This is a genomic window from Jiangella alkaliphila (assembly GCF_900105925.1).
Classification (GTDB): domain Bacteria; phylum Actinomycetota; class Actinomycetes; order Jiangellales; family Jiangellaceae; genus Jiangella; species Jiangella alkaliphila.
Genome location: NZ_LT629791.1, coordinates 3,457,947 through 3,573,289, shown reverse-complemented (window position 1 = coordinate 3,573,289; position 115,343 = coordinate 3,457,947). Strand labels below are relative to the sequence as shown.

Below are 115,343 nucleotides of genomic sequence, written 5' to 3'. Positions count from 1 at the left end.
CGCATCGCCAGCTTCCAGGTGTGCGACTGGATCACCCCCTTCCCGGCGGACGCGCTGCTGTCCCGCGGCATGATGGGCGACGGCCACATCGACTTCCGGCACTTCCGCCGGCTGGTCGACGCCGCCGGCTTCGACGGCCCCATCGAGGTCGAGATCTTCAACGCCGACGTCTGGGCCGCCGACCCCGACGAGGTGGTCGCGCTGATGCGCAAACGCTACGACGAGCACGTCCTCGGCTGAGGCGCGTGAGCCCCGGAACCGATTGGGATCCGGGGCCCCTCGCCTGCTAAAGTTCAGCGTCGGCCGGAACCTTCGGTCCACACCATCCCGCATAGCTCAATTGGCAGAGCATCTGACTGTTAATCAGAGGGTTCCTGGTTCGAGTCCAGGTGCGGGAGCCCACCTCTCACTTCACCTTCTTCCGGTAGGCCGCCATCGCGAGCGGCAGGAACACCGCACCAATCCCGGCCATCCAGGCGAGGCTGCCGAGCATCGGCTGAGCGACCTCTCCCCCGCCCAGCAGTCCGCGCACCGTGTCGGCCATCAGGCTGACCGGGTTCACACTCGACCAGGCTTCCAGCCAGCCGGGCATGGTCTGCGCGGACACGAACACGTTGCTGGCGAACGTCAGCGGCAGGATCAGGATCGTCATCAGGCCGTGCACTGCGCCCGGCGTCGCCACCAGCATGCCGAGGAAGACGGAGAGCCACGAGAAGCTGAGCGCGAAGGCGATCAGCACGGCGACGGCGGTGAGCGTCTCGAGCGGGCCGGTGTCGATCCGGTAGCCCATGACGAGCGCGAGGGCGAGCAGCACACCGAGCGAGATCAGGTAGCGGACGACATCGGCCAGGACGGCGCCGGCCAGCGGCGCGGAGCGGGCGATCGGCATCGTCCGGAGCCGGTCGAACACGCCGGTGGACAGGTCGGCGCTCAGTGCCGCCCCGACGCCCACGCTGGCCTGGAACACCGTCATGACCATGATGCCCGGCACGATCAGCCGCAGGTACGCGTCGGTGTCGCCGCCGGAGATGGCGCCGCCGAAGAGATAGGCGAACATCAGCAGGAAGATCACCGGGGTGAGGACGACGTTGGCGAGGTCGGCCGGCGCCGTCACGAACCGGGCGGCGCCTCGCCGGGCGAGGGTCAGGCTCTGGCCGACGGCCTGGGCCGGGGTGATCCGCAACGGGGATCCCGCCGCCCCGGGCAGGACGGAGTGCGCGCTCATGCCGGTGTCCGCTCGGCGACCGCCGTCGTGCCGGTGAGCGCGAGGAAGACGTCGTCCAGGCTGGGCAGCCGCAGCCCGACGTCGTCGGTGGCGATGCCGGCGGCGTCGAGGCCGCGCACGACGGCGGCGAGCGCCAGTGGGTCCGGCGCCGGCACGGCGAGCAGACCGGAGTTCTCGTCCTGGCCGGGCAGCACGCCGGTCACCTCGGCGAGGATCCGGCGCACCTCGCGCGCGTCGGCCGGATCGGCCGGTCGCACCTGCAGGATCTGGCCGCCGATCCGGCGCTTGAGCTCGCCGGATCCGCCCTCGGCGACGACCCGGCCGTGGTCGAACACGGCGATCCGGTTCGCCAGCTGGTCGGCCTCCTCCAGGTACTGGGTGGTGAGCAGCACCGTGCAGCCGTCCACGACCAGCTCCCGGACGACGCGCCACAGCTCGTTGCGGATGTGCGGGTCGAGCCCGGTGGTCGGCTCGTCCAGGTACAGGACGCTGGGCCGCCCGACGAGGCTCGCCGCGAGATCGAGCCGGCGGCGCATCCCGCCGGAGTAGGTGGCGATCGGGCGCGACGCGGCGTCGGTCAGCTCGAACCGCTCGAGCAGCTCCGCGGCTCGCGCCTTCGCGGCGCGGCCCGGCAGGTGCAGCAGGCGCCCCAGCAGCACGAGGTTCGCGGTGCCGGACATGCCCTCGTCGACGGACGCGTACTGGCCGGTGACGCCGATCAGGTGGCGCACCCGCACGGGATCGCGGACCACGTCGTGACCGCCGACCGTGGCCCGGCCGTCGTCGGGCCGCAGCAGCGTCGCCAGGATCCGGACCATGGTCGTCTTGCCCGCGCCGTTCGGCCCGAGGACGCCGACCACCGTGCCGGCCGGCACCTCCAGATCGACGCCGTCCAGCGCCACCTTGTCTCCGTAGCGTTTGACCAGGCCCTCGGCCCGGATCGCGTACGACATGCGCGCCCTCCCTCTCCGTCTCCGTCGTGGGGCACCAGAGTCGTGGGCGCGCCGATCGGCGATCAATGACGAGAACGATCAGGAAGCATTAACAAATGGTTCATAATCCGGCATATGGAGCTGCGGGACATCGAGATCTTCTTGACGTTGTCCGAGGAACTGCATTTCGGACGCACCGCCGAGCGGCTGCATCTCACCCCCGCCCGGGTCAGCCAGTCGATCAAGAAGCAGGAGCGTCGCGTCGGCGGGCTGCTGTTCGAGCGGACCAGCCGCCACGTGACGTTGACGCCGCTCGGTGCGCAACTGCGCGACGATCTCCGGGCCGGCTACGACGCCATCAGGACCGGCCTCGCCCGGGCGACCGAGACCGCGAGCGGCGTCGTCGGTACATTGCGGCTCGGTGTCATGGGAAACGACAGCTCGCTCTTCCTCAGAGTTCTCGGCCGGTTCCGGCGCGGCAATCCCGGCTGCGATCTGGAGATCCGCGAGATTCACTTCAGCGACCCGTTCGGGCCGCTGCGATCGGAGCAGGCCGACGTCGTCGTGCTCTGGCGGCCGGTCCGCGAGCCGGACCTCACTGTGGGGCCGACGGTCTTCACGGTGGGCCGGGTGCTGGCGGTCGCGGCCGGCCACGAGCTGGCCGGCCGGGCGTCGGTGTCGCTGGAAGACCTCGCCGACCACGTCCGCATCGACCCGGCAGGGCGGTTCCCCGACTACTGGCTGGAGGCCCTGCTGCCCGCCCACACCCCGTCGGGGCGTCCCGTCCCGCGGCGCGGACCCCGGCCGCGCACCGTCCACGAGATCCTGACCCTGGTCGCCGCGGGCGAGTGCGTGACGCCGATCGGTGCGCAGGCGAGCCTCTACGCCGCCCATCCCGGTGTCTGCTTCGTGCCGATCCACGACGCACCGCCGACGGAGTGGGCGCTGGTGTGGCGCACCAGCGCCCAGACGCCGCTGATCCGCGCCTTCGCCGGCGCCGCGGCCGACGTCGGCCCGTCGACGTTGGAGGACGTCACCGCGACCGTCAGCCGGGGATGACGCCGAAGCCGACCTCGTTGCCCTCGGCGTCGCGGTAGACCGCCTTGCGGACGTCCGGCCCGTAGACCTCCCACTCCGCCGGTTCGACCCCGCGCTCGGCGATCCGCGCCACGTGAGCGTCCAGGTCGTCGACCATGATCGCGAGGACGGCGTGGCCGCCGTGGTCACGGTGCTGCTTGACGTAGAGCCAGCGGTGCTCGGCGAGCTGCCACACGGCCTCCGTCTCCATGGCGAGGAAGGTCGGCTCGGAACCGAGCAGCCGCACGTACCACGGCTGCACCGCGGCGTAGTCACGGACGTAGATCCCGGCGAACAGGTCGAGCGGCATGGTCCGGTTCTCCTGTCCGTCGTCAGCGCCGGACCGGGTAGCGCAGGTGCACGGCGCGCCGGCCCTGGACGACCACCGGGTCCTCGAGCAACTGGTGCCCGCCCTCCAGCGTCGAGAAGTACGGGATGCCCTCGCCGAACAGCACCGGCACGAGGCTGACGCACACCTCGTCGACCAGGCCGAGCGCCAGCGCCTGCTGGGTGATGTTCGCGCTGGCGATCGTCACGTTCTGGTCCCCGGCGATCTGCTTCGCCCGCTCGACCCCCGCCGCGACGCCGTCGACGAACGTGGTGTTGGGCCACTTCGCGGCCGCGTCGTCCGGCGGCCGGTGCGTCACCACGACGACCGGGGCGCCGACGGGGTGCCGGTCACCCCAGCCGTCGGTGATGTCGAACAGCCGCCGGCCGACGATGAGCGCACCGGTGTCCTCGGTCAGCTCGCGCAGCATCGCCGCGCCCGGCTCGTCGAGATGGAACGAGATGTCCTCGTTGGCGCTGGGCACCACGACGTCGCCGGCCCCGTACCACTCGAACAGCTCGCCGATCTGGTCGTCCGGCTCGGCGATGAAACCGTCCAGAGACATCGTCATGTGACTGAAGACCTTGCCCATCTGTCCGCTCCTTCGTCGGTCGACTTCGACTAGGGGGTACCGACTTCGCAGCGCCCCGAAACTCATCGCGGCAGGGTCGCCCACAGGTCGCAGCGGTGGTCGGCCGCGAGCGGCGTCGGGGCGATCGCGCTGGTCGACAGGCCGAGCACGCTACCCGTCGAGCCGAACTCGGACCAGTGCGGACGGCCGGGGCCGTTCGGGTCGCCGGTGCGCACGAACGCCGTCCAGTACTCGATCATCGTCGCGGACAACCGCTCCTGGTCCGGGTTGAGCGGCGGGGGCGGCCAGTCGGTGTCGAGGTCCCAGAAGTACGACAGATCCGAGCCGTGGTACGCGCCCATCGGGAAGCCCTCGACGACCCGGCCGCTGTCCTCCGCGAACTCGTAGGCGTAGACCGTCTGGTGGACGGCGGCGGCGTCGGCGCTGCGCAGCACGGGGCAGGCGCCGATCATGCCGCCCCAGTCGCCGAGGACGGTGGCCAGCGCGAGCGCCGGGCGGTCGTAGTCGCCCACCGGGTACTCCGCCAGCACCGTGGCCGCGTCGGCACCGAAGGCGCCGGTGACCATGGTGCGGTAGAGGTCCGCCGTCACCGGCGCGCCGGAGAGGAAGGCCCGCATCTCGTCGCGGGTGGTGCCGATCAGCAACGGAACCCGCGCGGCCGACCCGTCGCGCAGGGCGTCGGCCGGCTGACGGGGCAGCAGCGGCGTTCCGGCGACCGGGTTCCACGGCCGGTCCGCGACCCGGCCGTTGACCGCAAAGCCGACCTGCCCGAGCACCCCGACCAGCTGCACGGTGGGGAGGTCCCGCAGGCACGCGGCCACGTCGGCGGCGTCGTCGCAACCGAGGTCCGTCGTCGCCTGCGCGCCGAACGCCTGCGCCTCGGCCAGCGTCGGGACGGCGTTGTCGCAGGCACCGCTCTGGATGATCGCCCGGTCGAACAGGCCGCGCGAGCCCGGCGAGGCGAGGTGCGAGCAGACCGAGCGGGCGCCCGCCGACTCACCGGCCAGCGTGACGTTGCCCGGGTCGCCGCCGAACCGAGCCGCGTTGCGACGCACCCAGCGCAGCGCCTCTGCCTGGTCCATCAGCCCGTAGTTCCCGCCGGCGGTGTCGATCGCCGAGGCGGAGAGAAAGCCGAGCGCGCCGAGCCGGTAGTTGATGTCCACGACGATGACGTCGCCCGCGGTCGCCAGCCGGGCGGTGTCGACCTCGCGGGCGCCGCCGGAGTTGAAGCTGCCGCCGTGCACCCACACCAGCACCGGCAGCCGTTCGCCGCGCTCGACATCGGTCGGCACGGTGACGTCGAGGTACAGGCAGTCCTCCTGCCCGACGACGACGCCGGGGCCGCCGCTGCGCGCACAGTACGGACTCGGCGTCGTGGCGTCGCGGACCCCCTGCCACGGCCGCGGCCGAACCGGCGGCTGCCATCGCCGCTCCCCCACCGGTGGTGCGGCGTACGGGATGCCGGTGTAGGTGACGTGGTCGCCGGCGACGCTGCCGCGCAGCCGGCCGGAGTCGATCCGGACGACCCCCGGATCGGGCGGTTCCGCGGCCTCCGTCGTCGCTGGCGGCCTGGTGGTGGGGACGTCCCCGGTGGTGACGCCGCCGGCGGTGACCACGACGGCGGACAGGACGACGGTCGACAGGGCAGCGGTGGACAGGACACGGGTGAGAGCGCGAATCGGCATGGCGGTCAGTCTTCGCGTCGGCCACCCGCGGCGCGTCCGTCCAGCGGACCCATCTCCGCTACGTCGAGGCGCGTACGCGCTACGTCCGGCCGCGTACGCTGGCGCCGTGACCAGGTACGTGATCGGTGCGGACGTGGCGTTCCGGCTCGCCGCGGAGGCGGCCGCCGTCAGTGGCGAGCACCAGCTGGTGGCGCCGACGCTGCTCCGGTCGCAGCTGCTGGCGCAGCTCTACGAGGCGGTGCGCCGGGTCGAGCTGACGAAGAAGGAGGCCGACCGCCGGCTCGACTACGTGCGCTCGCTGCGCATCCGGCTGCTCGGTGACCGGGTGCTCCAGGCCGTCGCGTGGCGCATCGCCGACCAGCTCGGCTGGCCCGGCACCTACGACGCCGAGTACGTCGCCCTGACGCAGCTGCAGGCCGACGCGTTCGTCACCCTCGACGCCGACCTCGCCGACGCGGTGCGCGAGCTGGTGCCCGTCGCACCGTATGACGCGCTGACCTGACGCCCGCGGCCGCCGTCGCTCACGGCGGCGCGAAGACGTCGGCGGCCTCCTGGATGCGGGCCAGGTAGGCGCGCCAGGTCGCGTCGCCGCCGAAGTCGTCGTGGTTGGCGCCGGCCCTGCCGTCGATGAGCTCGCGGACGATGTCGGCGTGGCCGGCGTGCTGGGCGGTCTCGGCGACCATGCGGATGAGCAGGACGCCCAGGGTGGAGTCGGCGCGCTCGGCCGGCCAGTGCGGCACCCGTCCCGGCGCGTCGAGGTCGAGCTCGGCGATGGTGCGGTCGCCGTGCGCGTTGGCCCGCCGGTACAGCCCGACGATGTACTCGCTGGACTCATCGGGCGTCGCCCACATGTCGGCGCCCTCCCAGATGGAGCCGTCCTCCTCCCAGGCCAGCGTCTCGGGCGGCGGCCGGCCGAAGCAGGTGCCCAGATAGCCGTACTCCATGGAGGCCAGGTGCTTGACCAGCCCGAGCAGGTTGGTGCCGGTGGGCGTCAACGGCCGGCGCAGGTCGTACTCACCCAGCCCGTCGAGCTTGGACACCAGCCCGTCGCGCCCCTGCTGCAGTTTGAGGTGCAGCTCCGTCTTCAGGTCCGCCATGGACCCACCCAATCATCCGATGTCGTCGGGCCGGGTATAGCCCCAGCAACGGTCACCCTGGCTCGGCACCCCGCACCGGCTCTCCTAGTCACCCGGTACCGACAACGTCGGACAGAATCGGCGGGTGGGCGCATGGGACCAGGACGGCTACGGCGTGCGGGTCGACTGGGGGCCGGCCGGCGCACGGCGGCTCGCCCCGCACGTCGCCTGCCTGGTCGTCGTCGACGTGCTGTCGTTCACGACGGCGGTGTCGGTCGCGACCGACGCGGGCACGACCGTGTATCCGTACGCCTGGCGCGACGAGACTGCCGCGGCCTACGCGGACGCCGTCGGCGCGCAGCTGGCCGTCGGGCGCGGAGCGGCGAGTGCGCGGTCGCCGTGGTCGCTGTCGCCGGCGGCGTTGCGGGCGGCCCCGGTCACGCCGCGGCTCGTGCTGCCGTCGCCGAACGGGTCGGCCATCGCCGCAGCGGCGTCCGGCGATCCCGCCGTCGCCGTCGTCGCGGGCTGCCTGCGCAACGCGGCCGCCGTCGGGCGGTGGCTGACGGCGTCCGGCTACGGCACCGCGGACCGGCCGGTCGCCGTCGTCCCCGCGGGCGAGCGCTGGCCGGACGGCAGCCTGCGCCCAGCGCTGGAGGACCTGCTCGGCGCGGGCGCGATCGTCGAAGCGCTCAACGCCGCGCACCTGTCCCCCGAGGCCGTCGCCGCCCGGGCCGCCGCCGACGCCGCACCGGACCTCGCCGCCACGCTGCGCGACTGCGCGTCCGGCCGCGAGCTGATCGCCTACGGCTTCCCCGACGACGTCGACATCGCGGCCGAGCGCGACGCGAGCGACGTCGTCCCGGTGCTGGCAGGTGGCGGCTTCAGCCCGGCGTGACCGCTCGGAACACCGCCGCGAGCCGGTGCAGTCCGGCCGGCACGTCGGCGGCGTCGATCGCGCCGTACCCGAGCACCAGCCCGTCCGGCCCGCCCTGCCCGCCCGCCTCGGCCCGGTACTGGCCGAGGGCCGCGACGCGCACACCGGCGGCCCGCGCCCGCTCGACCACGGCCACGACGTCGACGCCTGGACGGGCCAGCGCGCACACGTGCAGCCCGGCCGCAGACGGCACCGCTTCGAGGTACGGCGCCAGCACACCGGCCGGCCCGGCCAGCCCGGCCAGCAGCAGCGACCGCCGCTGCGCGTACACCTTCGCCGTCCGCCGGATGTGCCGCGCGAGCAGGCCCTCGTCCATGAACCGGGCCAGCGCGGCCTCCGTCGCCACCGGCCCGTGACCGTCGGCGACCCGCCGGGCCTCCCGGACGGCCCCGCGCAGCGACGGCGGCACGACGGCGAAGCCGAGCCGCAGCCCGGGCAGCAGTGTCTTCGAGAACGTCCCCACGTACACGACCCGCCCGCCGGCGTCGAGCCCGTGCAGTGGCTCCAGCGGGCGGTCGGCGAATCGGTACTCGCTGTCGTAGTCGTCCTCGACGACGGCGGCGTCGTGCGCGTCGGCCCAGGCCAGCAGCTCGAGCCGGCGCCGCAGCGACATCGCGACTCCGAGCGGGAACTGGTGCGACGGCGTGACGTACACCAGCCGCGCCGTCGCAGGCAGCCGCGAAATCACCAGACCGTCGCCGTCGACCGGCACGCCCACGACCCGCGCACCGTGCGCCGCGAACGCCGCCCGCGCCGGCGGGTACCCGGGCTCCTCGACGGCGACGACGTCGCCCGGCGCGAGCAGCACCCGTGCGACGAGGTCGAGGGCCTGCTGGGCGCCTCCGGTCACGACGACGTCGTCGGCGCCGGCCAGCACGGACCGGGCGTATCCGACGTAGCGCGCGACGGCGGCGCGCAGGTCCGGGTGCCCGGCCGGGTCGGCGTAGCCCGACGGCTCGCGGCCGCGCCGCCACTCGGCCGCGACCAGCCGCCGCCAGGTGTCGTAGGGGAACAGCCGGGCATCGGGCGTCCCGATCTTGAAGTCGTACCGCACCGGCGCGCCCGCCGGCCAGACCGCCGGCACGTCCGCCCATTCCCGCCGCGGCCGCAACCCGCCCGCGGTGACGCGGACCGGCGGCGCGCCCATCGCCGTCGCGCCCGAGGCGACATACGTCCCCGCGCCGACCCGGCCGACGAGGAAGCCCTCGGCGGTCAGCCGCTCGTACGCCGTCGCCACCGTGCCGCGTGACACGTCCAGCGTCCGGGCCAGCTCGCGGGTCGGCGGCAGCCGGTCGCCGGGGCGCAGCCGGCCGTCGCGGACGCCGTCGCGCAGGGACCGGTAGATGCGCGCGACGAGGTCGCCCCGGCCGTCGAGGCTGACGTGGAACTCCATTGGACCAATCAACCAGATACGGATTGTCACTTCAACGAGACCAATGGGGCCGCCTAGCGTGGGAGACATGACACGCATGGACATCGCCGCCCTCGCCCCCGCGGCGTACAGGGCACTGACCGCACTGGACAGCCGCGCCCACGAGGGCGACCTCCCCGCCGGCCTGCTCGACCTGGTGAAACTGCGGGTCAGCCAGGTCAACGGCTGCGCCTACTGCGTCGACTCGCACAGCCACGACCTCGTCAAGGGCGGCGAGACCCCGGCCCGCGTCTACGCCGTCGCCGCCTGGGACGAGGGCCCGTTCTTCAGCCCGGCCGAGCGGGCGGCGTTCGCGCTGGCGGAGTCGATGACGCGGCTCAGCGAGGGCGCGCCGCGGGTGCCGGACGAGGTCTGGGAACAGGCCCGCGCCCACTACGACGACGCGCAACTGGCCCAGCTGATCATGGTGATCACGACGATCAACGCCTGGAACCGGGTCAGCGTGGCCGTCCGCATGGTCCCGGAGTCCTTCGCCTGACACCGCGTATCTTGCACGTATGGGTGACGAGGACGACGCTGTGCTCCGCGCCGTGGGCGCGCGGCTGCGCCGGCTCAGGCGCCGGGCCGGTCTGACGCTGGCGGAGCTGTCGGAGCGGACCGGGATCACGCCGAGCACACTGTCGCGCCTGGAGACCGGCCGCGTGCAGCCGACGCTGGGCCAGCTGCTGCCGCTCTCGCGTGCGTACGGCGTGCCGATCGGCGAGCTGGTCGACGCCCCGCGCGTGGGCGATCCGCGCGTGCACCTGCACCCGGTGCGCCGCTTCGGCCTGACCTTCGTGCCGCTGACCAGGCTGGCAGGCGGCGTCCAGGCGTACAAAGTGGTCTACCCGCCGGCGGCGACGCTCCCGCCGCCGGAGTTGCGCACACACGACGGGCACGAGTGGTTCTACGTGCTGACGGGCGCCGTCCAGCTGGTCCTGGGCGGCGAGCAGCACGTCATCGGCACGGGCGAGGCGGCCGAGTTCGACACCCGGACGCCGCACTGGATCGGCAACCCGGCCGACGACCGGCCGGCGGAGGTCATCGCGATCTTCGGCTCCCAGGGCGAGCGTGTCCACCTGCACGAGACCTGAGTTTGCAGATCTGCACGACGAGGGGCGGCGCCGGCCGGGCGGACCGGACACTGGGGCCATGCCGACGAAGCGCCGCCGCGACCAGCCCCCACCCCGCACCGGCTCGAGCGAGAAGGACGTCCTCACCGGGTTCCTCGACTACCTGCGCGAGAGCGTCCTCGCGAAGGTGGCCGGCGTGCCCGAACCGGACGTGCGCACGCCCGGCGTCGCGTCCGGCACGAACCTGCTCGGGCTGGTCAAGCACCTGACCCACGTCGAGCGCTTCGTCCTCCTCGGGCAGGACGTGCCCAGCTGGCCGGCCACCTTCCACGCCGGCCCGGACGAGACCACGGACGGCGTCGTGCATGGCTACCGCGAGGCCATCGCCGCCACCGACGAGGTCATCGCCGCCTGCGACGACCTCGAGCGGCCTGCGCACGCGGGCCGCCGCGGCAGGCCGGCGCCGTCGATGCGGTGGGCGCTCGTCCACCTGATCGAGGAGACCGGCCGGCACGCCGGGCACCTGGACATCCTGCGCGAGCTGATCGACGGCCGAACCGGCCGGTAATTCGCTCGCCGCGGAACGGCCGCGGACGAGACCATGGCGGCATGGAGGCGATCCAGCGACCCAACGTCGAGTACGGCGACCCCGGCATCGCGCTGCCCAACGAGATCCTGCGCTCGGTGGTCGGCTCCGGCGTGCACGGCATCGCGATCGCCGGCACCGACGACCACGACGAGCTGGGCGTCTACATCGAGCCGCCCGAGCGCGTCGTCGGCCTGCTCCCCCGTCAGCCGCATTACATCTGGCGCACCCAGCCCGAAGGCGTGCGGTCCGGCCACGGCGACACCGACCTCGTCCTCTACTCGCTGCGCAAGTACCTCAAGCTCGCGTTGAAGGGGAACCCGACGGTGCTGCTGCCGCTGTACGCGCCCGAGGCGGACCTGGTGGTACGCACCCCGCTCGGCGAGGAGTTGCGGGCCCTGGCCGGCGCTTTCCTGTCGCGACAGTCGGTCGAGCGGTTCCTCGGCTACATGACGGCCCAGCACGAGCGCATGCTCGGCGGCGGCCGCCGGGGCCGGGTGCCGAACCGCCCCGAGCTGGTCGAGCGGTACGGCTGGGACGTCAAGTACGGCAGCCACGCGCTGCGGCTGGCCTACCAGGGCCGCGAGATCGCGCTGGACGGACGGCTCAGCCTGCCGCTGCGCCCGGACGAGCAGGCTCGGGTGCTCGCGGTCAAGCGCGGCGAGGCCTGCCGCGACGAGGTGTCGGCCGAGATCACCGCGGTCGAGGCGGAGGTGCGGACGGCGCTCGACGACGGCCGCTCGCCGCTGCCGCCCGAGGCCGACCGCGACCGCATCTCCTCCTGGGCCGTCGACGCCCAGCGCCGCCACTGGGGCTGGGCCGCCTGACGCCGGCCCCAGTGGCGGGTGAGCGCATCGGGCGCCGCCGGGCCGGCCCGCGCCGGCGGCGCCTGGTGACCGGCCTGGTCACCGGGCGAAAATGGGTATTGACGGCCGTTTCACGGTGAGTCATCCTGAGGGCGTCAGCCCCAATTCATGAGCACGGCCCCCGATCCCGGCGGCTCCTTTCCGGCCGCTTGTACCGCCGGCCGCTGGGCGACCGGCATTCCGCGTCGGCGCCGCATAGGAAATCCCGGCCTGGGTGGAATGCGCCCGGCACCGAGGCGTCGTCGGCTCGACGACGGCGCTGTGCCGGTCGCGGACTGGAGGGGTGCCGTGACTCCCACGATCACCGGACTGCGGCCACGTGCTCGACTACGCCGCTGGCTGCTCGGATCGGCGCAGCCCAACCTGAGCTTGCGGCTGTCCGTCGGCCTGGTCGCGGTACTGGCGCTGCTCGCCATGGCCAGCGCCCGCTGACGCGAGTCATCCCGCTCATGCGGGTCGTGGCCGCGGAATCGTCACCGCGCCGGGTGCCCGTGGCGTCGCTGCGCCGGCCGACTGCGGTACGGCCGGCGACGCGATCCGCGGACGGCGCGGATCAAGGCGCCTACCGGCGACGATGCCGCCGTCACACCCGCGACGGACCGGCCCGCGAGGAGCGATCCGGCGGCGGCCGGCACGGTGGCGGGCGGGTGGCCGGAACAGGGCCGGGCGACGTCGACGAGAACGTGCTCCGGTGCATGCGACACCTCACCTCGGACGAACGACCTGGGCCGGCGGTCGTGCGGGACCGCCGGGTGCGCTCGTCCATGGGTGTCGCGCCACAGACAAGTCTCTGCCCGCTGCGCGCCGGTCCTCACGCCGCCGGACAGACCTCGGCTCTGCCCCTGCGGCGACCCACACCACTGACGACTCGGACGGTACCGAGCGGGGCGCTGCTGACACAACCGTTACCTCACGGTAACTTGCAAAAGTCCCCCGTCGCTCGACCTAAGTCGTCGCCGGGATGGCGGCCCACCCGCGCGCGTGCGGGAAACCGTCCGCACCGCACCCAGACACAGGCGACACCAGCGCCTTTTCGGTCGCATCGGATCTGGAACGCAGTCGCTGCGAAGCGTTACTTGACGGATCATTTGTCGACGAACGTGAAACTTTCCGTTGACGTGCATGCAAAAGCCCCTTTACTGTGCGATCCCATGTACGGGTCGGTGTCGATCAGCGGCCGTCGGGGGTTCGTGCTGCCCGGCGGTCTCGACCCGATCCCCGGTCTCCGGTGCAGGCGCCCCGGGACTCACGGAATGGAGACCCCATGGCTGACAACCCCGTCCGACGCGGCTGGCTAGGGCACCTCACCCGCCGGTCGGTGCTGGCCGGCGCGGTCGCGAGTGCGGCCTTCCCCGCCGTCGCCGCGACCACGAGCGCGGCGACCGCGAGCCCCAGATCCGCCGCCGTGCCAGGGATGCGGACGGCGCAGGCGACCGGCACCACCCGCCGCGTGACGATCTACGCCGAGGCGCTGCCCGGCGGCCTGTTCGGCTACGGCCTGGCGCCCGGCGAGGCGACCATCCCCGGCCCGCTGCTGGAGATCGTCGAGGGCGACACGCTGGAGATCGAGCTGGTCAACACGACGAACCAGCGGCTGTCGATCCACCCGCACGGTGTCGACTACGACGTCTTCTCCGACGGCGCGCCGTTCAACGACTCCTTCAACGAGCCCGGCGAGACCCGCACCTACGTGTGGCGTTCCCGCGAGCGGTCGACGGGCGGCGGCCGTGTGTGGCTGCCGGGGACCGCGGGCTACTGGCACTACCACGACCACGCGCTGGGCGGCGACCACGGCACCCAGGGCCTCCAGAAGGGCCTCTACGGCGGTCTCATCGTCCGCCGCAAGGGCGACCTGCTGCCGGACAAGACGTTCGTCGTCGTGTTCAACGACATGACGATCAACAACAAGATGGCGCCCGAGGCGCCGATGTTCGACTCGAACCTGGGCGAGCGGGTCGAGTGGCTGTGCATCGGCCACGGGAGCATGGAGCACACCTTCCACCTGCACGCGCACCGGTGGGCCGACACCCGCACCGGCTACCTCGACGGGCCCAACGACCTCACCCAGGCCGTCGACAACAAGGACCTCAACCCGGGCAGCTCGTTCGGGTTCCAGGTGATCGCCGGCGAGGGCGTCGGCGCGGGCGCGTGGATGTACCACTGCCACGTGCAGTTCCACTCCGATGGCGGCATGGCCGGCATCTTCCTGGTCCGCAACGAGGACGGCAGCATCCCCGACCACGCACAGGAGGCGATCGACCGCTACCACGCACACCACGGAGGACTTGGCGACCATTCGGGCCACGCGGGCTGAGCGCGCCCGCGGACCACTGACACCCATCAGGGCCGAGAACGCACAGGCACGAGCGCACATCGATCGAAGGAGCAACGATGAGACGCACCAGCCTCGTCCGTCCGGAAGGAGTACCGCCGGCGCGATCCGCACGGTGGCGCCGGACGGTCGTCCTGGCGAGTACGGCGGTCCTGGCGCTCAGTGTGAGCGCGCTGCCCGCGCAGGGGCAGCCCGAGCCGCCCGAGCCGTCGGCCAGCGCCTCCAGCGCGCCGGCCGCGAAGTCCCCCGACGCCGCCGACAGCGCGAGCCCGGCCGCACGCCAGGCACTGACGGCCTCGAAGGCGAACAACGCCGACGGCGCCGTCAACGTGCTGGTCTTCCACGGCGCGGCCGCTGAGCAGGACGACCCGGTCGCGGCGGCCGTCGCGGCCATCCAGGAACTGGGCGCCGCCAGCAGCATCGGCGTCGACGTGTCGACCGACCCGGCCAGCTTCACCGCTGCGAACCTGGCCGCGTACCGGGGCGTCGTCTTCCTGTCCGCGATCGGCACCGAGCTCTCGCCGTCGCAGGAGGACGCGCTCGAGGCCTACATCGAGGACGGCGGCGGCTTCCTCGGCATCGGTGACGCCTCGCGGGCGCAGGAGCGCTCGCAGTGGTTCACCGGCCTGATCGGCACCCGGCCGGTCGGCGCGCTGCCGGACTCACTGGACGTCGCCTCCGTCAGCGCCACCGCGAACAACCCGCCGAACGAGGACGCGCCGAAGCTGGTCGACGGCAACGGCAACACCAAGTGGCTCGGGTTCGTGCGGACCGCGCAGATCACCGTCCGGCTGACCGCGCCGGCCGTCGTGAACCAGTATGCGCTGTCGTCGGCGAACGACGAGGCGGGCCGGGACCCGGTGGACTGGACCCTGCAGGGCTCGACCAACGGGACGACCTGGGTCGACATCGATCGGCGGACCAACGAGGACTTCCCGGAGCGGTTCCAGACCAAGGCCTACACGATCACCAACACGACGGCCTACGAGTACTACCGCCTGGACATCACCCGCAACGCCGGCGACGGGATCACCCAGCTGGCCGAGCTGCAGTTCTTCGCCGGCGAGATCGTCGAGCCGCCGCCGGTGCCGGCACAGGAGGCGACGGTCAGCATCGTCGACCGCCAGCACCCCGCCAACGACGGCCTGCCGCTCACGCTCACGCGCACGGACCGCTGGACCAACTGGGCCCCGAACCCGGTCGGCACGGTGCACACCGTCGCGCAGGTGCAGGAGCACACCTACGCACCGGGCGACGGCGCGAACGGCGCCTTCCACCCGATCTCGTGGTGTCGTGACTACGACGGCGGCCGCTCGTTCTACACCGGCATGGGCGGCACGGCCGGGAGCTACGACGAGGCCGAGTTCCTCAGCCACCTCACCGGCGCGCTGCAGTGGACCACCGGTCTCGTGCGCGGTGACTGCCAGGCCACCATCGGCGCCAACTACGACGTCGAGCGCCTGTCGGCGGTCAACCAGCCGGGCCAGCTGGACCAGAACGGCGAGCCGCACGGCCTCGACGTCGCGGCCGACGGCACCGTCTTCTACATCGGCAAGGCGTCCTGCCCCACCGGCCCGATCGTGGACTGGGCCAACCCGAACGTCGGCCTCGGCTGCGGCACGATCCACCAGTGGGACCCGGACAGCGGCGACGTCAAGCTGCTGACCACGCTCGACGTGTTCGGCAACCGCGGCGCCGGCGGTGAGCTGACCAAGGCCGAGGACGGCCTGGTCGGCATCGCGCTGGACCCGTCCTTCGCCGACAACGGCTGGATCTACGTCTACTGGATGCCGCACGACTCGATCGACCGCGAGCGCCGGACCGGCGAGCGGACGGTGTCGCGGCTGACGTACGACTTCGAGAACGAGTCGATCGACCAGGACACCCGGGTCGACCTGCTCTCCTGGGAGATCCAGATCCACAGCTGCTGCCACGCCGGCGGTGGCATGGACTTCGACTCCGAGGGCAACCTGTACATCGGCGTCGGCGACAGCAACTCCTCCGGCGGCTCGAGCGGCTACTCGGGCAACAACTGGACCCAGGAGTTCGCCGGCATCTCGTTCCAGGACGCCCGTCGCACGTCGGGCAACACGAACGACCTGAACGGCAAGATCCTGCGGATCCACCCGGAGCCCGACGGCACGTACACCATCCCCGACGACAACCTGTTCACCGGCCAGGAGGAGGGCGGCGGCAAGACCCGTCCGGAGATCTACGTCATGGGCGTGCGCAACATCTCGACCCTCTACGTGGACCCCGTGACGGACTACTTGCACGCCGCGTGGGTCGGCCCGGACGCCGGCAACCCGAGCGCTGAGCTCGGCCCGGCGAAGTACGAGACGGCGACGATCATCACGTCGGCGGGCAACCAGGGCTGGCCGTACTGCATGGGCAACCGGCAACCGTACCGCGACCGCAGCAACACCGACGCGTCGGTGCTGACCGGCTGGTACGACTGCAAGGGCAACCTGCTGAACACCTCGCCGCGCAACACCGGCCTGGTGGACATCCCGGACGCCCGCGACAACATGATCTGGTACTCGCCCGGCGGCGGCGGGCCGGTCTTCCCGGACCGCGGCGACGGCATCCCGACGTACACCAACGCGACCGCCACGTACACGTGGCCGTACATGCGCAGCGGCGGCTGCCAGGCCATCATGACCGGCCCGACCTACCGCGCGGCGCTGACCGACCCGGACAGCGACATCGCCTGGCCGGACTACTGGGAGGGCAAGTGGATCATCGGTGACAACTGCGGCTCGAGCAGCCGTGTCGCCGTGACCGTCGACCCGGAGGGCATCGAGAGCCAGAGCCCGCCGCTGTTCGCGGAGAACCTCACGCCGATCATCCCGCATGGTGGCGCCAACGACCAGCTGCAGGGCTGGATGATGACGTCGCGGTTCGGCCCGGACGGCGCGCTCTACATGTCCGACTACAGCACCGGGTTCTTCAGCCTCACGCCCAACCAGAAGCTGATCCGCGTCGTCTACAACGGCGGCCCGGCCACCCCGGTGGCGGCGGGTTCGGCCACAGCCGTGCAGAACAAGCCGCTGACCATCGCCTTCACCAGCGGCGGTTCCGGCGGCCTGTCCTACGCGTGGGACTTCGGCGACGGCGCGACGTCGGACGAGGCCAACCCGCGGCACACCTACGCCTCGGTGGGCACCTACACCGCGACGCTCACGGTGACGTACGCGGACGGCGAGACCATGACCACCGAGGTCGAGGTCACCGTCGGGTGTGCCGTGCCGGACGACCGCGGGACGGTCTTCCTGCGCGACACCGACACCGGCGTGACGAACGACGTCGTCGGCGAGGGCTGCACGATCAACGACCTCATCGACGACGAGAGCAGCTGGCCGAACCACGGCCAGTTCGTCCGGCACGTCACCGACACCGCCAACGGTCTGTCGGCCGACGGCGTCATCACGGCGCGCGAGAAGTCGACGCTGACGCGGCTCGCCGCGCAGTCCGACATCGGCACGTCGGGCGACACCGGCTGGGACGCCATCTTCGACGGGACCGCCGAGTCCCTCGAGGGCTGGGCCATGGCGCCGAGCGGCTTCTTCGAGCTGCAGAGCGACGGGACGATCATCAGCCGCGGCGGGCTGGGCATGCTCTGGTACGCCGAACGCGAGTTCGCCGACTACTCGGTGCGGCTGCAGTTCCGCGACGTCTCGGCCGGCACCACGCGGGCCAACAGCGGTGTGTTCATCAGGTTCCCGAACCCGAACCAGCCGCTGGCGGAACGGCCGGAGTGCGGCCGGACCGGCGCCGCGGTGAACTCGCCGGCCTGGGTCGCGATCTACTGCGGCCAGGAGATCCAGATCTACGACGGCACCACCGGCGAGCCGCAGAAGACCGGGTCGGTCTACAACTTCGACCCGATCGCGCTGCCCGGCTCGGGCGCCACTCCGAAGGGCGAGTGGAACGACTACGAGATCGTGGTCGAGGGCCAGCACTACACGATCATCCGCAACGGCGTGGTGATCAACGAGTTCGACAACGTGCCCGGCATCCAGTCGTCTCGCGCGGGTGACCCGCCGACCGACCTGCGGCAGTTCCTCAGCGGATACATCGGGTTGCAGAACCACGGCAACAACGACCTGATCGAGTTCCGCAACATCCGAGTCCGGGAGCTGTAGGACCCGGCGGCCGGCCGGTGCGGGCGTGACCTCCCCAGGTCGCGCCCGCACCGGCGGGCCTCGGCCGCCGGGACGCCCGGTGCGTCTCGCGGATTCACGAAAGGTGCGGCACTTCATGCGTCAACCACTCCATTCCCCGGGCGGGTCGGGCCGGCGGCGAGTGACGCCCCAGGGCGTCGTCGTCGCGGTTGTGACCCTGGCCCTCATGGCGGTCGGCCTGGTGCCGGCAGCGGCGGCCTTCCGTGCGGCTCCGTCCCCGGCGTCTCAGTCCCAGTCTCAGTCTCCGGCGACGGCGGCAGCCGAGCAGACGCTCACCTGGACCGGCAACAACAGCGTGACGGCGTACGCCTCGGCACCCACCACGGCGGTCGCCGGGGCGACGACGATCATCTTCGAGAACAGCGTGGCCACCGGCAACACCACCGGCATGCCGCACACGCTGACCTTCGAGACCAGCGACCCGCAGTACAACCAAGACGTCGACGTCAACATCACGGCGAACCCGTTCGACCCGAACGGCGGCCGGTACGAGGTCGACGTCACCCTGACCCCCGGCGTGTACCGGTACTACTGCGCGTTCCCCGGCCACGGCTCGATGACCGGCCTGCTGGTCGTCACCGACGGCCCCGAGGACACCACCCCGCCGGAGGTGTCGGCGCAGGTCACCGGCGACCAGAACGAGGACGGCGACTACATCGGGTCGGCCACGGTCGCGGTGACGGCGACGGACGCCGGCTCGGGGGTCGACACCATCGAGTACGAGGTAGACGACACCGGCTTCCTGCCCTACACCGCCCCGGTCGTCGTCGACGAGATCGGCGACCACTCGGTGCAGTACCGGGCGACGGACAACGCCGGCAACACCTCCGAGGTGGGGTCGGTGCAGTTCACCGTCGCCGAGGCCGAACCGGACGACACCACGCCACCGGACATCTCGGCGGCGGTCACCGGCGAGCAGAACGAGGACGGCGACTACATCGGTTCCGCGACGGTCACGGTGACGGCGACGGACGCCGGGTCCGGCGTCGCCTCGGTCGAGTACAGCCTCAACGGCGCCGCCTTCCAGCCGTACACCGCGCCGGTCGTCGTCTCGACGTTCGCCGACCACACGGTGCAGTACCGGGCGACCGACAACGAGGGCAACGTCGCCCCCGTGGAGTCGGTGACCTTCACCGTCGTCGAACCCGAACCCGACGACACCACCCCGCCGGACATCTCGGCCGCCGTGACCGGCGACCAGAACGAGGACGGCGACTACATCGGGTCCGCCACGGTGACGATCACCGCGACCGACGCCGGGTCCGGCGTCGCCTCGGTCGAGTACAGCCTCAACGGCGCCGCCTTCCAGCCGTACACCGCGCCGGTCGTCGTCTCGACGTTCGCCGACCACACGGTGCAGTACCGGGCGACCGACAACGAGGGCAACGTCGCCCCGGTCGAGGCCGTGCAGTTCACCGTCGTCGAACCCGAACCCGACGACACCACCCCGCCGGACATCTCGGCCGCCGTCGCCGGTGAGCAGAACGAGGACGGCGACTACATCGCGTCGGCGACCGTGACGATCACGGCGACGGACGCCGGGTCGGGCGTCGCGTCGATCGCGTACGCCCTGGACGGCGGCGCGTTCCAGCCCTACACGACCCCGGTGGTCGTGACGGCGCTGGGCGACCACACCGTGCAGTACCGGGCGACCGACAACGAGGGCAACGTGGCGCCGGTCGAGTCGGTGACCTTCACCGTCGTGGCGCCGGAGCCGGACGACACCACCCCGCCGGACATCTCGGCGGCGGTCACCGGCGACCAGAACGAGGACGGCGACTACGTCGGGTCGGCCACGGTGACGATCACCGCGACCGACGCCGGGTCCGGCGTCGCCTCGGTCGAGTACAACCTCGACGGCGCGGGCTTCACCGCCTACACGACGCCGCTGGTGGTCAACACGTTCGCCGACCACACCGTGCAGTACCGGGCGACCGACAACGAGGGCAACGTCGCCCCGGTCGAGTCGGTGACCTTCACCGTCGTCGAACCCGAGCCCGACGACACCACCGCGCCGGAGGTGTCCGCCGCGGTGGCGGGCGACCAGAACGAGGACGGCGAGTACGTCGGGTCGGCGACCGTGACGATCACCGCGTCGGACGCGCAGTCCGGCGTCGCCTCGATCGCCTACGCGCTGGACGGCGGCTCGTTCCAGCCCTACACGACGCCGGTGGTCGTCTCGACCTTCGCCGACCACGTCGTCCAGTACCGGGCGACCGACAACGCCGGCAATGTCTCGCCGGTCGAGTCGGTGGCCTTCACCGTCGTGGCGCCGGAGCCTGACGACACCACCCCGCCGGACATCTCGGCGGCGGTCGCCGGTGACCAGAACGGCGACGGTGACTACATCGGGTCCGCGACGGTGACCGTCACCGCGTCGGACACCCAGTCCGGCGTCGCGTCGGTCGAGTACAACCTCGACGGCGCCGGGTTCGTGGCCTACACGGCGCCCGTCGTCGTCTCGTCGTTCGGCGACCACACCGTGCAGTACCGGGCTACGGACAACGCCGGCAACGTCGCGCCGGTCGAGTCCGTCGCGTTCACCGTCGTCGAGCCCGAGCCCGACGACACGACGCCGCCGACCGTGGCGGCCTCGGTAGCGGGCGAGCAGAACCCGGACGGCGCCTACGTCGACTCCGCGACCGTGACCGTCACCGCGACGGACACCCAGTCCGGCGTCGCGTCGGTCGTCTACTCGCTCGACGACGGCGCGTTCGTGGCCTACACGGCGCCCGTCGTCGTAGGCACGGTCGGCGAGCACACTGTCCGATACCGGGCGACGGACAACGTGGGCAACACGTCGGAGACCGGCTCGGTGACCTTCACCGTCGTCGAGCGCGACGGCGACGCCTGCCCCGACTCCGACACCCGCCCGACGGTGGTCATCGGCGGCCTCGACTCGCTCGTGGCCAACGTCGACAGCGGTGACGGCTGCACCGTCAACGACCTCATCGACGACGAGGGCGACTGGCCGAATCACGGCGCATTCGTCCGCCACGTCACCGCGGTCGCGAACGGTCTGGTCGCGGACGGCGTCATCACCAGCCGGGAGCGGGGCATGCTGACCCGCACGGCCGCCGCGTCCGACGTCGGCACGACCCCGCCGGCCGAGGCCGCCGCGGCCAAGGCTCCCGCGGCCGCCCCGGCCGAGCCGTCGATCGAGGAGGCGCTCCAGCACCACGCCGGACACCACTGATTCCCTTTCCCTTGTTGCACTGCCGCCGCATTTCGACCTCGCGGTCGGCCCTGACCAGGAGGTAGACCACGGACGCCCCGGGGACCGCAGCCCCGGGGCGTCCGCTCGTTCACGACCCGAACCAGCGGCCCAGCCGCCCCTCGTCCGTCGCGATCGCCCGTCCGACGACCGCCGTCACGAGGAAGCAGAACGCGACCGCGTACAGCCAGGTCAGATAGGTGAACGCGACGCCGATGGAGCCGAACCGCTCGGCGCTGGACTCCAGCGCCCGCGGCAGCCACAACGCCGACGCCGGGCGGGCCGCGAGCATCGTGACCGCGAACAGCAGCGCGCCGGGCAGCAGCGGCCGCGGCCGGACGGCACCGGCCAGCAGCACCCACGGCACGAACACCGCGACCGCCGCGTCGGCGGCGAACGCCGTCCCCGACCGCCAGGCCTGTGGCTCCGGCAGCCGGTCGCCCAGCGTGCCCAGCCAGCGCACGAGCACGACGGACAGCGCGAGCGCGACGACCGCGGCCAGCCACCGCCACGCCGACCCGAGCCGGTTCCGCGGCCGTGGCAGCGCCCACACCGCCGTGTACGCGCGCGTCATCGCCCGCGACAGGCTGGTCGCCGACACCAGCACGATCAGCACTCCCACGACACCGAACGCGGCGTCCGACGCCCCCACCACCGCGTCGTCGAGCACCTCCCGCGACTCGTCCGGCATCCGCAGTGCCTCCGCCGTCGCGTCCGCCGCGCTGGCGCCCGTCCACGTCGCGAGCAGGATGAGGATCGGCAGCACCGAGCTGAACAGCTGCGCCGCGATCGTCATCGCCCGATCGAACACGTCGATGCGCACACATCCGGCTGCGCTGTTGACCGCGATCCGGCCCGGCCACCTGTCCAGCAACCACGCCGGCGCCCGCACCGGGCCGCGTTCTGGGAGGTCGTTCCGCTCCGGCGACACGGCTCATCCCACCCCGCCGCTCCCCTCGTCCGGCACACCCGCGGCGGGTGATGTCCGAGCGGGCGGCGGGGTAAGGTTCTCGGGCGCGGGCGTTGGCCCGCCGCTCCCGGGGCGGTAGCTCAGCCGGTTAGAGCAGGGGACTCATAATCCCTGGGTCGTGGGTTCGAGTCCCACCCGCCCTACTAGCGAGACAAGGCACGTTCTGCCGGATTCGCCCCGTCCGCACGTCCGATGATCCGTTAAGATGGCAGTGATCATGAGGCGGCAACCGACCGTCGCATGATGGCTGTATCCCAGCCCCACGGTGCTCGTGCCAGATGACCCCGGGGTCCCCACCTGATGCTGGTCCTTGTGCAGTTCCCGATCGTGGACGGCCGGGTCTTCGCGCGCGATTCCGGCGTCGTCGATCGGCCGGACTGGGGCACGCCCAGGGTGTCGCCGCTGCGGGCGCACCGCGAATTCGTGCGCGGTTTCGGCCGGGTCGCCTTCGACCCGCGGGCGGTGAACCCGGCCTGGGCCGACGAGGCCGTGTTCGTCCGCGCACGGCGCGCGGTGCACTTCCCCACCCTCCAGCGCCGCCACTTCGCCGGCCGCGACGGCGGGCGCTGGATGGTGAGCCTTCGGTCCCGGCGGCTGCTGAGCGACGGCGGGGCGGCGGCCCGGTTCGAGATCGGCTTCACCGTGACGCGCGATCCCGCGCGGGGGCCGATCTCGCCGGCCGAGGTGGTGGGCAGGCTGCTCGCGCTGCCGGCGATCGTCCCGGGCGGACGGCCCGAGGCGGAGAAGGAGCTGGTCCTGCTCGGATCCTCGCTCGCCCGCCGCTACGCGCTGGCGACCACGCGGCACGGCCGGGACGTCGCCGCGACGCTGGTGGCGGCCGGCGACCCGGTCGTGATCGCCGAGACCCCCTGGGACGACGACGGCGCAGCCGCGCCCGCGGGCCGTCCGCTCCGGCTGGCCTCGACACCCACGCGGCACGGCGGCATCGCGACCTGGTACCTGCGCGTCGGCATGCCCCGCCCCGAGGCCCCGCGCCGCAACGTCCGGGCGGCGATCCTGCACCAGCACCTGCAGGAGGAGACGCTCGACCGCGTCCTGCGCTGGGTCGCCACGGGCGCGCTGGAGTACGTCCCGCAGTCCCCCGACGGCGACCGGCTCGAGGACTACATCAACACCGCGACCAAGGTCGTCAACCGCGAGAGCTACCTCGGCGTCAAGGGGGCGGACCTGCGCGCCGCGCTCGACGCCGTCGCATCGGGCCAGCGCGCGGTCGAGGTGCGCCGCCGCGCGCGGCTCGACGGCATGCGCCGGCAGGTCCGGGCGAAGGCCGAACGGTTCCTCGCCGAACGCGACGCCAAGCGGCCCTCGGTCAACGTCTCAGGGAGAGTGGTGCAGGTGGGCGACCAGATCTTCAGCGGCCAGTTCTACGGTCCGGTGGCCGGCACTGTGTACGCGGAGCGGATGCGGGACAGCTTCAACAACTTCGCCGCCGCCCGGCCCGACGACGAGCTGCAGGCCCGGGTGGGCGAGCTGCACGAACGCGTCGCAGACCTCGTCGCACGGTTGAAGGAGGCCGCGCCCGACGACGCCGGCGAGGTCGCTGGCACGCTGGCGACGTTCACCGACGAGCTGGCCAAGGAGAAGCCCAACCGCACCACCTTGAAGGCGCTCGGACGCGGCATCGCCGACGCCGCCAAGAAGGTGGCCGACGTGACGACGCCGGTGGCGACTGCGGTGTCGGCGGTGCTCAAGCTCTTCGGGATCGCCGCGCTCTGATCCGCCTACGACAGCACCGTGCCGACGAACGTGGCGAGGTTGCGGCGGGCCCGGGCGACCTTCTCGTCGACGGTGATGGTCTCTTCGATCTCGGCGCCGACGATGGACTTCTTGCGTCCGCGGACGTAGAGCGAGCAGGCGAGATCGGCGCACAGGTACTGGCCGACGGTGTTGCCCTGGCGGCCGGCCTCACCCGCGCGGCGGGCGGTCATGAGGGACACGCCTCCGCTGGTGTGGGTGGTGAGGCAGAGCGAGCACATGCTGCGCGTGGTGAAGCCGCGGGCGGACTTCGGCGCGGCTCGCAGCGTGAGGCCGACCAGCCCGCCGTCGTCGCGTTCGGCGACGAGGTAGCCGCGGTCGGGGGCGCCGGGGGCGCGCCAGCCGAGGAAGTCGAGGTCGCCCCACGGCTGCTCGTCGAGGTCGCGCGGGACGGCCAGCCGCTGCGCCTCGCCCTTGGAGCAGTTGACGAAGGAGCGGCGGATGTCGCCCTCGGTGATCGGCTTCATCTCGCGACGCTAACTCCGGGCTGTTCGCCCCGGCAAAGCATTTTGCGCCCCGCACGGGTATGGGCGGCGCCGACGGTGCCTGGCGCTGCCCATCGCACCTCACCTGATCCGCGTTGTGTCACCTGATCATCGCTGCGAAGACGATCAGGTGAGCCCGATGCCAGGACGGCAGGCACGTGGGTCACCTGATCGCCTCCAGCATGTGGACACAAGACGATCAGGTGACACAACGCCGCGGCACCGGGCCGATACGTCACCTGATCATTTCCCGGCGCCACTCAGCGCGAGTACTTACGGTGGGGGCGGTCGGGGAACGACGCGTCGCCGAACAGGATGCGGCGGGTGGCGGACCGCCCGGGCGACGTGCGCAGCAAGGCGAACGCCGCCGTCGCGACCACGGGCGTGCGCACCCGGGCCAGTCCGCGCCGCAGCGCCAGCCGGCCGCGGAAGTGCGCCCGCAACGCGCCGCCGTCGTAGTGAGCCAGCGCGTCGGGGCGGCCGGCCCGCAGGGCCTCGTCGAGAACGGTAGCGGCGTGCTCGGACAGCCGCAGGCACGGGTCGAGGCCACCGGCGGTCAGCGGCGAGACCGCCCCCGCGGCGTCGCCGACGAGCAGGCCGTCGACGCAGCTGATGCGGCGGAGGACGCCGCCGACCGGGATCGGGCCGCCGCGCCGCTCGACCCCGGCGGCCTCGGCCGCCTCGTCGCCATCGACGCAATCGACGCCCGGACGGCGCACGCCGTCGAGCCCCGGGGCGGCCGCGCTGAACCGGGCCAGCGCCCGCCGCATGCCGTGCGGGAACCGGTCGGCGTAGCCGGCGACGCCGACGTGGGCGTGCCGGCCGTCGTCGACGACCCAGGCGAGGTAGCCGGGGGCGATCGCGGGGTCGATCACGCAGTGGAAGGTCGGCGGGCGGTCCGACGCGGGGACGGCGAACACCTCCTCGGCGCCGGTGAGCAGGTGCCGGTTGCGGTCCAGCGCGAGGTCGCGAGCGACCCGCGAGCGCGCGCCGTCGGCCCCGACGACGAACCGCGCCCGCACGCGGATCGGCCCGTCCGGCCCCGTCAGCAGGAACGACGTCCGCCCGCGCCCCTCGTAGCGGGTGCCGAGCAGGACGCGCACGCCCGCCGCTGCCGCCGTCCGGGCCGCCTCGACGTACAGCGGCCCCATGTCGCCGACGCGGTACTCGTCGCGGTCGCTGACCAGCTCGACCGGGCGGCGCAGGCTCGGCGGGTAGAGCACGACGCGGCGGATCGGCGGCCCCAGACACTCGGGCGGCAGCGCGAAGTCGTCGAGGGTGCGCCGGACGAAGATCCCGGTCGTGCGGATGGCGCCGACGAGCCGGGGCCGCCGCTCGGCCAGCAGCACGTCGTGGCCGGCCCGCGCGAGCAGCGTCGCCGTGTGCAGCCCGGCCAGCCCGGCGCCCACGACCAGCACGTCGACGTCCACCGCGCTCAGTCCTCGACCCATTCGAGCAGGTCACCGGGCTGGCAGTCGAGGACCCGGCACATCGCTTCCAGCGTGCTGAACCGCACGGCCTTGGCCCGGCCGTTCTTCAGCACCGCGATGTTGGCCGGCGTCAGGCCGACCCGCTCCGCGAACTCGCCGACGCTCATCTTCCGCTTCGCCAGCTCGACGTCGATGCGCACGACGATGGCCATCAGATCACCGCGTCCATGTCGCTGCGCAGGTTCGTGGCCTGACGCAGCAGCGCCCGCATGACGATCATCAGCAGCACCAGCACTCCCCCGGCGAGCACCGAGCCGAACAGCAGCACCGGCAGCCCGGGCTCGCGCAGCAGCGCCGAGACGAACACGAACGCGCCGAACAGCAGCACCCAGGCGGTGACCATGGTCCACACGATCGTGTCGACCCAGACGAACGCGGCCTGGCTGAAGATGCGGTCGGCCTTGACCATGCCGAGCAGCTTCCACGTGCAGACGATGACGACCTGCACGCACAGCAGCTCGACGACCCCGAACGCCAGCGCCGGCCACCGCAGGTAGGCGAGGTCAGGCTCCTCGTCGGCCAGGTGCGCGAGCGTCCCGGGCACGATGGCGATCTGCGCCACCACGAGTCCGGCGAACAGCAGCACGAGCAGGATCCGGAGCGGGCCCACTGCCCGATGATTGGACGGCACGCATCGACTGTCGCTGGCTATCGATCGAAAGTCAATAGATTTCGCTCGATGCCGGCAAGATCACCCCAATGCGTACGCCCGGATGATCTCCTGCTCGACGGTGTTGCCCTCGGCGTCCGACGCGCTCACCCGCAGCGAGAGGAACCCACCGGCCGCGCCGCGGTCGTAGAGCGTCGCGACGTACCGGCCGCCGTCACGCTCACGCACGTTGCGGACCCGCTGCCAGCTCGCGCCGTCGTCGTAGGACACCTCGAGCGCGACCTCGTCGACGGGAATCGGTTCGGCGCCCGCGTGCTGCGCGACGGCCAGCACGATCTCGTGCGGCCCGCGGCGCTCACGCGGGTGCGGCGCCCGGTTGCGCAGATCGACGTCGACCTCGTAATCCACGGTGAGCAGCGGTTCCACCCGCCGCACCCCGTCGCCGGGCCGCCCTGACGTGAACTCCCAGACCGAGCGGGCTCTGGTCGACAGCGCCGCCCACGCCGAGTCGTTGCCCACCTCGTACTCGACGCGGTAGCGCGCGGGCTCGGGCGTCGTCTCGACCGATGCCGACGACTGCCACGGCGTCTCGAGCAGCAGCTGGTCGTCCCGGTAGATCCGCAGATCGGTGTCGAAACCGTCGTCGAACCAGCTGGTGGCGGCGCTGCCGAAGTTGCCGGCGCCATCCAGAAGGCCCAGCGCCACCGTGAGGGTGTCGCCGGTGCGGGTGGGCGGCTCGAACGGGCTCGAGCCAGGCGCGAGCGGCTGCTCGAACCAGCTGCGCTGGTAGTGCGCCCCCACCTCGTAGGAGCGCAGGTCACTGAAGAGCAGGAGATGTTCGGTGGGCTCGTACTGGCCGAAGCTGCCTCCGTACGGCGACTCCGGCGCCTGGCCGGTGTGCGTCCAACGCAGCGACGGGCCGGCCGTCAGATACGTGACGAGCGTGCGCGGACCGCGGACCGGCACCGGCTGCGAGAACGAGCTGGTGTCCCACGCCTGGTACGGGTACCAGGTGTGTGTCATCGTCGTCTCCTCGGCCAGCTGGCTGTGCACCGCGGCGTCGACCCTGGCCAGTTGGCCGGTGCTCGCGACGTAGCTCAGGTCGGCCGGGATCGAGCCCTCCTCGGTGTAGATCAGCTCGTACGAGTACGGGCTGTCCACGACGCCGCGGGCGGCCACCTGGACCGGCCCGGCAGCGAGCAGTCCACGCAGCGCGTCACCCTCCTCGGCCGGCACTCGGACGGCCGGCACCTCCAGCAGCGCGGACCCCGGGCCCGCGACGCCGAGATCGTCGACGACCATGACCAGGACCGCGCCGGCCGCGGCGGCGTTGTTCACCTGCTCGGCGACCGGGATCGCCTCGGACCGCTGGACCAGCGCCACGGCACCGGCCAGGCCGGCGGCCGCGACGTCCTCCGGACGTCCCCGCCCGGCGTCGACGAGACCGGCTTCGAGCTCGCCGTCGAGCATCGGGAACTGCCGGGAGAAGTCGCTGAACGCCGACGCCGGGTAGTACTGCGGATTCAACCGGACCTGCTGCCCGACGACGTCGACGGCGATCTGCGGCGCCTCGAGTCGCCAGCGCGTGTATGCGGCGAACTCACCTGTCGACACAGCGTCCATCGGCTGCATGAACAGGCGTTCCTCCAGCATCGCGCCCGGCCACATGCTGCGCCCGACGTCGACGGCGCTGCCGGTCTCGGGCACGCGGTGGTAGGCGATGGCCATCGCCGCGCCGACGTTCGGCTTGGTCTCGTGCTCCGGGGTGTCGACGAGCACCTCCGTGGCGAGGCGTGCGTCCAGGACGACCTCGGTGTCGGCCGTGATCTCCATCTCCGGATCGCCGGCGAGACTCCGGTTCAGCGGCGTGCCGAACGTGCCGGGCTCGACGCCGGCGGGCATGGTGTCGACGAAGCCGAGCACCGAGTAGGTGCCGACCGGCACGCGCACACAGGTGGACGCGGCGTACGCGTCGTCGGTGCACGGGGCGGCCGGGTCGCCGTCGAGGTTCCGGGTGGCGTTGACGCTGCCGTCCTCGACGTCGAGGACGGTGGCGCTGCCCGGCGCCGGGCGGCCGTCGCGGCCGATGCCGCGGACGGTGAGCTCCACCATGTGCGGCTCCTGGTGGTAGGCGACCGGCGTGCGCACCGTGGTGCCGCCGTCCCCGCTTGCGGTCAGATATCCGCCGTACAGGCCGGGTTCGCCGCGCGCCGTGTCCAGAACCAGGTCGACGGTCGCGGTGCCCCCGGCGGGCACGGTCAGGGTCGGCGCCGACGTGGTCAGCGTGCCGGCCGGCGGCGCGGTGCCGTGCTCCGTCGCGACGTCGACGGACAGGTCGAGGACGAGGTCGGCGCCGGTCGGGTTGCGGTAGGTCACTGTGCGGCCGACGGCGGCCCGGTCGTCGTGCGGCCACGGGAGATGCCCGAAGCTCACCGAGCCCGGCAGGGCGAACACCCGGCTGCCGAGCGCCTGCGCGATGTCGATGCGGCCGGCGCCCTGCTCGTAGACGGTGTTGTCGCCGTTCGGCCGGGCGGTGTTCATCAGCCAGGCCTTGAGCTCCTCCGGCCCCAGCGACGGCTCGGCCTGCAGCAGCACGGCCGCGGCGCCGGTGACGTGCGGTGCCGCCATCGAGGTGCCGTCCGCGTTCGTGTAGAAGTCGTCGACGGGAAAGCCCATGGCGGTCCCGCTGCCGCGGGCGGCGACGATGCTGACGCCCGGTGCGGTGACGTCGGGCTTGATGGCGTACGTCTCCGGAATCGGGCCGCGGTTGGAGAAGTCGGCGAGCGTGTCGGACTTGGTCACCGCGCCGACCGACAGCGCCGATGCGGCGGCGGCCGGGTGGCTGACGCACTCGGCGCAGCCATTGTTGCCGGTGGAAACCACGAAGAGGGTGCCGTGCTCGGCGGTCAGCGCGTCGGCGGCGGCGCTCATCGGCTCGCCCTCCGTGCCGTTGGCGCCGAGGCTCATGTTGACGACGTCGGCGCCCTGCTCGGCGGCCCACTCCATGCCCTCGACCGCCCAGGAGACGAACCCGCCACCACCGTCGTCGAAGACCTTGCCGTTGAGCAGGTCCACGCCGTCGGCGACGCCGCGGTAGCGGCCGCCGGACGCCGCTCCGGTGCCGGCGATGATCGAGGCCACATGGGTGCCGTGCCCGACCCCGTCGGCCGCCGTCTCGCTCCAGCTGAAGTTGTGCTCGCCGACCACGGTGCCCGCGAGGTCCGGGTGGGCGGCGTCGATGCCGGTGTCGAGGACGGCAACGGTCATGCCGCTGCCGTCAAGGCCCGCGGCCCAGGCGGTGGGTGCTCCGACCTGGCCGGCGCTCTCGGACAACGCCGCCTCGGTCCGGCCGTCGAGCCAGATCTTCTCGACGCCGGCCAGCTCGGACGGTGTCGTGGTCGCGGCCGACCGGCCGTTCGAGCCGCCGGACTCGGCGAGTGCGACCAGCGCCGCGCCGAGTTCGTCCGTGTCGTCCTTGTCGATCCGGACGCCGGTGCTGTCGATGCTCTCCAGCCGGCCGGTGATCTGTGCCGCCGGCAGGCCGGTGAGACGTCCGCCGTCGTGGCTCACGATGAGGGGCAGCGAGTCGAAGGCGGCGTCGTCGTAGCCCTGCTCGACCAGCGCGGTGACGTTGAACAGGGCCGGGTCGAGGCGGGCTGGGACGAGCGCGCGGACGTCGTCGGGGATCACATGCAGGTCGCCGTCGCGCTCGACGGTGAGGAAGCTCGGGGCGCGCCCGCCGGGCCGCGGCGCCGGGACGACGTCGACGGCGCGCGTCCCGCCGGCCAGCTCCGTCACGTTCACGACGTCGCCGGTGATCAGCGTGACCGATGTCGTGGCCGGGCGGTCACCGGCAACGCCTGCGGAGGTCGAGGGCGGGGCGTCGGCGGAGGACGCCGCACCCGACGCGGCCCAGAGACCCGGCAGGAGGGCGAGGACGGAGATCGCGGAGAGCAGTCGGCGGCGCATCCCATGGTGTCTATCGGCACTGTGTTTCGGCCGTCCACGTCTTCGCGTGTCTGATTCCAGACATGTCGGGTACCAGCCAGATCGCCGTAGCATGACACGCATGCTGGAGAGCGTGGGCGTCCAGCCCGACGACGAGGCCGTGTTCCGCGCCCTGCTGCACACCCCGGAGTGCACGGTGGCCGAGCTCGCGGCCGGGACCGCGCGCGATCAGGCGGCGATCCGCCGGTCCGTGGCTCGGCTGGAGGACCTGGGCCTGCTCAGCCGGACGGCGCACCGCCCGGCCCGGCTGATCCCCACCCGGCCCGACGTCGCGGTGGAGGTGCTGGTCGCGCGCCGGCAGGCCGAGCTGGAGCGGGCGCGGACGGCGGCGGTCGCCCTGGTCGCGCAGATGCAGTCGCCGACCCGGTACCGGCCGGAGAACCTCGTCGAGGTCGTCGTCGGGCAGCCGGCGATCGCGGCGCGCTACGCGCAGCTGCAGAGCGGGACCGAGCGCGAGCTGCTGGTGCTGGACCGGCCGCCCTACGTCGCCGAAGTAGCCGAGTCCGACTCGCGGGAGCGGCAGTTGCTGCGCTCGCAGGTCGACGTGCGTGTCATCTACGCCCCCGAGTCGCTGGCGCTGCCAGGCGGCGTCGACGTCGCACTCGCCGCGGCCGAGGCCGGAGAGCGGTCGCGGGTCCACCCGCAGGTCCCGATCAAGCTGGCCGTGTCCGACCGGTCGATCGCGCTGCTGCCGCTCGCGATGGACCAGCTGCGCGGCAGCGCGCTCGTGGTGCGCGAGAGCGCACTGGTCGAGGCGTTGGCGCAGCTGTTCCACCTGCTGTGGGACCAGGCCATGCCGCTCGTCCCCTCGACGGCGGAGGGCCGCGCGGAGGGCGGCGCGGACCGCGACGTCGACCGACGGTTGCTGACCATGCTGGCCGCCGGCCTCAAGGACGACGCGATCGCCCGCCAGCTCGGCGTCAGCAGCCGCACCGTCGGCCGCCGGGTCGCCGAGCTGATGGCGCGGCTGGGTGCTCGCACTCGGTTCGAGGCCGGCGTCCGGGCGCAGCGGCTGCTCTAGGTCAGGGGTCGGCCGGGTGCTGCCGCGCCAGGCTGGCGGCGCGGGATGTTGCGTGCCGCGAACAGCGCGACGAGCGCGATCAGGGCCAGCAGCGCGAGCGCCGAGCGCAGCCCGTCGATGCGCGCGTCGGCGTTGCTGTCGACGATCGCACCGGCGACGTCCGCGGGGACGCCGGCGTCGTCGAGCGCCTGAGCGAGCTGGTCGTCGGAGACGAACGGCACGCCGCCGGCCAGCTCGGCCTCGGCCTGGGTGCTCAGCTGCTCCGGTACGGCGGGATCGTCGCGGACGTTGTCGAGGAACGACGTCGTCAGCGCCGCCACCAGCACGGCGCCGGCGAGCGCCGTCCCGATGGACGACCCGAGGAACATGACGCTGTTCTGGACGCCGCCCACCTCGTCGCTGCGCTCGTCCGGCACCGACGACACCGTGACGCTGCCGAGCTGCGACGCCAGCGCGCCGATGCCCAGCCCGGTCAGGATCAGCGGCCAGGTGACGACCTCCGGCCCGACGCCGAGCTCGAGCGCCGCTGCCAGCCACAGGACGCCCGCGCACATCGACAGGAATCCGGCCCGCACCACGAGCCGCGGCGACACGTCAGGGAGCAGCTTCGGGATCCCGAGCGCGGTCGCGAGGAGCGCCAGCGAGAGCGGCAGGATGCGCACGCCCGTCTCGACGGCGGACAGGCCGAGCGCGACGGAGAGGAACAGCGGCACGGTGAAGAACGTCCCGGCGAGCACCACGTACTGGAAGAGGAACGAGACCAGCCCGCCGCGAAGTGCGTCGTTGCGCAGCAGCGCCGGGTCGAACAGGATCGGCCGGCCGGCGTCGCGCTGCCGCCGCTCCCACGCGACGAACCCGAGCAGCACCAGGACGCCGGCGAGGAGCAGCCAGATCACCGGCGACAGGCCGAGCCAGTCCGGGCCGCCCGCCTTCGGGTTCACGAACCCCCAGGTCCCGGACCGGATGACGGCGAACACGACGAGGCCGAGCCCCAGCGCCGACAACGCGGTGCCGGCGAGATCCAGCCGCGCGGAGCGGTCGCCCGGCACGTCGGCCATCCGCCGAGTCAGCACCAGGATCGCGCCGACGATCAGCACCTCGCCCGCGAACACCCACCGCCACGACGCGTAGGTCGTCAGCGTCCCGCCGATCAACGGGCCCAGCGCGACGGCGATCGCACCGGCCGCCGCGACCAGGCCATACGCCCGAGGACGGGCGCCGCGGTCGAAGTTCGACGCGATCAGCGCGACGATCGCGGGCATGATCAGGGCCGCGCCGACGCCCTCCAGCACGGACCAGCCGATCAGCAGCACCGTCAGGTCGGGCGCCAGCGAGGTCGTCAGCGAGCCGACGCCGTAGATGACGCAGCCGATGGCGAAGGCGCGCTTGCGGCCCAGGATCTCGCCGATCTTCCCGCCCGTGATCATCAGCGACGCCATCACCAGCGTGTAGAAGGTGATGGCGGACTGGATCCCGGTCACGGTCGTGCCCAGGTCCGCGGCGACGGTGGCGATGGACACGTTCATCACCGAGCTGTCCAGCGCCATCAGGAACTGTCCCGACGCCAGCGTCAGCAGGATCAGCCCGGACGCCGCCGCGGCCTCCCGGGCCGGGAGGGAATCGCTCGTCTCCACCATCAGGCACCCCCGTCCAGGACTCGCGCACCAGCGTGCCCTGGACGGGGCCGCCCGTCATCACCCGTAGCGTGCGATAGCGGACGGGCGCGGCCTCAGGTCACCGGGGCCGTGCCGACGTTCAGGATGTTGCCGTCCGGATCCTTGAACCAGGCGCCGCGGAAGGGCCCCAGCTCGGCGATCCCCCGCTCGTCGGTCTTCAGCCCGGGCAGGTCGTACTGCTCGAACGTCACGCCCTTGCCGGCCAGCTCGTCGACCGCCGCATCGACGTCGTCGACGACCCAGGTCGCCACCGTCTGCGGCGGCCCGCCCGCGAACTCGCTCGCGTAGAGCAGGAACCGTGTCAGGCCCGACCCGTAGAGGATGCCCCCGGTGGCGTCCTCCATATCGGGACTGAACCCCAGGGTCCCCTCGTAGAAGGCCCGTGCGCGGGCCAGATCGCCCGTCGCGATCGTGGCGTAGACCGGATAGTCACTCAACATGACCATCACCCCCCTTGGTCGAACGTACGCCCCTCGCGGGGCGGCCACCAGGGGATGGAGCCGTCGAGCTAGGCTGCGGCGGATGATCACCGTCGTCGACCACGACCCGCAGTGGCCCGAGCGGTTCACCCGGCTGCGCGACGAGTACGCGGCGGCGATGGCGGCCGGCGGCGTGCCGGTGGTGGCGATCGAGCACGTCGGCAGCACGTCGGTGCCCGGCCTGGCCGCCAAGCCCGTCATCGACTGCGACATCGTGGTCGCGCGCGCCGACGTCGCCCGGACGTCGGACGTGCTGGCCGGGCTCGGCTTCCGCCCGCTCGGCGAGCTCGGCATCCCGCTGCGGTGGGCGTTCAAGGAGCCGGAGCGGCTGGCCGGCACGAACACCTACGTGATCGTCGACGGGTCGCTGGCGCTGCGCAACCACCTGGCGGTCCGCGACGTGCTCCGCCGCGACGCCGCCCTGCGCGACGAGTACGCGGCGGTGAAACGCCGGGCCGGCGCCGACGCCGCGGACATCGACGATTACGGGCATCGCAAGAACGCCATGGTCCAGCGGCTGCTCGCCGCGGCCGGGCTGAGTGCGGCCGATCGAGCGTCCATCGACGGGAACCAGGTGCCCTCGCACGCGGACGTGCCCCGGTAGCGGTCGCGCCACCGACCTTGTCGGTGCCGGGTGCTTGGGTGGGCCCATGAGCGACGCCGACTTCGACTTCCTGTTCGGGCGGTGGGACGTGCGCAACCGCTGGCCTCCCGACCTCGACGACGACACCTCCTGGGTCGAGTTCCCGACGACGTGCCAGGCGGGGCCCATCCTCGGCGGCCTGGGCAACGTCGACGCGTTCAGCTTCGCCGGGCTGCCCGGCTACGCGCCATGGGAAGCGGCGACCGTCCGGCTCTACGACCCGGTCGCCGACCTGTGGCGCATCTTCTGGACGACCTCCCGCCGCCCGGGCGACTTCGACTCGCCCATGGAGGGCCGCTTCGAGGACGGCGTCGGCGTCTTCTACGGCTCCGAAGAGCGCGACGGCCGGGCGGCGCGGGTGCGGTTCGTCTGGACCCACACCCCCGGCACCGCCCGCTGGGAGCAGTCCTACCAGTTCGACGAGGAGGCGCCCTGGAAGACCGACTGGATCATGGACTTCCGCCCCGCCGCTACGAAAGGCTGACGGTGACGCCGCCGGAGAACAACGAGTCGTGCAGCTCCACGGCGGCCGGAACCGCGTCGGCCGCGATGTCGAAGACGACCGTCCCGGTCAGCGTGTTGCCGGGGTTGATCTCCTCGTAGAGCGACTGCGACTCGGGCAGGTAGATGGCGGCCTCGGCGTCGGCGCTCGCCTTCCGGCCCTCGGTGTCGATGAGGTACTGGTTGTCGCCGAAGAACGACCCGGGCGCGTCGCCGTGGTTGGTGACGGTGATGGTCACGTAGACGAACCGGCCCTGCGGGCTGACCCCGAAGGCGTCGTCGCCGATCCGCTCCGGCCCGTCCTCGACGGCGTCGACGACGAAGGTGAAGTCGCCGTCCTCGGCCGGGTCGCCGAGTCCCGGAGCCGCCTCCTCGGCCGGTTCCGCCGGCTCCTCCGCCGCCGGCTCCTCTCCCGCAGGCGCGGCGGCGTCCTCCTCCTGCGTCGTCGCCGGCGTCTCGGGGTCGTCCCCGCCGCCGGCGGCCTGGACGATCACGATCAGCGCGATCACCCCGATGACGATGAGGACGGCGTTGCGGAGGCGGTGTCGCTTCTTCGGCGGCTCCGCGACGCCCACCGTGGCCGGCATCGGCCGCTGCGCCGTCATGGCGGCCGGCCCGCCTCGGGGCCGCGTCGCACCGGTCCAGCGGGTGCCGTCCCACCACCGGTCCACCGCCGGGTCCTGCCCGTCCTGGTACCAGCCCTCGGCCCACTGCTGCTCGTTCATGGATCCCCCCTGCGTCGTGGCGGTCCCACCCGAACCGCGCAGGCCGCACCCCCTGTGCCGCCTGCCGGGCGGACGCTACTCGCGGGATCGGACAGAAGCCCCGAACGGCGGCTGACCCGCCAGCAGACCGCCGTCGACGGCGAGGGTGGCGCCGGTGACGAACGCGGCCTGGTCGCCGCAGAGCCAGAGCGCCGCGGCCGCCACCTCGTCCGGGGTGCCGAGCCGGTGGACGGGGACGGCGGCGGCGACGCGCTCGCGGGCGGCGGGGCCGGCGCGGTCCAGTTGCTCGGTGTGCGTCGGCCCGGGCGCGATGGCGTTGACGCGGACGCCGTCGGCGGCGTGGTCGAGCGCGGCGGTCTTGGTCAGCCCGATCAGCCCGTGCTTGGCGGCCACGTACGGCGCCAGCCCGGCCACCGCCTCGAAGCCGGTCGTCGACGCGACGTTGACGATCGCGCCGCCGCCGGACGGCACCATCGCGGCGATCTCGGCGCGCAGCGACAGGAACGCGCCGCGCAGGCTGACCGCGATCGTCCGGTCCCACTCCTCGACGGCGAGCCCGGCCAGCGGCGTCGGCCGGCCGCCGTGCGCCGCGGCCGCGTTGACGGCGGCGTCGAGCCGGCCGAACCGCTCGACGGCGGGCTCGGCCATCCGCGCCGCGTCGTCGGCCCTCGTCAGGTCGGCCGCGACGACCAGCGCCGTCCCGCCGTCCGCCTCGATGCCCGCCCGCACCGCCGCCAGCGCGTCCGCGTCGCGTGCCACCAGCACGACCGCCGCCCCGGCGGCCGCGAACGCCCGCGCCGTCGCGGCGCCGATGCCGCGGCTCGCCCCGGTGACGAGCGCGACCTCCCCTCGAAACCTTTCATTACAGTGACTGTATCCAACCGTCTGGCCCAGTGCACGGACGCCCGGCTGGCCCTGTCGCGTCCCGGGCGTCGGCACGCAGGATGCCCGCATGCGGTTCCGTCACGCCCCGGAGATCTGGGCCGACCACCCCACCCTGGCCGCCGGGGTCCTCTCCGTCGACGGCGTCAGCGACCGGGCCGCGCCCGACGACGCCGTCGACCGGTACCTCGAGCGGGCACAGGAGCTGCTCGCCGCCGGGCCGGCCAGCGCGCTCCCCCAGTTGCAGGCCTGGCGGCGCACGTTCGCCGCGATGGGCGTGAAGCCGACGCAGTACCGGTGCGCCTCGGAGTCGCTGCTGCGCCGGCTGGGGAAGGACGGCACTCTGCCGCGGATCCACCCGCTGGTCGACCTGTGCAACGCGGCGTCGGCGGCGGCCGCGATCCCGGTCGCCGCGCTGGACCGCGACCGCGTCAAGGGCGACCTCGAGGTCTGCCGGGCGCAGGGCGACGAGACGTACGCGTCGTTCGGCGGCGAGGTGGAGCGGCCGGTGCCCGGCGAGGTGATCTTCGCCGACGAGGCCGGTCAGGCGCATGCCCGGCGCTGGACGCACAAGCAGAGCGGCACGTCGATCGTCCGGCCGGAGACCCGCGACGTGCTGATCGTGTCCGAGGCGCTGCACCCTGGCGCCGCCGCCGACGTCGAGGCGCTGCTCACGGCCCTGGCGGCCGACCTCACCAGGGCCTGGCCGGGTGTCACGCCGCGGCTGACGATCTTGACGCCTGAGCGGCCGGTCGCGGAACTCGCTGGCTGACGCCGTCGGCGCTGTGATGGAGTGGCGCGGTGGACGCCGCCGCGATCGCCGACCGCTTCGACCTGGGCGCTCGTGCGGCGCTGTCCGACGGCCCGGTCGCACGCGGCAAGCAGGGCGTCGTCTGGCGGCTCGTCACGTCGGACGGACGGTGGGCGGTCAAGGTCCCGTTCCGGCACGAGGACGAGGCCGCGCTCGCCCCGGCGGCCGCGTTCCAGGAGGCCGCCGCCGCCTCGGGCGTCCCGGCGCCGCGCATCCGCCGCACCGCCGAGGGCACCCTGTTCGCCGTCGTCGACGGGGTCCGGCTGCGGGTCTACGAGTGGATCGACCTGGGCGAGCCCGATCCGCTGCTCGACCCCGAGCTGGTCGGCGCCGCTGTCGCCGCGACCCACCTGGTGCCGGGCGCCGAACACGCCGGGCCCATCACCGACCCCGACCGCTGGTACCTCGACCCCGTCGGCGCGCCGCGGTGGGACGAGCTGATCGCGGAGCTGCACGCTGAGGGCGCACCATTCGCCGGCCGCCTGGCGGCGGTGCGCGACGAGCTGGTCGAGCTGGAGTCGTGGCTCACTCCCCCGGCGGCGTTGCGCACCTGCCACCGCGACCTCATGGCCGACAACCTCGTCTCGACGGCCTCTGGCGGCGTGTGCGTCATCGACTGGGAGAACAGCGGCCCGGCCGGCCCGGCACAGGAGCTCGCGGTCGCGCTGTTCGAGTTCGGCCGCACCGATCCCGGCCGGGCCCGCGCCCTGGCGAGCGCCTACGCGGAGGCCGGCGGCCCTGGCCGCGTCACCGCCAGCGGCGACTTCTCCATGCTGATCGCTGTGCTCGGGCACATCGCCGAGATCGCGGCCACCGAGTGGTTGCGGCCGAACCACCGCTCGCGCGGCCGGTCGCACTCCGAGGCGTGGATCGGCGAGATGCTCGACGACCAGCACACCCGCGACCGGCTGGACGGCCTGCTGGCGGCGCTGCGATGAGGCTCACCGTGTTCGGCGGCTGCGGCGCCTGGCCGGCGGCCGGCCAGGCGTGCGGCGGCTACCTGCTCGAACGGGACGGCTTCCGCCTGCTCGTCGATCCCGGGTACGCGGTGCTCCCCCGGCTGCTGGCGACGATCGACGCCGCCGCGGTCGACGCCGTCGTCGTCTCCCACGGGCATCCCGACCACTGCGCCGACCTCAGCCCACTGCTCCGGGCCCGGGCGCTGAGCGACGAGCCGCCGGCGCCGCTGCCCGTGTACGCCCCGGCGGGCGCGGTCGATGCCGTCCTGGCGCTAGACTCCATCCGGTCCGTGGCCGGCGCCGTCGAGCTGGCGACGCTCACCGACGGTGACGGCGTCCGCGTCGGGCCGTTCGACGTCGCGACGGCGTCGCTGCCGCACTTCGTGCCGAACCTCGGCATGCGCATCACCGACGGCAGCGCGACCCTGACCTACAGCGGCGACGCCGGCCCGGACCCGGCCCTCGTCGAGCTGGCCCGCGACGCCGACCTGCTGCTCGTCGAGGCGACCTACCCCGACGCCGTCCCGCACGAGGACGCCGGGCTGCTGTGCAGCGCCGTCGAGGCGGCCGAGCAGGGCGTCGCCGCCGGTGCCCGGCGGATCATGCTGACGCACCTCTGGCCGGGGCTGCAGCCCGCGGCGTTCCTGGCCGCTGCCGCGCGCACCGGCGCGCGGGACGTCACCGTCGCGGCACCGGGGCCGGCTCAGCCGATCGGCTCGTAGTCGAGCTCGAGGAAGTCATCGACCTCGGCCACCCACCGGTCGGCGACGAACGCGACGTGCACCGGGTGCTCGTTGTAGCCGTCGTAGGCCGCTTGGTCGGCGAAATCCATGGAGAAGCCGAACGCGAACTCGTTCTTCGGGCTGGTCTGCCGCAGCTGCTCGAACCGCTCGACGCCGGGGATGTCCGCCAGCGCGAGGGCGGCGCGCAGGAAGTCGCGCTCCTGCTCCGAGCCGGCGGGGTGACGAAGGCGGAAGGCGACCGTGTGCCGGATCATGGACGGAGCGTAACCGAGCGCCGTTCCTGGTAGAACGTCCGGATGGTGCCCGACGTCAGCGCCTGGGGTGGCCTCGAGTTGCTGGAGCCGCTGCGCGGCGGCGCCCGCAATCCGGTGTTCCTCGCCCGGCGTGGCGGCGAGCGGTTCGTGGTGCGCGTGTCCGGCCGCGCGGAACCGTCGCTGAGCTGGGAGCTCGACCTCCTGGAGCACCTCGCCGCACACGGTGTCGCCGTCGCCGGAGTGGTGCCCGCCGACGACGGTCGGCGTCAGCACGGTGGCGTGCTCGTGCACCCGTTCGTCCCGGGCGGGCCCCCGTCGACGGCCGACGACTGGCGGCGGGTCGTTTCGGCGGCCGCCGCTGTTCACGACTGCACGCGCGACTGGCCGCAGCGGCCGGGGTTCGCGAGCAGCACCGCCCTGCTGACGGCGTCGCGCGGCGGTGACGTCGACCTGACCGCGCTGCCCGACGACGCCGCCGAGCTGGTCCGCGCGTGCTGGCGGCGGCTCCCGCCCGCCCCGCCGTGCGCCGTCCACGGCGACCTCGGCGCCGGGAACGTGCTGGTCGACGGCGACCGCGTCACGCTGATCGACTGGGACGAGTCACGCGTCGACCTGCCGTGGCTCGACTTCGCCCACCTCCCCGAGGACGTCGACGTCCCGGTGCCGATCGACCGTACCGACCTGGTGACGGCCGGCGTCGCCTGGGAGGTGGCCACCTGCTGGGTCGCCGAGCCCGCGTACGCCGCCCGCCGGCTGGCCGAGCTGCGCGCCCGTACCGCCCGCTGACGCCAGCGCGATGCTCGTCAGCCGCAGTGCACCCGGGTGCGCGTGGCCGTCGTCCAGTCGACCACGCCCTTGAGGTTGAGGCAGCGGTTCGACATGTCCACACCCGCCGGCGTGTAGACCGGGCCGGCGTAGTAGCTGTACATGCCGCCGTCGCAGCCGACGCTGTTGGGGCAGGAGGGTGCCGCCGAGCCGTACGGCCAGATGCTCGCCTCGGTGTACAGCTTGGTGCCGTAGGTGGCGCTGGAGTGGTTGACGACCAGGCAGTTGCGCTTCGCCGTGCCGGACCAGTAGACGTCCATGTAGCCGAGCACCGGTGACGAGCCGATCGGGTAGTGCCCGACGTGGCGGTACGACCCGCCGCACGGACCGGCCGACACGGCCATGCGGTCGTCGTCGATCGTCGGATCGGAGTCGCCGCCGGCGGCCGCGGGCGCGGCGAAACCGAGCAGCAGGAACAGGACGAAGGCAAGAGCTGAGATGACGCGTTTCATCCGGTGAGTCCTCCTTTTGCCCTGCGACAACCGGATTGTCACGAAAGACATTGGCGGACCAGCAGCGCGAACGCAAGATCATTTCCGCATCGATCTCACAACGGCGGCGGATTCACGGCCGGCGGGGCGACGTCCGGCGACCGGCCGGACCGGCCGGACTGCCGCGGGATCGGCCGCTCCAGCGGGCCGATGGTGACCTGCAGGCCGAGATGCTCGGCGAGCAGGTGCTCCAGCTGACCTCCGTCGATCAGCTGGATGCGCCCGTGCCGGGCCGCGAACTCGTGCGTCGCCCGGCCGAACCACGACGTCGTCACGAGGACGCCGCGGCCGGCCCGCTTGTCGTCCATCGCGCCGGCCAGCGCGCGGACGGCGTCGGGCGGGACGACCTTGCGGTAGCGCTTGGCCTGCACGACGCAGACCCCGCCCATGATCGGGTCGGTGTTGACGGCGACCGCATCGACGCCGTCGTCGGCGGAGGCCTGCGTGGTCCAGGCACGCATGCCCATCGCCTCGAACAGCTGGCGCACGAGGTGCTCGAACTCGACCGGCCGCAGCTGGAGCAGCACCGGGCGCCCGTCCAGCAGCGCGGCGGCGTCCTGCGGCTCGACCACGCGGTACCGGGACAGGTCGGGGTCGAAGATCGGCGGGACGGCCTCCAGGTCCCACGGGTGCGGCGACACGACGGCGGACAGGTGCCGCAGGCACTCCCGCGGTTCGAGGCGGGTCAGGACGAGGTCGCCGAACTGCTCGCGGGTGGCGGTGACGCTGACCAGGCACGGATGCTCCGACCGCCCGGTCGCGCGGTTGCGGGTCGACACGTGCGCGTTGACGGCGACCTCGTCGACCAGCCCCGGCGGCTGCGCCTCGAACGCCGCGTGCAGCGTGCGCAGGACCAGCTGCGCCACCACGCCGGAGTAGAGGCGGCGGATGTCCTTGGCGGTGCGCAGCCGCGGCGCGACCTTGTCCAGCGACCGCACGTACTGGTATTCGCGGACGACGGGGACGATTTCCACCGTCGGCAGTTCGCGCACCACCAGCAACCGTCGCTCGTCCGGCCGGTACGCGACGTCGACGGCCGCGGGCAGGCCGTCGGGCAGCGGCGCCGCCTCGATGAGCAGCTGGTAGTAGTCCGCGACCGCGCGAGCGTCGCCGGCCTCGACACCCAGCTCGACCTGGTCGACCTGCGCGTTGTGGCGGTCGATCTGCTCGCGCCGCGACGCCTCGGCGACCGCATGCCGTCGCTCGGCCTCGGCCAGGGCGGCCAGCCGCAGCTCCTCGTGCTCGCGGTGCGCGCGGACGGCCCGCCCGAACCTGGCACGGGCCTGCGTGGCGGCCCTTCGGCGGCCGCCGGTCAGCACCCGGGCCAGCCAGCCCATCGGGGGCGGCGCGTAGTCGTCCCACGCCGGCTTCTCGGCGGCGGTGACCAGCGCACGGTCGGGCACGAACGGCCATGGCCGGTACGCGTGCCGGAGCTGGTCGATGTACACCGGCCCGCCGACGGCGAGGCCGTCGACCAGGATCGACTCCAGCTCGGCGACCCGCGCGGCGACCGCGCTGGTCATGTCCGCGGCGTCGGCCTGTTGCCGCCGGACATGCTCGGCCCGTTCGGCGGCGCGTTCCGCGCGAGCGGCCCGTTCGGCAGCGCGCGCGGCCCGCGCTTCATGGCCGTCATGGCCGTCGTTGTCGTCGCCGGCCGGGTTCCCGGCGGCGGAACCGGGGTGCCGCCGGGTGCCTCGGTGATGTGGTTCGTCGGTCGGTTCACTGCTCCGTCGCGTCATGATCCGCCCCAGACTCGACGCCGAACGGTAAGGACCATTATATGGCGGGAAAATGTCACGAAAGATCGATAAAGCCGCCACGCGGGCGTTATCGATGAAAACTCGGTGAACGCCCGGCGTCGCGCGGAATACCGGCGATCGACGCTGCCACCAGCGGCGACGTGAAGCCTTTCTCATCCATATGCGGCTTTGTGACGCCCGGGGTCACACCGTGGGGTCGACTCCGTCGGGCAGCACGGCCACGCAGTCGATCTCGATCTGGATGAACGAGAAGTGGTTGCCGACGGTCGTGCGCGCCGGGTACGGCGGCTGGAACGTCTGCGCGTACAGCTCGTTGAAACGGGGCCGCGCCTCCTCGTCGCGCAGGAACGCCCGCACCTGCACGACGTCGCGGAGCGTCGCTCCCGCGGCGGCGAGGATCTCCTCGAGGTTGCGGATCGTCCGGTGGAACTCGCCGTCGAACGTGTCCGCCACGATGCCCACGCCCGGCTCCGTCGACACTTGGCCGGACACGAACAGCAGCCGGCCCACCCGGACCGCCGACGACAGCGGCACGGACGGCGGGTTCTCGGGGTCGGGCTCGATGTGCTCGATCAACGCGGGCGCTCCTCGGTGGGTGGACGGGCCTCGCTCACCCTCCGGTGGCATGCCGTTCCATGTCAATCCGCGCCCAGCCATCCGCTCCATGATCATCAACCTTCTGTGCTGCCCTGACGACCAGAAAGGTTGATGATCATGGGCGAGAGCGAGTAGACGCGATAGCGGATATGCTTCCGCCATGGAGGACGACGATCTGCCGGAACGACTGCGCATCCGGCTCAAGGCGCAGCGGCACCAGCGCGAGCTGAGCCTGGAGGCGCTGGCCGCCGCCAGCGGGGTGAGCCGGAGCATGATCTCCGACATCGAGCGCGGCGCCAAGATCCCCACGGTGCTCGTGCTGGCCCGGCTGGCGACGGCGCTGGGCGTTACCGTCGCGCGGCTGCTCGGCGAGGACCGGCCCGAGCGGGTGATCGTCCGGCGGGCCGCCGACCAGCGGACGATCACCGACGCCGGCGGGTGGCAGCGGCGCATCCTCTCCCCCACGCTGCCCGGCGTCGAGTTCGAGTTCATCCGCACGACCATCCCGCCCGGCGTGGTGCTCGGCTCGTTCGCCGCGCACGCCGCCGGCTCGCGCGAGTACATCGCCGTCGAGGCCGGCGAGCTCACCGTCACCGTCGACGGCGTCAGGCACCGGCTCGCCGCCGGCGACGCCCTCTACTACGCGGGCGACGCCGTGCACGAGTTCGCCAATCCCGGCGCCGCCGAGTGCGTCTACTACACCGCCATGCACGTCGCGAAGGAGCCCGCATGACCATCGAACGGCTCGACCCCGCCGCCCTGCCCGCGGCGAGCGGCAACTACACCCACGGCACGCTGATCACCGGCGCCCGCCGCACGGTGTACGTCAGCGGCCAGGTCCCCTGGGCCGACGCTGACGGCCGGGTGCCGCCGGAGTTCGAGGAGCAGTGCCGGCTCACCTGGCGGCACGTGCTCACCGTCCTGGCCGAGGCCGGCATGGGCGCCGAGCACCTCGCCAAGGTCACCACCTACCTGTCCGACCGGCGCTACCGCGAGGCCAACAGCCGCATCCGCCAGGAGGTCCTCGGCGACCACCGACCGGCGCTCACGATCATCATCACCGACATCTACTCCGAGGACTGGCTCCTCGAGATCGACGCCGTCGCGGTCGGCTGACCGCGAGAGGAAACGTCGACACCCGGAGGAACGATGTCTACACTTTCTTTCATGACTGAGAGTCGGCACGACGCCACCGAGCGCGCCCTGGCAGCCCTGCGCCGGTTGCCGGCCACCTTCACCTACAGCGAGGCCACCGCGGCAGGGCTGCATCACCGGGCGCTGTACGGACTCCGCGACGCCGGCGTCATCGAGGCGCTCGGCCGCGGCCTGTACCGCCGCGCCGACGCCGCCCTCGTCGACCCGACGCTCGCCGAGGTCGCCGCCCGGGTGCCCGTCGCCACCTTGTGCCTGACCAGCGCCCTGGTCGAGCACGGCCTCAGCGACGCAATCCCGCCGGCTCCCCATCTGGCGCTGCCCCGCGGCCACCGCTTCCCGGCCACCTCCGGGCCGGTCAGCTGGCACGCCTTCGCGCCGGCGACGTTCGAGCTCGGCCGCGAGTCCCTCACCGTCGACACCGACCTGCGACTCGGCCTGTACAGCGCTGAGCGGACCCTCGTCGACACCTTCCGGCTGCGGCACGTCGTGGGCGCAGACGAGGCCTACGAGGCGCTCCGGCGCTGGTCGGGCCGCCGCGGCTCGCGGCCGGCCCGGCTGCTGGAGCTCGCCGGCCACTTCCCCGGCGCCGTCGCGCCGCTCCGCCACGCCCTGGAGGTCCTGCTGTGAACCAGCCCCGGCGCCCGACCCGCGACACCGTCGGCGGCCGCGCCTACCTGGAGCTGCGCCGGCAGGCCAAGGCGGGCGGCAGCGACACCGGCGCACTGCTCCAGCTCTACGCGCTCGAGGGCTTCCTCGACCGGCTGACGCGCTCGCCGTACGCCGAATCGCTGGTCCTCAAGGGCGGCGTCCTGCTGGCCGCGTTCGACACCCGCCGGCCGACCCGCGACATCGACGTCGCCGGCATCGGCCTGAGCGGCACGCCCGACGACGTGCTGGCCACCGTGCAGCGCATCGCCGCCGTCACCGTCGACGACGGACTGCTGTTCGACGGCGACGCCGCGGCCGCCGCGACGATCCGCGACGACGCCGAGTACGGCGGGGTCCGGGTGTCCGTGCCGTGCGTGCTCGAGCGGGCGAAGCTGCCCTTCCACGTCGACGTGAACCTGGGCGACCCGATCCACCCCGGGCCGCGCATGGTCGAGCTCCCCCGGCTGCTCGGCGGGTCGATCCGCCTGCTCGGCTACCCGCTCGGCATGGTCGTGGCGGAGAAGCTGCGCCACGACCACGACGGCGCGGAGCTGGTGTCCGCGGTCGAGACGGTCGCCGGTCATCGCGGGGTAGAGCTTCATGGAGCCACACTGCGATCGGCCAGCTTCGCCGAGCTCGCACAGCCGCGGTGGGCGCTCTGGCGGCGCCGGCAGCGCCTCGACGAGCTGCCCGAACGGTTCGACGACGTCCTCGCCCACCTGGACGGATTCACCGCGGCCGTACTGGACGGCTCCGCGCGCGGGCGGCGGTGGGTGCGCCAGGAGCGCAGCTGGGAACCCGCCTGAGCGCGTCGTTCATGGACGTTTCATCCGGCCGCCGGGGCGCGTTCCCACGCCGGCTCCGGGCGGGTTCGAGGCTTCTGTGCCACCACCCGCCCCACCACCGAGCCACACCATCGAGCCACCGGAGGACCCATGATCCGCCGCAGGAAGGTCGCCACCGCGTTCGCCGTCGCGACGACCGCCGCCGCGCTGGGAACGTTGCTGGTGTCCGCGCAGGCCGCACCGGCCGCACCCGCTGCACCGACCGCCCCCAAGACGGCCGCGTCCGGCGCCGACCAGGTGCTGCCGGGTACCGAGGTCGCGCGCTACGACGCGTTCGACGCGAACCAGGGCGTGGCCGTCGACGGGCGGTACTTCTACGCCGTCAACAACCGCACCATCACCAAGCATGACCGGCGAAGCGGCGAGCCGCTGCTGCAGTTCGCCGGCGACGAGGACGGCCCGATCGAGCACCTCGACAGCGGCGTCGTCCACAACGGGCGCCTGTACGCCGCGCACTCGAACTACTCGGAGTACCCGATGGAGAGCTCCATCGAGGTCTTCGACACCCGCACCATGCGCCACGTCGGCACGCACAGCTTCGGCATCTACCGCGGCTCGCTGACCTGGCTGGACCGCCACGACGGCGCCTGGTGGGCGACGTTCGCGAACTACGACCGGCCGCGCAACGGCACCGAGGACGTCCCGTACGGCGAGACCTACAACACGCAGGTCGTGAAGCTGGACGACGACTTCCAGGTGGTCGAGTCGTGGACGATCCCGAAGGAGATCCTCGACCGCTTCGACGACATGAGCAACAGCGGCGGCTCGTGGGGCCCGGACGGACGGCTCTGGCTGACCGGCCACGACCTGCCGGAGGCCTACGTCATGCAGCTGCCGCAGGCCGGCGGCGAGCTGGAGTGGGTCGCGACGATCACGCTGCCGGGCATCCAGGGTCAGGGCATCGCGTGGGACGACGCGCGGCAGAACTCGACGCTGTGGGGCATCAGCCGCAACAGCTCCGAGGTGCTCAGCTACCGCATCCCGGTGAATGACATCGTCGAGTCCGACGAGGACCCGTGGCAGGTCAACGGGCCGGGCGAGTTCGAGCAGTGACGAGTTGACGGCGGGGACGCCACGCCGCGGCGCCCCCGCCGTCTCATCTTCTCCCGCTAGATTCGCCCCATCATGAACCGACGCCGACCTGTCTCTCTGGGGACTGACGTCAGACCCCGCGGTCGGCGACGACGCCTCTCCATCGCCGGCGCCGCCATCCTCATCACGGTCCTGACCGCGGTGTCGACGGTCATGGGTCTGGCCCGCGACGTCGTCATCGCCGCGGTGTTCGGCGCGGGCGGCGAGCTGGACGGCTACTTCGTCGCGCTGGGGCTGATGAACGTCGCCCTGGGGCTGCTGGCCGGCGCGATGTCCAAGGCCGCCGTCCCGGTGCTGTCGCGCCAGTACGCGGCCGAGGACGGCACCCGCCGCAGCCGGCGACGGTCGCGCACCACGATGTCGGTGGCGATCTCGGTGACGGTGGTCGGGCTGGGCGTCGCGACGCTGGTCATGCAGCTGTTCGCGGCCGAGATCGTCGCGGTGCTGGCGCCGGGGTTCGGCCCGGCCGAGGCGGAGTCGGCGCAGCAGCTGACCCGCATCGTGCTGATCGCGACGGTGCTGATCGCCGGGACGAACCTGCTGGCCGCGGCCGCGCAGTCGCGGCGGACGTTCTTCTGGTCGGCGATCCAGGGCGTCCCGTTCAACCTCGCGATGATCGTCGCCGCCGCGGTGTTCGGCCCGGAGTACGGCGTGACGGCGCTGGCCTGGGGGTTCGTCGTGGGCTCGGCGGCCAGGCTGCTGGTGCAACTGCCGCCGCTGCGACGGATCGGGCTGCGGCTGCGCCCGAGCCTGCGGCTGGACGACCCCGACTTCCGCGCGATGGTCCGGATGATCCCGCCGCTGCTGCTGGGCAGCGCGATCGGCAACGTCAACACGCTGGTCGACCGCGCCGTCGGGTCCACCGTCGGCGACGGCGTCATCTCGTCGCTGTCGTACGCGTGGCGGCTCGTGAGCCTCGCCGACACCGTGCTGATCGCGTCGCTGCTGGTCGCGCTGTACCCGGCGCTGAGCACGGCCGCCGACGACACCGCGGAGCTGCGCCGCCTCGTCGACCGCGGCCTGAGCGCGACCGTCGTCGTGCTGGTGCCGATCTGCGTCGGGACGGCGGTCGCGGCCGGGCCGGTGGTCGAGACGGTGTTCCAGCGCGGCGAGTTCAGCGCCGACGACGCCTCGACGACGGCGACGGCGCTGCTCTGGTACGCGCCGGCGGTGCTCGCGCTGGGCTGGCGCGAGGTGATCGTGCGCGCCAGCTATGCGCTCGACGACACCCGCCGGCCGGTCGCGGTGGCCGTCGTCGCGATGGTGGTGAACGTGGCGGGCGACCTCACGCTCGGCATCGCCTACGGGATCCCCGGGCTGGCCGCGTCGACGTCGTTGTCGCTGGTCGTGGCCGCGGTCGGGAACACCTGGCTGCTCAGCCGCCGGCACGACGCGGTCGCCGTCGGCGCGCTGTGGGGGTTGCTGGGGCGCACGACGGCGTCAGCGGCGGCCACGCTCGGCGCGGCCCTGGGGGTCGCCTGGCTGGTCCGCGACCTGCCCGCGATCGCGCAGGTCGCGGCCGTAGGCACGGTGTGCCTGACGGTGTTCGCGGCGGCCGCGCTGCTGCAGCGCGGACCCGAGGCGTCAGTGCTGCGCGACGCGACCCGGCTGCTGCGCCGTCCCCGGGCTCGGGCCTGAGCCCAAGGGCCGGACGATGCCGAACGGCGTACTGGCCGCCCGCTGCCCGAGCGGGTTGCCGGACAGCGCCGCGAACAGCACGTCCGCCGGGAGCGACAGCGGCGAGACCGCGCGGATGCTGCCGCCGTAGTCGTTGAGGTCGACGATCGCCACGCCGGCGCCCAGGAACGCCTCCAGCTCACGGCACAACTGCGCCGCGGCGGCCGCGGTGAGCGGCGGCAGCACCAGGTGCTCGTACGGCGGCCGCCCGCCGTCGATGTCGCGCGCCACCGGCCCGGCCACGCGGTAGAACACCCCGCGCAGGCCCAGCGGCCGGGTGACCGCGCCGGCCAGCGCCGCGGCCAGGATGCGCGTCCCACCCGTCGTCCGGACGACGTACTGCATCTTCTCCGGTACCGACAGCCCCCGCGATCCCGGCCGCGGCCGCACTGATCGGGCCAGCAGGGTCGCCAGCCGGCCCGGACGCAACTCGTCGATCGGCACTCCGCGCCCGGTCAGGAACACGGTGGCCTTCTCGCTGAGGACGACGGTGTCGCCCGGCTCCAGGCGCGGCAGCGCCTCGCGCAAGGCCGCGCGCAGGTCGTCGTCCTCGGTGAACCAGCGGGTGCGGACGGCATGCCGGAGGTACCCCGCACCGGCCACCTCTGACCGGGTCCAGGCACCCGTCACCACACGACCTCCCTGTCCGCCCCCCACGAGCCCGTCGTCGAGAGCCTGACGGACGATGCTGAGAGCGGACGTGAAGGACGCGTGAGAGTTCCCTCATGCGGCCGCCGCGGACGCCCGTAGACTCCCGACGGTGAAGAGGTCGCGCATCGACGCTGTCATCGACGGTGCCCGCGAACTGGCCGCTGCGGCCCCGATGCCGTTGCCCGGTTTCGCCGCCTGGTCCCGGGCCGACTGGCTGGCCGCCGCGCCGACGCCGGCCGCCCGGCCGGCGCTGGAACGCGGCCTGGGCTGGGACGTCACCGACTTCGGCCGCGGCGACTTCGACCGCGTCGGACTGGTCCTGTGCACACTGCGCAACGGGACACTGGCCGAGCGCGACTCCGGCTCCGGGCAGACCTACGCGGAGAAACTCCTGGTCGCGCAGAACGGCCAGGAGACCCCGATGCACCTGCACCGGCGCAAGGCCGAAGACATCATCAACCGCGGCGGCGCGGCACTGGTCGTCGAGCTGCGCCCGGAGACCGGCGACGGCGACATCATCACGCTGGTCGACGGGCTCGAACGGGCGGTCCGGGCCGGCGAGTCGCTGCACGTCGAGCCCGGGCAGAGCGTGCAGGTGCCGGCCGGCGTCTACCACCGGTTCTGGGCCGACGGCGGCGCCGTGCTCGCCGGCGAGGTGTCGGCGGTGAACGACGACGTCGACGACAACCTCTTCCTCGACCCGTCGCCGCGCTACCCGTCCGTCGACGAAGACGCACCGGCGCGATACCTGCTGGTCAGCGAGTACGCGGAGCTCCTCGCAGCCGGCTGAAAACCTGGTGCGCCAGCGGGCGCGGGCGGGCTACCGTGCCGTTCATGAGCACCGACACCGTCACCATCGAGGAGCTGGCGATCCCGGCCTCAGTGGACGCGCCCGAGGCGGCCGCCTTCGCCCAGATGGTGGACGTCCGCAACGCCATCGAGACGCACCTCATGGGCACCGACGCGCTGAACTACACCGCGCGCGAGCTGCTGCCCGTCTACCAGGTCCAGGACGACGAGCCGATCCGGCTGTTCGTCGCCCGCGTCGACGGCCGCATCGTCGCGCGCGGCATCCTGTCGTGGCAGGCCGAGGAGGGCGCGAGCGCGTCGTGGGCCGAGGTCGAGGTGCTGCCCGAGTACCGCCGGCGTGGCATCGGCACCGCGCTGCTCGACCACCTGACGGCCATCGCGCTGGCCTCCGACCGCCCCTCGCTGCAGGCCGACGCCATTCACACCCGCCCGTCCACCGGGCGCCGCATCGAGCCGCCGACGGGGTTCGGCTGGTTGTCCGCCGACGACCCCGGCGTGCGGTTCCTGCTCGGCCGCGGCTACCGGCTCGAGCAAGTCGGCCGCATCAGCGCGCTGCCGCTGCCGGTCGACCCGGCGCTGCTGGTGCGGCAGCGCGCCGCGGCACAGGCCGCCGCGGGCGACGACTACCGCGTCGTCGCCTGGACCGGCCCGACGCCGGCCGACCGCGTCGGCGACCTCACCATGCTGAAGACGCGCATGAGCACCGACGCACCCAGCGCCGGCATCGACTACGCCGAGGAGCGGTGGGACGCCGACCGCGTCGCCCGCTGGGACCGCCAGCTCGCCGACAGCGGCCGCGAGCGCCTCACCGTCGCCGCCGAGCACGTGCCGACCGGGCGGCTGGCCGGCTACAACGAGCTCTACCTGCCCGCCGACCGTCGCCGGCCGGTGACGCAGGAGGACACCCTGGTGCTCTCCGAGCACCGCGGCCGCCGGCTCGGCATGCTGCTCAAGGTCGCCAACCTGCAGCAGCTGGCCGAGGTGAGCCCGTCCTCGCCCATGGTCACCACGTTCAACGCCGAAGAGAACCGGCACATGCTCGACGTCAACGAGGCGGTCGGCTTCGCGCCCATCGGCTACGAGGGCGCCTGGAAGCTCACACCCTGACGGCGGCGGCGACGCGCTCGGCGACGGCGCGCGGCTCCGTGCGCGCGGTGTCGACGACGGTGTCGGCGGCACGCCGCAGCCACGGCAGCGCCGCCGCGTACGGCGCCAGGTGGTCCAGCCGCCACTGCCGGGCGCCGGCCTCGACGGTGTCGCCGTCGATGCGCCGCCGCAGCGTGTCGTCGTCGGTGTGCAGCAGGACGAGGTGCACCGGCAGGCCGGCCTTCTCCAGCCCGGTCCGCAGCTCCTGCCAGTACTCCTCCACCAGCACCGTCTGCGGGGCCACCAGCGTGCCGCCGACGTAGGCGTGCACCTGCGCCGCCGTCTCGACCACCAGTCCACGCCACGGCGGCCGCGCTTGGAAGTCGTCGACCGGCACGGAGCCGAGGACGTGGCGGAGCATGAAGCCGACGTACTCGGCGTCGAACACGCGGGCGCTGGGCAGCAGCGCCGTCAACTCCTTCGCCGTCGTCGTCTTGCCGGCCCCGAACGTGCCGTTCAGCCATACGATCATGGGTCCCCAAAATATCCGGTTCGCACCGGGTTCGGATCCGGCGGGCGGGCCTAGACTCTTGCGCGTCTGGAACTCCGACACGGGGGGCCGGCACCGGCCGGCCGAGGAGTGATGGCTATGGCCAGTACGCGTCGCCGGCTGGGACCGCTCGTCTGCGGCCGCCGCAGCAAGTGGATCGTCCTGGGGTTCTGGCTGGTCGTCATGGGTGTCGGGTTCCCGCTGTCGGCCGAGCTGACCGGCGCACAGGACAACGACACCGCCTCGTGGCTGCCCGGCTCGGCCGAGTCGACCCAGGTGTTCGAGGCGCAGCAGGACGCCTTCCAGACCGGCGAGGAGCTGCCGGCCATCGTCGTGTACGAGCGGCAGGGCGGCATCACGCCCGAGGACCAGGCCAAGGCCGCCGCCGACGCGGAGGCGTTCGCCGGCGTCGAGCACGTCACCGGCGACGTCGTCGGGCCGATCCCGTCCGAGGACGGCGAGGCGCTGCAGGTCATCGTGCGGGTCGACCCCGGCGACGGCGGCTGGTTCGCGCTCGGCGACGCCGTCGACGCGATGAACGACATCCTCGCCGACGAGCCCGAAGGGTTGTCCGCCTACGTCGCCGGGCCGGCCGGTGTCTCCGCCGACTTCGCCGACGCGTTCGAGGGCATCGACGGCACGCTGCTCTACGCGGCGATGGGCGTCGTCATCGTCATCCTGCTGATCTCCTACCGCAGCCCGGTGCTGTGGTTCATCCCGGTGTTCTCGGCGTTCACCGCGCTCACCGCCGCCCAGGCCGTCGTATACCTGCTGGCCGAGTACGCCGGCGTCACCGTCAACGGGCAGACCGCCGGGATCTTGCTGGTGCTGGTGTTCGGCGCGAGCACCGACTACGCGTTGCTGCTGATCGCGCGGTACCGCGAGGAGCTGCGCCGGCACGAGGACCGGCACGAGGCGATGGCGTTCGCGCTGCACCGGGCCGGTCCGGCCATCGTGGCCAGCGCCGCCACCGTCACCGTCGGCATGCTGTGCCTGCTGGCCGCGGAGATGAACTCGACCCGCGGCATGGGCCCGGTGCTGGCCGTCGGCATCGTCATCGGCCTGGCGGCGATGCTGACGCTGCTGCCGGCGCTGCTCGTCATCTCCGGGCGGTGGGTGTTCTGGCCGCTCAAGCCGCGGTTCGGGTCGGACGAGCCGACGGAGCGCGGGTTCTGGGCGCGGACCGGACGGGCGATCGCGCACCGGCCGCGGACGGTGTGGATCGGGACGTCGCTGGCGCTCGGCGCGATGGCGCTCGGCCTGCTCGGCCTCAACACCGGCGTCATCGCGAACGCCGACGCCTTCGTCGACCGTCCCGCGTCGATCGCCGGCGAGGAGGCCCTCGCCCGGCACTTCCCGGCCGGCACCGGCAGCCCGGTCACCGTCATCTCCAACGCCGGCGCCGCCGACGACGTGCGGCAGGCGTTCGAGGACACCGACGGCATCGCCGAGGTCACCGAACCGGAGTCCATCGGCGACCTCGTGTACATGGAGGGCACCCTCGACGCCGCGCCGGACAGCCCGGCGGCGCAGGACACGGTGGAGGCGGTCCGCGACAGCGTGCACGCCGTCCCCGACGCGGACGCGCTGGTCGGCGGCAACACCGCGATCGCCCTGGACGCGAAGAACGCGGCCGCCCGCGACAGCACGGTGATCATGCCGCTGGTGCTGGTGGCGGTGTTCGTGATCCTCATGATCCTGCTGCGGGCGTTCGTCGCGCCGCTGATCCTGGTCGCGACCGTCGTGCTGTCCTTCGCGGCGGCGCTCGGGCTGAGCTCGCTGATCTTCGAGCATCTCCTCGGGTTCGCCGGCGCCGATACCGCGTTCCCGCTGTTCGTCTTTGTGTTCCTCGTCGCGTTGGGGATCGACTACAACATCTTCCTGATGACGCGCGTCCATGAGGAGGCCAAGCAGCACGGGACGAGGCGCGGCGCGCTGATCGGGCTCGCCGCCACCGGCGGCGTCATCACCTCCGCCGGACTCGTGCTGGCGGGGACGTTCGCCGTGCTGGCGACCCTGCCGGTGGTGGCGTTCGCGGAGATCGGGATCGCGGTGGCGCTGGGCGTGCTGCTCGACACGCTGATCGTCCGCTCCATCCTCGTGACGGCGCTCAACCTCGACCTCGGGCGGGTCATGTGGTGGCCGAGCGCGTTGTCGAAGCACGCCGAACCCACGGCCGCCGAGGTCGCCGACGAGCCCGATGAGGTGACCGAGGAACCGCGCCCCGTCCGCTGACCCGCCAACGACAGCGACCCCGCCCCGCCGAGTTGATCATGGAGAAGGTCGGGTCCCCGGCGACCCGGAAGCCTACTTTCTCCATGATCATCAAGGTTGCGGGGTGCTGACCCGCCAACGACAGCGGCCGAGCCTGGAAACGCGCGCCACCCAGACGCAAACTTCTTGCACAATCCTGTCGTATGCTTGCGCCCATGGCTGGACGACTGACTGAGGTGGCCGCGAAGGTCGGCGTGAGCGAGGCGACCGTGAGCCGGGTGCTCAACGGCCGCCCGGGGGTGTCGGAGGCGACCCGCGAGGCGGTGCTGACGGCGCTCGACGTGCTGGGGTACGAGCGGCCGACGAAGCTGCGGGGGGAACGGGCGCGGCTGGTGGGGCTGGTCCTGCCGGAGCTTCAGAACCCCATCTTCCCCGCGTTCGCCGACGTCGTGGGCGGGTCGCTGGCACAGCAGGGGCTGACGCCGGTGCTGTGCACGCAGACCGTCGGCGGGGTGTCGGAGGCCGACTACATCGAGCTGCTCTTCCAGCAGCGGGTGTCGGGTGTGCTGTTCGCCGGCGGCCTGTACAGCGGCCGCAACGGCGCGCACGACCACTACGCCCGGCTGATCGAGCGCAAGCTGCCCACCGTCATGGTCAACGCGGGCATCGACGAGCTGCCGTTTCCGCGGGTGAGCTGCGACGACGCGGTGGCGACGGAGCAGGCGGCGGGCCATCTGCTGTCGCTCGGGCACACGAAGATCGGCCTGATCCTCGGGCCCACCGACCACGTCCCGTCGCAGCGCAAGCTGGCCGCCGCGCACGCCAGGCTGGCCACCGCCGGCCTCGAACTGCCCGACGACCACGTCGAGCACGCCATGCACTCGCTCGAGGGCGGACAGGCCGCCGCCACCCGGCTGCTGCGCCGCGGCGTCACCGCGGTCATCTGCGGCAGCGACCCCATGGCCCTCGGCGCCATCCGCGCCGCCAAGCGGGCCGGCCTGCGCGTCCCGCAAGACCTCTCCGTCGTCGGCTACGACGACTCCGCCCTGATGAACTGCACCGAGCCGCCGCTCACGACGGTCCGCCAGCCGATCGAGGCGATGGGCAAGGCCACTGTCGACCTGCTGGTCGGGCTGATCAACGGGCACCGGGTCGAGTCCGACGAGCTGCTCTTCGAGCCAGAACTGGTGGTCCGCGGCTCGACGGCGCCGCCGCCGCGCGACTGAGACGAGCCGTCGTAACCTCATCGTGTTGTTACAACTTCCTGTCGAAGTCTTGCGCACGAATATCGCCGTCGTTAACGTGACCGCCATGGATCAGCGACGCTTCGACGACGACGCCTGGTGGCGCAGTGCCGTCATCTACCAGGTCTACGTGCGCAGCTTCGCCGACGGGAACGGCGACGGCACCGGCGACCTGGCCGGCGTCCGGGCCAGGCTGCGCTACCTCGCCGACCTGGGCGTCGACGCGCTCTGGTTCAGCCCGTGGTACCCGTCGCCGATGGCCGACGGCGGCTACGACGTGGCCGACTACCGCGACATCGACCCCGCCTACGGCACCTTGCGGCAGGCCGAGGAGCTCATCGCCGAAGCACGCGAGCTGGGTCTGCGCACCATCGTCGACATCGTCCCGAACCACGTGTCCGACCAGCACACGTGGTTCCAGGCCGCGCTGGACGCCCCGCCCGGGTCGCCGGCCCGGCAGCGGTTCTGGTTCCGGCCCGGCCGCGGCGCCGACGGCGCGGAGCCGCCGAACGACTGGAGCTCGATCTTCGGCGGCTCGGCCTGGACCCGCACGAAGAACGCCGACGGCACGCCCGGCGAGTGGTACCTGCACCTGTTCGCGCCGGAGCAGCCGGACCTCAACTGGACCCACCCGCTGGTGTGGCACGAGCACGAGCAGATCCTGCGGTTCTGGTTCGACCGCGGCGCCGCCGGCGTCCGCGTCGACTCCGCCGGGCTGCTGGCCAAGCACGCCGACCTGCCCGACCTCGACCTCGACCACGCCCCCGGCCAGCACGTGCACACCGACCGCGACGAGGTGCACGACATCTACCGCAGCTGGCGGCGGCTGGCCGACAGCTACCCGGAGCCGCGGGCGCTGATCGGCGAGATCTGGCTGCCCGACCTCGAGCGCCTGGCCCGCTACCTGCGCCCGGGCGAGCTGCACACCGTCTTCAACTTCGACTTCCTGGCCTGCCCGTGGGAGCCGGACCGGCTGCGCGCCAGCATCGAGCAGAGCCTGCACCTCCACGAGGAGGTCGGCGCGCCGGCCACCTGGGTGCTGTCCAACCACGACGTCACCCGGCCGGTGACGCGGTACGGCCGCGCGGACACGTCGTTCGCGTTCGAGACGAAGCGCGCGGGCACCGCGTCCGACCTCATCCTCGGCAAGCGCAGGGCCCGGGCGGCCGCACTGCTGATGCTCGCGCTGCCCGGCTCGGCCTACGTCTACCAGGGCGAGGAGCTGGGGCTGCCGGAGGTCGAGGACATCGACCCGGACCGCATCCAGGACCCCATGCACTTCCGCTCCGGCGGCGTCGACCCCGGCCGCGACGGCTCCCGGGTGCCGGTCCCGTGGAGCGGCACCGCGCCGCCGTACGGGTTCAGCCCGGACGACGCGACCGGCGAGCCCTGGCTGCCCCAGCCGGCGACCTGGGCGGACCTGACGGTGGAGGCGCAGCAGGCCGACCCCGCGTCGACCCTCCGCCTGTACCGGGACGCGCTGCGGGTGCGCAAGGCCGCGCCCGCGCTCGGCGACGGCACGCTGACCTGGCTGGACACCCCGGCCGACGTGCTCGCGTTCCGCCGCGGCGACGACGTCGCGTGCGTCGTCAACCTGTCGGCGGACCCCGTCGACCTACCCGCGCACGAGGAGGTCCTGCTCGCCAGCGCGGACCTCGAGGACGGCCGGCTCGATTCCGACGCCGCCGTCTGGCTACGCCTGCCCACCCACGACACCCCCGAGTAGTGAGCCCCGACAACGCCGCAACGCAGCGGCACCAAGGGATGGAGCACGAGATGAGCAGCACACGCAGACACCTGGGCGCCGTGGCCGCGGCGGTGATGGCGCTGAGCCTGATGGCGGCCTGCGGCTCCGACGACGACGAGCCCGCGGCCGACGGCGGCAACGGCCAGGGCAGCGAGGACGGGGGCGGCGAGGACGAGGCCGTCACCATCAGCGTGAGCAACCTGCCGCCGGCCACGGAGTCCGCGACCCGCGAGGCGTTCCTCGCCCGTGTCGAGGAGTTCGAGCAGGCCAACCCGAACATCACCATCGAGCCCAACGAGTTCGAGTGGGACGTGACGACGTTCGCGGCCCAGCTCGCGGGCGGCACTCTGCCGACCACGTTCGAGGTCCCGTTCACCTACGCCCAGTCGATGATCGAGCGCGGCCAGCTGGCCGACATCACCGCCGAGGTGGAGGAACTCCCCTACGCCGACGCCTTCAACCCGAGCGTCATCGAGGTCGCCCAGGACGAGAGCGGCAGCATCTTCGCCGTCCCGACCGCCGCGTACGGCATGGGCCTGCATTACAACCGGGCCATGTTCGAGCAGGCCGGCCTCGACCCGGACCAGCCGCCGACCAGCTGGGCCGAGGTCCGCGAGGCCTCCGACGCGATCGCCGAGGCCACCGGCCAGGCCGGCTTCATCCAGATGAGCCAGAACAACACCGGCGGCTGGATCCTCACCACGCTCACCTACGCGCTGGGCGGCCGCATGGAGGAGGGCAGCGGCGACGATGTCACCGCCACGCTGAACAACGACGGCACCCGGCAGGCGCTGGAGCTGCTGCGCCAGATGCGCTGGGAGGACGACTCCATGGGCGACAACTTCCTGTTCGACTGGGGCACGATCAACCAGGCCTTCGCCGCCGGGCAGGCGGGCATGTACATCGGCGGCTCCGACGTCTACAACAGCCTCGTGACGGAGAACAGCATCGACCCGGCCAACTACGGGCTGACGGTGCTGCCGCTCGAAGGCGACGACGCCGGTGTGCTGGGCGGCGGGACGATCGTCGGGGTCCAGCCGGACGCCAGCGAGGCCGAGCGCGACGCCGCGGTCAAGTGGATCGACTTCTTCTACATGAGCAAGCTGACCCAGCAGGACGCCGCGATCGCCGACGCCGAGGCGCTGGTCGCGACGGACGCCCCGCTGGGCACCCCGGCGCTGCCGATCTTCGGCGCCGAGCAGCTGGCGGAGTCCGACGCCTGGGTCGCCGACCTGGTCAACGTGCCGCTGCAGCAGATGATGCCGTTCAAGGAGAGCATCCTGGACCAGCCGCTGGTGCCGGAGCCGCCGGTGGGCGCCCAAGAGCTCTACGCCGAGCTCGACGCCGTCGTGCAGGCCGTGCTGACCGACGAGAACGCCGACATCGACGCCCTGCTCGAGACGGCGAACAACAACGTCAGCGCCATGGTCGAGGCCGGCTGACATGATGACGGCCCCGGGGATCGCGTGGCACCACCGCGACCCCCGGGGCACTCCATCCACAGCGCCGTCGATGGGAGAACCGAGGTGAGCGCGACCATCCGCTGGGTCCGCGGCGGCGGGCTCAGCACGCTGCTGCTCCTGCTGCCGCTGTTGCTGGTGTTCAGCTACTTCGCCTGGTTCCCCATCGGCCGTGCCGTGGTGATGAGCTTCCAGGAGACGAACATGGTCACCGACCCGGTCTGGGTCGGCCTGGCCAACTTCCGGCACGTCCTCGAGGACCCGCTGTTCTGGACGTCGGTGCGCAACACGCTCTACTTCACCGGGCTGGCGCTGCTGTTCGGCTACCCGGTGCCGCTGGTGCTGGCCGTCGTCATGAGCGAGCTGCGCCGCGGCAAGGGCCTGTACAGCGCGCTGGCCTACCTGCCGGTCGTCGTGCCGCCGGTGGTGGCGGTGCTGCTGTGGCGGTTCTTCTACGACGCCAGCCAGACCGGCGTCTTCAACACCTTGCTGGGCTGGGTCGGGCTGGGGCCGTTCAGCTGGATCCAGGACACGTCGTCGGCGATGCCGTCATTGGTGCTGCAGGCGACCTGGGCGAACGCCGGCGCGACGGTGCTCATCTACCTGGCCGCGCTGACGGCTGTGCGCGGCGACCTGTACGACGCCGCCGAGGTCGACGGCGCGGGGCTGTGGCACAAGATCTGGCACGTGACTCTGCCGCAGCTGCGCGGCATCCTGCTGATCACGTTGATCCTGCAGGTCATCGCCACGTTCCAGGTGTTCACCGAGCCGTACCTGATGACCAACGGCGGCCCGCAGAACGCCACCGTCACGGTGCTGCTGCAGATCTACAACTACGCGTTCCGGTTCGGCGACTACGGAGCGGCGACGGCGCTGTCGGTGCTGCTGGCGCTGTTCCTGGCGGTCCTGTCCGCCGTCTACTTCCGGCTCACCCGGTCCTGGAGCACGACATGAGCGACACGGTGAAGGACGACGTCAGGGTGGCGCCACCCACGACGGAGCCGGCGGCGCCGGACGGTGGCGGACGGCGCGCGCGGCGGCGTGGCTCGAACGCGGGCGGCGACGGTGAGCGCGGCATCCTGTCCGACTTCGACTGGGGCCGCACAGCCACCCGGTGGGGCGTGCGCGTCGCCCAGGGGCTGGTGCTGGTGCTGCTCGCCGTGGCCAGCCTCGGCCCGCTGCTCTGGCTGGCGCGCGCCTCGATCAGCACGACGCAGGACACCCTGCGCACGCCGATGGCGTTCTGGCCCAGCGGCATGGACTGGTCGAACCTGTCGGCCGCCTGGAACGAGGCGCAGATCAGCCAGTACTTCACCAACACGGTGTGGGTGGCGCTGGGCTCCTGGTTCGTGCAGCTGCTGGTCGCGACGACCGGCGGCTACGTGCTGGCGGTGCTGCGGCCGAAGTACGCCCCGGTGGTGACGGCGGCCGTGCTGGCCACGCTGTTCATCCCCGGCGTGGTCGTGCTGGTGCCGTTGTTCCTGACGGTGCTCGACCTGCCGCTGGTGAACGCGTCGCTGCTGAACACGTACTGGGCGGTGTGGCTGCCGGCCGGCGCCAACGCGTTCAATGTGCTGCTGGTCAAGCGGTTCATGGACGGCCTGCCGCGCGACGTCTACGAGGCGGCCCGGATGGACGGCGCCGGCCCGCTGCGCATGCTGTGGTCGGTGGTGCTGCCGATGTCGAAGCCGATCCTCGGCGTCGTGTCGATCTTCGCCTTCCTCAACGCGTGGAAGGACTTCCTCTGGCCGCAGATCGTGCTGCCGGAGCCGACGCTGCAGCCGCTGTCGGTGCGGCTGCCGCTGATCCGCGACACCGTCGAGCTGGACGTGTTCCTGGCCGCGCTGCTCATCTCCATGGCGCTGCCGATCGTGATCTTCCTGGTCTTCCAGCGGCTGTTCCTGCGCGGTGCCGGGCTGGGTGGCGCCGTCAAGGGCTGACGGCCTGGAGCCAGTCCAGGTGTAACCCGGGCCCGTATGTGTTGGTAGGTCAAGCCGCCGCCAGCAAGGAGCCCGCTCGATGACCACGTTCTCGCGCAGAAATCTGTTGATCGGCACCGGTGGGGCGGTCGCGCTCGTGGCCGCCGGAGGAACCACGGTCGGCGCCACCACGCCACGGCACGACGCCGGGGTCGTGCTGCGGTGGAACCGGACGCTGCTGGGGATCGTGCGGACGCCGGGCGCGCAACCAGCGACGGTGCACGCCACGCGTGGCTTCGCGATGATGCACGCGGCCGTCTCCGACGCGGTGGTGGCCACCACCGGCCGGGGGCGTTCGTTGCTGGCTCGGGTCGACGGCGGACGCGGAGCGTCCCCGGTGGCCGCCGCAGCACAGGCCGCTCACGACGTGCTGAGCACGCTGTATCCGGCGATGGCCGCCGCGCTCGACCGGCAGCTGGGCGACGACCTCGCCACCGTCGACGATCGGCGGTCCCGGGCCGCGGGTGTCAGGGTCGGCCGCGTGACCGCGCGCCGGCTGCTCGCGGCACGGGCGAACGACGGATCGGCCGCCACGCCGCCGGTGCTCCAGCCGGGGACCCGGCCGGGTGAGTACCGGCCCACCCCGCCGAACTTCACGCCCGCGGTGTTCACCCACTGGCCGGCCGTGCGGCCGTTCGTCATCGAGCGCGCCAGTCGGTTCCGCCCGCCTCCGTACCCCCACCTGGCCGGGTCGCGCTATGCCCAGGCCGCCAACGAGGTCCAGCGCCTCGGGCAGGACACCAGCACCGCCCGCACCGCCGACCAGACCACTCAGGCGAGGTTCTGGGCCGCCCCGATCTGGAACTACTGGAACGAGATCACCCAGAGCGTGATCATCGCGCGGGCCGGCGGCCTGGCGACCGCCGCGACCGTGTTCGCCCGCCTGAACCTGGCCTTCGCCGACGCGGTGATCGCCTTCTACGACGGCAAGTACCGCTTCAGGATCTGGCGGCCGGTCACCGCGGTCCGGCTCGCCGACACCGACGGCAACCCGGCGACGCGCGCGGACCCGTCCTGGAACAGCCTGGCGACGACACCGGCCGATCCCGCGTATCCCGGTGCGCACAGCGTCGTCTCCGCGGCGGCGGCGACCGTCCTGCGCGATGCCTTCGGCGCGACGCAACGGGTGTCCGTCACCTCGGAGGCGCTGCCCGGTGTCGTGCGCGAGTTCGGCCGGTTCGACGACGTCGCGACGGAGGCAGGGCTCAGCCGGATCTTCGCCGGAGTGCACAGCCGGCCGGATCACGACGCGGGCATCCACCTCGGCGTCCAGGTGGCCCGCGCCGTCCTGCATTCCTTGTGAGCGAGAGCGCGCAGCCGGAGGGGACGCGGCTGCGCCTGGTGAGCACGCAGACCTACACCGGATGGGAGGCGATCTACCGCGACAACGTCCGCCGGGTGTACGCCCTGATGTACACCAAGGTCGGCAACGCCCCCGATGCGGAGGACCTCACCACCGACGTGTTCCTGGCCGCACTCAAGACCCTCAGGACGACGGCGACGGTCGGGGAGGTCCGCGCCTACCTGCTGGCCACCGCCCGCACCGTGCTCGCCGACCACTGGCGGCGCACGCTCGGCTGGCAGGTCACCACGCTGGACGGTGACACGGTGGCCGGCGTGTTCGAGGCGCCGGACGGCCCGGACAAGACCGCCAGGGTGGAGGCCATCCTGGCCGAGCTGCCCGAGCAGTACCAGCGCATCCTGCGGCTGCGCTTCCTGGATGCCTGCTCGCTGCGGGAGGCCGCGAGCGAACTGGGCGTGACCGTGGCCAACGCGAAAGTGCTGCAGCACCGCGCGCTTCGCCGGGCCGCGGTGATCGCCGAAAGGACGGCACCGTGACCAAGCATCCGTTCGTCTTCGTCGAGGACCTGCTGCGCGGTCGCCGGCCGCGGTCCTTCGCGGCCGGCCCGGACGACGTCGCCGAGCTGCGCGCGGCGATCACGCTGCGAGCGGGAGCGCCGGACGCGACCACCCCCTCGGACACCTTCGTGGAAGCGCTGCACGATCGCCTCGCCGCCGAGCCGTCCGAGGAGGACGGTGAGCCCGCTCCCCCGGCCCGGTCCCGGCGGCGGACGCTCATCCAGGTCGCCGCCGTGGCCGCGACCTCCGCCGCCGTCGGTGTCGCCGCCGACCGCGTGCTGACCGGCGACTCCGCACCGGATCAGACCCTGAACCCCACCGCCGGGATCTGGCACGCCGTCGCCGCCAGCGACGACCTCGAGGAGGGCGCCGTCCTGCCCTTCGACACCGGCACGGTCATCGGCTTCCTCCGCCGCACCGGCGGCGTGGCGCATGCCGTGTCCGGCGTGTGCACCCACCTGGGGTGCCGGCTCGTCCTGAACACCTCTGAGCGCCGGCTCGACTGCCCGTGCCACCGGTCGGCGTTCGCGGTCACCGGTGAGGTCCTGCACCAGCAGCTCCCGACCGAACTGCCGGCGCTGCCGCGCATCCTCGTCCGGGAGACCGACGGAACCGTGCAGGTCTTCGTCCCTCCGGCTCAGGGATGAACCCGTGCGGACGGTTCCGTCGGTCCTGAATCGCCCCGGCTAGTCGAAGACCAGCTGGAACGTCGACGTCGTGTTCTTGACGTCCTGGGCGTTGTTGCTCATCACCAGGTTCTCGAAGACGGCCGAGCCGACGGCCGGGCCCTGACCCGGCTCAGGCAGCTCGTTGACCCAGATGCCGAAGCCGGACTTGGCATCGAACTGGTCGCCGCTGCGCCGCGCCCCGGTGATCGTGACGTCGGTGAAGACGGTGTCGGCGACCGGGTTCTGTGGCTGGCCGCCGACGTAGTTGGTCTGGAACATGATGCCCGAGTAGGTCGGGTCGACGATGTCGACGTCAGTGACCCGGATCCCCTGGAACACCTTCGACGCGGAGAAGATCCAGATGCCGGGGAACGTCTGCGCGCCCCAGAAATGGCCGCCGGCCCGCACGATCGAGATGTTCTCGAACCGGGTCGGCGGACTCGCTCCGAAACCGTCCATCGGGATGCCGAAGTCCAGCGAGCTGATCGTGATCCCGGAGTAGACCAGCGTGTCGGCGATGTAGAGGTTGCGGAACGTGTTGCCGACCCCGCCGTAGACGGCCACGCCGGCCGCGCGCCAGGTCAGGATCGACGTCAGGTTCTCGTAGACGTTCCCGGTCTGGGCGCCGCCGCCGGCGTCGGTGGCGGCGAACAGCGCGAAGCTGTCGTCGCCGGACGCGCGCGACTCGATGTTGGCGACCCGGTTGTTCGAGCTGCCGTTCGTCATGTTCAGCGCGTCGGCGAACAGGTTGCGGGCCCGCGAGTCGGTGATCGTCATGTTGTCGGTGTTGGCGCCCCAGTAGAGGCAGATCATGTGCTCGGCCCAGATGTTGTCGATGGTGATGTTCGAGACGTTCTGGAAGTCGAACACCTTGCCGGGGCCGTCGATGCGCGACGTGTAGTTGCCGAAGTAGGCGAACCCGGAGAACCTGGAGCCGTTCACCGACGCCTCCGCGCGGAAGCCGACGTCGGTGTTCTCCTGACCCGCCGGCGCGTGGAACCGGGTGAACCACGGCCCGGCGCCCAGCACCTGCACCGGCTTGCCGTACACCTGGAACTTCTGCGCCGTCTGGTAGTCGCCGGCCGGCAGGTAGACGCCGAGCAACTGGCCGGTGGTGTCCATCCGGAACCGGTCCAGCGCGCTCTGCACGTCCTGGTGGGTGAACCCGTTCGGCTGGACGTACCGGGCCGGGTCCGGGTTGGCGATCGGCGTCGCCTGCTCCAGGCTGATGAAGTCGATCGCGTAGTAGGCGGCGGTGTTGGCGGCGTCCTTCTGCAACCGGATCGTGCTGCCCGCGGGCACCGTCGTGCCGAGCAGGATGTTGGCCTCGTCGTAGATGTGACGGGGGCCGCCGGCGCCGGGCGAGTTGCCCGGCGAGGCCTCGTTGCCGTACAGCCACGCGTACCGAGAGGTGAGCGTGATCGGCGTGAGCAACTGGCCGTTGACGTAGACGTTCAGCGTCGCGGTGGTGCCTCCGCCGCCGGGCGCGTCGGGGATGGAGAACCGGGTGACCAGCGTGTTGGTACTGGCGGCCGTGGTGAACTCGACGTAGCTGCCGGCGCTGTTCAGCCGGACGGCGCGCCGGCCCGACGCCTCGCCGGCGATGTCGCCGATGGTGCGGTTCGGCCCGAGCACCTGGGCGCCGCCGCCCGTTCGCCCGTCCTCGGCCTCGAGGATCGAGAACGGCAGGTTCGCGCCGCGGCCGACGAACAACGACTCGGAGACGGTGTTGTTGCCCTGTTTGACCGGCAGCTCGTTGCCGTCGACGGCCGCCTGGACGGTGACGGTGTACCGGCCGTTGGCCGCCGGCCACGTGCCCAACGCGACCGGTGCGGTGGTGCCGCCGGCCGCGATGACGCCGGTGTGCGAGCCGGTCAGGGTGCGCACGACGGCGCCGGTCTCGGCGTTGCGGACGGTCAGGGTGAGGCCGTGGGCGCCGCCGGCCGAGGCGACGGTGCCCTGGTTGCGGATGACGGCCGAGAACGAGACGGTGCTGCCGGCCGCCGGGTTGTCCGGCGTCCAAGACACCACCGGCACCAGGTCCGACGTCGCCACCGCGGCCACGACCAGCGGCGACGGGTCGGTGTAGGCGTTGTTCGCGTCGTCCTGCTCGATGATCGTGCCGTCCGGGTCGACCTCCGCCCGCACCTGGTAGCTGCCGGCGTCGCGCGTCCCGATCGACGTGGAGACGGTCGTGCTCGCCCCGGCGGCGAGCGCGCCGACGGCGACCGTGCCGACCGCCGTGTCGCCGAGGAACAGGTCGGCCGAGGTGGCCGGCGCCGCCAGGCTGCCGGCGTTGCGCACCGTCGCCGACACCGTGATGGCGTCGGTCTCGACCGGCGAAGCCGGGGTCCAGGCGAGGTCGGTCACGACGAGGTCGGGGTTCGGCGCCGGCGTCCCGATGACCTGGAGCTCGGCCACCTGCCCGTTGGGCGCGCCGGTGTTCGCGGTGAACTGCAGCCTGACGTCGGCGACGGTGGCGCCGACCGGGATCGTGACGGTGTTGCCGGTCGAGGACGAGAACGCGTAGGCGGCCGACGCGCGCAACGTGGTGAACGTGCTGGCGCTCTGCTCGCGGCCCAGCACCGAGAGCGTCTGGGTGCGCGGGCCCCAGACCGGGTCCGGGTTGAGCCGCACGACCAGCTGGTCGACGACGGCGTTCGAGCCGAGCCGGACGGTCAGCGTGCTCGGGTACGCGCCGGGCGCGCCCTCCCAGTAGGTCGTGACGTCGTTGTCGTTGGCGTTCGCGGCGGCGAAGACGTGCACCGTCGAGGACGCCTCGATCGGCTTGCCCACGGCGAGGTTGCTGCCCGCGCCGCTGCCGGTCCTGGTGACGGAGTTGCTCGGCGCCGACACGTTGCCAGCGGCGTCGCGCGCCCGGACCTGGTACGTGACGGTCTGCGTCGCCGGCCGGGTGTCGGTGTAGGCGAGCGTGGAACCACTGACGGTGGTGAGCAGCGCGCCGTTGGCGTGCACCTCGTAGCCGGTGACGCCGACGTTGTCGGTCGACGCGCTCCAGGTCAGCCTGATCTGCCCGGACGTCGGCTGGGTGAAGGCCAGACCGGTCGGCGCGCTCGGCGCCTGAGTGTCGCCGCCCTGCCCGGTCCGCGTGACGCTGTTGCTGTTCGGCGACTGGTTGCCGGCGGCGTCCCGCGCGCGGACGTGGTAGGTGACCGTCTGGTCCGGCGGCCGGACGTCGGTGTAGGCGAGCACGGTGCCGCCGACGCTGGTGAGCAGCTCGCCGTTGGCGTAGACGTCGTACGCGGTGACGCCGACGTTGTCGGTGGCGGCGGCCCAGGTGAGCCGGATCTCTCCCGTCGTCGGCTGGGTGAAGGCCAGGCCGGACGGGGCGGTCGGCGCCTGCGTGTCGCCGTGGGCGGGTCCGTAGACCTCCAGCTCGGAGACCTGCCCGGCCGGCCAGCCGGTGTTCGCCGTGAACCGCAGCCGCACGTACCGCGTCGTCGCGGGGGCGAACGTGATGGTCGCCGTGTTCGCGGCCGCGGGTGCGAAGGAGACCGGCGCCGGCGCGACGATGGTCGAGAACGACGACCCGTCGGTGCTGCCCTGGACCTCGATGGTCTGGGTGCGCGCGCCCCAGCCGGCCGTCGGCAGCTTCACCACCAGCCGCTGGACGGCGAGCGCGGCGCCCAGGTCGACCTGCAGCCACTGGGGGAACGCGTTGTTGGGGCTCTCCCAGTAGGTGCCCTGGTTGCCGTCGCCGGCGTTGCCCGCGACGTAGGTCTGGGTGTGCCCGCTGGCGCTCATCGGCCGGCCCGCCGCGAGATTGACGTGGTCCGCGGCGGCGGTGGGCGCGTCGACGGCGGCCTGGACCGGGAGGACGGCGGCGGCCAGCACGGCGACCGCGGCGACCCTGGCCAGCAGCCGCCTTCCGGTGCGCGAGAGACGGGACGACGGTGAACGGGACGGCGACATGACAGATGCCTCTCTCTGGATGGGACAAGGAGTAGAGCGGCGCGATCTGTCAAAATTTCGGACTCTTCGATGACTTCGGATGACGTTCTGCCGAGATCTTTCGTTGAGTTGCTCAGATGTTACAGAAACGTCACAAGGGGCGTCAACGGTCCATCGGGCGCAAATACCGCCGGGACTCCACGATCGACGTGGAGTCCCGGCGGGGTGAGCGGGCGGGCGGCGGTCAGGGGGTGGGCACGAGGCGCGCGGCGGACGCGTGCACGGCGCCGTCGCCGGCGAACGTCACGCGAGCGCCCAGCCAGTGGCCCTCCGGCGGCGCGACGCAGCCGCCGCGGCCGGTCGTCACCTCGGCGGACCTGCCACCGCGCTCGAACGTCACCGGCTTGCCCGGGAAGCCGAACCCGTTGCCGGCGTTGACCAGGCAGATCTCGTCGATGCGGCCGTGCTCGCCGCGGACCGTCTCGATGGCGGAGCCGACCGCCTCCCCCGCGGCGGCGACGATCAGCTCCGGCTGGTTGGTCTGCACACCGTCGGCGCCCATCGCGCGGGCCTGCAGGAACTGTGCGACCTCCTGCTCCGGGCCGGCGTCGTAGGCGTGCGGCATGACGATCGCGCAGGCGTCGTGGGCGGCCGCGATCGACTCCGGCGTGTACTCGTCCAGCCGCGAGCCGAACACCTTGAAGATCTCGGCGATCTCGTAGACGAGGAAGTTCGGCTCCCACTGGTCGCGGTTGTAGATGAGCCGGGCGGCCGGCTCGGCGATGAACACCCGCGGGTCGGCCGAGTTGAAGATCGACTCCTCGACCAGGCCGTACTCGCCGACCAGCTCGGCCAGCTCGCCCTCCTCGGTCACCGAGCCCTTGATGTCCAGCTCGACGCCCTTGCCGGCCTGCTGCGCGAGCGCCAGCACCTCCTCCAGCGACGCGACCTGCGCGGGGTCGTACGCGCCGCCCTTCCACGGCGCGTAGTCGGCCGCGTTGAGCGCGCGGACCTCGTCGAACGTGAGGTCGGCGATATTGCCGTTGCCGTCGGTGGTGCGGTCGACGGTGGAGTCGTGCAGCGCCACGAACCGGCCGTCCTTCGTCTGCTGGACGTCGACCTCGACCAGGTCGACGCCGTAGGCGAACGCGTAGGCGTAGGAGTCGAGCGTGTTCTCCGGCGCCAGCGTCAGCGCGCCACGGTGGGCGGAGATGACGGCGTCGGCCGAGCCCTGGTCCGGGGTGCCGGCGTCGGCCCAGCGGTCCGGCTCGGGCAGCTGGTCGCACGCGGGCGGGTCGGTCAGCGGCCGGAGCTGCGCGAGGGCCTGGCGGTACTGCTCGATCCGCGGGTCCTCCTCGACCTCGGCGCCGGCCTGTGTCGCGGCCAGCCCGGTGAGCAGCGCGATCGCGCCGGCAGCTGAGACCGTCCGGCGCAGCGTCCGCACGTCCATGTCTGATCCTCTCGACGGAGCTCAGGGGGGTCGGTCGAGTATTCGCCGCGCCGTCCGACCGGCCGGTGAACCGCGGACGACGCCGGCACGGCGTCCGTACGACGTTTGGATGCCCACCGCGATTCACGCGGCGTTCCGGCCCAGGCCGATTTCGGCTGGGACCGTGCGTGGGATCCGCAGCCGCCCGACCTCGAGGAGACACCCATGCCGCGCAGACCCGCCGGCCGCCTGGCCGCCGCCGTCGCCGCGACCGCCGTCCTGGCGACCACCGTCTCGCTGCCCGCCGCCGGCGGGCCCGATGAGCTCACCCGGACCGACACCGACGCACCGTTCACGCTGGTCGTCATCCCGGACACCCAGCTGGCCGTGCAGAACCGGCCGGAGATGTTCACGGCCCAGACCGAATGGATCGTCGAGCACCGGCGGGAGCTGAACATCCCGTTCGTCGCGCACGTCGGCGACCTCGTCGAGTGGCCGTCGCGGGTGTCGGACTGGGAGCGGGCGCAGTCGGCGATGTTCGAGCTGAACCGCCGCGTGCCCTACAGCTTCTCGGTGGGCAACCACGACTTCGACGCCTGGGCATGCGACCCGCCGGCCACCTGCAACCCGAACGAGCACATCGCCGTCGACCGCAGCACCGAGATGCTCAACGCCTACTTCCCGGAGCAGCTGTTCCGGCGGCTGCCCGGGTTCGGCGGCAGCTACCCGGCCGGGTCGATGGACAACAGCTGGTTCCAGTTCTCCGCGGGCGGCGTCGGCTGGCTCGTGCTGAACCTCAAGTACAACCCGACCGACGACGAGCTGGCCTGGGCCAACGAGGTCGTCGCCGCGCACCCGGACCGCCAGGTGATCGTCAACGCGCACGAGTACCTGCGCCGCGACGACCGGTCCGCGATCGGCGAGCGGATCTGGACCGAGTTCGCCCGCCGGCACGCCAACGTCCAGTTCGTGCTCTCGGGCCACTACACGTACGCCGGCCGGCAGGTCGCCCAGGGCGACCACGGCAACACCGTGTACGCGTTCCTGGCCGACTACCAGACCTACAGCATTCCGAACGTGACGGAGAACAGCTACCTGCGCACCATGCGGTTCGACCCGGTGGCCGGCACCATCGACGTCCGGACCTACTCGCCGTACTGCGAGCAGACCAGTCTGTGCCCCGCGTACAAGACCGATGCGCGGAACCAGTTCACGGTGACCGGGGTCGAGTTCGACCGGTCCTGACGCAATGCCGTTAAGTTAGGGCGGTTTGTGCTGGTCAGCGGCGTGTCGGTGGGGTTCGTGGGCAGGGCCCTCCGTTAGAACGGTGATTGTCGAAGATCATCGTCTGCCGGAGGGCCCTGTGAGTTCTGAGTCTGCCACGTGGCGATCGGGCGAGGTGAGTCTGGGCGCACTGGAAAGTGATCTTTGTCCGGAGCTGCTGGACGAGGTGATCGAGCAGGCCGGTGTGCGCGAGCAGCGGCGGCGGCTGTTGCCGGCCCGGACGGTGATGGTCTTCGTGCTCGGGTTATGCGTGTTCTGCGGCGCCGACTCGCATTCCCCGCCGGGATACCGCATGGTGATGTGCTGGCTGACCAGCACGTTCGGGTACCTGCGGGGGGCTGGTCGTGCCGAGCGCGTCGGCGCTGTGCCAGGCCCGCAAACGCCTGGGCGTCACGCCGCTGCGGCTGCTGTTCGACCGGGTCCGAGGCCCACGCGCGGCGCCCGACGCGGCGGGAGCGTGGCTGTTCGGGCGGCGGCTGGTCGCCTTCGACGGCACCGCCCTGGACCTGGCCGACACCGCGGCCAACGTGGCCGCGTTCGGCCACATCGGCACGCCCTCGGGGTTCGCACAGGTGCGGCTGGTCGCGCTGATCGAATGCGCCACCCACGCGATCATCGACGCGGTGTTCGACGCGTGCCGGCACAGCGAGCAGGAACTGACCCAGCGGCTGATCGGTGCGATGCGTCCGGGGATGCTGGTGCTCGCCGACCGCAACTTCGGTCACCGGTTGTTCGCCCAGATCGCCACCAGCACCGGCGCGGACCTGATCTGGCGGATCAAGGGCAACGCCGACTTCCCCGCCATGAAGATCCTCGACGACGGCTCCTACCTGTCAGTGATCACCGCGCAACGCTACAAGAAGCGCTGGCGCACCGCCGCCCGGCGGGGCTGGCCGGAGCCTCCGATGCCCGGGCACCCGGTGCGTATCGTCGACTACCGAGTCACCACCCACGTCGGCGATACCGTCACCATCAGCGATATCAGGCTCGTCACCACCCTGCTCGACCCGGCCGAGGCGCCCGCCCGAGCCGTCGCCGAGGCCTACCACCAGCGGTGGGAATCGGAGAACAGCTACCAGGAACTCAAGACCCGACTGCGTGGCGCCGGGTTCATCCTGCGCTCGAAGTCACCCGACCTCGTCGATCAGGAGATCTACGCCCTGCTCGTCACCTACCAAGCCCTCTGCACCCTGAGAACCGACGCCGCGGACACCGTCGGCGTGGACCCGCGCCGGATCTCCTTCACCATCACCATCCGCGTCACCCGAGACACCATCACCGCCGGCCGACTCGACCAGAACACGCGCGTCCTGGCCATCGCCGCCATCAGCAGCGACCTCAACCCGCCACGACGAGCCCGCGTCACGCAGCGCGTCAAGAAACCACCCCGGAACACCTTCAAAGCCAAACGACGAGACCAGACCCGCCCACCCAGCCACGCCACCCACAAGATCAAAGTTCGCCGGGCCAGCAAAACCGCCCTAACTTAACGGCATTGGGTCCTGACGTCAGGGTGCGCCGGCGGTCGCGCGTGCCGTCTTGCGGTGCTCGACGACCGCCAGCGTGCCCAGCACCACGAGGGCGAACGCCGCCGTCACCAGGCCGCTCTGCTCGGCCATGACCGGGACGGCGGCCAGCAGCACCACCACCGCGACGACCGCCGGCCAGCCGACCGGATGCTGGACCCGGATGCCGCAGGCGGCCAGGCCGGCGAGGAACAGCGCCGGTCCGCCGAGGACGGCCAGGGCACCGACGGTCTCCATGTCGTAGTCAGGGTGCGCGATAACCAGCTCGTCGCCGACCGCCATCAGCACGATGCCGGCGATGATCGGCACGTGCAGGTAGGTGTAGATGTCGCGGCCGAGGGCGCCCACGTCCTCGCTGCTGCTGGCTCCGATGCGGCGGGCGATCACCGGCGACGCCCCGGAGAAGTAGAGCCACCACAGCGCCACCGAGCCGAGGAACGTCAGCCCCAGCGCCACCCCGGTCTCGAAGCTCATCTCGCCGTTGGACGCCGTCACGCCGGTCAGCACGATGCTCTCGCCCAGCGCGATGATGACGAACAGCTGGAAGCGCTCGGCGAAGTGGTGCCCGTCGATCGCCCACTGGCTCATCGGCGTGCTGCCGGCACCCGGCAGCCAGTACCGGGCCAGCGGGCCGGCGAGGTCGAGCGCCAGCGCGGCCAGCCACAGCGGCCAGCGGGCGTCCTCGGCCAGGCCGCCGGCCACCCAGAGCGGCGCCGAGAGGACCGACCAGGCCAGGATCTGGCGGAAGTTCTGGTGGAACTGTCCCGGCGGCGTCGCGAGGACGACGAACACGTTGCGGCCGATCTGCAGCCCCGAGTAGGTGCAGGCGAACAGCAGCGCGAGGTCGCCGAAGCCGTCCGGGATGGCCACCGCCATCAGCAGGCTGGCCAGCATGACGAACGTCAGCACCAGGCGCACCGGCACCGTCTCGGGGTCGAACCAGTTCGCCATCCAGGTCGTGTAGTTCCACGCCCAGTAGACCGCCACCAGCATGAACGCCGTCTCGGCGGCGCCCGTCCAGGTCAGGTGGGTGGCCAGCAGGTGGTGCGAGAGCTGCGTGACGGCGAAGACGTAGACGAGGTCGAAGAACAGCTCGAAGAACGTCGCCCGCTGCTCGGGACCGGAACGTCGCATGATCCGGATCTGCGGGATGAGCGGCTCGCCGCCCTCACGTGTCGCGTCGGACATGAGGCGGAGCGTAGTCCCGCCGCTCCCCCGCGGCGACGCCCGTTCGCTCAGCGCGTGGCGGGGAGGCGGTCGCGGATCGTCACGGCGATCGCCGCGTCGGACCGTTGCCCGGCCAGGTCGCCGGTCGCCGTGTCGAGCTCGAGCTGCCGCGCGACGACCTCCAGCCGGGCCGCGTCCACCTCGGCCGGCGGCCGGTAGGCGAGGGTGAGGTCGAGGACGGCCGTAGAGGTGTCGACGGCGGCCTGCCTGACGGCGTCGGGGTCGCCGGCGGCCGCCGCGTCCGCCAGCCGGCCGAGCGCGTCCTCCAGCGCGGCGGCGAGGGTGGCCGGTGCGGTCTGGTCCGGCCGGTCCCGCCAGGCGGCCGTCATCGCGTCGACCTGGTCGCCGGCCGCGTCGCCGGTGCCCGCGGCCTCGAAGACCCGCGCGGCGCCGTCGGCCAGCTCGGTCAGGACGGCGGGCGTCTCGCCGGGGCTCGCGTCGGCCGGGACGGCGAGCGCGACCTCGACCAGCTCGTCGGGGGCCTCTGCCCGGAACTCGCCGTAGCCGGGCGCGAAGACCTTGTGCTCGACGGTGCCGTCCATGAGGTGCTCCTCGGTGGCGACGGCGCCGTCGACCGGCCCGCGCGGGCCGTCCGCCGTGACCGCGGCGTCCTGGATCGTGACCTCCTCGAACACCAGGTCCGGGATGTTCTCCGGCCGAAAGACGTCGCCCTCCCGCGGGTCCGCGGGCATGATCAGCCCGCCCGGCCCGTCACGGCCGGCCAGCCAGCTGCCCTCGTGGTCGGCGATCACGCCGTCCTCGTAGTTGTCGACGTCCTCGCCGAGGTACCAGACGCCGCCGTCGTCGTCCTGGGCGTAGTAGTCGAGGGCGACCTCGACGATGCGCCCGGACCGGTACGCGACGTACTGCGCCACGACGGCGTCGATGCTCCGGCCGTCCCAGGTGATCGTGCGGGTCTCCGGCAGGGTCGTGACCTCGACGCGCAGCGGCTCGCCCTCCTCCTCGCCGAGCTGGAGCGTCTGGCCGCCCGCCGGCACCGGGAACAGCGGGTTCGTGACGACCGTCGGCTCGGTGAACGACGGCGTCGCGGTGTCGACCCGGCGCGTGGTCGTGCTGCCGCCGTCGTCGCCGTCCTCGCCGCAACCGGCCAGGAGGAGTCCGGCCAGGACGACCACGATCCCTGGTGGCCGGCGCATGGTCAGTCGCCGCTCTCCTCGTCGTCGCCGGCGCCGTCGGACTCGTCGCCGAGCACGGTGAAGTCCTTGTCGAGGTGGACGTCGACCTGCGTGCCGTCGTCGAGGGTGACCTCGACCTCGTAGAAGCCCTCCTCGTCGCCGACCTCGGTGCCGGTGACGGTGCCGCCGCCGGTGTGTTCGAGAGCGGCCGAGCTGGCCTGTTCCAGGGCGTCGCCGGTGATGGGCGCCTCGTTGTCGTGGTCCGCGGACGCCGCGCCCATGGTGGCGACGGCGCCTGCCGCGGCCACCGCCGCCGCGCCGGCGCCGATCCATGCCTTCGTGTGCTTCATGATCCTTCGTCCTCTCATGCGTTCGACTCGAATGGAACGAGCCTGCGCCCGGGTCGCTGAACCAGCGCTGAACGTCTTGGCTGCACCGAGCGCGGACGTCGTTGCACGCAGTGCCGGGCCTCGTTGACGTGGAACGCCCGGCGCCAGATGGTTCACACCAACCCGTCCGCATGTCGACATCCACCCGGCCGCCCGTGCGCCCGGGCCTCTCCGCGATTCCCGCTCGCATCCGAGCGGACGACGTCTCAGGAGGACCGACATGGTTGGGCAAGCACGACACGTCCCGCAGGCACTCGCTCGCGGTGCCCTGGCGATGGCGGTCGCGGCCGGGCTGGCGGCGACGTCGAACCCACCGGTCACGGCGACGGAGGAACCGGCCGAAGCGCAGGCGCTCGCCGGCAGTGTCACCGTCCCGGCCGGGACCATGTTCACCGTCTCGGACACGCACTTCCTCGGCTTCCCCGGACTGTTCAACGGCTCGTCGACCAACGGCGAGGGGATGCGCAACCCGCGCATGATCGCGGGCTACAACGCCAACCGCGACGCGGTCGGCGCCGGGTCGGTGATCCTGCGCGAATCGACCGACGGCGGCGGCGTCTGGGACCCGTTCGACTCCGGGGACGGCCGGTTGCAGCCGATGAACTTCTACCGGATGTCCATCGCGAGCGGCGCCGTCTACGCGATCGACTTCGAGGATCTCTCCGTCACCAGGGGCAAGGACGCGGACGGCAATCCGATCTGCGACATCCAATGGTGCCGCGAGGTGTTCAACCGGCGCATGCTCGCGGGCAGCGAATGGGTGGACGCCCCGGACGCGAAGGTGTACTTCGCCGGCAAGACGATCGCCTGGGCCAGGTTCCATCAGGGCCCGATCCTGATGAGCGACGGCCAGACCCTGCTGAGCACCATGTACGGCCGCTACGGCGCGGCGCACAGCTGGGCCTGGTTCACGGGCGTCGTGAAGAGCACCGACGGTGGCCAGAACTGGAGCCTGGTCAGCGAGTTGACGCTGGAGGCATCGCAGGGCTTCTCCGAGCCGAGCATCGCGCCGACCAGCGACGGCGGCCTGATCGCGGTTCTACGCAGGGACGAGGCCCTCAGGAGCCGGAACATCCCGTCGAACGTCGCCCTCTACACGATGCGCTCGGACGAGCAGACAGGGGCGAACTGGGACGCGCCGGTACGCCTGTCCAGCGACGGCGGCAACTCACCGTCCGTCGAGCTGCTGGGCAACGGCGCGCTCGTGCTCGCGTCCGGGCGCACCGACAACCAGCTGCGGCTCTCCTACGACGGCCGCGGCCTCACGTGGGACGGGCCCTACCGGCCGTGGAGCAACTACCCGACCACCGGCGGCGAGACCAGCGGCGAGTTCGCCGGCTGGTACCGGTTCGACGCGGACTCCTCCGGCTGCTGCCTCTACCGGCCGATGCGGCACCTGGGGTCCAGCGGCACGATGGGCGTCGAGGCGATCTCCGGCACTCAGGCGTTCGTCATCGGCGACAACTGCGGATCCGGCTGGGGCTGCCCGTGCCCGTGGGGCGCCGGCTGGATGTGCCCGCAGCGGGCCGGCGGCTACGCGCACGGCACCCAGCACGGCCTGTGGAAGAGCGTCGTGACGGTGAACAACGGCCGGCCCGGGCGCCTCGACCTGCCGACGATGTTCCGCAACGACCAGCTCACAGTGGTGGAGACGTCCTTCAGCAGGTACGGCGTGTGCGGCGGCAATATCAACGGGTGCCGGCAGTCGTACGCATCGTTCGCCTTCGACGGCGACATCCGCTCCGACACCAGTCTGGTCACGGCCGGCCGCAGCGTGACCCTGCGGCTGCCGCGCACCTATCAGCTCACCGGCGTCGGCCTGCATATGCACCTGCAGGGCAGCACCGATGCCCGCATCCAGGTCTCGACGGACGGCGTCACCTTCACCTCACCGGCTCGCGGCGCCCGCGACGGCTATCTGCGTCCGTTCGCGGCCCCGGTGACGGCGCAATACATCCGGATCAGCGACCCGAACCCCCTCGTCGATACAACGAGGGCCTTCCTCAACGAGGTGGAGCTCTACGGCTCATGACCCCTCGCGTGATCGAGCGAGGGAGGTGAGAACCATGATCGGGGGCGGGTTGTTGCTGCTTCCGGCGACCACAACTCACCCTTGATCATGGTTCTCACCGGTGCGGGGTCCGCGTCACGGCCGCGGGTTCCCGGCGCTCCGGAGCCCGCCTTCTCCATGATCAACGGCTGCTGCCGACGTCATGGTGGCGCCAACGGTTGATGATCACAGGATCTCAACCGGACTCATTCATCCAGCGAGGTTGGCCTCGGACCGCCGAGCCGGTGGTGTGAGGTGCGCAGACGGGGCGGAACCGTGGCCGGCGCATCCCTTTCCGGGATCCTCACCGCACTGTGTGAGTTCGCTGCGTCGGGTGGCGTGGATCACTGTTGCTCCGGCGACAGCGACGCCGCCCGGCAAGCACAGCGATCTCACCCCGGTGATCTCACCCGGTGATCTCACCCAGTGGCGCGCCGGGGTGGGCGCACTGTCGTCGCGGTCGTGATCGATGTGAGATCGCTGCGGAAACGATGCGGCATCACTGTGGCGGACACGACAGTGTTCTCACATCGATCACGCAGCGATCCCACATCGTTGCACCGGGCAGGCGGACGCCAGCTACGCGAGCAGAGCACGGAAGCAGCAGAAGAACCTCGTTCGGACTCACCCGAGCCGGCGTGTGTCACCGAACGTGGCTGGTCAGACACTGCATCTGCACATGTGCAGCAGGCATCAGCCACGCTTTGCCCGCTCAGAAACTCGGCTCGAGTGTCGGAGTTTCGGAGACCAAGCGAAGCTACGCGAACTTCTCACCCGCAGTGGATGCACCTCACCCGCCGGAAGACCCGCGTGCGGCGGCAATCCGGGCATCATCCGGCGCTGCGGCGAGTGAGGTGCACCTCGCGCGAGTGAGGAACTGGCCCAGCGGGCGTTCGGCCCCAACCGTCGCCGGACCGGCTGGCAGCGGCCCCGCCGGGCGAGGTCGCCCCCGGATGCGGGTTCGCCGCCTCGTTCACGCTTCGTGATCGGCGGGGAGGCGGACGACGATCCGGGCCCCGCCGCCCGTGCCCTCGCCCACCTCGACCTCGCCACCGTGGGCGCGGACCAGCTCGTCGACGATGGCCAGGCCGAGACCGGCGCCGCCGGCGTCGCGGTCGCGGGCCTCGTCGAGGCGGACGAAGCGGCGCAGGACCCGCTCGCGGTCGCCCGCCGCGATGCCGGGCCCGTCGTCCTCGACGGCCAGGACGACCGCGCCGTCGCGCGCGGCCACCGACAGTGCGACGACGCCTGACGCGTGCCGGGCGGCGTTGTCGCCGAGGTTGCGCAGCACCCGGCGCAGCGCCGCCGCGTCGCCGCTCACCCGGGCCGCGGCGACGCCGGTCGTGTCGACGTCGACGCCGCCGGCCGCCCGCAGCCGCGCCGCCTCCTCCAGCACGAGGTCGTCCAGGTCGACGGGGTGCGCGGCGAGCCGCAGCAGGTGCTCGTCGGCGCGGGCGAGCACGAGGAGGTCCTCGACCAGCCGCTGCACCCGCAGGTCCTCGGCGAGGACGGTGGCGGCCAGCGCCGGGACGGTGGTGCGGCCGGGGTGCGCCAGCGCGACCTCGGCGTGCTGGCGGATCGACGCGACCGGGGAGCGCAGCTCGTGCGAGGCGTCGGAGACGAACTGGCGCTGCCGGGTCTGTGCCTCCTCCAGCCGGTCCAGCATCCGGTTCATGGTGCGGGCCAGCCGGGCGATCTCGTCGTCGCAGCGGCCGCCGGGCACCCGGCGGTGCAGCTCGGCGGCCGAGATCTCGTCGACCTCCGCCCGGACCGCCTCGACCGGCGCGAGCGCCCGGCCCGTCGTCCACCACGTCGTCACCGCCACGACGGCGAGCAGCGCCGGCAGGCCGAAGCCGAGCAGCCGGGCCACCACCCCGGTCGCCTCGGCGACGTCGTCGGCCGACTGGCCGGCGACGACGGTCCGGTCGCCCGCACGCACCGCGACGGCCAGCATGTCCTCGCCGGGGACGACGTCGACCCGCGCGGTGTCGCCGGGCCGCACCTCGACGGCGTCGGCGCCGGCCACGTTCGGCGTCGCCGCGACGACCCGGCCGCGGGCGTCGAGCACCTGCACGAACCCGTCGTCGTCGGCCACCGGGTGCGGGTCCGTTGGGTCGACGGCCGCGGCCCGCGCCTGCGCGGCGTCGGCCACCTGCTCGAGCAGCGTCGAGCGCATGACGACGACCAGCGCCACGCTGCCCAGCAGCAGCGCCAGCCCGGCGATCACCACCGCCCCGGCCGTCGTGCGCAGCCGCACCGAGCCCCGCCGCCCGCGCTCAGCCGCCATCGGCGGCCATCCGGTAGCCCGCGCCGCGCACGGTCTCAATGCTCTGACACCCGAACGGACGGTCCAGCTTCGCGCGCAGGTGGCCGACGTAGACCTCGACGATGTTGGGGTCGCCGTCGAACGCCTCGTCCCAGACGTGTCGCAGGATCTCCGACTTCGACAGCACCTCGCCGCGACGCCGGAGCAGGAACTCCAGCACGGAGAACTCGCGCGCGGTCAGCTCCACCTCGCGGTCGCCGCGCCAGGCCCGCCGGGATCCGGGATCGGCCCGCAGGTCGCCCGCCTCCAGGACGACCGGCCGTTCCCGCAGGTCGCGACGGAGCAGCGCACGCAGCCGGGCGACCAGCACGTGGTGCGAGAACGGCTTGGTGAGGTAGTCGTCGGCGCCGGTGTCCAAGGCTTCGACCTCATCCCACTCGCCGTCCTTGGCAGTGAGCACGAGGATCGGCGTCCACACGCCGCGCTCGCGCAGCCGCGCGCAGACCTGGTAGCCGTTGAGGCCGGGCAGCAGCAGGTCGAGCACGATCGCGTCGTACGGATGCTCGGCGGCGGACCAGAGCCCGTCGGTGCCGGTATGGGCGACGTCGACGGCGAAGCCCTCGGCCTCGAGGCCGGCGCGGATTCCGTCGGCCAGCCGCCGTTCGTCCTCGACCACCAGGACGCGCATCGCGTCACCTCCGGTCCCGACCGTGCTGCGCCGCACCTGAACGCCCGCTGAACGCGCCGACGACGGCGCCGAAGGCCAGGTGGTCCAGCCACTGCGGCCCGCGCGGCAGCGCCCGGATCGCCGGGTAGCGCCGGCCGACCAGCTCGAGGTCGAGCGCCGCGATGGCGGCGCCCGCGGCCAGCCCGCCCGCCACCCCACCGGCCACCGATGGGCGCGACCGCCGGCCCGGCAGCAGCGTGCCGGCCGCCCGGGTGGCCGCCAGCACGTCCCCGCCGGCGGCCACCGCGCACGCCGTCGACGGCAGGCCGCTCAGCACCGCCGCGACCGCCGCCACCCGCACCGTCCGCGCCAGCCCCATGGGCCCAATCTTGCTCTTCCTGCGACCTGGTCGCACACCTGGAGCCGGGCAGTCGACGCCGTGTCGTAGCAGGTGCAAACCCTGGGCGAACAACCGGCGACGACCATTGCCGCCGGGAACCCGGGCGAAACAGGGTGATCCAGGCGGATCGCCGGATCCGGTGACCGGAAGGTGCGCATGTCGACGAGGCGGGTGGTTCGCGCGGCTCTGGCCGGGATCGCGGCCGTCCTCGTGCTGCTGCCGGCCGCCGCGCCCGCCCTGGCACACGTGCGCACCAGCGACGGCTGGTCGCAGCTGCGCTCCGACGGCGACCGCGTCGACTACGAGCTCGGCCTGGAGTACGAGATCCTCGCCCGCGCCATCGGCATGGGCACGGCCGCGATCGAGGCGCCCGACGACGGCAGCCGCCGGGCCGCGCTGGACGAGCACCACGACCTCATCGAGGACTACCTCACCGAGCGCGTCCTCGTCTTCATCGACGAGGTCCAGTGCGCGCTGACGCTGGACGGGTCCGACGTCCGTCAGCAGCCGGCCACCGACGCGAACGCCGAGGACGTCCCGTACGCCGTCCTGGACCTGAGCTACGACTGCCACGGCGCGACGTCGGGCCGGTACGTCGTCGACTACTCGGTCTTCTCCGGCGCCGGCTCGGACGCCGTCGTCGACGACCACACCACCGCCGTCGACTACGACCTCGGCGGCGAGCGCGGCCGGGTCGTGCTCGAGCGTGGCAACCCGCGGTTCAGCACCGGCGAGCAGTCCTTCGGCGACTCCGCGGTGCGGTCCGCCGGTCTGGGTGCGGACCGGGCGCTGACCGGCCTGGACCACGCGCTGTTCGTCGCCGCGCTGGCGATCGGCGCGACCGGCCTCGCACAGCTGGCCCGCTCGGTCGCCGCGTTCGCCGTCACCAGCAGCGCCGGGCTGCTCGTCGCCGTCGCCGGCTGGGTGAGCCTGCCCGACCAGGTGGTCGGCGCGCTGGTCGCGCTGTCCGTCGTCTACGTCGCCGCGACGAACGTCGTCGGCCCGCGGTCGCGCTGGCGGCTGCCGGTGGTCGCCGGCGCCGGCCTGCTGCACGGGTTCGCCTTCGCCGGGGAGCTCCGCTTCGCCGACGACCTCGGCTGGGACCTGGTGACGTCCTACGCCGGCTTCAACCTCGGCATCGAGCTCGGAACGGCCGCGCTGGCCGCCGGGCTGTTCGCGCTGACCGCTGTCGCCCGGCGGTACGCGTGGTTCTCGCTGGCCCACGTCGTCGCGGCCGCCGCGACGGTCGTCGCCGGGCTGGCCTGGTTCGTGCACCGGTTGCTGTGACCCCCACCTCAGTGAATGGAGCCGTTGTGAGAACGATCAGTGTCATTGCCCGCTGGCGCGCTCGGTCGCCCGATGCGGTCACGAGCGCACGCCTCGCCCCGGAGGCGCTCGGCCGCTACCGCCGCGCCGTCTACGCGTCGCTGGCCCTGCTGGCCGCACTGGCCCTCATCGGCCCCGTCGCCACCGTGGTCGCGGAGACGATCGCCGCGTCGGCCGCGCAGGTCAGCGGCGTCGTGTTCGACGACAAGAACGCCAACGGCCGGCAGGACGCGGGCGAGCCCGGCGTCGCGGGCGTCAGCGTGTCCGACGGCGTCGCACTGATCGAGACCGACGCGCAGGGCCGCTACGAGCTGGAGCTGGACGTCGACCGCCGGCTCAGCGACATGGTCTTCATCAGCCAGCCGTCGGGCTACGTGCTGGGCACCGACGAGTTCATGACGCCGCGGTTCTACTAGAACTTCGGTCCCGTGCCGGCCGGGCAGACGCGGACGGCGGACTTCGCGCTGACCCGCGACCCGGGCAGCGACGGCTCGACGTTCTCGTTCGCGAACATCGCCGACCCGCACGTCAACCCGCAGCTGCCGGAGCAGATCCACGAGATCAACTCCACCTCGAACGACATCCCGTTCATCGCCGTCAGCGGCGACCTCACGAACAACGCCACGGACGCGGAGTTCACCAACTACAAGGCGGCCACGGCCGGCTCGGACGTCCCGGTCTGGTCCGCGGTCGGCAACCACGAGTACTTCTCCGGCGGCGGCACCGGGTACGCCGCGCGCATCGACAACTACCGCCGGCACGTCGGCCCCGAGTGGTACTCCTTCGACTACGGCAACCGGCACTTCCTGGTGCTGGAGAACAATGGCCAGGCGCCGTTCGACGAGCAGCTCAGCTGGATCCGCCGCGACCTCGAGGCCAACGTCGGCGACAAGGAACTGATCGTCCTCGCGCACCAGCCGATGAACGTGCCGTTCGGCTCGCCGTCGCAGTACGACCAGTACGGCGACCTGTTCGACCAGTACAACGCCGAGCTGATGCTGGTCGGCCACGAGCACTCCAACGACGCCGAGCCGAACAGCGAGTTCGCGCCGTCGGCCAAGCACATCCAGACCGTCTCGATGTCGTACACCATCGACAACGCGCCCCGCGGGTTCCGCTTCATCCACCTGCGCGGCGACACCTTCGAGAACCCGTTCCGGATGTTCGGCGTCGACCAAGCGCTGACGATCACCAGCCCGGCTCCCGGCAGCGAGGTCGGGGCCGACGGCAACCGCACCGGCTTCCCGGACATCCAGGTCAACGCGTACGACACCGCCGACGAGGTGGTCCGGGTCCGGTACCGCATCGACAACGGCTCGTGGCGCAGCCTGAAGCCGACCGGCGAGCTGACCTGGCACTCGGAGTTCGTCGGACGGGCGCCGGCGCCCGGCGCGCACACCATCGAGGTCGAGGCGGTCAGCGAGGGCGGCGAGCGCTGGACCGAGTCGGCCGACTTCACCATGACGACCGAGCCGCTGGTCGCGCCGGTGGCCGGCGCCGACTGGACCCAGCACCACGGCGACTCCGCCCACTCCGGCGTCGCGGCCGACGTCGTCGACCCGGGGCTGGAGCTGGCCTGGAGCTACCGCACGCCGGGCACGTTCCTCACCGGCTCGCCGGTCGTCGCTGACGGTGTCGTCTACGCGGGCACCCGCGACGAGAACGGCGACGGCAACGCCGCGCTGCACGCCGTCGACCTGGCCACCGGCGAGCAGCTGTGGGAGTACGAGGTCCCGTCGTCGGTCGTCGGCACGCCGGCGATCCTCGGCGACACCGTCTTCGTCGGCACACTGCGCGCGCAGCTGTTCGCCGTCGACCGCGCCACCGGCGAGCTGGTGTGGCAGCGCGACACCGAGGACGCGCCGGACCCGAACAACCAGCGCGCCTACGGCTACTACTCCCCCGCCGTCGCCGACGGCAAGGTCTACTGGGCGTACCAGACCCGCTTCGGCCCGGCCAGCCAGGGCCTGCTGACGGCGCTCGACCCGGCCGACGGCAGCGAGCTCTGGGCCTCGCCGATGGCCGGCGCGACGATGAGCGACGGCACGCCCGCCATCGCAGACGGGCAGGTCTTCGTCGGCAGCCAGACCGCCGACCAGGTGCTCGCCTTCGACGCGCAGACCGGCGTCCGCCAGTGGCAGTCGTCGGCCGTGCTCGGCGGCTGGCAGGACGGCATCCCCGCCGCCGCGGACGGCCGGGTGTTCATCGGCTCGAACAACGGCATCATCGCCCGCGACGCCGCGACCGGCCGTGACCTGTGGACCTACCGCAGCCCGCACTCGTCGCGGGTGTCCAGCGGCGCCACGCCGTCGGCGCCGGTCGTCGCCGGTGAGGTCGTCTACATGGGCTTCCCGAGCGGCGCGGTGACGGCGCTGGACGTGCGCACCGGCGCGGTGCTGTGGGACCGGCTGCTGCCCGGCGGCACCTACACCGGCGGCGTGCTGTCCTCGCCCGTGCTCAGCGGCGAGACGCTGTTCGTCGGCGCCAACAACGGCTTCTTCTACGCGCTGGACAGCGTGACCGGGCAGCCGCTGTGGCAGTACGAGATCGGCACCTGGGTCGGCTCCGGCCCGGCGGTCAGCGGCAACACCGTCGTCGCCGGCGCGTGGGACGGCAACCTCTACGCGTTCACCCCCGGCGGCGAGGCGGCGGCCCGCTGGGCCCGGGTCGCCGGGACGGTGACCGACGAGGCGACCGGCGCGCCGATCGCCGGCGCCCGCGTGGTCGCCACCAGCGGCGGCACGTCGCTGTCGACGACCACCGACGTGCAGGGCCGGTACGTCCTCGGCCTGGCGCCCGGCGCGTACACGGTGTCGACGACGAAGCGGGCCTTCCTGCCCACGGACGGCTCGTCGGCGGCGGTGACGGTCGGCACGACCGGCACGCAGACGGCGAACCTCGAGCTGGTCGAGGTGACCGGGCCGACGGCCGGCGCGTCCACCGTCGTGCCCGACTACGGCTCGGGCAGCCCGCGCACCGACGCGACCGCCGGTGAGACCTACCACTTCACGATGAACGACCGGATCCAGGCGACGATCTCGTCGCGGGCGTCAGCCAACAACCAGCCCGGCACGCTGGCCGCCGGCAGCCTCGGCGACCTGTTCCTGCTCGACGGCACCGCGCAGGAGACGCTGGACTGGAGTGAGCTGATGCTGTCGCGGACGGCCGGCGGCCCGGGCACGCCCGACTGGAACCGCCCGAACGACTGGCTGAACCTCACCGACATCGGCACCGAGGGCTCGTCCGTCGTGGCGTCCGGGTCGGCGAAGGTCGACAGCAACCTGCAGACGACCCTGCGCTACCGGGCGCTCGGCGACGCGCCGGTCGTCAAGATCACCCTGGAGATCGAGAACACCGGCACGTCGGACTTCGACGGGTACTTCCAGTACCTGCTCGACCCCGACAGCGCGCAGGACGTCGCGTACGTGCCGGGCATCGGCCGCAACGACCCCGGGTACGTCACATCCGGCTGGACCGACAACTTCGTGTACGTCGGCTCCACGACGGTCCGGCAGGTCCCGGCGCACGGCCTGGCCTGGCTGGAGGACGAGCCGACCGCGATCAGCGGCTTCGGCTACGTCACCGGCACCTGGTTCGACGCGAGCGTCGACGCCGGCGACACCCGGACGATCAGCTGGTACCACATCACCGACTACCCCGGTGCCGGGCACGTCTCGTCGAACGTCGCCGCGTGGGCCGACCAGCTCGACCTGCTCGACGACGAGGTGGCCGACCGGTCCCGCGTCGGCGGCACGGTGACGCAGTCCGACACCGGCGCCCCGGCGGCGGGCGTGCTGGTGGAGGCGCTGGACGCGGCCGGCGCGGTCGTCGGCTCGGCGCGCACCGCCGCCGACGGGAGCTACCTGATGGCGCTGGACCCGGGCGAGTACTCCATGCGCGTGGCGACGCTCGGCTACGCGACGGCGACCGTGCCGGCGTCGGTCGTGGCCGGCGGAACGGCGACGGCGGACGTCACGCTGGCGCCGGTGAGCGTGCTGGCCAGCACCGGCCGGCAGATCTCCGGCGGCACCGTCGAGGGCGGCCCGCAGGACGTCGTCATGGAGAACAGCAAGCTCGCCATCACCATCTCCAAGGTGTTCAACGACGGCCAGCTGCCGAACTCGACCGTCGGCAAGCCGATCGACCTCGCCGTCCGCGGCCGGGCCGACCAGCTGGACTGGCTGAACCTGCCGTACATCGTCGACGACCAGCCGACCGGCACCGAGGCGTGGCAGCAGACCACGGTCCGGAACACCGGCGTCGAGATCGTGCAGGCGACGGGCGACGAGGCGATCGTGCGCACCACCGGCACGTCGTCGGCGCACCCCGGCGTGACCGTCGAGACCACCTACACGATCCGCCCCGGCGAGGAGTGGGTGCAGGCCTCGAGCGTGTTCACGAACACCGGCGGCGACGATCTGGACGTCTGGGTCGGCGACGCCATGGACTGGGACGGCGCCGGGCAGCGGATCGGCGTCCCCGGCCACGGCGCCATCACGACCCCGTACGAGAGCCCGGCCGAGTACGCACCGGCCGGGCGGTGGATCGGGGCCGCCGGCAACGACCCGCAGACGTACGGGGTCATCTACGCGGGCGACGACGCGTTCTCCGCGTACGGCAACGGGAACTGGGTGATGAGCCGGTTCCAGGTCGAGATCCCGGCCGGCGGCAGCTACACGCTGGACCGGCGGGTCGTCGCGGCCGCCAACGGGGGCGCGTCGAACCCGTTCGCGGTGCTCGACCAGCTGGCCGCTGACTGACGCTCCACCCTCTCCCGTCCCCGTCGTCCGGCGCGTAGCCGGACGGCGGGGACGGCCCGTTTCGGCCCGGTTGATGAGAGATGACGGCCCGGCGATGAGGTCTCGATGAGAACGCTCTCAACAACGCCGTTCGAGCTGGAATATGGCCGCTGGCCAGGACAGATTGGGTCTGCAAGTCCACCCGATACGAGGGAGTCCAGCCATGCGTTCCAGCAAGATCAGCCTCGCCGCGGCGCTCGCCGCGGCCGCCGGACTGACCGGTGCCGGCGTCGCGCTCGCCACCCCCGCGACGGCGGCGGTCGACTCCGTCGTCTTCGCCGACGACGACGGCGGTGACGACGGTGGTGACGACGGTGGTGACGACGGTGGTGACGATGACGGCGGTTCCGGCGATGACGACGGCGGCGGTGACGACGACGGCGGTTCCGGCGATGACGACGGCGGCGACGACGACGGCGGGGCCGGTGGCTCCGGTGGCGGCGACGACGGCGCCGGCGACGACGGTGCGGGCGACGACGACGGCGGCGCCGGCGGCTCCGGCGGTGGTTCGGGCGGCGGTTCGGGTGGCGGCGGTGACGACGACGGCGCCGGTGGCGACGACGACGGTGACGACGGCCAGGCCCCGAGCGGCGGCGTCAACACCGGCGTGACCACCAGCGACGACGACGGCGATGACGACGGCTCCGGCGACGACGACGGCGGCCAGGCGCCCAGCGGCGGCGTCAACACCGGCGTGACCACCAGCGACGACGACGGCGGGGACGACGACGGCTCCGGCGACGACGACGGTGGGGATGACGACGGCGGCCAGGCGCCCGCCGGTGGCGTCGACACCGGCGCCGGCGGCACGGCCGCCGACAACACCGGGTGGCTGGCGCCGGGCGCGCTGGTCGGGCTGGCCACAGTCGGTGGCGCGGGCCTGCTGTGGCGCCGGTTCCGGACCGAGAGCTGACCGGGACACCGGTCGCTCGCCGTACACGCGGTGGCCGCCGGCCCGGGCGGGCGGCGGCCATCGCGGCGCTGTCCGCCCTGCTGGCGGCCGCATGCGGCGGCGACGGCGACCCGTCCGGCGCCGGCACCACCGCGCCGCCGGCCGCCATGGCGGCCGGCGCACCGGAGACGACCGCATCGGCACCGAGCAGCATGCCGACGCCGTCCCCCACACCGACACCCACACCCACGCCGGCGCCCGATCCGGAGCTGGCCGACCCTGTGGCGGTCGCGGTACCGGCGGTCGGCATCGACACGAACGTCGTGCCGATCGCCGTCGACCCCGGCAACGTCCTCGTCCCGCCCCCGTACGGCGACGCCGGCTGGTGGCAGGAGGGGCCCGAGCCGGGCGAGAACGGCGCCGCCGTGATCGCCGGCCACCTGGACAGCCGCGACGGGCCGGACGTGTTCTACCGGCTCGGCGACGTCGCGCCGGGCGACGAGATCGTCGTCACCCAGGCCGACGGCGGCACGTCCGCCTTCGTCGTGGTCGAGGTCGGGCAGTACTCGCAGGACGATTTCCCGACCGATGCCGTCTACGGCGGCGCCGAGGACCGGCCGCTGCTGCGCTTGATCACCTGCGGCGGCGAGTACGACCGCGGGCTGGGCCGCTATCGCGACAACGTGGTGGTGTTCGCCGAGCCGGCATGAGCCATCCACCGCCCACCGAAGTTGATCATGGAGAAGGTCGGCTCTGGCGGCGATCTGGAGCCGACCTTCTCCATGATCAACTTCGGTGGGCGGCAGCGGGGCGGGGCGCGGGGGCGGGTCGTCAGCGGGGTGGCAGGGCGGCGGCGTACAGCCGGGTGAAGTGCTCCATCGCGGCGTCGACGGCGTCGCGGTCGCCGGTGGCCAGCAGGTCCAGCAGCAGGCCGCGGCCGACCGCCACGCCGAGCCGGGCCTGCGTCCGGGCGACGTCCGGGGCGACGCCGGCCCGCTCCAGGGGTCCGGCCAGCGCCGTCACCCAGGTGTCGACGATGCCGTCGAGCAGCGGCAGCGCGGCCGGGTCGCCCTGCAGCGCGCGGCCGTAGAGCTCGAAGAACAGCCGCTCGTGCGGCCACAGCGCGGGGTCGGCGAGGCGGGCCCAGAACCGCCGGCCCGCCTCGATCGGGTCGTCCGCGGCGGACAGCTCGGCCAGCAGTTCCCGCTGCCGGCTCTCCATCGTCCGCACGACCTCGACGAACAGGCCCTCCTTGGAGCCGAAGTGGTAGATGAGCATGCGGTGGCTGGTGCCCAGCGCCGCCGCGATCTGCCGCAGGCTGCGCTCCCCCACCCCGTTCGCCGCGACGTAGTCGACCGCCGCCCGCAGCAGCCGCTCCTTCCCTGCGCCGACCCCGGCACCCGCCTCCGTCATGCCCAGATCGTACCTGTACCATTTGGTACATGGGTGTTCAACGTATCGACGTGACTGCCACCACGACGGCGCCGGCCGGCGCCGTCTACGCACTGCTGCGCGACGGCGCGAGCTGGCCGGACTGGTCCCCGATCGGCTCGTTCGAGCTGGAGTCCCCGGGCGAGGACGGCGGCGAGAGCCTCGGCGCGATGCGCGTCTTCCGCACCGGGCGCATCACCAGCCGCGAGCGCATCGTCGAGCTGGTGCCGGAACGGCGGCTGAGCTACGTGCTGGTGTCCGGCCTGGCGATCAAGGGCTACCGCGCCGACGTCGACCTCACCGAGGGTCCGGACGGCACCACCATCCGCTGGCACTCGTCGTTCCGGGCCAAGGTCCCCGGCATGGGCGGCATCTACCGCCGCGCGCTGACGATGGTGCTCCAGCGGTGCGCCGACGGCCTCGCCCGCGCCGCCGCCGCGGCGCACGCACCCTAGTAAGGCGCCCCCTCCGCCCGCTAGGGTGCGACCGGGCAGGCGCGCCGGCCGCGGGTGACGCGACGGCTCGTCCGGTGTTCGCGACAGCGGAAGCGAGCCTGCTGTGTCCGACCCGTCGGCCGAGGTCGCGGCGCCCGCGTTCGTGGGCCGGGGTCGCGAGACCGCCGTTCTCGCCGGCGCCTTGGCGCAGCCGCCGGCCATGGTGCTGCTCGAGGGCGAGGCCGGCATCGGCAAGAGCCGGCTCATCCACGAACACGTCGCCGCCGGCCCGCTAGGCGCGCTGGTCGCGACCTGTCCCCCGTTCCAGGAGTCGCTCACGCTCGGGCCGATCGTCGACGCCGTCCGGCAGAGCCGCGCCGGCGCCGGCCTGTCCGGGATGCGGGTGAGCTCCCTGGTCGGAGCGTTGCGGCCGCTGTTCCCGGAGTGGAGCGCCGACCTGCCGCCCGCGCCGGAGCCGCTGGACGATCCGAAGGCGGCCCTGCATCGCAGCTTCAGCGCGCTGGCCGAGCTGATCGGCCACCTGCGGGTGCGCGTGCTCGTCGTCGAGGACGTGCACTGGGCCGACCGCGCGACGCTGGAGTTCCTGCTCTTCCTGGTCGCGCGGCGCCGGCCGGCGCTCAGCCTGGTGCTGAGCTATCGGCCCGAGGACGTCGCCGCCGGCTCGCTGCTGCTGCGGCTGTCGTCGCGGCTGCCCGCCGGTTGGACCCAGGTCCGGCTCACCCTGCCGCCGCTCGACGTGACGGCGACGGCCGGGCTGGTCTCGTCGATGCTGGGCGGCGAGCAGGTCTCCGACGAGTTCGCCGCCTTCCTGCACGACCGCACCGACGGCGTCCCGCTCGCGGTCGAGGAGTCGGTGCGGCTGCTGCGCCAGCGCGACGACGTGGTCCGTCACGACGGCGAGTGGATCAGGCGCAGTCTGGACGAGCTGGCCGTGCCGCCGACCGTCCGCGACTCGGTGCTGGAGCGGGCGCAGCGGCTCGGACCGGCGGCCCGGCGCGCGGTCGAGGCGGCCGCCGTGCTGGCGGGGCCGGCCGAGGAGCGGCTGATCGCCGAGGTGGCCGGGCTCGCTCCGGCCGACGCGCGGGCCGCGCTGGCCGAGGCGGTGCGCAGCGGGCTGCTGGCCGACGACGACCGCGGCGGCCTGGCGTTCCGCCACGTCCTGGTCGGCCGGGCGGTCTACGACGCGATGACGGGGGTCGAGCAGCGCCGGCTGCACCACCGCGCGGGCGAGGCGCTGGAACGTCAGCAGCCGTGGCCGGTCGTGCAGCTGAGCCGGCACTTCCAGGCGGCCCAGGAGTTCGGGAAGTGGTGCACGTACGCCGAGCTGGCGGCCGACCACGCCGGCGCCTCGGGCGACCACACGACCGCCGTGACCCTGATCGTCCGGCTGCTGGCGACGGCGCCGCTCGGCACGCCCGCCGCGGTACCCCTGGCGATCAAGCTGGCGACGGCGGCAACCGCGCGCCGCGAGCCGGTGGACGACCTGCACCACGAGGTGATCCGGACGCTGCGCGACGTCCTGGACCGCGGTGACCTCGCGCCGCGGTCGCAGGCCGAGATCCGCAACCCGCTCGGCCGCCTGCTGCTGCAGGCCCGCGAGTTCGAGCAGGCGCACGCCGAGCTGTCCCGGGCGGTCCCCGACCTCGCCCACGACCCGGTGGAGGCGGCCCGCGCGATGACGTACCTGGGCTACCCGCTGCAGGGTCCGTGGCCGGCCGCCGTCCATCTGCGCTGGCTGGAACAGGCGGCGCGCGTGGCGCCCGGCATCGGCACCCCGGTCGACCGGCTGGCGCTGACCGCCGACCGCGCCGCGGCGCTGCTGGCCCTCGGGCAGGAGGACGGGTGGGCGGTCGCGGCCGAGCTGCCGAACGCCGTGACCGACGCCGAGGAGCGGCGGCAGCTGGCCCGCGGCCTGTCCAACATCGCCTACGTCGCGACGGGCTGGGGGCGCTACGCCTACGCCGAGGCGCGGCTGGCCGCGGCGACCGAACTGGCCAGGCTGACCGGCTACGTCCGGCTGCACGCGAGCGCGCAGGCGATGCGGGCGCAGCTGGACTGGTACACCGGACGGTGGACCGGCCTGGCGGACCGCGTGGCGGCGCTGATCGCCGCCAGCGACCTGGAGACGTCCGGCAGTCTCGAGCCGTTCCTGGTGGACGGGCTGCTGCATGCCGCCGGCGGATCGAGCCGCCGGGCGGAGCAGCGGTTCCGCGATCTGCTCACCGACGCGCCGGTGGACAGCATCGCCGCGCTGCCGGTCACGCCGGCGGCCGCGCTCGCCACCCTGCGACTGGCCGCCGGCGACGTCGACGGCGCCGCCGAGGTCACGGACGAGCCGATGCGGACGATCGCCACCAAGCAGATGTGGGTGTGGGCCAGCGACCTGGCCCGGGTCCGCCTGGACGTGCTGCTCGCGGCCGGCCGCGCGGCGGGGGCGGCCGACCTGCTGGCGGCCTTCGAGCAGGGCTTGGGCGACGTCGACGCGCCGGCGCCGCGCGCGGCGCTGCTGACCTGCCGGGCCGCGCTGCTCGCCGCAGGCGGTGAACCGGACGGCGCCGCCGCCGGCTACGCCGAGGCGGCCGCGGCCTGGCAGGCGCTGCCGCGTCCCTACGACGCCGCGCTGACGCTCGAACGGCAGGCCCGCAGCCTGCTGGACGCGGGCCGGGCCGACGCTGGCGCCGCGCTGCTGTCCGACGTCTTCCACACGCTCGCCGAGCTCGGCGCCCGCACCGACGCCGCCCGGGTCGGCACCGGCCTGCGCGAGCTCGGCGTGGAGGTGCGGCGGACCTGGCGGCGCGGGCGGCGCGGCTACGGCGACCAGCTGTCGCCGCGCGAGCTCGAGGTGGCGCGGCTGGTCGCCACCGGCCGGACCAACCGCGAGATCGCCGACGCGCTGTCGCGCTCGCCGAAGACGGTGGCCGCGCAGCTCAACTCCGCCATGCGCAAGCTGGGCGTGACCTCTCGCACCGCGCTCGCGGTCAAGGCGATCGAGGCCGGCCTGCTGCCCGGCGATAAAGATTAGGTCGATCGCCCCGTTACAAACCGGGCGTACCGGTCGAGACTCACCTCACTACTCCCTGTCGAACGACCGGAGAAGCACGGCATGACCTCCCCCGACCCGCCGGAACGAGGGCCGGACGCCGACCCCGATGAGGCCCCTGGGTCCGAGCCGGGAACGACCTCGCCCACCAGACCAGCCGACCGCCCGGACGGCTACGAGCCGCTCTGAGCTGCACCGACACGAGGAGTGACGATGGGACGACTGCGACGCGCGACCGCGGCTCTGGCCTCGATCATCGGCCTGACCGGCACGGCCCTCATCCTGCCGGGAGCCCCGACGGCCGGCGTCGAGGGTCCCGACCCGGCACCACCCGTCGCCGCGGGCCCGCCGTCGGCCCTGGCCGGCCTGGAGCGGCAGACCTACGAGCTCACCCTCGTCACCGGCGACCGGGTGACGGTGGAACGGCAGGCGCCCGGCGACTACACCGTCGACACCGAACCGGCCACGCGCCCGGACGGCAGCGTCCCCGGCATCCAGGTGACCAACGAAGGCGAGAGCGACGCCCTCTACGCCATCCCCGACGACGTCCGCGGACACCTCGAGTCCGGCCTGCTCGACCGGCAGCTGTTCGACGTCGCCTACCTGGCCGAGAACGGCTACGCCGGCCGCACCGGCCTGCCGCTGATCGTCGAGTACGCCGGAGCCCAGGACGCCCGCACCCTGGCCGGCCACGCCGCCGCGCTCGCGGCGACCGACGCCAGCACGCCGCTGGACAGCATCGACGCCACCGCGGTGACGGTAGGCCGGGACGGCGCGGCCGCCTTCTGGGCGTCGCTGACCGGCGGCCGCGACCGGCTGGCGGCCGGCATCGAGCGGGTCTGGCTGGACCCGGCGGTCTCCGTGAGCCTCGACCAGAGCATCCCGCAGATCGGCGCCGACGACGCCTGGGCAGCCGGCCTCGACGGCGCCGGCGTCACCGTCGCGGTGCTGGACACCGGGGTCGACGCGGCGCATCCCGACGTCGCCGGGCAGGTCGCGGCCAGCCAGAGCTTCATCCCGGGCGAGGACGTCGCCGACGGGCACGGGCACGGCACACACGTCGCGTCGACCGTCGCCGGGACCGGCGCCGCCTCCGATGGTCGCTTCACCGGCGTGGCGCCCGGCGCGCAGCTCGTCGTCGGCAAGGTGCTGTCCAACGCCGGCAGCAGCGTCGGCTCGTCGGTCATCGCCGGCATGGAGTGGGCCAGCGTCGAGCAGGACGCCGACATCGTCAGCATGAGCCTCGGCGGCACCCCGACCGACGGCACCGATCCGCTCAGCCAGGCGGTCGACGCGCTGACGGAGCAGACCGGGGCGCTGTTCGTCGTCGCGGCGGGCAACGCGGGCCGCGACTTCTACGTCGGCACACCCGGGGCCGCCGACGCGGCCCTGACCGTCGGCGCCGTCGACAGGAACGACGCCCTCGCCGCGTTCTCCAGCCGCGGCCCGCGGCGGGGCGACTACGCGATCAAACCGGAGATCACAGCGCCGGGCGTGGCGATCGGCGCGGCCCGGTCGGCCGGCACCAGCATGCCGGGCGCCGTGCACATCGACGACCACTACACCCGGGTCAGCGGCACCTCGATGGCGACGCCGCACGTCGCCGGCGCCGCGGCGATCCTCGCGCAGCAGCACCCGGACTGGACCGCCCAGCAGCTGAAGGCGGCCCTGGTGGCCGGCGCCGACGACGGCGACTACACGGTGTACGAGCAGGGCGCCGGCCGGCTCGACGTCACCCGGGCGATCGGCCAGCAGGTCCAGGTGAGCCCGTCGACCGCGGACTTCGGCTTCCTGCGGCTGCCGGTCGAGGGCGACGCCGCCGCACGAACGCTGACCTACACCAACCCCACGGACGCACCGGTGACGCTCGACCTGGCCGCGACCGCGCGGTCAGAGGACGGCGCCGACGTCCCGGCCGATGCGCTGCGGCTCGACCGCGACACCGTCGACCTGCCGGCCGGCGGCTCGGCCACCGTCGTCGTCACATTCGACCAGAACGCCGTCGAGCCCGCGCTGTACACCGGCAGCGTGGTCGCGACCGCACCCGGGATCCGGCTCGGCACGCCGCTCGGGATCGTCATCGGCGAGCAGCTGCACACCGTCACCGTCCGCCAGCTGCACTCCGGCGATCCGGCCGGGTGGCACCCCAGCAGCGTGACGTTGGCGCCGATCGACGGCGAGGCCGACGCGTCGACCCGGGCCGGCTGGGTCACCGAGGGCGCCGGCGCCGGCGGGGTGCGCAGCCCGGAGGAGTGGGCGGCGGGCGTCGAGTTCGCGCTGCCGACCGGCACTTACATCGCCTTCACGAACAACGCGACGCAGTGGTACGACGCCGAGACCGGCGGCACCCACCGGGCCACGCTCGTCGACCCCGAGGTGGAGGTCTCGGCCGACGGCGAGATCGTGCTGGACGCCGCCGACGCGGTGCCGGTCTCCTTCGACACGCCGCTGCCCACCGAGGGCTTCCAGCGTCGCTACCTGCTGCAACGCTGGGTGCCCGATCACGTGGCGGCCGGCGGCGGGTTCGTGACGCTCGCGGAGAACCCGACCACCACGAACGGCCGGGACGACTACCGGGTCACGCCGACCGACGAGGTGAGCACCGGCGAGTTCCGGCTGGTCGTCGAGAACACGCTGGTCGCACCCAGCCTGACGATGCGAGCCGAGGGCCACGACGAGCTGGCGCTGCGCCCCCAGTATCCGGAGTGGGGCTCGCCGTTCGCGACGGTCGTCCCGCCCGGCTTCACCGTGGCCGAGCCGGCGGTCGACGGCGTGCCCGCGGCGGCCGCCCCCGGGCCGGTCGTGCGAACCGGCGCGGAGGTCGAGGTGTCGGTGCGGGTGGCCAACCCGGCCGGCGCGCCGGCGCGGACCGGGCTGCGCGCCGACACGCCGGTGGGCGCGGGCAGCTGCGCCTCCGAGACGCTCGCCGGGGGCCAGTCGACCACGTGTGGCATCCGGACCACCGCCGCCGCCGGGCCGCAGGTGCTGCCCGTCGTCGTCACCGGATTCAGCGCCGGTGCGGGCGGCGAGCAGGTCCCGCTGGCCGCCGCGGCCGTCGCCCACTACACCGGCGCGGACGACCCTGCCGACCCGCCGCCACCGCCCGGAACCGCCGTCGCGATCGTCGCGGCCACCGTGTCCGGGCTGGCCGCGACCCGGGCGCCGGGCCCGGAGCTGGAGATCGCCACCGACCTGACCATCCAGGCCACCGTCCGCAACACCGGGACGACGACCCTGAACGAGGTGGCGGCCGGGTCGGACCTGGGCCCGCTGACCTGCCCGCGGCAGACCCTGGCGCCGGGCGAGGAGGCCACCTGCACCGTGCCGGCCGAGGTCGTGGGCGGGCGGCACGCGATCGTCGTCACGGCCACCGGCCGGGCCGCCGACGGCCCGGCGGGCGGCGCCGCCACGGTGGTGTACTACACCGGCCGGGGCAAGCCGGTGCTGTTCTCCGGCCATCAGGAGCTGGACGTGGTGGACGCCGGCTTCGGCACGCCGGCGGAGCTGGCCGGGCTCGACCTGCAGGGCGCGCTGGTGCTGCTGCGGGCGGACCCGGCCCGGTTCGACGGCCGGCCGGTGACCTGCTGGCCCACCCGCGAGGCCGTCGACGCCGCGGTGGCGGCAGGCGCCGCCGGTGTCGTGCTGACGCCCAACGAGGAGCACCTGTTCCGCGACCGCCCGGGCTCGGACCTGGACGGCATGCTGTGGTGCCCGGTTGCGCCCCGGCTGGGCTCGTCCGAACTGGCGCCGATCGACAACGCGGTGACGCGGGTGCCGGTCACGTTCGTGCCGTACGACCAGGGCGCCGCCCTGCGCGAGCTGGCCGCCGGCGACCTGCGGATCGCCGTCGACGGCACGACCGAGACGCCGTACTACTACCAGCTGCGCCCGGCATTGGAAGGTGGCGTCCCGGACTCGCTGCACTTCACCGTCGACGAGGACGAGCTGGTGACGATCGACCATCGGATCCACGCCGGCGCCACGAACGGGATCGGGGTGTCGGTGGCGGCGTGGCAGCCCACCGACGCGGCGGCCGGGCCGCGGACGCTCGGCACGCGGGCGCTGCCGCCGTTCGCCACCACCGCGCCGTGGACGGTCACCGAGTACTCCTGGCCGCTGGACCCGGAGACCGTCGTGCGCCACGAGGTGCAGGACTTCACCTCCCCCGCCGGCCGCCAGGTGCGCTACGACGTCTTCGACGAGCCCACCCGCACCACGATGGTGTGGAACGACTCGCCACCCGTCCCGGCGCCGGTGCCGCCACTGGCCGGTACCGCTCCGATCGGCTACCAGACGCACGGATACACGCCGGTCGACATGGCGCCGTGCACCGGCTGCCGGGAGGGCGACGTCTTCTACCCGCACCTGCGCTACACCGCGTCGGCCGATCCCGGCCAGATCGGCTGGGACAGCGTCGGCCAGTTCGGCCAGCTGCGCAACGACCGCAACACCCGGCTGTACCGCGACGGCGTCGAGGTCGCCGGCGGGCCGGACCCGGTCGGCCAGACGCTGCTCGCCTTCCAGCTGCCGCCGGAGCCGGCGGACTACCGGCTGACCCACCGGCTCGGGCCGACGGAGACGGCGTGGGAGTTCACCTCGGGGACGGTCGAGGAGGACCAGCTGGCCGAGCCCTACAGTTGCGACTCGGAGTGGATGACGCGGCTGCTGGAGCAGCCGCCGCTGGACACGCCGTGCTCGCCGGAGCCGCTGATCTTCCTGCGCTACGACCTCGGGCTGGACCTGACGAACCGGGCGGAGGCGCCGGGCCCGCAGCGGATCGAGGTGACCACGCACCGCCAGCCGTCCCTGGAGCCGATGCCCGACGTCGTGGGCCTGCGGCTGTGGGTGAGCTACGACGAGGGCGGCGAGTGGTCCGAGGCACGGGTGCGCCCCCGCGCTGACGGCCGCTTCGACGTCACCGCCCTGCACCGGCCCGCCAGCCGCCGCGCGTCGGACGTGGTCAGCCTGCGGGTGGAGGCGTGGGACGAGGAGGGCAACCGGGTCGAGCAGACCATCCGCAACGCCTACCGGCTGACCGACCGGTCGGCCGCCGGCAGCCCTCGCTGAACCGAGCCGGCCGGACCGCGCCGCAGGTGGTCCGGCCGGCTCATCCTCTGCTGACCAGCACACGCGAGGCACTGGCCAGCAGGCGTGGGACGCGCTAGACTCGAGTTGCGATTATTTCGAATATTTCGCTTACTTCGACTGGAGGACGTCATGGCTCATCGCTTCGCCACGTCGGTGGCGCCCGGTGAGGTCGAACAGGACGTCGCCGACCGGGCGCTCGGCCGCATCGCCAGCTACCTCGGACGGCACGACGAAGCGCAGATCGAGCTCCACACCGAGGCCGGCCGGTCCGACGAGGTCCTGGTGGTGCCGCGCGCCGCGGTTCAGCTGTTCGCGAGCATGCTGGCCTACATGGCCGAGGGCAAGGGCGTGTCGGTCATGCCGATGCACACCATGCTCACCACCCAGCAGGCCGCCGACCTGCTGAACGTCTCGCGTCCGTACTTCATCGGGTTGCTGGAGCGCGGTGACATCGCATTCGAGAAGGTCGGCCGGCATCGGCGGGTCCGGCTGGAGGACCTCCTGAACTACCAGCGCGCCTCGATCGCCCGGCAGCGGGCCGCGGCCGACGACCTCGCCGCCCTCGGCCAAGAACTCGGCACGTGATGCCCGATGTCCTTCGTCGTCGTCTACGACGCTTGCGTCCTCTATCCGAATACCCTGCGTGACCTGCTCATCCGAGTCGCGATCTCCGGCCTGGTCCAGGCGAAGTGGACCGACCGGATCCTCGACGAATTGGAGGCGGCGCTCATGAAGCGCCGTCCTGACACCACGGCGGAGCAGACCGGACGGCTGCGCCGGCTACGACGGGCTCGCCGACGGGTTGGTGCTGCCAGACAACGACGACCGGCACGTGATCGCCGCCGCCATGCGGTCCGGCGCTCAGGTCATCGTGACGAGCAATCTGCGCGACTTCCCGGCCGACCAGCTCCGGCGGCTCAACCTCGAGGTCAAGACGCCCGACGAGTTCATCCTGGACCAGCTCGGCATCGACGACCGAGAGGTATGGGCCTGCCTGCAGCAGATCGCCGACTCCCGGACGGCTCCACCGGAGACCATCCAGGACGTCATGAAACAGCTGGAGCGGGCCGGCCTCATCCGGTCGGTGGCGCAGCTTCGCACCCCGGACGGCCAGCAGGGCGGCTGAGCGGCCGGCTCACTCCACCTCGTTGCGGACCAGCGCGACGGCCGCGTCGACGCGGGCTTTGGTGGCGGGGTCGCGCAGGTCGAGGCCGGAGTCGACCGCCGCGGTCCAGGTGATCAGGTCGGCCGGGGTGCGGCGGCCGGTGACGCGCACGCCGCGGCGGCCGTCGACGGGGACGTGGCGGCTGATGACGACGCTCTGGGTGACCTGCTCGCGGACGACGTCCACCAGGCGGCGGGGCGACTCGAGCGCCACCCGGTGCCGGCGGCGCTGGCCGCGCCCGTCCGGGACCTCGGTGACGACCAGCAGCTCGGCGTCGCCGTCCCAGGCGGCGGTCTCGACGCGAGCCCACTCGACCGACGTGTCGCGCAGGAGCAGGCGGTGCGTGGTGGCGGCCACCTCGCCGTCGGGTCCGCCGCCGGTGGCGAGCACCCGCTCACCGGGCTCGAGGCCGTCGATCGGGGCCGGTCGTTGCCGCCGCAGCTTCACGGCATCAGCCTAGCGACCCGCTCAGCCGAGGTAGTCGCGCAGCTCGCTGGCCCACTCGTTGCGCCGCAGCTTGGTCAGCGTGCGGTGCTCGATCTGCCGGACCCGTTCGCGGGTGACGCCGAACTCGCGGCCGACCTCCTCCAGCGTCCGGGTGCGGCCGTCGTGCAGGCCGTAGCGGAGCCGGACGACCGCCCGCTCGCGCTCGCTGAGGCCGTCGAGCACCTGCTCGACCTGGTCGCGCAGCAGCAGCTGGGCGACCAGCTCCTCGGGACTCAGCTCGTCGGTGTCCTCGACGAAGTCGCCGAACATGTTCTCCGACGACTCGCCGACCGGCAGCTGCAGGCTGACCGGCTCATCGGCGTACGAGAGCAGCTCGGCGACGCGGTCGGCGGTCAGCGACGTGGCGGCGGCCAGCTCCTCGACCGACGGGTCGCGGGCCTCCTTCTGGGCCAGCGTCCGCAGCACCCGCAGGACGCGGTTGAGCTCGTCGACGACGTGCACCGGCAGCCGGATGGTGCGGCCCTGCTCGGCCAGCGCGCGGCTGATGGCCTGGCGGATCCACCAGGTGGCGTACGTGGAGAACTTGAACCCGCGCGCGTGGTCGAACCGCTCGACGGCGCGGATGAGGCCGACGTTGCCCTCCTGGATGAGGTCCAGCAGCGGCAGCCCGCGGCGGGTGTAGCGGCGGGCGATGGAGACGACGAGGCGCAGGTTGGCCTCGATGAGGCTGGCCTTGGCGCGCTGGCCGAGCCGGACCAGCTCGACGTACGCGTCCTCGTCGGGCCCGGCGTCGCCGGCGGCCAGCCGCTCGCCGGCCAGCAGCCCGGCCTCGATGGCGCGCGCCAGCCGGACCTCGTCGGCGCCGCTGAGGAGCGGGATGCGGCCGATCTCGCGCAGGTAGCGGCGGGTGAGGTCGGTGCCGTTCCCGTTGCCGGACCCGAGGTCGGCGACCCGCGGCGCCGGCGCGGCGGGCGGCTCGTCGTCGTCGACGACAGCCCCGGGCATGGCGTCGCCCGGCCTGCTGACCTCGGAAAAGTCACCGTCCGGCCGCCCACGCTGGGACGGCAGCGCGCGACCCTCCGCCCTAGATCGGATCACCGGCACCACCTCGGTCCACCAAGTGTGCCCCGACCAGGTGCCCCGGATCTACCCTTCCGGCCGAATCGAAGATCATTGGCCTCCGGACGCACCAGGGGCGGCGGCCCGCGTCAGCGTGCCGCCGCCCCTGCCGGAAACCGGCGCGTTTCAGTGCTTGCGCAGCTCGCTCAGGTACTTGTAGCCCACCCGCGCCGTCTGCAGCGGGGTGACGTCCGGGGTGTCGTTCTCGACGATGTACTCCAGCACGCGGTGCGCGCGGAAGATCTTGCGGAAGTCGATGTGCCCGGTGCCGAGGTCGGCCATGTCGCCGCCGTTGAGGTGCCGGTCCTTGACGTGGTACTGCAGCGTCTGCTGCCGCGCGTCGTCGATGACGTCGATGGCGAACTGCTCCGACCGGTTCACCGGGACGCCGCTGTTGATGCCGCCGGTCACGGCCCAGTAGAGGTCGACCTCGAGGTGGACCAGCTTGCGGTCCAGCTCCGACGTCAGCACCTCCCACGGGGTCACGCCGCCGCCGAGGTCGGTGGTGAACTCGTGCGCGTGGTTGTGGTAGCCGTAGCGCAGCCCGTACCGTCGCGCCAGCTGCGCCTCCTCGTTCATCTGCTCGGCCCACAGCTGCCAGTCAGACAGGTTGTCCGACTGCAGGAACGGGACGACGATGAACCGCTGCCCCAGCGTGGCGGCGTTCTCCAGCTTCTGCTCCAGCGACGCACGGTCGGCGCTGATGCCGTCGTGGCTGGAGGTGCAGGAGATGCCGATCTCGTCGTAGAAGTCGCGCAGTTGGGCGGCCGTCCGGCCGAAGTACCCGAGCGCCTGCTCGACCTTCGTGTAGCCGTAGCCGGCGATCGACCGCAGCGTCGAGTCGAACAGGGCGCCGGGCGCCAGAGCGTCACGCACCGTCCACAGCTGGATGCTGATCGCGCCGCGGGGGACGATCCGGCCGCCGGTCGGGCGGGTGTGTGCCGCGGCGGGCGCCGCGCCGGCCAGGCCGCCGGCCAGCACGCCACCGGCGGTCGCGGCCGCTCCGAGCAGGAAGGTCCGCCGGCCCAGTCCGCGCCGGCCCAGCGACTCGTCGAGAGCCCGGTCGCCGTCGTATCCGTAACACATCGTCGTGCTCCTTTCAGGGGGCGTAATGCGGAGGTCAGTTGCCGCCGCTGAGCGCGGCGTCGAACGCCGCCGCCGGCGGGTCGAACAGGTGCGACTTCACGAACTCGAGGGCCTCGGCGGCGCCGCGCAGCCGGTCCATACCGGCGTCCTCCCACTCGACGGAGATGGGGCCGTCGTAGCCGATCGCGTTGAGCATCCGGAAGGACTGCTCCCACGGCACGTCGCCGTGGCCGGTGGAGACGAAGTCCCAGCCGCGCCGCGGGTCGGCCCACGGCAGGTGCGAGCTGAGCCGGCCGTTGCGGCCGTTGCCGAGCTGCTTCTTCGTGTCCTTGCAGTCGACGTGGTAGATCCGGTCGCGGAAGTCCCACAGGAACGCGACCGGGTCGAGGTCCTGCCACACCATGTGGCTGGGGTCCCAGTTGAGACCGAACGCCTCGCGGTGCCCGATCGCCTCGAGCGTCTTCACCGTCGTCCAGTAGTCGTAGGCGATCTCCGAGGGGTGCACCTCGTGCGCGAACCGCACGCCGACCTCGTCGTACACGTCGAGGATCGGGTTCCACCGGTCGGCGAAGTCGCGGTACCCGGCCTCGATCATGTCCTCGGACACCGGCGGGAACATCGCGACGTACTTCCAGATCGCCGAGCCGGTGAAGCCCACGACGGTGTCCACGCCGAGCCGGGCGGCCGCGCGCGCCGTCACCTTCATCTCCTCGGCCGCGCGCTGACGGACGCCTTCGGGGTCGCCGTCGCCCCAGATGCGGTCCGGCAGGAGCGCGCGGTGCCGCTGGTCGATCGGGTCGTCGCAGACCGCCTGGCCCTTGAGATGGTTGGAGATCGTCCAGACCTTCAGGCCGTTCTTCTCCAGGATGTCGTGCCGCGACTTCACGTACGCGTCGTCCTCGGCCGCGCGCCAGACGTCCAGGTGATCGCCCCAGCAGGCGATCTCGAGGCCGTCGTAGCCCCATTCGCCGGCCAGCCGGGCGACCTCTTCGAACGGCAGGTCGGCCCACTGCCCGGTGAAGAGGGTGATCGGTCGTGCCATGGTGTCTCCTTACGTGCGTCGGCGCGGGTGCGCTCGGGGTCACTTCCGTACTGGGGTGCTGAGCCCGGCCAGCTCGAGCATGAGGTCGCGGACGTCGGTCGCGGCCAGCTGGTCGCGGGCGGTCGACGGGTCGCTGCACAGCAGCACCGGGCCGTCGGCGGGGTCGTCGGGCAGCCGGCCGTGCGTGCCCCGTACCCACTGGCCGTCCAGCGGCACGACGTTCATCGTGTAGCGCAGGCCGAGCTTCTTCTTCGCCAGGTTGGCCCCCGCGCGCAGCTTCACCCGCGGGTCGGCGGGGTCGAGGAACAGCTCGGCGGGGTCGTAGCCGGGCTTGCGGTGGATCTCGACGCCGCGGGCGAAGTCGGGCGCGCGGTCGTCGTGCAGCCAGTAGTAGTACGTGAACCACGCGGCGATGTCGGCCACCAGCACCAGCTCGCCGGAGCGCTCGTGGTCCAGCCCGAACTCGCGCTGCGCCTGCTTGTCCAGGACGAGGTCGACGCCGGGCAGCGCCTGGCACAGCTCGCGGACGGCCTCGAGGTCGGCCGGGTCCTTGACGTAGACGTGCGCCACCTGGTGGTCGGCCACGGCGAAGGCCCGCGACGCCCACGGGTCGAGGTACTCCATGCCGGCCTGGGTGTAGACGTCGAGCAGTCCGGCTTGCCGCAGCGCCCGGTTGACGTGCACCGGGCGGCTGGCCGGGCCGATGCCGTACTCGCTGAGCGCGACGACGGTGACGCCCTGGTCGCGGGCCTCGGTCAGCAGCGGCGCCAGCACCCGGTCGATGTCGCGGGCGGCGGCCACGGCCTGCGGGCTGTGCGGGCCGAACCGCTGCAGGTCGTAGTCGAGGTGCGGGACGTAGGCCAGCGTGAGGTCGGCCTGCGGCATCAGCCGCCGGGTGGCCTGCACGATCCAGTCGCTGGACTTGATCGACGCGGTCGGGCCCCAGTACTGGAACAGCGGGAACTCCCCCAGCGACCGGGTCAGCTCGTCGTGCAGCGCCGGCGGGCGGGTGTAGCAGTCCGGCGACTTGCGGCCGTCGGCGTGGTAGATCGGACGCGGCGTCACCGTCCAGTCGGTGTCGGCGCCCATGGCGTACCACCAGCACACGTTCGCGACGGTGTAGTCGGACTTGGCCTGCCGGGCGATGTCCCACACCTTCTCGCCCTGGACCAGCCGGTTGTGCTGGCGCCACAGGAAGATCTCGCCGAGGTCGCGGAAGTACCAGCCGTTACCGACGACGCCGTGGTCGCGGGGCATCGCGCCGGTGAGGAACGTCGACTGGACCGAGCAGGTCACGGCAGGCAGCACCGTCCCCAGCGCCGCCTGCCAGCCCTCGCCGGCGATCGCCCGCAGGTTCGGGGTGTGCTCCAGCAGCCGCGGCGTCAGGCCGACGACGTCGAGCACGAGCAGCTTGTTCACGCGATCTCCTCCATACCGATCTCCACCATCCGGTCCGCGACCCAGCGCAGCTCCGCCGCAAGCCCGGCGACCAGCCCGTCCGGGCCATCCGGCCGGCGCCCCTCGGGCAGCACCGACCAGGTGTACGACTCGACCTCCACGTGGTCGGTCACCGCCCGCTCGCCGCCGAACAGCCCGCGCAGCGTCGCCGTCAGGTGCTGCTGGGTGGCGGCCAGCGGCGGCGCCGGCTGTTCGTGCACGGGCACGTGGAAGTGCACCCGCCACGTCCCGTCGTCCGGGAACCCCGCCGACGACAGCGCCGCCGGGAGGTCGTCGGTGCCTATGACCTGCCCGCGCGTGCGCACCCGGGTCTGGTGCAGGAACCGGTCCTCGGCGTAGGCCGCCAGCGCCCTGCGGGCGGCCGGGTCGGACGGGTCGGCGATCTCCAGCGCCGCCGACGCCTGCGTCTTGACGACGGGCAGCCCGGCGGCCGCGAGGGCGGCCAGCGCGTCGATCGGCTCCTCGAACTGCGTCGCCAGGTGGCAGGCGTCGAGGCAGACCCCGATGCGGTCGGTGTCGACGCCGCCGAGCTGGGCGATCGCGCCGTCGATGGTCTCGACGACGCAGCCAGGCTCGGGCTCCAGCGCCACCCGGACCGTCCGCCCGGTGTCGGCCTCGACCTTGGCCAGCCCGTCGGCCAGCTGCGCCAGCCGGTCGGCGGCGAGCCCGCGCCGGGCGTCGTCCCACGGCGTGCGCCAGGCCAGCGGCAGGCTCGAGACGCTGCCGCGGACGGCGTCGTCGGGCAGCAGCGCGGCCAGCACCCGGGCGCAGTCCAGCGTGTACGCCAGCCGCTCGGTCGTCAGCCAGTCCGGGTGGTAAACGGCCAGCTTCACCCGCGGGTCGTGGAAGCCCTGGTACGGGAACGCGTTGAGCGTCACCACCTCCAGGCCGCCGGCGGCCAGCGTCGCGCGCAACCGGTCGAGGTCGGCCCGCCCGGCCTCGGACGCCAGCCGCGCGACCACCGGGGCCGGCAGCCACAGGCCCAGCCCCAGCCGCGACACGCCGAGCCGCGACCGCGCGCCCGCGCCGTAGCGCGTCACCTGGTCCAGCAGCGCCTCGACGTCCTCGGTCGGGTGCACGTTCGTGCAGTACGCGAGGTGGACGACGGTGCCGTCGCGGTGCCGGAACCGCATCACGCCTCCGGTCGCTGGCCGCGCAGGATCGAGTTGCCCTCGAACGTCGCGGTGCGCCCGCCGGTCCCGGCGAGGTCGACCTCGTCCAGCAGCAGCCGTCCGCTCTGCCCGTAGAACGCGACCGGGTTCTGCCAGAGCACCCGGTCGACGTCGTCGGCGCTGAACCCCTCGGCGAGCATGGCCCGGCCGGTCTTGACGGTCTTCAGCGGGTCGCTGTGGCCCCAGTCCGCGGCGGAGTTGACGATCATCCGGTCCATCCCGCGGTCGGCGAGGATGCGCACCATCCGGTGCTCGTCCATCTTGGTGTCCGGGTAGATCGAGAACCCCATCCAGCAGCCGGAGTCGGCGACCATGCCGACGGTGGTCTCGTTGAGGTGGTCGACCAGCACGCGCTCCGGCGGCAGCCCGCTGGCCGCGACCAGCTCCAGCGTGCGCCGGGTGCCGGCCGCCTTGTCGCGGTGCGGCGTGTGCACGAGGACGGGCAGGTCGTGCTCGCCGGCCAGCTCCAGCTGCCGGACGAACACCTTCTCCTCGTCGTCGGTCATCGAGTCGAAGCCCAGCTCGCCGACCGCGACGACGCCGTCCTTGGCGAGGTAGCGCGGCAGCACCTCGAGGACGCCGTGGCAGCGCGGGTCGTTGGCCTCCTTCGGGTTCAGCGCGATCGTGCAGTGGTGCCGGATGCCGAACTGCGCGGCCCGGAACCGCTCCCAGCCGACCAGCGCGTCGAAGTAGTCGACGAACGAGCCGACGTTGGTGCGCGGCTGGCCGAGCCAGAACGCCGGCTCGGTGATCGCCCGGACGCCGGCGGCGTACATGCGCTGGTAGTCGTCGGTGGTGCGCGAGGTCATGTGGATGTGGGGGTCGAAGATGCGCACGTCAGTCCTCCTGGGAGGGGACGGGGAAGCGGCCGTCGACCGCCTCGGGGTGGCGGCCGAGGATGCGCCAGGCGTCGCTCGGCACGGACCGCCCGGCGGCCACCCGTTCGTTGCCGTAGTCGGCGACCATACGGGCCAGCTCCTCGTCGGTGCGCGCGTCGAGGTCCGCGACGGCGTCCAGCGGCACGCCGACGAACAGGCACTTCAGCACGCCCTGGCGCCAGGCCGCCGCGTCGAGGTGCCGCGCGGCGTACGGCCCCAGCGCTGCGGCGACCAGCCGGACGTCGTTGGTGCGCAGCGCGTCGGCCACCAGCGGCAGGCCGGCGTCGCCGAGGTCCAGCTCGGCCAGCGCCCGCAGCACCGCCCGCTTCTCGTCGGCGTCGCCGTACTGATACAGGGCGCCGACCTCCTCGGTCAGGGCGGCGCGGTCGAGCCGGGCCGCGGCCGTGACCAGCAGCGCCGCCCGTGCCTCGTCCTCCAGCCGCGGCGTGCGCAGCCCGTCCGGGTCGGCCGGGTTGGTCGGCCCGCGGGTGACCCGCCGCCCGACCGCCGGGAACAGCACCGAGATGCGCCGGGGGTCGTTCTCGACCTCCGCCAGCAGCTCGGCCAGCCGCTCGCGGGCGGCCTGGTCCAAGTGCGGGGCGGTCCGTTCGATCGTCGCGCTCATGGCATTTCTTCCTCTCCGTCGCGCTGCCGCACTGCGCGGGCCCGCCCTCGCTCTCCCCCGTCGTGTCCTGTCCGTGTGGCCAGTGCCTCGGCCTCGGCGGCGCGCAGAGCGTCCAGTGAGCGGCGCGCGACGACGGGTGCGGCGTGTCCGTGCCGCGGCAGCTCGACGGCGGCCAGCCCGCCGTAGCCGACGTCCAGCAGCGCGCCCAGCGCCGCCGGCAGGTCGACCTCGCCCTCGCCGAACTCGAGGTGCTCGTGCACCCCTTCGACCATGTCGTCGACCTGCACGTTCGCCAGCAGGTCGCCGGCCTGGTGGACGCAGTCGGCGACAGTGCCCGCCTCGTTCGCGACGACGTGCCCGACGTCCAGCGTCACCCGCAGGCCCTCCGGGTCGCCGAGCCGTTTGCGCAGCTCCAGAACCCCGGCGACGGTGTCGACGAACATCCCCGGCTCCGGCTCGAACGCGCAGATCATGCCGCGCTTGTCCGCCTCCTCGAGCACCGACGCCACGCCGGACGTCACCCGCCGCCAGCCCTCGTCGGCGCTGACGCCGCCGGGCAGCGTCCCGGACCAGAACGACACCGCCTCGGCGCCCAGCTCGGCGCCGATCCGCACCGCCCGGCACAGCAGGTCGACCCGCCGCTCCCGGCCGGCGTCGGACACCAGGTTCGGCTCGTGCTTGCGCCACGGGTCCAGCACGTACCGCGCGCCGGTCTCGATGACGACGGCGAGGTCCAGCTCGGCCAGCCGCTGCCCGACCGCGATGGTGCGCGCGGACAGGTTCGGCGCGAACGGGTCCATGTGCGGATGGTCGACGGTCAGCGCGACGCCGTCATACCCCAGCCCGGCGATCACGGCGAGCGCGTCATCGAGGCGATGGCTGCCGAAGCCGTTCGTGCCGTACCCGAAGCGGAGGCTCATGTCGGTGACACCACCTTGGACAGCGCCCGGACGGCCGGCCCGATCCCGACGACGGCGCCGGCCAGCACGACCGCCCCGGACCTGGCCAGCAGCGCGGACTGCAGCGGGATCACGCCGCGCACCCCGGCGCCGGTCGCCGACCGCACGGTCGCAGCGTCCGGGCTGCGGGCCGCTCCCCACTGGGCCTTACCCACGGTCGCCGCATACACCCCGGCGAACGCCGCCGTGGCGAGCCCGCGGACGGACGAAAGCCCAGGCCGGAGTGGGGTGTCGCCCCGCTGGAGGGCTGCTGTCGCAGGAGACCGCAGCTCTCCATCGCGCGATGGAGGGCTGCTGTCGAGGGAGACGGCAGCCCTCCAGCGGGGCCACCGGGCGTCGGCCGGGGCGAGCGAGTCCGCGGCGCGGGCCGACGCCGACCGCGGCAGGGCGGCGGCCAGCGAGGCCGCGGCCGTCGCGCCAAGGGCGAAGCGACCCGACTCCGTGGACCCGCCGTGCACCTCGCCGCGGCTGAGCACGGTGACGCCGACGGTGTGCGTGGCGACGACCAGCGCGGGCAACGCCGCCGCGCGTTCCCGGCCGCCGGCGCCGAGCAGCACGTCCAAGCCGCGGGCCAGCCCCATCACCGCGGGTCCGGCCGGCGTCGGCTTGGCGAGGAAGTCGTAGGCCCACACCGTCGCGGCGAGGGGGACGGCGACCCGCAGCGCCCGCCGTCCACCGGCCGCCGCCGCCAGCGCGAGGCCGGCGGCGGTGAGCCCGGTGGCCACGGCCAGCGCCTCGGCCGGCTTGACGCGGCCGGACGGGATCGGCCGCTCCGGCCGCTCGAGACGGTCGAGGTCACGGTCGGCGTAGTCGTTCAGCGCCATGCCGGCCCAGTACAGGCAGGCCGAGGCCAGCGGCGTGACCGCGGTCCGGACGCCGTACGGGAACCCGGCCGCGGCCGCGCCGGCCAGCGAGTCGCCCGGCACGGTCAGCGCCGCGGGCGCCCGCACCAGCTCGGCGACGTCGCGCAGCTTCATACCGCGCCCTGACCCGCCGAGCCTTGGCCGGCCCGCTCGCACCAGTCGGTCAGCGCCGCCCACTGCGGGCTGAGCGCATGCACGTCGCTGGCGACCGGGTCCTTGAAGAAGAACCCGAACTCCGGCACCGGCCCGGCGGCGCCCACCTCGTGCGCCCGCGCGATCAGCCGGACGAGGTCCAGCACCAGCGGCGCGGCCAGCGAGGAGTCGCAGCCGGACCAGGTGAACTGCATGGTCATGCGGGTGCCGAGGAAGCCCTCGAACGACACCAGGTCCCAGGCGGTCTTCCAGTCGCCGAGGTCGGGCACGTAGTCGATGTGCAGCGGCCCGTCGACCGGGTGGCCGAGGATCGACTCCAGGCCGTTGGCCTTGGTGGCGATCTTGCTGGCCGCGTTGTCCGGGTCGGCCAGCGTCTGCCCGTCGCCGCCGCCGAGCAGGTTGACCGACGACCACGAGCGCACCTTCAGCGCGCGCATCGCGAACATCGGGCCGAGCACGGTCTTGACCAGCGTCTCGCCGGTCTTGGCGTCGGAGCCGGCCCACGGGACGCCGCGGTCCAGCGCCAGCTCGGCCAGCGCCGGGACCCGCGGCCCGGGGCTGGGGGTGAACGCGACGTACGGGCAGCCGGCCCGGAACGCCGCATACGCGTACAGCGAGCTGGCCGGCAGTGGAGCCTCGCCCGCGTCCAGCGCCGCCTCCAGCGCCGCGAGCGTCGCCAGCGCCGGGATGTCGGCGGCCGGCGGCTCGGTGCTGGACACGTCGACGACGACCACGCGGTCCAGCCCGTGCTCGTCGCGGAACGCGCGCAGCTCGGCCTCGACCCGGTCCGCCGCCGACCGCTGCGTCCCGTGCCCGGCGACGACGCCGGGCCGGATCCGCTCGTCGGCGGCGGCGAGGTCGCCGGCCAGGACGGTGGCCAGCGCGGGCGGGAACACCCCGCCCGCGCTCAGCTCTTCGGCCCGCTTGCCCAGCGTGCCCTCGGCGACCTCGTGGCCGCCGATGACGACGCCGTCCAGCGCCGGCAGCCCGGCCGCCGCGATCTCCGGCAGCTCGGACACCATGCCGGTGTGGCCGGCCAGCCGGGACCGGATGGCCAGGAGCCCGACCGTGGTCGTGGTGGCCACGGAGCCACGAGCGCCGACGAACCAGATGCCGACGCCGCTCATGCGACAACCCCTTCGAACGACGCCACGAGGGTGGTGGCGCCCCGGTGCCGGCGCGGAGCGCGTCGCTCCGGCACCGGGGCCGGGAACCGGCGTGTGCCGGCTCCCCGTCGCCCATGAGAGCCCGGCCCGGCGATCCGGGGCAGGGCCGAGGTGCCCTGGTCGCGGGTTCCGTTCCGGCGCGGCGCGCCGGACGGCAGCAGAACTCTCATGGTGACGTCTCCTCTTCAGGGGGGGTGGAGGATGGTTAGTCGGTGGCGGGCAACTCCCTGCCCTCTGTACGGTCCGGATCGCCGTCGAGACGGCCCGTACCGGCGAGTTCTTCGCCACCGTTGGCCCGGACACCGGCGGACGCCTGCCGTGGCGTGCCGCCGAGCCGGATGATCATCGCGTCGGCGTCGCGGACCAGAGTGCCGCGCGCACCGGCGTCGGTGACCTTGCTGTTGACCGCCGACTTGAAGGACTCCAGCGCGATCACGGCCCGGTCCTCGCGGCCCATGCCCTCCTGGCGGCGGGCGGTGGCCAGCGACTTCTGCAGGTCCTTGGCCACCTGCGACGTGATGCGCCCGGCCGTCTGGAACTGGGTGATCAGGCTCTCCATGTCCGCGAACGACGTGGTGGAGAAGAACACCAGCTCCTGGACGGTCTCGTTGCCGGCCGAGTCGGTCGCCTCGACGACCAGCTCGTGCAGGCCGAGCGGGATCGCGTGCAGCGCGACCACGGCGCCGGACTGGATCGGCGCGCCGTCCAGCGTCCCGGTCACGGTGACCGGGCCGTTGTCGGTGGCCGTCCAGGCGACGGTCAGGTTCTGGCTGTCGCCGTAGAGCTGGCCGTGCGCGACGCCGCTGACCGACAGGACCGGCGCGGACCCGTCGACGGTCACGGTGACCGCCTTGGCGTCCTCGGCGTTCCCGGCCTGGTCGGACGAGCGGTAGAGCAGCTCGTGCTCGCCGTCGCCGCTGACCGCGACCGGTCCGGTGTACGCCGTCCAGTCGCCGCCGTCGAGCGACCACTCGGTGGCCGCGACACCGGAGGTGGCGTCGGTGGCCGCGAGCGTGACGTTCACGGCGCCGCCGGTGCCGCCGCCCAGTGTGGCCGTGGTGACCGGCGGGGTGGCGTCCTTCGCGATCGCCACCGGCACCGGCGCGGACACGTTGCCCGCGGTGTCGGTGCCGCGGAACTCCAGCGCGTGCTCGCCGTCGGCGTCCACGACGACCGCACCGGTGTACGGCGCCCAGTCGCCGCCGCCGGTCCGGTACTCCAGCGCGACCTCGCCGCCCTGGTCGTCGGTGCCGACCGCGGTGACGGAGACCGGGCCGGTGTACCAGCCGTTCTGGCCGGTCGGCTCGGCCGGGTCGAGGGCGACCTCGACCGTCGGCGCCGTCTCGTCGACGAGCTCCTGGATGCGGACGTTGCGGAAGTAGTTCTGGTCCGCCGCGCCGTGGTTCTGGATGCCGATGTAGCTGGGCTGGTTCATCCGGTTCGGGTCGGTGTCGGTGTAGTCGTTGATCAACTCACCGTTGAGGTACACCCGAATGCGGTCGCCCTGGACCACGATCTCGAACTCGTTCCACTCGCCCGGCGGGTTGAGCGCCGCGTCGCGAGCGGCCTGGTCGGCGCCCTGGAACGCGTAGATCGCACCGGTGGTGCGGTCGGCGGCGTCGGTGGCGTCGATCTGGACCTCGTGGCCCTGGTTGACGGCGACCCACGGGTCGTCGCCCGGGTCCGGGAACCCGACGAAGACGCCGGAGTTGTCGTCGCCCGGCATCATCCAGTCCAGCTTGAGGCTGTAGTCCTCGTAGGCGTCCGCCGAGTACCAGTACAGGCCCATGCCGCCCTCGGACAGCAAGGTGCAGTCCTCGGTCAGCGCGAACCCGCCCGGGCCGGCCATCTGCCAGCCGGCGAGGCTGGCCTCGGTGCCGTCGAAGAGGCTGGTGTAGCCCTCCTCCGGCGCCGTCGGCTCGCACACGTCCTGGCCGCCGGTGACGCGGAAGTGCTCGTACGTCACGGTCTGCGGCTCGGACTGCGAGGTGCCGATGGCGAACAGGCCCACCCGCACGTCGCCGGAGGACAGCGCGGTGTTGGTGACCGCCTCGCCCAGCGGGGTCCAGGTCTGGCCGTCGGCGCTGTAGGCGCCGCTGTAGGTGTCGCCGGACCGGGACAGCCGCAGGTGCCACACGCCCTGGGTGAGCGCGGTGACCTGGGGCTGTGGGTTCTGGATGACGGCGCCGATCTCGCTGCGCAGCTCGATGCGGCGGGCCACCGGCTGACCGGCGGGGTTGTCGACCACCATGTCGAACTTGACGTAGTTGTCGTCGTCGCCGTAGACGATCATCCCGCCCTGCTGGTACTGCTCGACCAGCGCGGACGCGTCGACCAGGGTCTCGATGGTCCACTCGTCGCTCTCGGGCGCCGGCTGGAGCATGAAGTTCCCCGGCAGCGGGTCGGTGTTGCCGGTGTAGATGTCGCCGTTCGGGGTGTCGATCTCCAGCTTGCCGCCGGCGACCCGGTAGCCGTCGGCGTCCGGCCGCAGCACCGTCCAGCGGCAGCCGTCCAGCACGGTGCCGGCGAACTCGTCGTTCGGCTCCGTCGGCGTGGCGGTGTCGTCGGGGGTGATGTGGAACGAGTCGAACTGCACCTCGGTGATCGGCTGCCCGGTGCCGGACAGCGCGACCAGGCCGATCTTCGGGTCCTCGATGCCGGCCAGGCTCTTCGTCTGCGGCATCTCGGTGAAGGTCACGCCGTCGGCGCTGTACGCGGCGCGCAGGTTGCTGCCATCGCTGATGTAGCGCACCCAGACGGTGTCCGGGTAGGCGGCGCCGAGGTTGGCGGTGTTGCTCTCACCGACCTCGTTGGGCGCGCCGTTCTCCTCGCGGATGAACTGGAAGATCCGCGCCGCCGGGTTGGTGGTGCCGGTGTCCCGGCCCTCCAGCACCATCTTGGCGTAGTTGTCGTCGTCGCCGTAGATGATCAAACCGGCCTGCTGGTAGGCCCGGTAGGCCTGCATGGTGAGCTTCACGGTCGCGGTGAACGGCCCGTCCGGCAGGTCCTGCAGGACGATGTTCGGCGTGTCGGTGTTGTTGGTGCCGTAGATGTCGGTCGCCGTCGCCGGCAGCACCACGTGACCGTCCTCGACCACGAGGTCCTGGTTCTCCCGGATCACCGTCGTCCAGCGGTCGCGGTCCAGCGACGTGCCGTCGAACCCGTCGGAGCGCCCGTTCAGGCAGACCGGCGGCTCGGTGATGACCGGGTCGACCTCGATGGTGACGTGCTCGGTCGCCGCGGCGCCGCGCGCGTCGGTCACCGTCACGGAGGCGTCGTAGCTGCCCGCCTCCGTGTAGGTGTGCGCCGCCGTCGGGCCGGTGGCCGTGCCGCCGTCACCGAAGACCCACGCGTAGGTGAGCGGGTCGTCGCCCTCGGGGTCCGTCGCGCTGGCCTCGAACTCGACGTCGAGCGGGACGGTCCCGCTGGTCGGCGTCGCGGTCAGCTCGACGTCGGGCCGCTGGTTCTCGGTGACGCCGCGGCCGCCGAAGTCGATCCAGTTCACGTTGAGCTGGCCGGACACGTTGACGAAGTACAGCGGGCCGCTGTCGTCCGCCGTCTCGCCACTGACCTCGCCGGTGAAGTAGTCGTAGGTCTGCCAGCCGCCGGTCGGGTTCACCGTGATGGTGGCCACCGTCGGGCCGTCCGGCGAACCGGTGCGGACCTCGACCGTCGACGCGCCGGTCGGCGTGGCCGCCCGCAGCGTGATGTCGTCGATGTTGGTGAGGTTCATCGGGTCCCAGGCCCACCAGTCGCCGGGCTCGATGAACCCGATGTTCTGGGTGCCGCCCAGGACGTCGCCGGTGGTCTCGCGCTGCACGCCCGGGTCGCCGCCCGAGGTGGACCCCTCGAGCCGGCCGGTGAGGTCGAAGTGCTCGGCCTCACGCCGCTTGGGCTGCAGGATCAGCACCTCCTGGCTGGTCAGCGGGCTGACGTTCGGCGCGCCGTTGTCGGTGTAGGTGACCGTGACGGTGCCGAAGATGTTCGCGCCGACGTGGCCCTCGTCGCCGGGCAGCGGGAACACGCCCTCGCAGCCGAAGTACTCGGCGTACTCGTGCGAGTGCTCGTCGTGACCGAGCGCCGGCTGGGTGACGATGCGCGGGCACTCGGCCTGGCCGTCCTCGGCGTCGGTGGCGCTCGCTTCGTACCGGATGGTGTCGCCGAACTCGAAGAACCCGCCGTTCGGCGGCCACGCGACGTCGACCTCCGGCGCGGTGTTGCCGGCCGCGATCTCGACGTTGGCCACGTCCTGCAGGCCGTCGCCGTCGGTGACGGTCAGCGCGACGGTGTAGTCGCCGGCGGTCGTGTACGTGTGCGACGCCTCCGGCTCGGTGGAGTCGACCGTGCCGTCGCCGTCGAAGTCCCACGCGTAGGTGATCGGCCCGCCCTCGGGGTCGATCGACGCGGTGCCGTCGAACGCGACCTCGAGCGGCACCGGGCCGGACGTCGCGCTGGCGTCGATGCGGGCCACCGGGGCACGCGTGCCCTGGACGTAGTCGATGCGGTACACGCCGGAGTCGGCGTTGTTGCCGCCGAACCCGCCGCCCCACTCGATCATGTAGAGGGCGCCGTCGGGACCCCACTCCAGCGCATGCGGCCGCAGGATCGTCCAGTCCGGGAACACCGGGTTGATGTCCGTGACGTCCGAGCCGGTGGCGTCGAGCTGGAACGAGTACAGGTTGCCCTGGTTCCACTCGCCGAAGATCGCCTTGCCGTCCCAGTACGCCGGCCACTTGCGGTCCGAGACCAGGTCGGCGTCGTAGCGGTAGACGCCGCCGGCCATCGGGGCGCCGCCGCCGCCGATCTCCGGGTACAGCGGGTTGGTCTGGTAGCCGTACCAGACCTCCGCCTCGATGGCGGCCGGCAGCTGGGTCAGGCCGGTGTTGTTCGGCGAGTTGTTCACCGGGGCGCCGCAGTTGAACGCCGCACCGGACGCGTTGGTGGCGAAGTCGAAGTCGATGTACGGGGTGTTGTTGCCGACGCAGTACGGCCACCCGTAGAAGCCGGGCTGGTCGACGATGTTCCACTCGACCCGGCCGTCGGGGCCGCGACTGGGGTTGGCGCTGCCGGCGTCGGGACCGTAGTCGGCGACCATGAGCTTGTTCGTCGCCGGGTCCAGGCCGATGCGGAACGGGTTGCGGAAGCCCATCGCGAAGATCTCCGGCCGGGTCTGCGCGGTGCCCGGCGGGAACAGGTTGCCCGCGGGGACCGTGTAGCCGCCGCCGTCGGACGGGGTGATCCGCAGCACCTTGCCGCTCAGGCTGTTGCTGTTGGCCGACGTGCGCTGGGCGTCCCAGAGCTCGCGGCCGGGCCGCTCGTCGATCGGCGCGTAGCCGCTGGACGCGAACGGGTTCGTGTTGTCGCCGGTGGTGAGGTACAGGTTGCCGTCGTTGTCGAACTCCAGCGCGCCGCCGGCGTGGCAGCACTCGACCCGGTTCGTCGGGTACTCGATGATGACGGTCTCGCTGCCGAGGTCGAGCGTCTCGCCGGTGAGGGTGAACCTCGACACCCGGTCGATCGCCTCACTCCCCGTCGGGGCGTAGGTGAGGTAGATCCAGCCGTTCGTGGTGAAGTCCGGATCCAGGGCGATGCCCATCAGGCCGAACTCTTGGCCCGTGTACACGCTGAGCGTGCCGACGGTCGTGGCCGAGCCGTCCGGCCGGACCAGCCGCACGGCGCCGTTGCGGTCGATGTAGAAGACCCGCCCGTCGTCGGCGACGGCCAGCTCCATCGGGTTGCTGGTGGTGTCGTCGAGCGTCACCTTCTCGAAGCTGTCCGGCGAGCTGGCCGAGCAGTCGGCCGGCGTGACGCCCGCCGCGGTCTCGATGCCGCCGAGGACCAGCTGGAGGAAGTCGGGCTCGGAGAACGACTCGATGGTGTGGCCCAGCCCGGTGTACCAGGAGCGGCCGCCGTCGTAGTCCTGGCACCAGGTGATCGGGTGGTCCGCGCCCATGGCGCCGGTGCCCGGCGAGTACGACGACTCGTCCAGCGACGTCAGCACGTGCACGTCGCCGCGCGGGTTGGTCTGGTAGTTGTACCACTCGTCGAAGCGCGGCCAGAGCGGGTCGAGGTGCTGGGTCGACGGGTGCGCCGGGTCTTCCACCTTGACCGTCGCGGTCTGGTTCTGCGGGTGGCTGGCGAAGTAGGCGCCGACAAGCTCGCCGTACCACGGCCAGCTGTACTCGGTGTCGGACGCGGAGTGGATGCCCGCGTACCCGCCGCCGGCCTGGATGTACCGCTCGAACGCGGCCTGCTGGTCGGCGTTGAGGACGTCACCGGTGGTCGACAGCCAGACGACGGCGTCGTACTGGGCGAGGTTCTCGTCGGTGAACGCCGCGGCGTCCTCCGTCGCCGTCACGTCGAACTCGTGCTGGGTGCCCAGCTGCTGGATCGCCGCGATGCCCGCGGGGATCGAGTCGTGCCGGAACCCGGCGGTCTTCGAGAACACCAGGATCGAGTAGCCACCATGGCCCGGGTGGGCCGCCGCCGGCGGCGCCATCGCGGCGACCGCCAGCGGCACCGCCGTCACGACGGCGACACCTGCAGCCAATAATCGTCGCGCCCATCGGCGGGCGCGGTGCGTGGGATGACTCACCACAGTCTCCTTCGACTGTCGGGAACGGATGATGCGCTCCGTGCCCGGGGTCGCCCCCGGCGGTACTCGGCCCTGCGTGGTGTGCTCAGGTGGGTGCGGGAACCTCCGTCCACGCACTGCCGGCGGCCGCGCTGTCCTCGACGGCGGCGAGGATGCGCTGCACGGCCAGGCCCTCGGCGAACGACGGCTCCGGGTCGCGGCCCTCGCCGATCGCCGTCAGCAGGTCGACGGCCTGGTGCGTGAAGGCGTGCTCGTAGCCGAGCCCGTGCCCCGCGGGCCACCAGGCGCTCACGTAGGGGTGGCTGGGCTCGGTGACCAGCACCCGCTTGAAGCCGGCCAGCCGGGCGTCCTCGGTGTGGTCGTAGACGTTGAGGACGTTCATGTCCTCGAA

95 protein-coding genes, 2 tRNA genes and 1 pseudogene (2 of these 98 cut by a window edge) are annotated in these 115,343 nt (G+C 72.8%); 53 read left to right on the top strand and 45 right to left on the bottom strand.

Translation table 11 applies throughout. The features are described from left to right. Positions 1-240, top strand: the end of a protein-coding gene (locus BLV05_RS16300) for a sugar phosphate isomerase/epimerase family protein (RefSeq protein ID WP_046768054.1). 579 nt of this gene lie to the left of the window's left edge; the window shows 240 of its 819 coding nt (coding positions 580-819); its start codon lies beyond the left edge, outside the window; the stop codon is at positions 238-240. Between the two features lie 85 nt (positions 241-325). Then, positions 326-398, top strand: a tRNA-Asn gene (locus tag BLV05_RS16295). 8 nt (positions 399-406) lie between these two features. Here BLV05_RS16295 and BLV05_RS16290 read toward each other — a convergent pair. Further along, positions 407-1,225, bottom strand: coding sequence for an ABC transporter permease (locus BLV05_RS16290; RefSeq protein ID WP_046768053.1), 819 nt, complete (start codon positions 1,223-1,225; stop codon positions 407-409). After that, on the bottom strand, positions 1,222-2,178 hold the full coding sequence (locus BLV05_RS16285; protein ID WP_046768052.1) for an ATP-binding cassette domain-containing protein: 957 nt from the start codon (positions 2,176-2,178) through the stop codon (positions 1,222-1,224). The genes BLV05_RS16290 and BLV05_RS16285 overlap by 4 nt, the downstream gene beginning before the upstream one ends. Positions 2,179-2,292: 114 nt before the next feature. On the opposite strand from BLV05_RS16285, the gene BLV05_RS16280 reads away from it, so the two are divergent. Beyond that, positions 2,293-3,216 (top strand): LysR family transcriptional regulator, encoded by a 924-nt coding sequence (locus tag BLV05_RS16280; protein WP_046768051.1) that lies wholly within the window; start codon positions 2,293-2,295, stop codon positions 3,214-3,216. On the opposite strand, the gene BLV05_RS16275 is transcribed toward BLV05_RS16280, so the two are convergent. From BLV05_RS16275 to BLV05_RS16265, 3 genes are all read right to left on the bottom strand, one after another. Next, positions 3,203-3,544 carry a VOC family protein gene (locus BLV05_RS16275; protein WP_046768050.1) on the bottom strand — a complete coding sequence of 114 codons (342 nt, stop codon included), beginning with the start codon at positions 3,542-3,544 and terminating at the stop codon, positions 3,203-3,205. The two genes, BLV05_RS16280 and BLV05_RS16275, sit on opposite strands and share 14 nt — an antisense overlap. Positions 3,545-3,566: 22 nt before the next feature. Next, on the bottom strand, positions 3,567-4,154 hold the full coding sequence (locus tag BLV05_RS16270; protein WP_046768049.1) for a dihydrofolate reductase family protein: 588 nt from the start codon (positions 4,152-4,154) through the stop codon (positions 3,567-3,569). 62 nt (positions 4,155-4,216) lie between these two features. Beyond that, positions 4,217-5,839 (bottom strand): carboxylesterase/lipase family protein, encoded by a 1,623-nt coding sequence (locus tag BLV05_RS16265; RefSeq protein ID WP_082155108.1) that lies wholly within the window; start codon positions 5,837-5,839, stop codon positions 4,217-4,219. 106 nt (positions 5,840-5,945) lie between these two features. On the opposite strand from BLV05_RS16265, the gene BLV05_RS16260 reads away from it, so the two are divergent. Next, entirely contained in the window at positions 5,946-6,341 is a 396-nt protein-coding gene (locus BLV05_RS16260) for a type II toxin-antitoxin system VapC family toxin (RefSeq protein ID WP_046768048.1), read from the top strand. Between the two features lie 19 nt (positions 6,342-6,360). Here the strand turns inward: BLV05_RS16260 and BLV05_RS16255 are convergent, their stop codons facing one another. Next, positions 6,361-6,936: a DinB family protein gene (locus BLV05_RS16255; protein ID WP_046768047.1), complete on the bottom strand. Its 576-nt coding sequence runs from the start codon at positions 6,934-6,936 to the stop codon at positions 6,361-6,363. 124 nt (positions 6,937-7,060) lie between these two features. On the opposite strand from BLV05_RS16255, the gene BLV05_RS16250 reads away from it, so the two are divergent. Next, on the top strand, positions 7,061-7,810 hold the full coding sequence (locus tag BLV05_RS16250; protein WP_046768046.1) for a 2-phosphosulfolactate phosphatase: 750 nt from the start codon (positions 7,061-7,063) through the stop codon (positions 7,808-7,810). Here BLV05_RS16250 and pdxR read toward each other — a convergent pair. Continuing rightward, positions 7,797-9,242, bottom strand: a complete 1,446-nt coding sequence (gene pdxR / locus BLV05_RS16245; protein ID WP_046768045.1) for a MocR-like pyridoxine biosynthesis transcription factor PdxR — start codon at positions 9,240-9,242, stop codon at positions 7,797-7,799. The genes BLV05_RS16250 and pdxR overlap by 14 nt on opposite strands. A gap of 67 nt (positions 9,243-9,309) precedes the next feature. Between pdxR and BLV05_RS16240 the strand changes: the two genes are divergently transcribed. From BLV05_RS16240 to BLV05_RS16210, 8 genes are all read left to right on the top strand, one after another. Continuing rightward, positions 9,310-9,759 carry a carboxymuconolactone decarboxylase family protein gene (locus tag BLV05_RS16240; RefSeq protein ID WP_046768044.1) on the top strand — a complete coding sequence of 150 codons (450 nt, stop codon included), beginning with the start codon at positions 9,310-9,312 and terminating at the stop codon, positions 9,757-9,759. Between the two features lie 19 nt (positions 9,760-9,778). Further along, on the top strand, positions 9,779-10,354 hold the full coding sequence (locus BLV05_RS16235) for an XRE family transcriptional regulator (RefSeq protein WP_046768043.1): 576 nt from the start codon (positions 9,779-9,781) through the stop codon (positions 10,352-10,354). Between the two features lie 58 nt (positions 10,355-10,412). Continuing rightward, positions 10,413-10,901, top strand: a complete 489-nt coding sequence (locus BLV05_RS16230) for a DinB family protein (protein ID WP_046768042.1) — start codon at positions 10,413-10,415, stop codon at positions 10,899-10,901. Positions 10,902-10,942: 41 nt separating this feature from the next. Then, on the top strand, positions 10,943-11,746 hold the full coding sequence (locus BLV05_RS16225) for a nucleotidyltransferase domain-containing protein (RefSeq protein WP_052762324.1): 804 nt from the start codon (positions 10,943-10,945) through the stop codon (positions 11,744-11,746). A gap of 327 nt (positions 11,747-12,073) precedes the next feature. Then, positions 12,074-12,217, top strand: coding sequence for a hypothetical protein (locus BLV05_RS35825; protein ID WP_157524263.1), 144 nt, complete (start codon positions 12,074-12,076; stop codon positions 12,215-12,217). Positions 12,218-13,049: 832 nt separating this feature from the next. Continuing rightward, complete coding sequence (locus BLV05_RS16220; protein WP_046768041.1) at positions 13,050-14,099, top strand: multicopper oxidase domain-containing protein; 1,050 nt, start codon at positions 13,050-13,052, stop codon at positions 14,097-14,099. A 77-nt stretch (positions 14,100-14,176) separates the two neighbouring features. Then, positions 14,177-18,262 carry a ThuA domain-containing protein gene (locus tag BLV05_RS16215; protein ID WP_046768040.1) on the top strand — a complete coding sequence of 1,362 codons (4,086 nt, stop codon included), beginning with the start codon at positions 14,177-14,179 and terminating at the stop codon, positions 18,260-18,262. A 205-nt stretch (positions 18,263-18,467) separates the two neighbouring features. Next, positions 18,468-21,497, top strand: coding sequence for an OmpL47-type beta-barrel domain-containing protein (locus BLV05_RS16210; protein WP_152690681.1), 3,030 nt, complete (start codon positions 18,468-18,470; stop codon positions 21,495-21,497). Between the two features lie 109 nt (positions 21,498-21,606). Here BLV05_RS16210 and BLV05_RS16205 read toward each other — a convergent pair whose 3' ends face one another. Beyond that, the gene (locus BLV05_RS16205; RefSeq protein WP_267884859.1) at positions 21,607-22,326 is read right to left on the bottom strand and encodes a YhjD/YihY/BrkB family envelope integrity protein; all 720 of its coding nucleotides are present in this window, start codon (positions 22,324-22,326) and stop codon (positions 21,607-21,609) included. A gap of 228 nt (positions 22,327-22,554) precedes the next feature. Between BLV05_RS16205 and BLV05_RS16200 the strand changes: the two genes are divergently transcribed. Then, positions 22,555-22,628, top strand: a tRNA-Ile gene (locus BLV05_RS16200). Between the two features lie 157 nt (positions 22,629-22,785). Further along, on the top strand, positions 22,786-24,222 hold the full coding sequence (locus BLV05_RS16195) for a hypothetical protein (RefSeq protein WP_046768038.1): 1,437 nt from the start codon (positions 22,786-22,788) through the stop codon (positions 24,220-24,222). Between the two features lie 5 nt (positions 24,223-24,227). Here the strand turns inward: BLV05_RS16195 and BLV05_RS16190 are convergent, their stop codons facing one another. The 5 genes from BLV05_RS16190 to BLV05_RS16170 all read right to left on the bottom strand — a co-directional run bounded on the left by BLV05_RS16190 (position 24,228) and on the right by BLV05_RS16170 (position 30,815). After that, on the bottom strand, positions 24,228-24,728 hold the full coding sequence (locus BLV05_RS16190) for an FBP domain-containing protein (protein WP_046768037.1): 501 nt from the start codon (positions 24,726-24,728) through the stop codon (positions 24,228-24,230). Positions 24,729-25,006: 278 nt separating this feature from the next. Further along, positions 25,007-26,197, bottom strand: coding sequence for an FAD-dependent oxidoreductase (locus BLV05_RS16185; protein ID WP_046768036.1), 1,191 nt, complete (start codon positions 26,195-26,197; stop codon positions 25,007-25,009). Continuing rightward, complete coding sequence (locus BLV05_RS16180; protein ID WP_046768035.1) at positions 26,182-26,388, bottom strand: helix-turn-helix domain-containing protein; 207 nt, start codon at positions 26,386-26,388, stop codon at positions 26,182-26,184. The genes BLV05_RS16185 and BLV05_RS16180 overlap by 16 nt, the downstream gene beginning before the upstream one ends. Continuing rightward, positions 26,388-26,846, bottom strand: coding sequence for a DUF2975 domain-containing protein (locus BLV05_RS16175; protein ID WP_197683681.1), 459 nt, complete (start codon positions 26,844-26,846; stop codon positions 26,388-26,390). The genes BLV05_RS16180 and BLV05_RS16175 overlap by 1 nt, the downstream gene beginning before the upstream one ends. 81 nt (positions 26,847-26,927) lie before the next feature. After that, on the bottom strand, positions 26,928-30,815 hold the full coding sequence (locus BLV05_RS16170; RefSeq protein ID WP_046768033.1) for a S8 family peptidase: 3,888 nt from the start codon (positions 30,813-30,815) through the stop codon (positions 26,928-26,930). Positions 30,816-30,915: 100 nt separating this feature from the next. Between BLV05_RS16170 and BLV05_RS16165 the strand changes: the two genes are divergently transcribed. Further along, positions 30,916-31,875 (top strand): MarR family transcriptional regulator, encoded by a 960-nt coding sequence (locus tag BLV05_RS16165; RefSeq protein WP_046768032.1) that lies wholly within the window; start codon positions 30,916-30,918, stop codon positions 31,873-31,875. Here the strand turns inward: BLV05_RS16165 and BLV05_RS16160 are convergent. Both BLV05_RS16160 and BLV05_RS16155 read right to left on the bottom strand, forming a co-directional pair. Then, the gene (locus tag BLV05_RS16160; RefSeq protein ID WP_046768031.1) at positions 31,872-33,512 is read right to left on the bottom strand and encodes an MFS transporter; all 1,641 of its coding nucleotides are present in this window, start codon (positions 33,510-33,512) and stop codon (positions 31,872-31,874) included. The two genes, BLV05_RS16165 and BLV05_RS16160, sit on opposite strands and share 4 nt — an antisense overlap. A gap of 92 nt (positions 33,513-33,604) precedes the next feature. Next, entirely contained in the window at positions 33,605-33,991 is a 387-nt protein-coding gene (locus tag BLV05_RS16155) for a VOC family protein (RefSeq protein WP_046768179.1), read from the bottom strand. Between the two features lie 82 nt (positions 33,992-34,073). On the opposite strand from BLV05_RS16155, the gene BLV05_RS16150 reads away from it, so the two are divergent. Together BLV05_RS16150 and BLV05_RS16145 are read left to right on the top strand one after the other, a co-directional pair. Further along, the gene (locus BLV05_RS16150; RefSeq protein ID WP_046768030.1) at positions 34,074-34,634 is read left to right on the top strand and encodes a GrpB family protein; all 561 of its coding nucleotides are present in this window, start codon (positions 34,074-34,076) and stop codon (positions 34,632-34,634) included. Between the two features lie 46 nt (positions 34,635-34,680). Continuing rightward, the gene (locus tag BLV05_RS16145) at positions 34,681-35,157 is read left to right on the top strand and encodes a hypothetical protein (RefSeq protein ID WP_046768029.1); all 477 of its coding nucleotides are present in this window, start codon (positions 34,681-34,683) and stop codon (positions 35,155-35,157) included. Here the strand turns inward: BLV05_RS16145 and BLV05_RS16140 are convergent. Together BLV05_RS16140 and BLV05_RS16135 are read right to left on the bottom strand one after the other, a co-directional pair. Next, on the bottom strand, positions 35,144-35,899 hold the full coding sequence (locus BLV05_RS16140; RefSeq protein WP_052762321.1) for a DUF4352 domain-containing protein: 756 nt from the start codon (positions 35,897-35,899) through the stop codon (positions 35,144-35,146). The two genes, BLV05_RS16145 and BLV05_RS16140, sit on opposite strands and share 14 nt — an antisense overlap. 75 nt (positions 35,900-35,974) lie before the next feature. Beyond that, entirely contained in the window at positions 35,975-36,793 is an 819-nt protein-coding gene (locus BLV05_RS16135; RefSeq protein WP_046768177.1) for an SDR family NAD(P)-dependent oxidoreductase, read from the bottom strand. Between the two features lie 58 nt (positions 36,794-36,851). Here BLV05_RS16135 and BLV05_RS16130 point away from each other — a divergent pair, with 58 nt between their 5' ends. From BLV05_RS16130 to BLV05_RS16120, 3 genes are read left to right on the top strand one after another with little or no spacing between them, the layout of a single operon-like run. Further along, entirely contained in the window at positions 36,852-37,553 is a 702-nt protein-coding gene (locus tag BLV05_RS16130; RefSeq protein ID WP_046768028.1) for a B3/B4 domain-containing protein, read from the top strand. 29 nt (positions 37,554-37,582) lie between these two features. After that, positions 37,583-38,530: a phosphotransferase enzyme family protein gene (locus tag BLV05_RS16125; RefSeq protein ID WP_046768027.1), complete on the top strand. Its 948-nt coding sequence runs from the start codon at positions 37,583-37,585 to the stop codon at positions 38,528-38,530. Beyond that, entirely contained in the window at positions 38,527-39,273 is a 747-nt protein-coding gene (locus BLV05_RS16120) for an MBL fold metallo-hydrolase (RefSeq protein WP_046768026.1), read from the top strand. The genes BLV05_RS16125 and BLV05_RS16120 overlap by 4 nt, the downstream gene beginning before the upstream one ends. On the opposite strand, the gene BLV05_RS16115 is transcribed toward BLV05_RS16120, so the two are convergent. Beyond that, positions 39,255-39,548 (bottom strand): Dabb family protein, encoded by a 294-nt coding sequence (locus BLV05_RS16115; protein WP_046768025.1) that lies wholly within the window; start codon positions 39,546-39,548, stop codon positions 39,255-39,257. The two genes, BLV05_RS16120 and BLV05_RS16115, sit on opposite strands and share 19 nt — an antisense overlap. Positions 39,549-39,590: 42 nt before the next feature. Between BLV05_RS16115 and BLV05_RS16110 the strand changes: the two genes are divergently transcribed. Beyond that, positions 39,591-40,334 (top strand): phosphotransferase enzyme family protein, encoded by a 744-nt coding sequence (locus BLV05_RS16110; RefSeq protein ID WP_046768024.1) that lies wholly within the window; start codon positions 39,591-39,593, stop codon positions 40,332-40,334. Between the two features lie 17 nt (positions 40,335-40,351). Here the strand turns inward: BLV05_RS16110 and BLV05_RS16105 are convergent, their stop codons facing one another. The 3 genes from BLV05_RS16105 to BLV05_RS36575 form a co-directional block, all read right to left on the bottom strand. After that, a complete protein-coding gene (locus tag BLV05_RS16105; protein ID WP_197683679.1) occupies positions 40,352-40,825 on the bottom strand; it encodes a hypothetical protein in 474 nt (157 codons plus the stop codon). Between the two features lie 95 nt (positions 40,826-40,920). Continuing rightward, a complete protein-coding gene (locus tag BLV05_RS16100) occupies positions 40,921-42,603 on the bottom strand; it encodes a restriction endonuclease (protein ID WP_063932524.1) in 1,683 nt (560 codons plus the stop codon). Between the two features lie 204 nt (positions 42,604-42,807). Next, complete coding sequence (locus BLV05_RS36575; RefSeq protein WP_046768023.1) at positions 42,808-43,200, bottom strand: RidA family protein; 393 nt, start codon at positions 43,198-43,200, stop codon at positions 42,808-42,810. A 181-nt stretch (positions 43,201-43,381) separates the two neighbouring features. Between BLV05_RS36575 and BLV05_RS16090 the strand changes: the two genes are divergently transcribed. The 6 genes from BLV05_RS16090 (at position 43,382) to murJ (ending at position 48,599) form a co-directional block, all read left to right on the top strand. Beyond that, entirely contained in the window at positions 43,382-43,954 is a 573-nt protein-coding gene (locus BLV05_RS16090) for a helix-turn-helix domain-containing protein (protein WP_046768022.1), read from the top strand. Next, on the top strand, positions 43,951-44,337 hold the full coding sequence (locus tag BLV05_RS16085) for a RidA family protein (protein ID WP_046768021.1): 387 nt from the start codon (positions 43,951-43,953) through the stop codon (positions 44,335-44,337). Before BLV05_RS16090 ends, BLV05_RS16085 begins: the two co-directional genes overlap by 4 nt. A 51-nt stretch (positions 44,338-44,388) precedes the next feature. Continuing rightward, positions 44,389-45,003: a type IV toxin-antitoxin system AbiEi family antitoxin domain-containing protein gene (locus tag BLV05_RS16080; RefSeq protein WP_152690678.1), complete on the top strand. Its 615-nt coding sequence runs from the start codon at positions 44,389-44,391 to the stop codon at positions 45,001-45,003. Further along, on the top strand, positions 45,000-45,830 hold the full coding sequence (locus BLV05_RS16075) for a nucleotidyl transferase AbiEii/AbiGii toxin family protein (RefSeq protein ID WP_052762320.1): 831 nt from the start codon (positions 45,000-45,002) through the stop codon (positions 45,828-45,830). Before BLV05_RS16080 ends, BLV05_RS16075 begins: the two co-directional genes overlap by 4 nt. Positions 45,831-45,959: 129 nt before the next feature. Continuing rightward, positions 45,960-46,922: a hypothetical protein gene (locus BLV05_RS16070; RefSeq protein WP_046768020.1), complete on the top strand. Its 963-nt coding sequence runs from the start codon at positions 45,960-45,962 to the stop codon at positions 46,920-46,922. Positions 46,923-47,102: 180 nt separating this feature from the next. Beyond that, positions 47,103-48,599, top strand: coding sequence for a murein biosynthesis integral membrane protein MurJ (murJ, locus tag BLV05_RS16065; RefSeq protein ID WP_197683678.1), 1,497 nt, complete (start codon positions 47,103-47,105; stop codon positions 48,597-48,599). Here murJ and BLV05_RS16060 read toward each other — a convergent pair. Next, positions 48,546-49,271 (bottom strand): hypothetical protein, encoded by a 726-nt coding sequence (locus tag BLV05_RS16060; protein ID WP_046768019.1) that lies wholly within the window; start codon positions 49,269-49,271, stop codon positions 48,546-48,548. The genes murJ and BLV05_RS16060 overlap by 54 nt on opposite strands. 127 nt (positions 49,272-49,398) lie before the next feature. On the opposite strand from BLV05_RS16060, the gene BLV05_RS16055 reads away from it, so the two are divergent. After that, on the top strand, positions 49,399-50,079 hold the full coding sequence (locus BLV05_RS16055; RefSeq protein ID WP_083421328.1) for a D-lyxose/D-mannose family sugar isomerase: 681 nt from the start codon (positions 49,399-49,401) through the stop codon (positions 50,077-50,079). A 44-nt stretch (positions 50,080-50,123) separates the two neighbouring features. Continuing rightward, entirely contained in the window at positions 50,124-51,206 is a 1,083-nt protein-coding gene (locus BLV05_RS16050) for a GNAT family N-acetyltransferase (RefSeq protein ID WP_046768017.1), read from the top strand. Here BLV05_RS16050 and BLV05_RS16045 read toward each other — a convergent pair. Then, entirely contained in the window at positions 51,196-51,717 is a 522-nt protein-coding gene (locus tag BLV05_RS16045) for an AAA family ATPase (RefSeq protein ID WP_046768016.1), read from the bottom strand. The two genes, BLV05_RS16050 and BLV05_RS16045, sit on opposite strands and share 11 nt — an antisense overlap. A 117-nt stretch (positions 51,718-51,834) precedes the next feature. Here BLV05_RS16045 and BLV05_RS16040 point away from each other — a divergent pair, with 117 nt between their 5' ends. The 9 genes from BLV05_RS16040 to BLV05_RS16000 all read left to right on the top strand — a co-directional run bounded on the left by BLV05_RS16040 (position 51,835) and on the right by BLV05_RS16000 (position 62,886). After that, positions 51,835-53,970 (top strand): MMPL family transporter, encoded by a 2,136-nt coding sequence (locus BLV05_RS16040; protein ID WP_046768015.1) that lies wholly within the window; start codon positions 51,835-51,837, stop codon positions 53,968-53,970. A 194-nt stretch (positions 53,971-54,164) separates the two neighbouring features. Beyond that, positions 54,165-55,175 (top strand): LacI family DNA-binding transcriptional regulator, encoded by a 1,011-nt coding sequence (locus tag BLV05_RS16035; protein ID WP_082155102.1) that lies wholly within the window; start codon positions 54,165-54,167, stop codon positions 55,173-55,175. A gap of 85 nt (positions 55,176-55,260) precedes the next feature. Further along, positions 55,261-56,919 (top strand): glycoside hydrolase family 13 protein, encoded by a 1,659-nt coding sequence (locus BLV05_RS16030; RefSeq protein ID WP_046768013.1) that lies wholly within the window; start codon positions 55,261-55,263, stop codon positions 56,917-56,919. Positions 56,920-56,969: 50 nt separating this feature from the next. Beyond that, positions 56,970-58,382 (top strand): ABC transporter substrate-binding protein, encoded by a 1,413-nt coding sequence (locus BLV05_RS16025; RefSeq protein WP_052762351.1) that lies wholly within the window; start codon positions 56,970-56,972, stop codon positions 58,380-58,382. Positions 58,383-58,466: 84 nt separating this feature from the next. After that, positions 58,467-59,354: a carbohydrate ABC transporter permease gene (locus tag BLV05_RS16020; protein WP_197683677.1), complete on the top strand. Its 888-nt coding sequence runs from the start codon at positions 58,467-58,469 to the stop codon at positions 59,352-59,354. After that, a complete protein-coding gene (locus tag BLV05_RS16015) occupies positions 59,351-60,340 on the top strand; it encodes a carbohydrate ABC transporter permease (RefSeq protein WP_082155101.1) in 990 nt (329 codons plus the stop codon). Before BLV05_RS16020 ends, BLV05_RS16015 begins: the two co-directional genes overlap by 4 nt. Positions 60,341-60,419: 79 nt before the next feature. Then, positions 60,420-61,682 carry a vanadium-dependent haloperoxidase gene (locus tag BLV05_RS16010; RefSeq protein WP_046768012.1) on the top strand — a complete coding sequence of 421 codons (1,263 nt, stop codon included), beginning with the start codon at positions 60,420-60,422 and terminating at the stop codon, positions 61,680-61,682. After that, positions 61,679-62,218: an RNA polymerase sigma factor gene (locus BLV05_RS16005; protein WP_197683676.1), complete on the top strand. Its 540-nt coding sequence runs from the start codon at positions 61,679-61,681 to the stop codon at positions 62,216-62,218. Before BLV05_RS16010 ends, BLV05_RS16005 begins: the two co-directional genes overlap by 4 nt. After that, positions 62,215-62,886 carry a QcrA and Rieske domain-containing protein gene (locus BLV05_RS16000; protein WP_046768011.1) on the top strand — a complete coding sequence of 224 codons (672 nt, stop codon included), beginning with the start codon at positions 62,215-62,217 and terminating at the stop codon, positions 62,884-62,886. Before BLV05_RS16005 ends, BLV05_RS16000 begins: the two co-directional genes overlap by 4 nt. A 39-nt stretch (positions 62,887-62,925) precedes the next feature. Here the strand turns inward: BLV05_RS16000 and BLV05_RS15995 are convergent, their stop codons facing one another. Together BLV05_RS15995 and BLV05_RS15990 are read right to left on the bottom strand one after the other, a co-directional pair. After that, positions 62,926-66,840, bottom strand: coding sequence for a discoidin domain-containing protein (locus tag BLV05_RS15995; RefSeq protein WP_052762319.1), 3,915 nt, complete (start codon positions 66,838-66,840; stop codon positions 62,926-62,928). A gap of 223 nt (positions 66,841-67,063) precedes the next feature. Continuing rightward, positions 67,064-68,269, bottom strand: a complete 1,206-nt coding sequence (locus tag BLV05_RS15990; RefSeq protein WP_052762318.1) for a glycerophosphodiester phosphodiesterase — start codon at positions 68,267-68,269, stop codon at positions 67,064-67,066. 204 nt (positions 68,270-68,473) lie between these two features. Here BLV05_RS15990 and BLV05_RS15985 point away from each other — a divergent pair, with 204 nt between their 5' ends. From BLV05_RS15985 to BLV05_RS15975, 3 genes and pseudogenes are all read left to right on the top strand, one after another. Beyond that, positions 68,474-69,493, top strand: a complete 1,020-nt coding sequence (locus BLV05_RS15985) for a metallophosphoesterase (RefSeq protein WP_046768010.1) — start codon at positions 68,474-68,476, stop codon at positions 69,491-69,493. 82 nt (positions 69,494-69,575) lie between these two features. After that, positions 69,576-69,788 (top strand): annotated as a pseudogene (locus BLV05_RS38620) (transposase domain-containing protein); the annotation flags it as partial. 88 nt (positions 69,789-69,876) lie between these two features. Beyond that, the gene (locus tag BLV05_RS15975) at positions 69,877-71,022 is read left to right on the top strand and encodes an IS4 family transposase (RefSeq protein WP_157524261.1); all 1,146 of its coding nucleotides are present in this window, start codon (positions 69,877-69,879) and stop codon (positions 71,020-71,022) included. 18 nt (positions 71,023-71,040) lie between these two features. Here BLV05_RS15975 and BLV05_RS15970 read toward each other — a convergent pair whose 3' ends face one another. Genes BLV05_RS15970 through BLV05_RS15960 form a run of 3 tightly spaced genes read right to left on the bottom strand, consistent with a single transcriptional unit; the run spans position 71,041 to position 73,771 of the window. After that, positions 71,041-72,246 (bottom strand): low temperature requirement protein A, encoded by a 1,206-nt coding sequence (locus BLV05_RS15970; protein ID WP_046769789.1) that lies wholly within the window; start codon positions 72,244-72,246, stop codon positions 71,041-71,043. A 47-nt stretch (positions 72,247-72,293) separates the two neighbouring features. Then, positions 72,294-73,442 (bottom strand): hypothetical protein, encoded by a 1,149-nt coding sequence (locus BLV05_RS15965; RefSeq protein ID WP_052762636.1) that lies wholly within the window; start codon positions 73,440-73,442, stop codon positions 72,294-72,296. Between the two features lie 2 nt (positions 73,443-73,444). Then, positions 73,445-73,771 (bottom strand): PepSY domain-containing protein, encoded by a 327-nt coding sequence (locus BLV05_RS15960; RefSeq protein ID WP_046769790.1) that lies wholly within the window; start codon positions 73,769-73,771, stop codon positions 73,445-73,447. Between the two features lie 259 nt (positions 73,772-74,030). On the opposite strand from BLV05_RS15960, the gene BLV05_RS15955 reads away from it, so the two are divergent. Continuing rightward, positions 74,031-75,842: a hypothetical protein gene (locus BLV05_RS15955; RefSeq protein ID WP_152690839.1), complete on the top strand. Its 1,812-nt coding sequence runs from the start codon at positions 74,031-74,033 to the stop codon at positions 75,840-75,842. Positions 75,843-76,833: 991 nt separating this feature from the next. Here BLV05_RS15955 and BLV05_RS15950 read toward each other — a convergent pair. Genes BLV05_RS15950 through BLV05_RS15940 form a run of 3 tightly spaced genes read right to left on the bottom strand, consistent with a single transcriptional unit; the run spans position 76,834 to position 79,172 of the window. After that, positions 76,834-78,147: a sensor histidine kinase gene (locus BLV05_RS15950; RefSeq protein WP_046769792.1), complete on the bottom strand. Its 1,314-nt coding sequence runs from the start codon at positions 78,145-78,147 to the stop codon at positions 76,834-76,836. Next, entirely contained in the window at positions 78,137-78,814 is a 678-nt protein-coding gene (locus tag BLV05_RS15945) for a response regulator transcription factor (protein ID WP_046769932.1), read from the bottom strand. The genes BLV05_RS15950 and BLV05_RS15945 overlap by 11 nt, the downstream gene beginning before the upstream one ends. Before the next feature lie 4 nt (positions 78,815-78,818). Beyond that, complete coding sequence (locus BLV05_RS15940; RefSeq protein ID WP_052762637.1) at positions 78,819-79,172, bottom strand: hypothetical protein; 354 nt, start codon at positions 79,170-79,172, stop codon at positions 78,819-78,821. Positions 79,173-79,349: 177 nt separating this feature from the next. Here BLV05_RS15940 and BLV05_RS15935 point away from each other — a divergent pair, with 177 nt between their 5' ends. The 5 genes from BLV05_RS15935 to BLV05_RS15915 all read left to right on the top strand — a co-directional run bounded on the left by BLV05_RS15935 (position 79,350) and on the right by BLV05_RS15915 (position 86,920). Next, positions 79,350-80,480 (top strand): HupE/UreJ family protein, encoded by a 1,131-nt coding sequence (locus BLV05_RS15935; protein WP_082155373.1) that lies wholly within the window; start codon positions 79,350-79,352, stop codon positions 80,478-80,480. 26 nt (positions 80,481-80,506) lie between these two features. Beyond that, complete coding sequence (locus tag BLV05_RS15930) at positions 80,507-80,935, top strand: metallophosphoesterase N-terminal domain-containing protein (RefSeq protein ID WP_046769794.1); 429 nt, start codon at positions 80,507-80,509, stop codon at positions 80,933-80,935. A gap of 12 nt (positions 80,936-80,947) precedes the next feature. Beyond that, positions 80,948-85,279 (top strand): outer membrane protein assembly factor BamB family protein, encoded by a 4,332-nt coding sequence (locus BLV05_RS15925; protein WP_046769795.1) that lies wholly within the window; start codon positions 80,948-80,950, stop codon positions 85,277-85,279. A 202-nt stretch (positions 85,280-85,481) separates the two neighbouring features. Next, on the top strand, positions 85,482-86,231 hold the full coding sequence (locus tag BLV05_RS15920; RefSeq protein ID WP_052762638.1) for a hypothetical protein: 750 nt from the start codon (positions 85,482-85,484) through the stop codon (positions 86,229-86,231). Further along, on the top strand, positions 86,204-86,920 hold the full coding sequence (locus BLV05_RS15915) for a sortase domain-containing protein (RefSeq protein WP_197683675.1): 717 nt from the start codon (positions 86,204-86,206) through the stop codon (positions 86,918-86,920). Before BLV05_RS15920 ends, BLV05_RS15915 begins: the two co-directional genes overlap by 28 nt. Before the next feature lie 121 nt (positions 86,921-87,041). Here the strand turns inward: BLV05_RS15915 and BLV05_RS15910 are convergent, their stop codons facing one another. Next, the gene (locus tag BLV05_RS15910) at positions 87,042-87,623 is read right to left on the bottom strand and encodes a TetR/AcrR family transcriptional regulator (protein ID WP_046769796.1); all 582 of its coding nucleotides are present in this window, start codon (positions 87,621-87,623) and stop codon (positions 87,042-87,044) included. Between the two features lie 29 nt (positions 87,624-87,652). Between BLV05_RS15910 and BLV05_RS15905 the strand changes: the two genes are divergently transcribed. The 5 genes from BLV05_RS15905 (at position 87,653) to BLV05_RS37030 (ending at position 97,350) form a co-directional block, all read left to right on the top strand. Beyond that, complete coding sequence (locus BLV05_RS15905) at positions 87,653-88,096, top strand: SRPBCC family protein (RefSeq protein ID WP_046769797.1); 444 nt, start codon at positions 87,653-87,655, stop codon at positions 88,094-88,096. Positions 88,097-88,199: 103 nt separating this feature from the next. Continuing rightward, on the top strand, positions 88,200-91,118 hold the full coding sequence (locus tag BLV05_RS15900; RefSeq protein ID WP_046769798.1) for an ATP-binding protein: 2,919 nt from the start codon (positions 88,200-88,202) through the stop codon (positions 91,116-91,118). Between the two features lie 231 nt (positions 91,119-91,349). Then, a complete protein-coding gene (locus BLV05_RS15895) occupies positions 91,350-96,203 on the top strand; it encodes a S8 family serine peptidase (protein WP_052762639.1) in 4,854 nt (1,617 codons plus the stop codon). A 150-nt stretch (positions 96,204-96,353) separates the two neighbouring features. Beyond that, positions 96,354-96,809 carry a helix-turn-helix domain-containing protein gene (locus tag BLV05_RS15890; RefSeq protein WP_046769799.1) on the top strand — a complete coding sequence of 152 codons (456 nt, stop codon included), beginning with the start codon at positions 96,354-96,356 and terminating at the stop codon, positions 96,807-96,809. Between the two features lie 220 nt (positions 96,810-97,029). Further along, positions 97,030-97,350: a hypothetical protein gene (locus BLV05_RS37030; protein ID WP_197683674.1), complete on the top strand. Its 321-nt coding sequence runs from the start codon at positions 97,030-97,032 to the stop codon at positions 97,348-97,350. A 9-nt stretch (positions 97,351-97,359) separates the two neighbouring features. On the opposite strand, the gene BLV05_RS15880 is transcribed toward BLV05_RS37030, so the two are convergent. The 13 genes from BLV05_RS15880 to BLV05_RS15820 form a co-directional block, all read right to left on the bottom strand. After that, the gene (locus BLV05_RS15880; RefSeq protein ID WP_046769800.1) at positions 97,360-97,836 is read right to left on the bottom strand and encodes a hypothetical protein; all 477 of its coding nucleotides are present in this window, start codon (positions 97,834-97,836) and stop codon (positions 97,360-97,362) included. A gap of 21 nt (positions 97,837-97,857) precedes the next feature. Beyond that, entirely contained in the window at positions 97,858-98,841 is a 984-nt protein-coding gene (locus tag BLV05_RS15875; RefSeq protein WP_046769801.1) for a sigma-70 family RNA polymerase sigma factor, read from the bottom strand. A 240-nt stretch (positions 98,842-99,081) separates the two neighbouring features. After that, a complete protein-coding gene (locus BLV05_RS15870; RefSeq protein ID WP_046769802.1) occupies positions 99,082-100,041 on the bottom strand; it encodes a sugar phosphate isomerase/epimerase family protein in 960 nt (319 codons plus the stop codon). 34 nt (positions 100,042-100,075) lie between these two features. Further along, the gene (locus BLV05_RS15865) at positions 100,076-101,083 is read right to left on the bottom strand and encodes a sugar phosphate isomerase/epimerase family protein (protein WP_046769803.1); all 1,008 of its coding nucleotides are present in this window, start codon (positions 101,081-101,083) and stop codon (positions 100,076-100,078) included. A gap of 39 nt (positions 101,084-101,122) precedes the next feature. Next, a complete protein-coding gene (locus BLV05_RS15860) occupies positions 101,123-102,502 on the bottom strand; it encodes an alkaline phosphatase family protein (protein ID WP_046769804.1) in 1,380 nt (459 codons plus the stop codon). Next, the gene (gene eboE, locus BLV05_RS15855; protein ID WP_046769805.1) at positions 102,499-103,674 is read right to left on the bottom strand and encodes a metabolite traffic protein EboE; all 1,176 of its coding nucleotides are present in this window, start codon (positions 103,672-103,674) and stop codon (positions 102,499-102,501) included. The genes BLV05_RS15860 and eboE overlap by 4 nt, the downstream gene beginning before the upstream one ends. Continuing rightward, entirely contained in the window at positions 103,674-104,549 is an 876-nt protein-coding gene (locus BLV05_RS15850; protein ID WP_046769806.1) for a TatD family hydrolase, read from the bottom strand. Before BLV05_RS15850 ends, eboE begins: the two co-directional genes overlap by 1 nt. A gap of 1 nt (position 104,550) precedes the next feature. Next, a complete protein-coding gene (locus BLV05_RS15845; protein ID WP_046769807.1) occupies positions 104,551-105,216 on the bottom strand; it encodes an EboA domain-containing protein in 666 nt (221 codons plus the stop codon). Beyond that, positions 105,213-106,136 (bottom strand): sugar phosphate isomerase/epimerase family protein, encoded by a 924-nt coding sequence (locus tag BLV05_RS15840; RefSeq protein WP_082155374.1) that lies wholly within the window; start codon positions 106,134-106,136, stop codon positions 105,213-105,215. Before BLV05_RS15840 ends, BLV05_RS15845 begins: the two co-directional genes overlap by 4 nt. Beyond that, positions 106,133-107,152, bottom strand: a complete 1,020-nt coding sequence (locus BLV05_RS15835; RefSeq protein ID WP_046769808.1) for an SCO3242 family prenyltransferase — start codon at positions 107,150-107,152, stop codon at positions 106,133-106,135. Before BLV05_RS15835 ends, BLV05_RS15840 begins: the two co-directional genes overlap by 4 nt. Then, positions 107,149-108,318: an inositol-3-phosphate synthase gene (locus BLV05_RS15830; RefSeq protein WP_046769809.1), complete on the bottom strand. Its 1,170-nt coding sequence runs from the start codon at positions 108,316-108,318 to the stop codon at positions 107,149-107,151. The genes BLV05_RS15835 and BLV05_RS15830 overlap by 4 nt, the downstream gene beginning before the upstream one ends. Before the next feature lie 244 nt (positions 108,319-108,562). Continuing rightward, entirely contained in the window at positions 108,563-114,856 is a 6,294-nt protein-coding gene (locus BLV05_RS15825; protein ID WP_160312766.1) for a ThuA domain-containing protein, read from the bottom strand. 181 nt (positions 114,857-115,037) lie between these two features. Further along, positions 115,038-115,343, bottom strand: the 3' portion of a protein-coding gene (locus BLV05_RS15820) for a Gfo/Idh/MocA family protein (RefSeq protein ID WP_046769810.1). Its footprint extends 900 nt past the window's final position; the window shows 306 of its 1,206 coding nt (coding positions 901-1,206); its start codon lies off the right edge, out of view; the stop codon is at positions 115,038-115,040.

Bases quoted from the DNA above. Each gene is read 5' to 3' on its own strand.
- BLV05_RS16290 (WP_046768053.1), bottom strand. From the start codon at position 1,225: ATGAGCGCGCACTCCGTCCTGCCCGGGGCGGCGGGATCCCCGTTGCGG.
- BLV05_RS16285 (WP_046768052.1), bottom strand. From the start codon at position 2,178: ATGTCGTACGCGATCCGGGCCGAGGGCCTGGTCAAACGCTACGGAGAC.
- BLV05_RS16280 (WP_046768051.1), top strand. From the start codon at position 2,293: ATGGAGCTGCGGGACATCGAGATCTTCTTGACGTTGTCCGAGGAACTG.
- BLV05_RS16275 (WP_046768050.1), bottom strand. From the start codon at position 3,544: ATGCCGCTCGACCTGTTCGCCGGGATCTACGTCCGTGACTACGCCGCG.
- BLV05_RS16270 (WP_046768049.1), bottom strand. From the start codon at position 4,154: ATGGGCAAGGTCTTCAGTCACATGACGATGTCTCTGGACGGTTTCATC.
- BLV05_RS16265 (WP_082155108.1), bottom strand. From the start codon at position 5,839: ATGCCGATTCGCGCTCTCACCCGTGTCCTGTCCACCGCTGCCCTGTCG.
- BLV05_RS16255 (WP_046768047.1), bottom strand. From the start codon at position 6,936: ATGGCGGACCTGAAGACGGAGCTGCACCTCAAACTGCAGCAGGGGCGC.
- pdxR (WP_046768045.1), bottom strand. From the start codon at position 9,242: ATGGAGTTCCACGTCAGCCTCGACGGCCGGGGCGACCTCGTCGCGCGC.
- BLV05_RS16240 (WP_046768044.1), top strand. From the start codon at position 9,310: ATGACACGCATGGACATCGCCGCCCTCGCCCCCGCGGCGTACAGGGCA.
- BLV05_RS16235 (WP_046768043.1), top strand. From the start codon at position 9,779: ATGGGTGACGAGGACGACGCTGTGCTCCGCGCCGTGGGCGCGCGGCTG.
- BLV05_RS16230 (WP_046768042.1), top strand. From the start codon at position 10,413: ATGCCGACGAAGCGCCGCCGCGACCAGCCCCCACCCCGCACCGGCTCG.
- BLV05_RS16225 (WP_052762324.1), top strand. From the start codon at position 10,943: ATGGAGGCGATCCAGCGACCCAACGTCGAGTACGGCGACCCCGGCATC.
- BLV05_RS16220 (WP_046768041.1), top strand. From the start codon at position 13,050: ATGGCTGACAACCCCGTCCGACGCGGCTGGCTAGGGCACCTCACCCGC.
- BLV05_RS16215 (WP_046768040.1), top strand. From the start codon at position 14,177: ATGAGACGCACCAGCCTCGTCCGTCCGGAAGGAGTACCGCCGGCGCGA.
- BLV05_RS16210 (WP_152690681.1), top strand. From the start codon at position 18,468: ATGGCGGTCGGCCTGGTGCCGGCAGCGGCGGCCTTCCGTGCGGCTCCG.
- BLV05_RS16195 (WP_046768038.1), top strand. From the start codon at position 22,786: ATGCTGGTCCTTGTGCAGTTCCCGATCGTGGACGGCCGGGTCTTCGCG.
- BLV05_RS16190 (WP_046768037.1), bottom strand. From the start codon at position 24,728: ATGAAGCCGATCACCGAGGGCGACATCCGCCGCTCCTTCGTCAACTGC.
- BLV05_RS16185 (WP_046768036.1), bottom strand. From the start codon at position 26,197: ATGGGTCGAGGACTGAGCGCGGTGGACGTCGACGTGCTGGTCGTGGGC.
- BLV05_RS16180 (WP_046768035.1), bottom strand. From the start codon at position 26,388: ATGGCCATCGTCGTGCGCATCGACGTCGAGCTGGCGAAGCGGAAGATG.
- BLV05_RS16170 (WP_046768033.1), bottom strand. From the start codon at position 30,815: ATGCGCCGCCGACTGCTCTCCGCGATCTCCGTCCTCGCCCTCCTGCCG.
- BLV05_RS16165 (WP_046768032.1), top strand. From the start codon at position 30,916: ATGCTGGAGAGCGTGGGCGTCCAGCCCGACGACGAGGCCGTGTTCCGC.
- BLV05_RS16160 (WP_046768031.1), bottom strand. From the start codon at position 33,512: ATGGTGGAGACGAGCGATTCCCTCCCGGCCCGGGAGGCCGCGGCGGCG.
- BLV05_RS16155 (WP_046768179.1), bottom strand. From the start codon at position 33,991: ATGTTGAGTGACTATCCGGTCTACGCCACGATCGCGACGGGCGATCTG.
- BLV05_RS16150 (WP_046768030.1), top strand. From the start codon at position 34,074: ATGATCACCGTCGTCGACCACGACCCGCAGTGGCCCGAGCGGTTCACC.
- BLV05_RS16145 (WP_046768029.1), top strand. From the start codon at position 34,681: ATGAGCGACGCCGACTTCGACTTCCTGTTCGGGCGGTGGGACGTGCGC.
- BLV05_RS16140 (WP_052762321.1), bottom strand. From the start codon at position 35,899: ATGAACGAGCAGCAGTGGGCCGAGGGCTGGTACCAGGACGGGCAGGAC.
- BLV05_RS16130 (WP_046768028.1), top strand. From the start codon at position 36,852: ATGCGGTTCCGTCACGCCCCGGAGATCTGGGCCGACCACCCCACCCTG.
- BLV05_RS16120 (WP_046768026.1), top strand. From the start codon at position 38,527: ATGAGGCTCACCGTGTTCGGCGGCTGCGGCGCCTGGCCGGCGGCCGGC.
- BLV05_RS16115 (WP_046768025.1), bottom strand. From the start codon at position 39,548: ATGATCCGGCACACGGTCGCCTTCCGCCTTCGTCACCCCGCCGGCTCG.
- BLV05_RS16110 (WP_046768024.1), top strand. From the start codon at position 39,591: ATGGTGCCCGACGTCAGCGCCTGGGGTGGCCTCGAGTTGCTGGAGCCG.
- BLV05_RS16105 (WP_197683679.1), bottom strand. From the start codon at position 40,825: ATGAAACGCGTCATCTCAGCTCTTGCCTTCGTCCTGTTCCTGCTGCTC.
- BLV05_RS16100 (WP_063932524.1), bottom strand. From the start codon at position 42,603: ATGACGCGACGGAGCAGTGAACCGACCGACGAACCACATCACCGAGGC.
- BLV05_RS16090 (WP_046768022.1), top strand. From the start codon at position 43,382: ATGGAGGACGACGATCTGCCGGAACGACTGCGCATCCGGCTCAAGGCG.
- BLV05_RS16085 (WP_046768021.1), top strand. From the start codon at position 43,951: ATGACCATCGAACGGCTCGACCCCGCCGCCCTGCCCGCGGCGAGCGGC.
- BLV05_RS16080 (WP_152690678.1), top strand. From the start codon at position 44,389: ATGACTGAGAGTCGGCACGACGCCACCGAGCGCGCCCTGGCAGCCCTG.
- BLV05_RS16070 (WP_046768020.1), top strand. From the start codon at position 45,960: ATGATCCGCCGCAGGAAGGTCGCCACCGCGTTCGCCGTCGCGACGACC.
- BLV05_RS16050 (WP_046768017.1), top strand. From the start codon at position 50,124: ATGAGCACCGACACCGTCACCATCGAGGAGCTGGCGATCCCGGCCTCA.
- BLV05_RS16045 (WP_046768016.1), bottom strand. From the start codon at position 51,717: ATGATCGTATGGCTGAACGGCACGTTCGGGGCCGGCAAGACGACGACG.
- BLV05_RS16040 (WP_046768015.1), top strand. From the start codon at position 51,835: ATGGCCAGTACGCGTCGCCGGCTGGGACCGCTCGTCTGCGGCCGCCGC.
- BLV05_RS16035 (WP_082155102.1), top strand. From the start codon at position 54,165: ATGGCTGGACGACTGACTGAGGTGGCCGCGAAGGTCGGCGTGAGCGAG.
- BLV05_RS16030 (WP_046768013.1), top strand. From the start codon at position 55,261: ATGGATCAGCGACGCTTCGACGACGACGCCTGGTGGCGCAGTGCCGTC.
- BLV05_RS16025 (WP_052762351.1), top strand. From the start codon at position 56,970: ATGAGCAGCACACGCAGACACCTGGGCGCCGTGGCCGCGGCGGTGATG.
- BLV05_RS16015 (WP_082155101.1), top strand. From the start codon at position 59,351: ATGAGCGACACGGTGAAGGACGACGTCAGGGTGGCGCCACCCACGACG.
- BLV05_RS16010 (WP_046768012.1), top strand. From the start codon at position 60,420: ATGACCACGTTCTCGCGCAGAAATCTGTTGATCGGCACCGGTGGGGCG.
- BLV05_RS15995 (WP_052762319.1), bottom strand. From the start codon at position 66,840: ATGTCGCCGTCCCGTTCACCGTCGTCCCGTCTCTCGCGCACCGGAAGG.
- BLV05_RS15990 (WP_052762318.1), bottom strand. From the start codon at position 68,269: ATGGACGTGCGGACGCTGCGCCGGACGGTCTCAGCTGCCGGCGCGATC.
- BLV05_RS15985 (WP_046768010.1), top strand. From the start codon at position 68,474: ATGCCGCGCAGACCCGCCGGCCGCCTGGCCGCCGCCGTCGCCGCGACC.
- BLV05_RS15970 (WP_046769789.1), bottom strand. From the start codon at position 72,246: ATGTCCGACGCGACACGTGAGGGCGGCGAGCCGCTCATCCCGCAGATC.
- BLV05_RS15965 (WP_052762636.1), bottom strand. From the start codon at position 73,442: ATGCGCCGGCCACCAGGGATCGTGGTCGTCCTGGCCGGACTCCTCCTG.
- BLV05_RS15960 (WP_046769790.1), bottom strand. From the start codon at position 73,771: ATGAAGCACACGAAGGCATGGATCGGCGCCGGCGCGGCGGCGGTGGCC.
- BLV05_RS15955 (WP_152690839.1), top strand. From the start codon at position 74,031: ATGGTTGGGCAAGCACGACACGTCCCGCAGGCACTCGCTCGCGGTGCC.
- BLV05_RS15950 (WP_046769792.1), bottom strand. From the start codon at position 78,147: ATGGCGGCTGAGCGCGGGCGGCGGGGCTCGGTGCGGCTGCGCACGACG.
- BLV05_RS15945 (WP_046769932.1), bottom strand. From the start codon at position 78,814: ATGCGCGTCCTGGTGGTCGAGGACGAACGGCGGCTGGCCGACGGAATC.
- BLV05_RS15940 (WP_052762637.1), bottom strand. From the start codon at position 79,172: ATGGGGCTGGCGCGGACGGTGCGGGTGGCGGCGGTCGCGGCGGTGCTG.
- BLV05_RS15935 (WP_082155373.1), top strand. From the start codon at position 79,350: ATGTCGACGAGGCGGGTGGTTCGCGCGGCTCTGGCCGGGATCGCGGCC.
- BLV05_RS15920 (WP_052762638.1), top strand. From the start codon at position 85,482: ATGCGTTCCAGCAAGATCAGCCTCGCCGCGGCGCTCGCCGCGGCCGCC.
- BLV05_RS15910 (WP_046769796.1), bottom strand. From the start codon at position 87,623: ATGACGGAGGCGGGTGCCGGGGTCGGCGCAGGGAAGGAGCGGCTGCTG.
- BLV05_RS15905 (WP_046769797.1), top strand. From the start codon at position 87,653: ATGGGTGTTCAACGTATCGACGTGACTGCCACCACGACGGCGCCGGCC.
- BLV05_RS15895 (WP_052762639.1), top strand. From the start codon at position 91,350: ATGGGACGACTGCGACGCGCGACCGCGGCTCTGGCCTCGATCATCGGC.
- BLV05_RS15890 (WP_046769799.1), top strand. From the start codon at position 96,354: ATGGCTCATCGCTTCGCCACGTCGGTGGCGCCCGGTGAGGTCGAACAG.
- BLV05_RS15875 (WP_046769801.1), bottom strand. From the start codon at position 98,841: ATGCCCGGGGCTGTCGTCGACGACGACGAGCCGCCCGCCGCGCCGGCG.
- BLV05_RS15870 (WP_046769802.1), bottom strand. From the start codon at position 100,041: ATGTGTTACGGATACGACGGCGACCGGGCTCTCGACGAGTCGCTGGGC.
- BLV05_RS15865 (WP_046769803.1), bottom strand. From the start codon at position 101,083: ATGGCACGACCGATCACCCTCTTCACCGGGCAGTGGGCCGACCTGCCG.
- eboE (WP_046769805.1), bottom strand. From the start codon at position 103,674: ATGCGGTTCCGGCACCGCGACGGCACCGTCGTCCACCTCGCGTACTGC.
- BLV05_RS15845 (WP_046769807.1), bottom strand. From the start codon at position 105,216: ATGAGCGCGACGATCGAACGGACCGCCCCGCACTTGGACCAGGCCGCC.
- BLV05_RS15840 (WP_082155374.1), bottom strand. From the start codon at position 106,136: ATGAGCCTCCGCTTCGGGTACGGCACGAACGGCTTCGGCAGCCATCGC.
- BLV05_RS15835 (WP_046769808.1), bottom strand. From the start codon at position 107,152: ATGAAGCTGCGCGACGTCGCCGAGCTGGTGCGGGCGCCCGCGGCGCTG.
- BLV05_RS15830 (WP_046769809.1), bottom strand. From the start codon at position 108,318: ATGAGCGGCGTCGGCATCTGGTTCGTCGGCGCTCGTGGCTCCGTGGCC.
- BLV05_RS15825 (WP_160312766.1), bottom strand. From the start codon at position 114,856: ATGGCGCCGCCGGCGGCGGCCCACCCGGGCCATGGTGGCTACTCGATC.